Genomic DNA, 115343 nt, shown 5'->3' with positions numbered 1-115343 from the left:
TGTGGCTGAAATCGCGAATGTGATTTCCGGGAATTCTTTGACAGAGCGTGATGAACATGATATTTTTTTAGGTGCACCTTTGGTCATCATAACGAAAAAAGCTGAGCTACAGTCTAAATTTAGCAGCGTTCTGGTACAACGATTCGAATCGGAGTCTGGCAACTTTCAATGCATTTATATATCTTCAACTAATAAGTTGGAGCTGGCGCGCATTCTTGCAATATAATCTATAGATATTTGGAGGATTCTAAGTAGTGGCTACTGTTATGATTGTAGATGATTCTACAGTAATGCGCAGAAATATCCGGATTATTTTGGAACGCGCTGGGCATGAGGTTGTGGTTGAGGCGACGGACGGAAGAGAAGTATTGGCAAGCTATATCAACCATAAACCTGATTTGGTTACCATGGATATTAATATGGTGAATATGGATGGGATCGAAGCGCTGCAAATATTGCTGAAAACCTTTCCCCAAGCCAGGGTCGTCATGATTAGTGCTGCTGGACAGAAGCAGCAAGTATTGGATGCTATTAAAGCCGGAGCCAAATCGTATATAGTTAAGCCCTTCCAGGCTGAAAGGCTGCTGGAGATTATCGGAAAAGTAATACTAGCCGTTTAATCGAATCAAATAGGAATAAAATACAGCTATCTTCGAGGCTTCTTGGGGTAGCTGTTTCTTTGTATTGAGGCTTGGGGTACTAGAGAAAGATAGTACTACTTTTCTTGGCAGGCTCGGATATACTTAAGATATAAGAAATACTGGAGAAAGAGGTGGTTAGGGATGAGCCGAAAATGGGTGGAAAAGGAAGGTCTTCTTTGGGTAGAAAAAAACATCGTAACTCGTGAGCAATATACACAGATTCTAGATTTATATAATGATAAAAAACATGCTATTGGCGTACTTCCCTTGCTAGGCAGCATATTGGTAGGGTTGGGGATATTAAGCTTTGTTGCTGCAAACTGGCAGGAAATTCCCCAGATGGCAAGGCTGCTCATGATTATTGTACTGATGGTCGCTTGTTATGGCGGAGGCGAACTATTTCGGAAGTCGGGCAACGATAGGCTAGGCTTAGCGATGACGACGCTAGGCTTGATTTCCTTTGGTGGCGGTATTGTATTGATTGCCCAGATGTTCCATTTGGTCTCCTATGATATTATGTCATTCATCGTGTGGGGATCTGTCGGAACCTTACTCACTTATTTATACCGCAGTAAATTTTTATATTTGATAAGCCTGTTGATTTTTACATGCGCACAGTGGTATAGCACAATCGAGCATGATGGGTTCAGCTATGTCGGCTTCATCATTATGGCAGTAGGGTTAGGTTACTATGGCTGGAAAAACCAGCATATGCTGTTAGCCTGGTTTTTTAGCTTAAGCATCGTGCTGCAATCGCTGATTCTCGTGTTAGATCGGGAATGGAAGTTTCTATGGATATTTATTCCGTTGATGGCGCTTTATGCGGTGGGGGATTGGATAAAGGATCGCAGTTCCGGCTTTGCGCTTCAATCAGTGCCGCTTGCTGCAGCTTTCCTTTTTGCGATTGTGATGGTTCTGATGTTTGATGATTTCACTGATGGTGACAGGTATGAGCTGCTTGCCGAACCGCTCTATTTTATCTTTTCCATGCTGGTTATCTTGGCGGCTTCCTTATTTGGAAAGTGGACGAATGGGCGAATATCCAGTGGCTTTGAATGGGTATTATTGGTGCCCGTCATTTATTTGCAGTCGAGTATAGCCGTCATGTATTTAGTCATTCTGTTCTTCTTCTCCTTCTATGTGCTGTGGAGCGGCTATATGGAGCAATGGCGGTTCAAAATCAATTTTGGAACCTTGCTTTTTATTGTGACTACGATGGTCGCGTACGGAAAATTAACGTGGGCATTTATGGATAAATCCTTATTTTTTATTCTTGGGGGGCTCATTTTGCTGGGGTTAAGCTGGTTCTTAAACCATAGGAAAAAGCTGGTTCTGAGCGATATGAAAAAGGAGGAGGAGCCTCATGATTAATAAGCCAATGGGAAACAAACGCAGAATGCTGCTGCTGCTTATTGTTGTAATGGTCCAAGTACTTTTCTTGAGCGGAATCGCTGGCTCCTATTATGCAGTTGGATGGTTCGGCACTGAGATCAAGATCAAAACAATACCTGTCGACCCGCGGGATTTTCTGTATGGGGATTATGTTACACTCAGTTATGAGATAAGTGTGCTAAAGCCTTCATTGTGGAAGGAGAGCGGCGATAAGCCTGATGAGGGAGAGCGGGTGTATGTTGCACTGAAACCCGCAGCAAACGGCATTTACGAGGCTGTAGGGGTGTATCGCAGTAAGCCAGCGGTTTCCCCAGATCAAGCGGTGTTACAAGCGATAGTTGCGTATAGCTGGGAAGAATCCATTCATGTCCTGTATGGCATGGAGCGGTATTATGTTCCTGAAGGAACAGGGAAAGAACTGGAGAACCAAGCGAGCAATATGATTGTGCGTGTAAAAATTGCTTCTTGGGGACAAGCACGAATATCCGGGCTGGAAGCAATGAAATAAAAAGGAGCTGTCCCCTAAGTCAAATGACCAAGGGGACAGGCTCTTTATGTTCGTTTTCGATGCATGTGAATATGAAGAGAAAGCGGCTTATCCTCGTTTGCGTTTTCGGGCTATCCAAATAATGGACACAACCAGCATACCTACAGCAAGAAAGATGATCACAAAAATGGAACCGTCCAATGCTAGCTTATTTTGCCCGTTAAGAAAATCACTGACCTGATTGACCTTCGGCTTGGCGAGTACTTTGGGTGGCGCTGGCTCTTCCGGGAAGGCATGGATTTTATTCAGGTTATCGATAACGACGAATTTTCCGGTTATTTTGTCATTAACGATAGGATCCGTCAACGCTTCACTTAAGGAATTTTGGCGATCGGCTGAGGTGGCTGCCAAGACCAATAAAGTTTTGTTCTCGTTCAATGGTGATTTAGACAGTTGAATGAGCGCTGAGCTACTTTGCAGTTCACTTAATAATTCGATGTTTTTGGTGTTGGAAGTCATTTTATTGTCTTTAAACACAACCGAGCTGTCAGGAAAGCCATTCATGAAGTCAGGCAGGTCTTTGGCTGTGCCCAGATAAATGATGTTTCGTCCCCGCAGGAGATCCTTAAGGCCGGCAGCTGAGGTTTTGGTCAGGGTTAGGCTGGTTGTATCGACCGCATTTCTGCCAAGAATACCAATAAGCGTCATTGCTGTATTCAATTCTTTGCTGCTGAACTTGTCCGGTAAGAGGAAGGTAACGTCATTCCAGTGGCCATTTTTAATGAATGAATAAGGAATTGCCTGTAAGTTGAAGGCTTTCCGATCAACAGGGGTATAGCTTATTGTAGAGGCTTTATCAATAACAACCCAATTGCCAATCAGGTTAGGATCGATACATCCCTGGTTTTGCTCGGGTGAAGAATTTGCAAAATGAACGCTGATTTCCAAAGCTAAGGTCCTGCTATTTCCGATTACATCTTGGGTTAAGTTGACTTCAATTAATCCCGAATCGCTTGTGGCTTCACTAAGCTTGTGGCTATCGACAGGCACGCCATTAAGCTTCACTGTAAGTACGGATTGCCCATATTCAATCGATTTGGAATGCTTAAAGCCTAACGTTAGCTTGGCTCCGTCTTCAACATCCAAATAATTGGGAAGATTGTAGTTGATCGTTGTATTGACATCAACTCTTCCACCAATATTAATATGGTTATACCCCATCTGTTCAAAGCTGATGGTGTTCACCTTACCTGGATTAACAAGAGGCTGGATTTCGGTTTTTTTTAATCCCGGCATGATGCCCGTTGACTTTCCTTGCAGCTGGGTGTATAACGTCTCCTCGGTCAGGATAGTCAACGCGCTCAACAATTCCTCATTCGTGCCGCTGATCACCATGCCACTTAATGCTGCATTCCAAGGAGAGGCTCCTATAGCGATAAGGCCCTGTGCTTGAATCGCTGGATCGGCTTGCTTGCGATACGTGTCCTCAACCAGTTTACCGCGTTCTTTCCAATGGCCTGTACGTCCCAGCCAGATGGTATGGTTATTAGCGAGCATAACATCCGTTAAATCGGATTCTGCAAAGATCGGAACATTGATGCGGGTAGATTGTGCCTGTGAGGTGAAAAACTGCACCAGTCGGGCAGCAGCGACGAATTCAGTTTGTTCGATATCATCAGGAACGACAATTATCGATTGCAAAGGCTGTTGGCTGCCTTTTTCAAAGAAAGGGCTTGGGTACCAGGTCAGGTCAGCACTATCATAGCTTTTGTCCAAGTTTAGGTGGATTGTGCTTTCTTTGTAAACAACCATCCAATTGGCGGCATTATTGGGATCCATACACACATTGTTGGCAAATTCCATATGGGCTTGAAAAGAAAGCTTGTGGAAGCCCGGGCTGGCCAAATAGTTGGATATATCGATACGCAATAATGTTTTTTCATGATTAGTCTCATTCAAAAAAATGGCCCCAATAGGGACATCATCCATTAAAACCGTCAAGGTAGAGGTTTTGGGCAACAGCATAAGTGAATGCCCAAAATAGATGTCTATATATGAACCGGGCAGTACCTTTCGGCTTTTGGCCACTTCAAAGAAGTAGTCCTCACGGCTATTTTCCCCTTGAATCATGCGATCGTTCAAATAGAGCGGAAAAATTTCCGCATTTTTCGCAAGTGTGACGTTAGTTAATGCCGCCGAGCTAGCTGCTGGAGCAGAAGGAGGTAAAGCCACCGTGGAAACGGGTGAGGCTACAGTGCCGGCAGGAGCAGGCACGGCGTTATTTATAGGCGCTGCGGGCGTAATATTGCCCTCCGGCACAGCAATTATAGGACTGCTCGTTGCAGCGTCCGGCTGAACGGGCGCTACTCCATAAATAACAGGTATATTCACGCAGGCGATCACGAAAGTAACGATTAAAATAGATGCACAAGCTCGCATGTACTGCTTCATTGAATGTGTCACTTCCTTAAGAGTGTCTTTTACAATAAATCGGGTTGTCACATCTAGGGGCTGCTAGATACTGCTAAAGGCTAACTCCTGCTGCGCTTTTTCGACAATTTCATAAGCAGTCATACCTTGTGCAGGGCAATCGATCTTGCTATGTCTTAATCTTGCCGTGACCGACCCTTTGCTGCGTGGGCGAGTTAATAGCAACGAGTTGAAATGGTCATCCAGCCACAGCTCGGCAATACTGGAATTAGCCCGTTCTGAGCCCGATAGCAGGACAGCAAATTGACCTTCCTCCAAATAAGCTTTAACCTCTGCTTCGGGCATGATTTCGTTTATCAATTCAGCAACCTTATCGAGGAATAATTGAGTTTGTTCATGTCCATATTCTTTGTAAAAGTCCTGGAATTGATAGATTTCAATAAGCATTATAGATAATTTTCGTTTATTGCGGCCACTCATAAATATTTCTTCCTCGAATTGGTGGAAGAAGCTTTCATGATTCCTGAAGCCCAAATCTGCTTCGATCGTAAAAGGCTCGTCTAGTGCAGGGTCACGGAAGCTTTTACTGGCAGCTGTCTGCCTACGGCTCTTCTGTTTAAATGGAATATCGCTTTTGTTGATTCCTCCCATAAGTGCAAGGAAAGGGAACACCAACAACCAGATGAGATCATTCCACCCCACAGTTGTAAATACGGTCTTGATATACAATTGGTAAATCATATGGAGTCCATAAACACCAATAACAAAAATAGTAGCCAATAAGGTGGGGTAGGTTTTACGGAAATATCCGAAAAGCCCCAACAAAATCGCCGCTATGTACCATAAATAATTGGTTGGGTATACCTGGCTAGTAATGATAAAGTACAGAGACAGAAACAAAACAGAAACTACTTGTAATAGAATATTAGCGTATATCCGCTCTGGTGATTTCATTTCCTTCCATTCCCCTCTAAAAAGTGCTGTCGTGTTGAAAAAGCTATTGCGATTAGGACATAACTATATTCCGCAGCAGCTATGAAATCCCCTTTTTTTCTACAAAAACAAATGGGTTTCAATGATTCCATTAAGATAAACGATCCTCATATAGAATGCAATCAAATTATAAGTCAAGTTTATTAATTTTGGTCTCTGAATTACACAAAAGCTTGGGCAAGCCGAAGCTGCATGTTAAAATGAATATTAAAAGAGATAAAAAGGAGCGGTTTCATGACGGATCATCGCAATCTTTTGGAATTGGAAGAGGTAGCGAGACAATTGTTTCGTAAAATGGTCTCCAATGGCTCTAAGGCTAATGAGAGCGGCATCACGCCTTCACAAGGCTTCCTGCTGGATAAATTGGACAGTGACGGTCCGCTGAAAGCTTCGCAGCTAGCTGATATCTTGGGTTATACACCAGGAGCGATTACATCCATGTCAGACAAGCTGATAGCGGCAGGACTCGTGGAGCGGGAGAGAACCGAGGAAGATCGGCGCGTCGTTTATTTAAGAATTAATGAGGAAGGTCGCCAATTGATCGGCAAAATCCGATTGCAGCGCAGAGCGAATATCGAAACGTTCTTCGGTGATTTGGCTGATGAGGATATTCAGCATTTAATTCGAATTTTTAAGGAAGTAACGAGTAAAGAAAACCTTTAAGCCGCTTACGAAGCTAGTTTTCTGCGGGGAACATGATAGCAAATGCTTGAGGAGCTAGTTTTCCTTGAAAACTTTTAGGAGGTCATGATGGACAACATACAATGGAGCTTGCCTGGTGATATTTTGATTTGGGATCGGACTGGGCAACACGAACAAGAAACAGAGAAGGAAACAGGACAAGAGCAGGAAAATATACTGCTGCCCTTTGCCCTAGACGAGATTTTGTGCAGGCGTGTTGGCGAGGGGGGAACGCCCATTGTACATATATGGCGGCATCCTCGCGCCTTTGTGATGGGCTTGCGTGATAGCAGGCTTCCCCACGCACTGGAGGCGAAGCAGTGGCTGGAGGCGCAGGGTTACTCGGCGGCTGTCAGAAATTCAGGAGGTGCCGCGGTGCCACTTGATCTTGGCGTGGTCAATCTCACGCTAATCCTGCCGAAACAGCAGGGGCATATCGATTTCCGCAATGACTTTGAAAAGATGTACTTATTGATTAAGGAAGCCCTACATACATTAAGTCCGGATGTGGCGAAAGGTGAAATTAAAGGTGCTTATTGCCCAGGTGACTATGATCTAAGCATTGGAGGTCTTAAATTTTGTGGAATTGCCCAGCGGCGGCAAGCTCATGCGATTGCTGTCCAAGCCTTCGTTGTCGTACGGGGTTCTGGTAAAGAGAAGGCTGAGTTGGCCAAAAGCTTTTATGATATCGCAACAGAAGGTGATTGTGGCGCTAGCGAGCAATGCTTTCCGAAGGTGACGGCAGATAGCATGGCGAGCCTGGACGAGCTAATCGGTCTTGCGGACGAGCAATTATTTATCGATTCTATCAAGGATGTGGTAAGGAAGCGCAAGAGCGGTGAGAGCGGTGAAGCAGCGACGCTTAAGCTGCCGGAGGAAGCAGAAATTGCGGCAATGGTCGATACCTTGCAGAGCCGGTATGGTCTTGAGAAATAATAAACAGGATATGGATCTGGATTTATGTCGGAAGACAAGAATATTATCTCATTAAGAGTCGCGTAAATCGCGGCTTTTTTGTTTTATGGGATAAAGGTCTTGTCATGTGCCAATGACAAGACCTTTATCTCATTCCCGATGGGAAATAATTGGATCTTTATTTCAGCCACATACCCAACGCGTTACCCGAAATATTGCAATTAGGAACGTCAGTCCAAATTAAAAGCTTTAACTAGGGCTATTCGCTAAAGTAACGGGAGTAAAGTTTAACTTATATAATTTCCCTAGCAATTAGGCAAGCAGGTTGTTGCCGATTCTTCTTGTAAGCAAATTCAAGCTCTTAGTCATTGTAGATCGGAAATTTTTGTGCATCCTCGTCGGGCATACATGAAATGGCCAATAGCTACTAATTTGAAGCCGGCAAGTCAGTAGGTAGGAATGGACAATTTTCCGCGACCCTGCTGCATTCAGTACGATCTGCAATTCCTTGACCTTGAGTTTACTTACTGGAAATCCGCAGGCTTTGGAGCCATCATTTACTTGGCGGCGCTAACCAGTATTGATCCAAGATTATGGAGCAAGTAAATGGTAGCAAATTTGCCATATTACACTGCCAAGTATAGTGTATGAGCAACATTATAGAAGTCGGCTTTAGCCAGGTGTACATCCTGCAAAATTCGACAGTTTCCAATGTGTCCGAAGTCATCAGCCCGTATACTTCAGTTTATTTTTTACTTCATATTCACCAGAAGCATCCGAATGGAACGATTATCTGTGATCTCTTTCCCTAACTATCCATTGTATTCGTGCTATTCTTGTCCGCCTTTAAATGATATTATGAGTCAAAAGTAACTATAATAAAAGTACACACTTTTTTGTTACATAATAACTAAAAAGTGATAATTATAACCGGGAGATGTTATGTTAAACATGAAAACTTATTACTGTGACCTAGAAGTTACTATGGAGGTTATCGGAGGGAAGTGGAAGGGGCTTATTTTATACTATTTGATAAAAGGTCCAAAACGGACGAGCGAATTAAAGAGACTTGTGCATAGTATTTCTCAAAAAATGCTTATTCAAACACTTAGAGAATTAGAAACGAACGGACTAATAAGTAGGAAGATGTACAATCAAGTACCTCCAAAAGTCGAATATTCAACTACAGAACTTGGTCAATCGCTTGAACCTATTCTGAGAGCGCTTTGCAATTGGGGTGACAATTATGCAGAGAAATCATTCGCTAAGGGTGAGTTCCAAATTTTGCATATTGATTAAAAGTAAAATAAAACGATGACATGCTTAGGGACATTCTTATTTTTCATTAAAATAAATGGTTAAAAACCTAAGTGTACTCTAGTTTACAATGGCTAATAATTTATTTAGGGATAAGAAGCAATCTCTGAATCATGCAAACCAACAGGGGATACTCTGTTAGAAACAGGTAGTCTAAAGCTAGCAGAATAATTATTGTTTTGGAATTGGAGTGGTATAATCACAATTATCACTTTTTGGTTACTATATAACAAAAAAGTGGGTACTTGTTAATTCGATACATTTGATCGATAATAACTCTTGTTGGATGCACCGAAGAAATTAATGAAAAGAACTATTATATTTACCACAAAAAAAGTTAAGGGGTGTGTGACTATGTCCAAAAATTCAAGTCAAGTTATTCTAAACATCCGTTTCAAAATAAAACCAGGTATGAAAGAGACTTTCCGCGACAGTCTCTTTGCAATGATTAACAATTTCAGAAACGATCCTAAATTCGTAAATGCCATCGTTTCCGATGATATTGATAGTCCGGATGATCTTCATATATATGAAATCTGGCAAGGTACTAGAGATAGTTGGGTACAGGAAGAGTTTCCAAAGCCTTATCGCAAAGAATACGAGGAGTCACTTACAGGCTTAATTGATGAAAGAATTGTAAGCTGGCTTGAACCAATCGGAGAATGGGGAAGCCAACTAACGAATGTGCCTCGCTAAATGTTCTAGCCGATTTTTCTATTTCCTTGCGAAGAGAATGGGAAACAACGTACGGGATAACCGAATAGCGGCTGGATATGCAGGATGACAAAATCGAGTATAACTCAGTTTACCGGCGGCATAAAGACCAACCATCCAAAATGGCTGGGTCTTTATGTTGATAAATGTGTTCAATTTGTAGCCATACTTCGTTCATTAGATTTTAAAAGGTCATTCACAAGTCCCTTTCATAGTGTAATGAATCTTGATGTTGCGACTCATAGATTTGTTGGCACGATCGGCAATAATTATTACTTTTTAGTTACTATATAACAAAAAAATAGGTACTTCTATTATTGTTACTTGGTTCGTAATGTCGTTTGTGGGATGTTCTTAACAGATTATTACTGATAAATGGCAGTCAGGACATATTACTTAGAACAAAAATTAACATACAAGGAGAGTCATAACATGGGAAAGTTTAATGGTAAAGTAGCAGTTGTTACAGGAGGTACTAGCGGTATTGGTCTTGCAACAGCGCAGCAGTTTGCAAAAGAAGGTGCGCATGTTTTTATTACAGGACGCAGACAAAGTGAACTGGATGCAGCGGTAAAGCTGATTGGGAAGAATGTAACTGGTATTCAAGGTGATATTTCCAAGTTGGAAGATTTGGACAAACTGTACGAAGCAGTGAAGCAAGAAAAAGGACATTTAGACATCCTCTTTGCAAATGCTGGGATTGGATCTATGCTTCCACTGGGCCAAATTACAGAAGAGCATTATTACAAAATATTCGACGTTAACGTAAAAGGAACGATATTCACGGTTCAAAAGGCATTACCCTTGTTTCCTAACAATGTAGGTTCGATTATCCTTACTGGATCCACAGCCGGTTCCATTGGGGACCCAGCATTCAGTGTTTATGGCGCATCGAAGGCAGCAATAAGGCAGCTAATACGCAACTGGATACTTGATCTAAAAGGGACTGAAATTCGTGTAAACGTCCTTAGTCCTGGGTTCGTTCATACACCGGCTTATGATGACTTATTCGGAGCCGAATTAGCTAATGTTCTTGAACATGCCAAGACTGTAACTCCGCTAGGAAGAGTGGGAACCGTTGTAGAAATCGCAAATGCTGTCATGTTCCTTGCCTCTAATGAAAGCAGCTATATAAATGGAATTGAATTGTTCGTGGACGGAGGAACTGCACAAATTTAGTTCGGAGAGACATCCTAGATGAATTAATCAGGGGGGAAGTGTAAATTTTCTTTTACTCATGTCATTTATGGGATAAGGTTCTTGTCTCCCGACAATTTACAAGACCAACTGTAGCTGTACAGTTGGTTCTTTTTTTGTTGTAAAAAACCAAACATAACACAAGCCTATATAGAAATTATCATACTATCCGTCTAAATTAGTGAACTATAATTTAAAAGGTTGGTATCCAATTACTGGAAACCATTACATTCTCCAGCTTTGACTTTCTCGTAAAGGGAGTGGTCGATGGAACTCACAGCGATGGTACTGAACAGAGGATGTTCAAGGATTAATCTTACAGCCAGAGGATTAAGACGAGACGAACTCAAGCTTATACCAAAAAGGAGTGTTTCCATTGATAATAAAAAGCGAAATAAACTGATCTCTCTGCTGTTCATATTTTTACTGGCCATTATCGTAATCCCTTTTGTGGCATTGCCTGCTTTTGCAGCTACTTTATTAAGCGATGATTTCGAAGCCTACAGCAGCTTTCCTTCCGGGTCTTCGACGAATGCATCCGGCAACGGCACATGGAGCACTCCACTACAGGCACCAACGCTCCATAGCTAAGCAAGGGCTCCAAATAGGAAGATTCAAATAGAGAGGTCCACATATGGATAGGACGCTTGCGATATAGCAGGCGTTTTTTTTCCTGTTAACAAAAAGTGTGAAATGGCTTCCTAACATAACCGCTTGTTGCAATTGATAAACATTGTTTCAAGCCCATTTTCCTTCTATAATGGTTACGGTAATGAGTAGTGTGGTCGGAGATTCTTATGAATTAGAGGTGAATAAGTATGTATACGATGACCGCAGAGGAAATAAAAGCTTATTTAAATAGAATAGGGATAGCAAATATTGAGGCTCCAACTAAAGCCTACTTATTTGAGCTACATAAAGCTCATGTCAAAACTCTCTCATGGCAAACCGTTGATATTTTTGCGCGAAAGCCTGCTGCTATTGGTTTTAGAGAATCTGTTGAGCTTATTTTGAAGCGTAGAAGTGGTTATTGCTTTCATTTGAATGGGGCGTTCAGCCTGCTTCTTCGTTCATTAGGCTATCAAGTATCTTTGCATCGAGCAGGAGTCCAACCGTTAGGAGCCGAGCCCCGAATTAATTCCTTCCATTTGGGGTTAACGGTAACCTTATTAAATGAACATGCTGAAAATGAAAAATGGATTATCGATGTTGGCTTAGGCGATATGCCTTTAGAGCCTGTTCCTCTACATAACGGAATTTATGAACAAGCCCCATTTCTATATAAAGTTGTCGATTCTAAGGTTGTCACTAAGGGTTGGCGTTTAGAGCATGACCCTTTGGCCTCTTTTATAGGAGTGGATTTTGACCCTGCTGTCCTTAACGACCTGGAAGAATTTAAACCCAAGCATGAGTATTATAGCCGCGCGGCAGATTCCCCTTGGTTTGATATATTCCTTATTAGGCAAAGGCATGAGGCAGGCAGCAATGAGCTTAGAGGTTGCATCTGGAACAAACGAGGGCTTAGTGGAGTGGAAAAGGTAGAGCTTTCTAATAAGTCCCAATGGCTAGAGGTTTTGGGCGATATCTTCGATGAGCATCTCGTCAATTATAGTACCCAAGAACGTGACGAGCTATGGAAAAGAGTACAGTCAGCCCATGTAGATTGGAAAAAATCCAAATCATTATAGCAACAAGCTGCGTATCCCAAAGGGAAAGCCGCCCTGGGGCGCCCTTGCGAATTCCGAAGCGCACCTGGCGCCTCCCAAAGGGACAGCCGCCCTGGAGCCGCCTTTGCGAATTCCGAAGGAACAGCCCGCCCGGTACGCACCTGGTGCCCCAAAAGGAAGCCCGCTTGGAGCGCCTTTGCGAATTCCGAAGGAACAGCTCAACTTCGACACGCTGACCGTCAGCGTGTTGTTTGTGCATTTGAGGTTCCGCCCCCAGCCAAAAGCCAAGCGTGTCCCGTAGGGACGAAAGCGCCCCGAGAACGCCAAAGCCTCGCGCCCATCCACGCACCAAAAGCCAAGCGTGTCCCGCAGGGACGAAAGCGCCCCGAGAACGCCAAAGTTCAGCACACGGAGCGGGAGTCCAGAGGGCTGGACCTCTGGGGCCCTCCCTTAAAAGGGAGGGTGGGGAGGGTTGTCCCCCCTACAGGAACAACTTCAACGCCTCGGGCAGCTCCTTTTGCCAAAATCCCCATATATGCTTGCCGGGCTTCTCCACATAAGTGAGCTGGCAATTCCGCTCTTTAAACAGCTGCTTGGCCACACGGTTGGCTTCTAGAAAATCGAAGGAGCCACCTTTGGTAGTTACCTCGGTTTCGTCTGTGCCAATCAGCATGTACAGCTTTAACCACGATAAATCAGTCTCATCGACTAGTCGATCTTGGGTTGGTTGTAAAAATGCACCCGATAAGGATAGGACATTGCAAAATAGGCTACGATAATTCAAAGCGAGATGTAGCGAGACCGTTCCTCCTAATGAATCTCCTGCGAGAATGCGATCCTTGGCGGTGGCACCAACAGGATATTTGCTTTCAATAAAGGCAAGCAGCTCCTCAGTGAAAAACTGGCAATAGGCGTCAAAGCGGGAATCACCAGGTGTATACTCAGAGGTGCGTTTGGCTATATCAACATCGACACCAACGATGATGGCAGGTTGGACGCCTTCATCATAAACCAAATGGTTTAAAATCGTAGCAATTCGTCCAAAATTAAAAAATTGCTCGCCATCCTGACAATAAATGACGGGGTACGTTGTTAGCTCCTGGTAACCCGGCGGTAATAAGACTCGGACAGGGCGGCTTTCTCCCAAAGCTTCCGAGGGAATGAGTTCTTTTACAATTGTGCGTTTGTAATAAATAGCGTCGTCCATAAGGCTTTCCTCCTGTTGTATTAGTATAGTTTTTAAGAAATTATTAATCTGTACTATATGTTTTTAAAAACTGTTATACAGACTTAAATCGATAAAAATCATATTTTTCAAGTAAGTGGTTGTGTTCTGAGTGAAAACAGGTTTATAATACTACTATAACAGAATTCCATCTTTATTGGCATTGAAATCCTACTATTGAGGTGAATGTACATGAGTAAGCCGTATGAAGTAGCTGTTACCGAGGTGCAGCCTTTATCTGTTCTAGCGCCCGATGGCACTATCGTGAATGAACAGGAAATGCCGAAATTGAACGATGAGCAATTGAAAGAATTAATGAGACGCATGGTATTTACGCGTACTTGGGATCAACGGGCAGTTAATTTAACCCGTCAAGGCCGTTTGGGCTTTTACGCTCCAGTATCTGGTCAAGAAGCAACTATGATTGGTAGCGAGTTCATTCTCAATAAAGATGATTTTGTATGTCCGGGTTATCGTGATATGCCACAAATCGTTTGGCATGGTCTTCCGATGTATCAGGCATTTCTATACTCCCGTGGTCACCAGCACGGTGGACAAATTCCTGAAGATGTACATGTGCTTATGCCACAAATTATTATCGGTGCACAAATTCTTCATGCGATGGGCGTAGCAATGGCGTTCAAAAAACGCGGCGAGAAGCGTGTAGCGATTACTTATACAGGTGACGGAGGTTCCTCCGAGGGCGATTTCTACGAAGGCATGAACTTTGCAGGTGCATTTAAGCTGCCAGCAATTTTTGTTGTGCAAAATAATGGTTATGCCATTACGACTCCTTTTGCCAAACAGACAGCAGCCTTATCGGTTGCACACAAAGCAGTAGCCGCTGGTATTGTGGGCGTGCAGGTTGATGGTATGGACGTATTGGCTGTAGTTAAAGCTGTACAGGATGCCGCTGAGCGCGGACGTAACGGCGAAGGTGCAACATTGATCGAAGCCATCACTTACCGTTTTCTGCCGCATTCCATGTCAGGTGACGATCCTTCCAAGTATCGTACGAAGGAAGAAACAAGCGAGTGGGAACAAACTAAGGATCCATTGAATCGTTTCCGGATCTTTTTGACAGCTAAAGGCTTATGGTCTGAAGCAGAGGAAGCTAAAGTTGTAGAAGAAGCCAAAGAAGCAGTAGCCGAAGCCATCAAAAAAGCAGAAGCTGTGGAAAAAATGACAATTCCAGGCTTAATCGATAGCATGTTTGAAGTAACACCGGCCCATCTAGAAGAGCAAAAAGCGGATTATATCAAGTAATAAGGGAGGAACCAAGAACCATGGCACAGATGACGATGATTCAAGCGATAAAGGATGCAATGCGCGTTGAGCTAGAGCGCGATCCGAATGTAGTCATATTTGGGGAAGATGTAGGTAAGGTTGGCGGTGTATTCCGTGCAACGGAAGGCCTGCAAGCTGAATTCGGCGAGGACCGTGTATTCGACACGCCTTTAGCTGAATCCGCAATCGGAGGTTTGGCTGTAGGCATGGGCATTCAGGGCTTTCGCCCAATAGCTGAAATCCAATTTGTCGGATTTATATATGAAGCTTTAGATCAAATTTGTGTACAAGCTGCACGTATGCGTTACCGTTCAGGCGGCCGTTACAATGCACCAATCACCTTCCGTACGCCTTTTGGCGGTGGAGTTAAAGCGGCAGAGCTTCACACCGATTCATTGGAAGGCTTGATTGCACAAACACCAGGGATTAAAGTGGTTATCCCTTCCAATCCTTATGATGCGAAGGGATTACTGATTTCGGCAATCCGCGATAATGATCCTGTATTTTTTATGGAGCATTTGAATTTGTACCGCTCTTTCCGTGCCGAAGTTCCAGAAGGCGAATATACAGTGCCAATCGGCAAAGCCAAAGTTGTCCGCGAAGGCTCCGATGTGACCATTATTACCTACGGCGCCATGGTGCATACATCACTTAAAGCTGCTGAGGAAATCGAAAAAACTCGTGGAACTAAAGTCGAGGTTATCGACATTCGTACGTTGGTGCCGCTTGATATTGATACGATTGTAGAATCGATCCAAAAAACAAACCGTGCCATCGTCGTACAAGAAGCACAAAAATCGTCCGGTATCGCTGCTGAAATTATCGCGCAAATTAATGAAAAAGCGATTTTGCACCTTGAGGCTCCAGTGCTTCGTATTTCGGCACCAGATACGGTATATGCGTTCTCGCAGGTTGAAGACCAATGGCTTCCTAATCCGGCTCGGATCATTGATGGTTTGAATAAAGTTTTGGATTTTTAAAGGTACGAAATTTACGCAAAACTCAGCAATGCTTACGAAGTAAGTTTTGCTATGCAAAAACTCTAAGGAGGTTAAACAGTGGCGATATACGAATATAAATTTCCCGAGCTTGGTGAGGGCATCCATGAGGGCGAAATCGTCAAATGGCTCGTGAAGCCAGGCGATGTGGTTAATGATGAGACGATCATTATGGAAGTCCAAAATGATAAGTCAACGGTAGAAGTTCCTGCACCTGTCGAAGGTAAAATCGTTGAGATCAAAGTTGCCGAAGGTACAGTCTGTACCATTGGCGACCTGATCGCAACTATCGAAGTTGCTGGCGAGGTGCCTCAGCAAGCCGGAGGCCATGGCCACGGTGAAAGCGCGGCTCCACTGGCGCCAACCGAAGCAGCACCAGCTGCTAAAGGCGAAGGCCAAGACGCTGAGTGCGCGGTAGGCGGAGCGGTCGCGGCTAACGTTGCGAACTCGAAGCTGGACACGCCACTAGCTGGCGGCGAAGCACCAAAGGCAGCAGGCGACGCGGGCGGAGCAGCCGCTGGCAGCAAGGCACTTGCCACGCCAAGCGTGCGCAAGCTCGCTCGCGAGAAGGGCTTGAACATCGGGCAAGTCACAGCTAGCGGGCCCAACGGCCGCGTGACGAAGGAAGATGTTCTTGCTTTTGCCGCAGGCGGCGGTGCGCCCGCAGCAGCAGCCAAGGCTGCAAGCGAAGCGCCTGCAGCCACAGATGCAGCTCCGGCTGCTGAAGCAGGCTCTGCAGCACCTAGCGCAGCAGCTGCTGTGAGCGGGGAACGCATCGAAGAGCGCGTTCCATTCAAAGGCATTCGCAAAGCAATCGCGAACGCCATGGTTAAATCTGTATACACTGCTCCCCATGTAACCTTGATGGATGAGGTTGATGTAACCCAACTGGTTGCGCTTCGCGAGAAGGCCAAACCTATTGCTGAGAAAAAAGGCGTCAAAATCACTTACTTGCCTTTCATCGTTAAAGCCTTGGTTGCGGCAGCGCGTCAATTCCCAGCTATGAATGCAATGATTGACGAGGAAAAGAACGAGATCGTCTACAAAAAGTATTACCATATCGGGATTGCAACAGACACGGATAACGGCTTGATCGTTCCGGTCATTCAGGATGCAGACCGTAAAAACATTTGGACCATTGCTGCGGCCATTAAGGATTTGGCAGCTCGTGGACGTGACGGCAAGCTTACTTCAGCCGAAATGAGAGGCAGCACGCTGTCGATTACGAATATCGGTTCTGCTGGCGGCATGTTTTTCACACCTGTCATTAACTTCCCGGAAGTAGCTATTTTGGGTACAGGCCGCATCACAGAAAAACCAGTTGTCAAAAATGGTGAAATCGTGATTGCTCCTGTTATGGCGCTTTCCTTAAGCTTTGACCATCGGATTATTGATGGGGCAACTGCCCAGCAGTTCGTAAATTATATTAAACAATTGCTTGCTGATCCAGAACTATTAATTATGGAGGTGTAACATATGGTAGTAGGAGACGCATCAGTCGAAATTGACGTATTGGTAATCGGTGCAGGACCAGGTGGATATGTAGCAGCTATTCGTGCTTCCCAACTGGGCAAAAGTGTTCTGATCGTAGATAAATCTGAAGTCGGTGGCGTATGTTTAAACCGCGGATGCATTCCATCCAAAGCCTTAATTCATGCAGCTGAAGAATTCGAGGCAGCTAGTCATAACGCATCTATCGGGATTATTGCCGAAAATGTTAAGGTTGATTTCACTAAGGTTCAAGAGTGGAAATCCGGCATTGTGAAAAAAATGACAGGCGGCGTTGGCCAACTGCTTAAAGGCAATAACATTACCGTATTCAACGGTGAAGCATTGTTCATTAACGAAAATGAAGCCCGCTGCTTTAACGATAATGAAACTGCACGTTTTCGTTTCAAGGATTGCATTATCGCTACAGGCTCCCGTCCAATTGAGCTAAAGGCATTCCCTTTTGGCGGTCGTATTTTATCATCCACAGAAGCGCTTGACTTGAAGGAAGTTCCTGAGAGCCTAATCGTCATCGGTGGCGGTTATATCGGGATTGAGCTGGGTCAAACCTACTCGAAGCTGGGTTCGAAGGTAACGGTGCTGGAAGGCTTCGATACCATTCTGCCAGGTTTTGAGAAAGAATTGTCTACATTGGTCGGCCGTAGCTTGAAAAAAGGCGGCGTAGAAGTGTTCACCGAAGCGTTGGCACAAAGCGCGGAGCAAACCGATAAAGATATTACGGTTACTTTTACGGTGAAGGGTGAAGAGAAAAAGGTTACCGCACAATATGTGCTAGTGACTGTTGGACGCCGTGCAAACACAGATGGCGATCTATCTCTGGAATTAGCGGGCGTTGAGGTTGGCGAACGTGGATTGATAAAAATTAATGAAAAATGCCAAACGAATGTTCCACACATTTATGCAATTGGTGACATTGTGGCTGGACCTGCTCTGGCTCATAAAGCTTCGTATGAAGGCAAGGTAGCTGCTGAAGCTATCGCCGGACAACCAAGTGTAATCGATTATAAATGCATCCCATCTGTCGTTTTCGCTGACCCGGAAATTGCCAGTGTGGGCTTAAGTGAAACAGAAGCGAAGGCTCAAGGCAAAAATACGAGTGTTGGTAAATTCCCTTATGGGGCTAATGGCCGTGCTCTTTCGATGAATACATCAGACGGCTTCGTTAAGCTGATTGGTGACAAGGATTCAGGCTTGCTGCTGGGTGCACAAGTCGTGGGTAAGGAAGCTTCAAACGTTATTGCCGAGTTAGGCTTAGCGATTGAATTAGGAGCTACTGTTGAAGATATTGCGCTGACGATTCATTCGCATCCTTCCTTAGGTGAAATTACTATGGATGCTGCTGAAGTATTGTTAGGCCATCCGATCCATATTCTTGGCAAAAAATAAGTTCGACAAGCCCACATCCTTTTAATACGAAATAAGCTTGGAGCCCTCGTGCCCCAAGCTTATTTTTGTATAGCTGGCAGCATAAACCTTATGAAGATCAAATATAGTTCAAGTTATTTTCAATAAATTTAATAAAGATATTGTTGATATTAAATGGAAAGAGCTGTTCTTTTTCGAAAAAATTCAGATTTTTCATGTATAATAGAATTGAAATGATGGGATTTACCTTTTGAAAGGGAGTAAGAGATGGAGCATTTGCACGGCACATACAACATGCTACTAGTTTTAATTTCCTACATAATAGCATTGGCAGCCTGTTATTCAGCACTTGACCTAGCGGGGAGAATTAATAAAGCTAAAGGTTTGGCAAGGAGGCTCTGGTTGGTTTACGGGGCGGCATCGATGGGACTAGGCATCTGGTCGATGCATTTTATAGGCATGCTTGCTATTACTTTGCCGATGGAAATAGGTTACCATGTAGACCTTGTTGTTCTTTCCGTCTTTTTAGCTATAATCGCTTCCTATATTGCTTTGTTTTTTGTAGGCCGTAATGAGCTAGGGGTCAAGCAGCTGTTAATTGGTGGAATAACTATGGCGAGTGGTATTTCGGGTATGCATTATGTTGGCATGGCTGCGATGATGGTCAATACTAGCTACAAACCCATGCTGGTGATCCTCTCTATCGCCGTTGCTACGGCTACTTCTATTGCCGCTTTATGGCTTTTGTTCCGTTTTAGGAATGATGAATCCCGCTATGCCGTTCTCTACAAGCTGGGAAGCGGCATGCTTATGGGTGCCGCGATAACGGGCATGCATTATATTGGGATGACCGCGGCGCAATTCCATTCTGTTGAGCAATCGATGAATTTGCCAGACATGGAGATTAAGCAAGGGATATTGGCTTATATCATTGCAGGAGGGACGATAGTAGCGCTTAGTATCACGTTGTTTGGCATTACTATGAATAAACGTTTAACCCAGAAGGATTCGGCTATCGTGGAAAATGAGCGATGGTACCGATCGCTTTATGAGAATAATTCCATGGCTATTGTATCAGTAGACATCAATGGTACAATTATTAGCATCAATCCTGCTGTGACGCAAATAACCGGGCTGCAAGAAGCGGATTTTATCAATAAGCATGTTTCGACAATTGGACTTCTTGTTAGTGAAGAGCTTAGGGACCAAACCAAAGCCACTTATTATAAATCCTTTGAAGAAAAGCCTCAGTATTATGAGACTACCTACATAAATAGCGAAGGTACACATATCGAGCTTAGCTTTATTAATGTTCCCGTGGAGATTGAGGGGAAGCTTGTCGGCAATCATATTATTGCCAAGGATATTACAGAGGATAAGCGATCCAAAGAAATAATTCAAAATTTAGCCTATCACGATGAATTAACAGGGCTGCCCAATCGTAGAATGTTTAACCAGCTGCTTACACAAACGATCGCAGCAACTGCGGGGACGCCGCTGCGGTTTGCGATGATGGTATTGGACATCGACCGTTTCAAGTTGATTAATGACTCGCTTGGGCATACCTACGGGGATATGTTCCTCAAGGAGATGAGCGAGCGCATTGTTGAAAGCATAGCTCCTTACCGAGTCACACTGGCACGGCTGGGCGGAGATGAGTTTACGTTGATCTGCGATAACTGCTATGGTGAAGACGAAGTGATGGAGATTGCGGAGCAGGTTGTCAAAGTGATCCAACTGCCCTATCAACTCAAGGAGCATGATTTTTATGTGACCGCTAGTATCGGGATTGCGATATACCCTGACCATGGTGAAGAGCCCGTGCAATTATTGAAAAATGCCGATACGGCGATGTATGAGGTAAAGAAAAAGGGTAAAAATGGCTTTGGGCTTTTTAGCCGCCATCTGGACGAAGAGCTGTTACAAAAGGTGGAAATGGAAATTAATTTAAGAAAAGCGATTGAGCACAATGAGTTTGTGCTGTATTATCAGCCACAGATACGCCCAATCGATAGCCGGATGATAGGCATGGAAGCGCTAGTCCGGTGGAAGCATCCTACTAAAGGGATGCTTCCGCCTGGGATGTTTATTTCGATTGCTGAAGAAACAGGAATGATTTATGAACTAGGCACTTGGGTGCTGCGTGAGGCTTGTCGGCAAATGCGCGAGTGGCATGACGCAGGAGGCCCGCTGATTCCTGTCTCGGTGAATTTATCCTCCCAACAGTTCCATCAAACCAATTTGGTTGCTTATATTCGGAAGATCCTTGATGAAACCGGGCTGGATCCGCAATATTTGGAGCTGGAAATTACCGAGGGGATGATGATGGACGCTTCGGTTTCTACTGTGATTTTGAATGAATTGACCGCATTGGGAATTCGGATCAGTCTGGATGACTTCGGAAAGGGCTATAGCTCACTTAGTTATTTGAAATTATTCCCGATTCATAAGCTTAAGATCGACAGGTCGTTTATTTCTGATATTACTAATAATGATAGTGATAAAGCGATAGTGGCTACGATCATTGCGATGGCAAAGCATTTGAATTTGGAAGTGATTGCCGAGGGGATCGAAACGAAGGATCAGCTGGATATTTTAATGGCAAATGAGTGCAAGGAAATCCAAGGTTTTTATTATAGCCGCCCTTTGTCAGCGGCTGACGTTGAAGCTGCATTTTTTGTGCCCATGCGGTTAGTCTGATCCTGCTTAAGTGTTAAATTCTAATAAATTTATAAGTTTTGGAGCGAAGTGGATGAACGATACCGGGTTTAAACACGCCAAAATACTGATCGTGGATGATCAGCAATTTAATATTAATCTTTTGGAAATTATTTTGAAGCGTGAAGGCTTCAAGTATTTGTTCAGTACGATGAATCCGCTGGAAACGCAGGCTCTCTTGGTGGAGCTTGACCCTGATATTGTTTTGTTGGATTTGCATATGCCCGTTATGGACGGGATTAAAGTTTTAGAGATGATACGTGAACAAACGGATGAAGACAGCTACCTGCCTGTGCTGGTGCTTACGGCCGATATTACAGCCGATGCTAAAAAAAGGACGCTGGAGGCAGGAGCCAATGACTTTCTGACTAAGCCCTTTGATCTTACGGAGGTTATTCTTCGCATTAATAATTTACTGAAAACCCGATATCTTCATCTTCAGTTGCAGCACCATAACAGCAATTTGGAGGGAAGGGTGCGGGAGCGGATGGATGAGCTCAGGCAAGCAAAAACGGAAATTTTGCAGCTACTCGGCCGCGCTTCGGAATATCGGGACGATATGACGGGGCAGCATACACACCGCGTTGGCCAGCTAGCGGGCTTGATAGCAGCCCGCTTGGGGCTGCCTGAGGAACAAGTCCAGATGATCGAAATGGCAGCGCCGCTGCATGATATTGGCAAGATCGGGATCCCGGACGAGGTTTTGCTCAAGCCGGGAAGGTTTGAGCCGCATGAATTCGAGCGGATGAAAGCCCATACGGCGATTGGCGCAAGCATTTTGGAGGGCAGCTATTTCACCATCCTGAAAATAGCAGGCTTGATCGCTTGCTCCCACCATGAGAAATGGGATGGTACGGGTTATCCGCATGGCCTGAGCGGTGAAGACATCCCTGTAGAGGCGCGGATCGTAGCGCTGGCTGATTTCTATGACGCCTTAACCCATGAGCGTCCTTATAAAAAAGCATGGACGCACCAGGAAGCGATCGACGAGGTGCTTAGGCAACGTGGCTTCCACTTTGACCCGCTTATTGTTGATGTGTTCATTCATTTATTTCAGGAGCATGAGGCTGTTATCTAATCTTGCCTTACAAGTTAGTCCCAGCAAAGCTGCGAAGCTTCTTCATCTTTATTTGATGAGGGAGCTTTTTTGGTTTATTCTGGGGGTCATCGAAAGATCATCCAATAACGACAGTCAAAAAGTAATCAGTATAATCCTGACTTATGAAAACGTGTATAAATTGTTATTTATGTAGCAAGAGGTAAAGAGCAATACCGTCGGATTTGGCTTGCCCTTTCGAAATATGAGATAATAATCGATAGCCTTTATACAGGATGGGTGAGGTGAGCTTCGGGAAAAGCCCTAGACCAAAAGCCCGTCTGCCCCATTGCCCAATGGAGCAGGGATGGACGGACGGAAGCTGCTTCATCTTAAGCAGTCTGGACGCGAACAAGCTGCTTCATCATATTAGACTGGCTGCTGGTGCATTGAACCTTATCAACGGTGGCGCATAGGCTTGGTTTTTTTGGCTGGTTTAGCCCGCTTGGATTTAAGCTTTAACAGTCTGGAAATCAGTAGGGATCTCGCACGGCGAGAAGCTGTTGAGGCCATGGTAACCACGCGTAAGGTCTGGGTTAGCTGGTTATATTCGAGCCCCTGTTTTTTGCCGGGACTAAGTCGGAACTTGCGCAAATTCGTTGCAGTTAGCCAAAAGTCAACTTCAAGCTCATTTTCGGGAACCTCAACCTTGAGCTTTTTGCTGGTGGAGCCTGAAGCGAAGGTGATAGTGGTATTGGGCAAGCTGGGAATGCCAAGCCAGCTTAATAAGGTATAACCTATGGTGATCGTTCGATCATGGTTTTTGCGTGGTTCCACAAGGAGTTGTCCATAAGCTTGGCTTGTCGTAATGCGGTGCATTTGCAGCTTGCTCTCTTGGGGATCATACTCCAGCATAAAACGGCTTCCATCCCGTAGCTTGTATTTTCGAGCTGTTCCGGGATCGACCTCTATATAGTTAAACGCACAATCACTGCCTTGCTCATGAAGGACTCTAACGCTCCCTTCGAGAGTTGCACGTTGTAAAGTGACCGTACGGCCGTTTCCAATTAAATATAGATCATTAGGTAAACCGCCTTCACAATTATTAACCAACACAATCGTGTTATCTGCTAAATCTTTCGAGACATTGATGTCTACGATGCCATTTGCCACGAAACGCTCACTCCTTATCTAAGTATACTGAGTATACTGAATTCCCATACTTAATCACTTCTTTACCATATGTTATCAAGTTTGCGGTTGTTTGTATGGTTGTACCGTAGAGCATGACAATGCACCAAAATAGATGATCATAAGGAGTCTGAACATGGACAAGCGACAAGTTATAGCAGAAGCGGCATTTTACGCAAGGGAGCAATTAGAGCAAGATTCCAGCGGCCATGATTGGTGGCATGTTGATCGAGTGACCCGAACGGCGCTGCTCATTGCAAAAGAGGAAACGGCTGATCCATTCATCTGTGAGCTGGCCGCTTTGTTGCATGATGTGGCAGATGAGAAGCTTAATCCATCTATGGAAGCGGGGATTGCCAAAGTAAGAGATTGGTTGAAGAACCATGAAGTTGAGCCTGCTGCGATGGAGCATGTGATGACCATTATAAGCACGATATCTTATAAAGGAGGGCATAATCCGCCAGTGGCTACGAAGGAAGCGCAAGTTGTGCAAGATGCGGATCGCTTGGACGCACTCGGAGCGATTGGCATAGCCCGAACATTTGCATATTCAGGCTGGAAAGGCCAATTGATTCATGACCCGGAATGGGCTCCTCGAACGGAATTAACGGTTGAAGCTTATCGTAATGGCAAATCTACAGCGATTGGGCATTTTGATGAAAAGCTACTGAAGCTAAAGAATTTGATGAACACGGCAACTGGCAAAAGGATCGCAGAGGAGCGGCATCTAGTGATGGAGCGTTTCCTGGAGCAGTTCCATCGTGAATGGAACGGTTTGGAGACCTAAATTGATGGGCAATTAAGACTAATGGTAACAACCGGCTCCTATTTAATTAGGAAGCCGGTTGTTTCACATGGGTGGCCATGCTTGTTGCTGCCTACGTATTGCGAATACGGCGATAGAGCAAGCTGTTGCTGCGACTGCTAATAAGAATGAAGCCATTGCGCCGTAAGCATCTTGCTACTCTCCTTACGGAACCGTTTATTACAAGTAGGTTGCGGCAAGGGGAAGCGCTACCGATACACAAAACCCGGTAATAATAGGCACTCGATTGTTCGTAGTGCGGAATCACCTCCTTCCTTGGTGATCTTATAGTTAATGCAGAACAGGTAGCCTCGGAAACGGACAGACACCTCAAGGCTAGTAATTTCACAGATAGAGAGGGAGCTAGAGTCATGCGAAGTATAAAAGCAGTAGGTATTGATGGATGCAGAGCGGGGTGGATTGCTTTCCTATTTAATGGCACTGTAAAACAGCTGTGGGAAGCGAAAGTTTACGAGACTATTGATGCTTTGTGGGAGGAACTCAGTGAAGTAGATTTGCTGTTGATAGATATGCCGATAGGATTGCCTGCTCACCAAGCACCTGTGCGGTTATGTGATGTGGAGGCAAGAAAGCTGCTGAGACCAACCCGGGCATCCAGTATTTTTCCCGCTCCCATTCGTGATCTGCTGGCTGTACAGGAGTATCCAGAAGCCAATGCCCTTAGCAAAAAGCTGGCTTCCCGAGGCTTATCCAAACAAACCTGGAACCTGATGCCCAAAATTCGTGAGCTGGACTTGCTGCTCCAAGCGAACATTGCCGCCAGGCTGAAGCTTCGCGAATCTCATCCAGAGCTAATCTTTGCCTCCTTAAATGGAGGGATACCGCTTACACACAATAAAAAAACGCAAGCAGGCTACGAGCAGCGCTTGCAGCTTTTGCTAAAGTGGTGCCCAGAGGCTCATACCTTGGTGGAGCAAGCTTTAATACAATTCCAACGTAAAGCAGCCGCAAGAGATGATATTGTGGATGCGCTGGTATTGGCTATTTCTGCGCGATGGGGCGCAAATGAGGTGGGAGTGCTTGAGAAGCTTCCAACCATCCAACAATACGACGCTACCGGACTTCCCATGGAAATTTACTTTCCAAAGATTAAGTAACCTATGATGATTGATTATGTATACGTTTACAAGTCAGTTCTGCAAGGATGTTGAAGGTGTGCAAGAATGTCTAACCCCTTTAACCTGCAACGGATTGTGATGAACAAAAGAGTATGATTGAGGTCCAAGTCACTTTGTTTTATAGTGAGGGTAATTCATTTGGCTTATAAGAAATTAGGAGGCGCAACTCATGATATTTGACATGGCAAGATTTAAACGGCCTGAGGCTGAAGACCGTATCCATCCTTTTTGGTTTTGGAATGGGGAAATGGATGACGAGCAAATACAAATTCAAATTAATGAAATGGCTGATAAAGGATTGGGTGGGGTATTTATTTGTGCAAGACAAGGTTTGAAAATCCCTTATTTATCCGATGCCTGGTTTCAAAAGGTTCGGGTTGCAGTTGTTGCTTGCCAGCAGCGCGGATTAAATGTTTGGCTATATGATGAATATCCGTATCCGAGCGGGATTGCCGGTGGGGAAGTAACTCTGGAGCATCCGGAGGCCAAGCATTATACGTTAGTACATACCGCACGCCAAGCAGGGGGCGGTGAGCACTTATCGGTTGAGCTGCCATGGGCACGAATTCTTTATGCCAAAGCGGTTCCTGTTGCTGCCGATGGAACAAGGCTCTGGAGCGAAGCGATACCAATCCGTGATTACATTGGGAACTACCAAGCGGATCCCGTGTTCCAGAAAACAGGATTGACTGCCTATAACCAAAAGCGGTTTTTCACCTACCGCACGATTCAAAAGCTGGAGTGGACGGCTCCTGCTGGGCAATGGGAGGTACTGGTTGTACAGGAGCAAGAGATCGACGATTTCAAATATTATGGCACATTCGTTGACCCGTGCAACAGGGAAGCGATGGCTACCTTCATCCACCTGACCCATGATAAATATGCGAAGCATTTGGGCGAATTTTTTGGTACAACGATCAAAGGGATGTTTACCGACGAAATCGGGCTATTGGGGAGTATTCCTTGGTCGCCACAGCTTGCGGAGTTTTTCAAGGAGCGCAACGGCTATGACCTGTTGGAGCATTTGCATGCTCTAATTGATCCACAAGCAGAGGGTGCGGTGCGAATCCGTTACGATTATTACCAAGCTGTGCATTTGCTGCTTCGGGAGTCGTACCACAAGCAGGTTCACGATTGGTGCGAAGCGCATGGGCTTGAATATGTGGCAGAGGTTCCATCGGTCAGGCACACGACCCAATTGTTCAGCCATGTTCCAGCAGGCGATACGGCGCACGAGAAGCTGGGCAAATCGCTGGAATGGATTCTTAACCATCGGGCCTATGAATTCCGCAGCAGTGCCAAAATGGTTAGCTCTTTGGGGCGCCAGCTAGGCCGGGAGCGCAACCTGATCGAATGCTTTCATAGCGTAGGCTGGTCCATGACCATGCAGGATGCTCGCTGGATGATTGATCGGATGGCTGCGCAAGGTACGAACTTTTTTAACTTTCATGCTTTCTTCTATACAGTGGATGGGATGACGCAGCATGATGCACCTCCCTCACAGTTTTTGCAAAATCCATACTGGAAGCATTTTTTGAAGCTAGGGGATTATACGGGGCGGATCAGCTATGTAATGAGCAGCGGGGAAGCGGTAATTTCGACGGCTGTACTGGAGCCGACGACATCGTTGTGGACGCGGATGGGCAATCCTTTTCACGGATTTTCCCATGGAGGTTCGGAATCCGCTGAGAAAGCACAGCTGGAGAGCTTGCGACATTGGTGGATACGTATTTTTTACCAGCTTAACATTGTTGGCAGAGACTATGACCATCTCGATCCTGAGCTACTGGCTGAGGCGGAGATCAGTGGTGGTACGATCAAGCTGGGTAAAGCCCGTTACACCACTTTAATTATGCCACCGATGACGAATCTGGAAGGCGGGGCTTGGGCAAAGATCCAGATATTCCTCGAACAAGGCGGAACCGTCATCAGCATGGGCCAGCTCCCTTATGAAACGATTGAATCCGCTGGAGTCGGAGTTGAAGGAACACAGGTTGCCAAAGTCTTCGGCTTGGCTGAAGGTGTGAAGGCTGGCTTCTGGGAAACGAAGAATGCTCTGAGTACAAGGGACAAAGCTTCCGGTCTGCAGTGGCAAAAAGGCGAACAAAACGCCTACCACTTGCCGTTCTCGGCTGCCGCTGAGGAGCTTGAGGTGATGGAGCCTTTAACCGCGTTATTGAATGAACTCGATCCGTTGTTTGTCCGGCTTCAACCCGCTTGTGGTGAATGGGGGATCCTCCTGCAAACACGGCTAATTGCCAACGATAAGGCTTTAGTGTTCATCAGCAACCAGGAGGAAGCTCTGCGAGAAGTAGAACTGCAGGTTGAAGCTGGGCTATGGAGCAGCGCGATTGAAAGCGGGAAGCTGGGCGAGGACGGGAGCGTGGGCAGAGACAGCCTGTCTGAGCAAGCTGGAGCCTATAGCCTCACCTTCCGTGAGCTATTGCTGAACAACGGCGAAGTGATTGAGCTTGAGGGGGAATATGCGGCTGTAGGCACAGCATGGGGCATGCCGCTGCAGCTGGCACCTTACGCCTCGCGTCTGTTCGAGGTTACCCGTATTGCTGTTCCTGCGGACACCGCGGCGGTCTCGTCCTCGGTCGAGCAAGAGCAAGAGTCGGCTTCCGTGCGGAATAAGCCTTGGAAATGGCAGCTGGATCCGGCGGGCGTATGGGATATGAAGGCGGAGCAACATAATGTGCTGCGTTTTGATACCTTCCAAATGAACATCGGCAGCGCGGCAGCTTCATTTGAAAGCTTGTCCCCTGAAGGCTTGGTAGAAGGCTCAGCGAACGTTCCGTCTCCGATGGTAGGCGTAAAGACGTTTATCGACCAATGTGCAGATTTGGCTAAATCCGCGGCATTGCCGGTGATGATGCATCAAACATTCGGTACCCCAATGGAAGTTACATTAGCTTATCCAATGAAAGCCCGTTACCGTGCTGAGTTCATTGTAGAAACGTTACCAGGGCATGTGCAAATGCTGATGGATCAAAGCGCCATCGCGGGTGCAGCTGTGATTTGGATCAATGGCCATAAGGTAGCCATCGACGCGTTCCAACCTGTGTTTGTATATGACCATATGAATAGATCGCAAACGATTACCGATTATTTGCAAATAGGCGTTAACCATCTCGTTGTAGATGTTGAAATCGAGCATGATTGGGACGGGATCGTGGATGCTTTATATTTCACCGGACCGTTCGAGGTTCGTTTCGATGATAAGGAGCGGGCTGTACTTGCGAGTGTGCCAAGCTCAACCGCTGCCGACCGTCGAGCTTCCGTCCAGCAGCCGTTACAGGCAGGTCCGATGGAAGGGTACCCTTATTACGCAGGGGTGTTCTCCTTCAAGCGCTCCTTCGAGCTGTCGGAAATCCCACAGTCTTCAAGCTTTGAGCTATCCTTTCAAGGCTTTGACCAGCATTTTCACGACTGTGCGGAAGTGTTCCTTAATGGGACGACACTGGGCGTTCAAGCCTGGTCACCTTATCGCTGGACGGGGCTTACGTCGTTACTGCGTGAAGGCAACAACCAGCTGGAAATCAAGGTGACCAATACCTTAATTGGACTGCTTGAGGGTAAATATTTTGATTACGAGCAACATGCTGTCAAACCGATTCAGCATAGAAAGGGGTAAAGACATGGCTGCAACACACCAACAACAAACTGCCTCTGGTCCAAAACTCGTGCAAACCCAAGGAAGGCGGCAAACCCGCCTTCAACGCTTGGGGGCGGATCTTCGCCGCGACAGATATTTATATCTGTTGGCTTTGCCGGGTCTAGTCTTTTTCTTTATTTTTAAATATATACCCATGGGAGGTATAATTATTTCTTTTCAAAATTACTCGCCTTTCGCGGGAGTATTGGGAAGTGAATGGGTAGGCATGGAGCATTTCAACCGCTTCTTTTCCAATCCGGAATTTATGCTGCTTTTTCGCAATACGATGGCGATTAACGTCATGAATTTAGTGTTGTTTTTCCCGCTGCCTATCGTGCTTTCCTTGCTGCTTAATGAATTACGCAGTGTGCTTTATAAACGCATCGTGCAATCCATCGTGTATATGCCGCATTTTTTATCATGGGTTATTATAGCGGGCTTAACCTTCCTGTTGTTTGCCAAAGGAGGAGGCTTAGTCAACCAGGTTTTGGAGGCGGTTGGCTTAGCTCGGATCGATATATTGACGAATCCAGATACATTCTGGATCATGCTTACCCTGCAATCGATCTGGAAGGAATGTGGCTGGGGAACCATTCTGTTCCTGGCAGCTATGGCTGGAATCGACCCTCAGGTATACGAGGCTGCCAAAATAGATGGGGCAAACCGACTTCGCCAAATGTGGCATATTACGCTCCCAGGTATTCGTAATGTTATCATTATTTTGCTTATTCTGCGCTTGGGCCATATGATGGATGTAGGCTTTGAGCAGGTGTTCTTGATGTACAATGGTGCGGTTTCCGAGGTGGCCGAGGTGTTCGATACGTATGTGTATCGAGTGGGCATCCAGCAAGCGCAGTTCAGCTATAGCACGGCTGCTGGATTATTCAAATCCGTCGTCGGCCTGGTCATGGTCGTTATGGCCAACTGGCTCGCCAAAAGGATGGGCGAGGAAGGCGTGTATTAATGATAAATACGAAGGCAGTGTTCCGGGCGGAACGCGCACAGGAGGAACCCAGATGAAATCCAGCTTAGGTGACCGTATCTTTCACACGGCGAATATAGCGCTGCTGGCGCTTGTCGCTATCGTAACGTTTTTCCCGCTTTATTATGTATTTGTTGTTTCCTTCACAGATCCAGCCGAATATTTGCAAAAAAGCTTTATTTTATTCCCTGAGAAATGGTCGCTTGAATCGTACAAATATTTGCTTTCGACGAAGGCTTTTGCGAATTCGCTGGGTGTCAGTGGCTATTTGGCTGTAGTGGGTACAGCCTTAAGCCTTGTTGTAACGGCAGCTTTATCTTATACGCTATCACGTAAAAGGCTGCGTGGCAGACAGTTGATTCTGCTACTGATCCTGCTAACGATCCTATTCAGCCCAGGGATGATCCCCAACTATATGGTCGTTCGCCAATTTGGGCTGATCAATAGCCTATGGTCGCTAATTATTCCGGCACTGGCAAGCGGCTGGAATGTAATCCTGATGAAAGGCTTTTTCGATAGTATTCCGGCGGAGCTTGAAGAGTCGGCAGCTATTGATGGCTGTAACGATTTGACGATCTGGTTCAAAATTATTTTGCCTTTATCATTGCCCTCACTTGCGGCATTCGGATTATTTTACGCGGTGGGATATTGGAATCAATTTTTTAATGCGCTGATCTATATTAATGATGCTTCGAAATGGCCGGTTCAGGTGATGCTGCAGAATATGCTGCTAAACGCTAATAACACCGAGCTGCAAGCCGATGTTTTAACCGTAGCGCCACCAGCCGAAACCTTGAAAATGGCCGCTGTTGTTGTAGCAACCGTACCGATTCTGCTCGTATATCCGTTCCTTCAAAAGCATTTTGCCAAAGGGGCGATGGTCGGCTCGGTTAAAGGTTAAAGGTGAAAGGCTAATCCCAAAGCTAATCCTAAAGACAAGTACCAGTTCATGGGATTCGCGCCGTCTGGCAGGATAGCTGCTCTTCATTGTCGAAAATAACTGTAAGTCTACCTTTGCTATCACGATGGTGGGCTTTACAACGGTTGGAAGGTGAGCAGCATTGAATCGACATCTAAAGCACTGGATCGGGATGGCGCCCAAATATAAATACAATAGCCGGTTTTTTCGCAAAAGCTTGGTGATGATGCTACTGGTCGCAAGCATACCAGGGTTAATTATCGGAGTGAGCATCTATTGGCTCGCCTCGAACAATTTGGAGGAGGAGCTGCAAAGGCTGCACCAAAACCAGATCAAGCAACGGGCGGAAAATATTGATGACCAGCTGGCTTATTTGGAGCTGACCTTCTCGCATTGGGCATTTGATTCCAAATTCGACGAAAAGCTCAAAGGTATGGACATCGCTTATAACTTTGAGCAGATCCAGGATTTGTACCGGACTTTGCTTGTCATGGAAGGCACACATCCATTGCTGGAACGGGTAGACCTCTACTTGGATAAGCCAAAGGCAGTAGCTATCAATAAGGAGCAATACGCTTACATTACGGATCCACTAAAGCGGCAGCCTTATGAATCACTGCTTAGGCAAGAGCGCTCTGTATTTTGGACGAATGCTTATCCAACGCTTCAGGCCAAAGCAGCGGAAGCCCCGCCTAAGCTATCACTGGTCAACAAAATTCCCGGTGGTAGCTCGGAGCCGTTTGGGGCGATTGTGGCAACGATTAATCAAGAGAATCTGATCAAGATGCTCAAAACCTTAACCCCCTATAACGAGGGGGAAACGATCCTGCTGACCAAAGACGGCAACTGGAAGCTATCGAGCAATGAAGCTGGGGCTTTCTCCGAAATTGATACCGCCTTGCAGCAGGAATACAGTAAGCATAACGCAGGCTCCGAATCCTTTTTGTTTGAGTATAAGCAGATGACCTACTCGGTTTCTTATGGGCAATTTTCCAGGCTGGGCACAACATGGGTGTATATTTCTGCAGCCCCCTTAACCTCGATAACCGCACCTGTCTTATTGCTGTCCAAATGGATTTTATTTATTAGCTTGTCCGGTCTGTTGCTTTCGCTGCTGATGTCATGGTTCGTTTCCCACCGGATGTATTCCCCGATAGAGCGGCTCGTTCGGCTGCTCTCAGGCGATAAGGGAAATGGACAGGGTGATGAATTTGATCTCTTTGAGAAGCAATGGAACCACTTGTCCAAGGAAAGCGAATCGATGCGCTCTGAGCTCAAAGAGCAGATGCCCATACTGCGCGAGGGGTTTTTCCTGCAATTGGTGCAAGGGAATTTTTACGCTTTTCAGGAAAATGACTTGCGTGAACGGATGAAGCATCATGGCTGGAAGACGGATAATCAACAGTTTGTCGCCTTTATGTTTCAATTAACGGGCTTTTCCAATCTTCAGGGCCGGTTTACCTTAGGGGATGAGGATTTGGTCACGTTTACCGCAGCCAACATTATCGAGGAGCTGACGGCAACACAATATGAGCAGGCACAAATTATTAATTTTCATCATTTCTCCGTTGGTCTGCTATTGTCTTTCCCCTTGGATCATCCGATGCGGTTTGTCGATGAGGATATAAGCGAATATTGCCAGCAGGTCACGGAAACCATTAATCACATATTAAAAATGCAGGTAACTGTTTCGATCAGCAAGTGGACACATCAGGTAAAACAAATTCCACATTTGTTTGAGGAGGCGCGACAAGCCTTGGTGTATCGGGATCTTCTTGATGATAATCAAATTATTAAAACCGAGCTATTGGCCAAATCAAGCATATCGATGGAAAGCAGCTTTCCGTTTACGCTGGAGAAGGAAATTGTTCATGCGATTCGCAATGGCTTGGAGAATGAAGCGGTCGAGCTAATCGGTCAATTTATGAAGGAATTGTCGGAAAGCGGCTCCACCGAATTGGCGGTCCAGCAGGGCATGTTGCAGTTGCTCGGCAGTATCCGTTACGCAGTGCTGCAATCCGGGATGAATCCGGTGCATCTTTTCGGCGGCGTTAATCTGTTCGAGCAGCTGGCACAAATCAAGGAGCCTGAGGAAATGCTCAAATGGTTCCAGCATAAGCTCGTTGCCGTATTCGTGGAGGAGCTGATCAGCCGCCAGGATTTCCATATGAAGCAAATGGTCGAGAAGGTCATTGTCCATTTGCGCGAGAACTACATGACCATGCTCTCGCTTGACTCCAGCGCCGAGCTATTCGGCACCAGTCCCTATACACTTAGCAGAGCTTTTAAGCACATTGCGGGCATTAACTTTATCGATTATTTAACGGATATTCGGATAGATAATGCCAAAAGGCTACTTCGTGAAACTGAAATCAGAATCAATGAAGTGGCCGAAAAAGTCGGCTACCAGCACACTTACTTCAATCGCATTTTCAAAAAATATGAGGGCATTACACCGAGCCAGTTCCGTGAGCTGAACCGTTCCTAAGGTTAGCCTTGTGCAATGGCTGCAACAAAGTCTAAACCTTGTGAAAACAAGGTAAAGCTGGGCTACAAAAGAGTATGATTGTCGGCAAACGCAGAATCCATTAACGTGAGTGGTGAGTACATTCATTCAGAGTTAATAGGGAGGATCATCATGAAACAAAGAAGACAAACCAAAACAGTAGGATCCGTATTGGCAGCTATTCTAGCATTATCGGCAGTGCTGGCCGGCTGCGGCGGGGCGACAAGCACACAACCGCAAGCAACGACGGGCACGGGAACTGGGCAAACCGATGGCAAGGCAGAGGCACCGCTTGAAGTTAATATTATGACAATCTTGCTTACGCCATCACCTGCTGCAGATGATAACCCGATCAAGAAGGCGATTGAGAAAGCAACCAATTCCAAGATGAAGATCCAATGGGTATCTGGCAATAATTACGCGGATAAGCTCAATGTAACTTTGGCTTCCGGTGATATCCCCGAAATGATTCTAATTAATGATCCATTCACTTCCGTGTTCCGAAATTCGGTTACACAAGGCGCGTTCTGGGATGTGGCTCCTTTCATTAAGGATTACCCGAACCTAAGCAGCAAAATTTCCAAAACCGCTTGGGATTTGACGAAAATGCAGGACGGTAAAAATTACGGAATTCCACGCCCACGCCCTTCGGAGGCAGATAGCTTCTTTATTATTCGCAAGGATTGGCTGGATAATCTGGGCATGAAGGTACCTACGACAACCGATGAGCTTTATGAGGTTATGAAAGCGTTCGCGGAAAAGGATCCAGACAAAAACGGCAAGAATGATACTATACCGTTTGCATCTAATGTCGATCCTACGGCAATGGGTGCATTAGCGCATATCGAGAATAGCTTCACGGGTGTGAATGGCAAATGGAAACTGCTAGATGGCAAGATCGTCCATACCAGCTTCCTTCCTGAGACTCGTAAATCGCTGGAATATTTGACGAAGGCGTATAAAGAGAAATTGCTTCCTGAGGATTTTGCGGCGCTGAAGCTGACACAGGTCGGTGATTTGTTTAAGTCTGGCAAAGCAGGCATTGTAGCGGATAAAGCGGGTACGATGGTTGACTACTACGACAAGATGAAGGTCATTTCACCTGATTTTAAACAGGAAAACTTTTACCCGATTACAAGTATCAATAACTACAATCCGAAAGGTCCTGGCTTTTCAGGGATGATGGCTATTCCAAAATCAGTTCCGGAAGCGAAAATGAAACGAATTCTCAAAATGATGGACACCTGGATGAGCGACGAGGTATTCGCGATTCAGCAATACGGGTTTGAAGGGACCCATCATACGGTGAAAGACGGAGTTAAGGAAATCAATACCGAGAAGCTTGGTGCTGATAACGGACCCGATTTCAACCAAATCGCCTATATTGCCGATCCGTATGCAAGCTCGACAAAAGTATACTTCCCTAAGGAGATTAACGCACTTTATACGAAAATTCAGGATGAGCGAGCCAAGAATAGCGTAGCCGATATTAGTACCGGCCTCTTCTCGCCAACTGTGCAAAAGGCACTTCCTGAGTATGACAAAAAGGTTCAGGATTTGAAAACCAAAATTATTTTGGGTAGAGAGCCAATTACTGCATGGGATGAATTCGTAACGAAAATGAAAGCCGACCCGGATATCGTGAAGATGAGCACGGAGATGACGGAAGCTTATCAAAAGCGAAGCGGTAAATAATAGCAAATCACAACAAATCAAATACAACGGCAGACCACTTCTAAGGAAGTGGTCTGTTTTGTCGTTGCGGCACTTGATTGAATCGCTCAGGCTTGGTCAGTCAGCGGTGCTAGAGTTATGGCTGGATTAGACTGCTTATAGCTTGTTGTTCAGCAATATTGTAACATAGAGAAAAAGCAGGAGCAGGCACATAAGGGGAGTTGGAGCAATTGGTTTCAATCAGGTCAGCCTATAATAATTTGAAAATTAAGCATAAGGTATTTTCCTTAATCTCACTAATTATGGGGATGTGTTTTCTCATTACTTATTTATCCTTGCAATATGCCTATTCGATCTATGATGAACAGCTTTATAGCAAATCGTCACAGCTATTAAATTTATCTTCCAGCGGTATCGAAAACGAGATGAAGAAGCTGGATCGGCTATCCTATACAATTGCCACAGACTTGCAAATCCAGAATTTGCTGTTATCACTAAATGAATATACCAATGAATTTGAAAAATACAGGATCCGTTCCTATATTACGGACAGGCTTGTCCAATACGGAGGCAATGAAAAATATATATATTCCTTGGAGGTTCTGGATCTGCTAAGCGGCGAAGCGTTGGCGGGGCAATCCTCAAAGGCTTCCTCAGCGAAAAAAAGAATGGTGATGGAGGAATCGGCTAAGGGCTTGGGGGCAACCCGCTGGATCGTTCCCGATCAGGAAGAGCCTTATTTAATCGCAGCAAGGGAAATCCGTTCCTACCAAAACTTTGAGCTGGACCGCATCGGAACATTGACGATACGGGTATATTTCGATAAAATAGCGGATACCGTTCTCGCTGGAACTGAATTAAAGAATGGTGATTTACAGATTATGTCCGGTGACCAGATTATTTATCCTTCATCCACAGACAAGACAGGGAAAGTCGCGAAAATAGGGGTAAATGAAACTCAGCGCAAAGGGTATGCGATCAAGCCGTTTAATGGACAGCCCTATTTTGTAACCCATGTGCAATCGGAATATTTGGGCTGGACCTACCACAGCGTAATCCCGTTCGATAAAATTTTCACGAAAATTGTGCTGATGAAAAATATTTTATTTTTCGGATTTATTCTGGTGCTGCTTATCGTGATGGCATTAGCGATTAAATTCGCCAGAAACCTGACCAAGCCTATCGAAGAATTGATCGGCAGGATGAGGCAGGTGCAAAAGGGCGATTTCAGCCTTACAGGGATGGACAGTCCCGATTGGACATCGATGCAGATGGATGAGGTTGGCCATCTCAAGCGTACCTTTCGCATGATGATCCAGCAAATCAATGAGCTGATTACGGAAAATTACTCCAAGCAGATAACGATTAAAGAGACACAATTCAAAGCATTGCAAGCGCAAATTAACCCGCATTTTTTGTATAATACGCTGGAATCGATCAACTGGATGGCCAAATCAAATGGGCAGCCGCAAATCTCTAAGATGGTTGAATCACTTGGGTTTTTGCTGAGAAGCTCGATCAGCTTGAAGGAAACCTTGATTACGGTTGGCGAGGAGCTCGACATCGTAATGAATTATATTACGATCCAGAGGTTCCGCTTCGAGGGACGCCTCGTCTTTGAGCTGGAGGTTTCGGAGGACGCCAAAGCCTCCAAGCTGCCCAAGCTTACGCTGCAGCCATTAATCGAGAATTCGATCCATTATGCGCTGGAATCGATGCTGGAGCCCTGCCATATCCGCATCTGGATGAAGCGGGAGCAGCACAAGCTTATTCTAGTGGTGGAAGATAATGGACCCGGTATAGAGCCAAACCTGCTGGAGCAGGTAAGGAAGGGCGTTGCCCCAACAAGAGGCAGCGGGATCGGCCTGAGCAATATTGAGGAGCGGATTGTGATAGCGTTTGGCGAAGGCTACGGTATCTTTGTAGAAAGCGAGTCAGGACAGGGAACGAGTGTTTCTGTTATCATACCAGGGTGAATGGAGGGATTGGCATGTATAAGGTCTTATTAGTGGATGACGAACGGATTATTTTGGATGGGATCTCCAAGGTGGTGGATTGGGCTGCTGCCGGTACCGTATTGGCTGGAACTGCAAGAAATGGCATTGAAGCTTTTGAATTTGTTGAGCAGAGCCCCCCCGACATTATTATTAGCGATATCAAGATGCCCGGAATGGATGGCTTACAGCTTGCAGCCAAAGTGTTTGAAAGCTATCCCCATATTAAGCTGATCCTGCTCTCAGGCTTCAGCGAATTTGAATATGCCCGCTCTGCAATGAGCTATGGAGTTAAACATTATTTATTGAAGCCTTGTAATGAAAGTAAAATTATAGAAGCCTTGACGGAATTGGTGGACGAGCTAAACCGCGAGGAAAAGCAGGAGCAGTTTGTGCTTAATATGCGCCATGGCCTGGAAAAGGTGCTGCCCCATGTAAAGGAGCAGTTTCTGAAAGAATTTGTAACGAACAAAACGTATGGCAACCGCGACTGGGAATATTACCGTGAGCTGTTCGACCTGGACCTGCATGACCGGAAGGTACGGCTTATTTTATTCCAGCTTGAAGGGCATTTTGAATTCGAGCATATGTTTGCAGTAAAAAATATCGCCGAGGATTTATTGCAGAAAAATGTATTAAGCTCAACAGTGGGCGAGCAGGTATTAATCGTGGTGGAGGATCCCGAGTCAGTGAGCGAGTTATATGCATGTATCCATCAAATCCGCGAAACCTTTTTGCGTTATTATAAAATAGACTTGACGATTGCCCTGAGTGAAGCAGATGAAATTACACGGGCGCGGTCTTTGTATAAACAGACGCTGGAGTGCCTAAACCATCGGTTTTATTTGGGTGAGGGCAGCTTAATTACAAAGCGTGATATTGTAAATACGGAGCAATTCGAGCTAAGCGAGCTCACGTTTGACGAGGATAAACTGATGCTGCATATTAAAGCAGGGCATTGGGAGGAAGCGAGCGAGGAGATTGATTTATTTTTCCAGAAGCTGGCCGGCTTGCGCTCCAATATTTCGATGGATAAGTCGTATGTGATCCAGCTGTTTATGGCGATTATTCGGCTTGGCGATGCAGAAGCGATTAACCATTACAAGGAGAACCTAGTAAAGCTGATGGATCTCGAGACCTTGCAATCGATCCAGCCTTTTTTTAAGAATGTGGCTGAGCGCATCACATTGGGTCATTATGAGCATAATAAAAACAAGCATTGTGCGATTATCGATAAAGTATTGGATATTATTAATAGACATATCGGCAATACCGAGCTATCCTTGAATTGGGTAGCACACCAAATGTTATATATGAATTCCGATTATTTGGGCAAGTTGTTTAAGAAAAGAACGGGCGAGAAATTCTCGAATTATGTCATGAAGGCGCGAATTGCCAAAGCGACAGAAATGATTGACCAAAAGGCGGATATTAAAATATTCGAGCTGGCAGAGCTGCTGGGCTTTGGCGATAATCCGCAATACTTCAGCCAGGTGTTTAAAAAATATGCCGGCTGTACGCCGTCTGAATATATAAAAACGACATCCTAGAACAGTAAATGTCTGTTTTTTTAACAAGGAGAACGGTTTTTTGAATTCATATTCTCTCGCTAAAGAGTGATAATAGATCTTGTAGAACTCGAAATCAGGGGAGGATAAAGATATGAAGAAAGCGTTAACAATTATGTTATCCGCATCAGTGCTTTTAACGGCTTGTGGAGGAGCTACTACACCTGCAGCAAGTGGAGGTGCAACACCAGAGGCCACGATGGCACCGAAGCCAGCGACAAGCAATGATCCTGTGAAATTACGTTTCTCTTGGTGGGGCGGCCAAGCTCGGCACGATTATACATTAAAAATTATTGAATTGTACCAACAAAAAAATCCGAATGTAAAAATCGAAGCGGAATACGCAGCATTCGACGATTATTGGAAAAAGCTGGCTCCGCAAGCAGCAGCTAACGATTTGCCTGATATTATTCAAATGGATGATGCCTATATTAGCCAATTTGGTGGGCGCGGCCAGCTAGAGGATTTACGCCCCCATATGGAAAAAGGTACGATTGATAAAACCAATATTTCGCCAGGCTTTCTAAAAATCGGCGAATTTGATGGGAAGCAATACCAGCTTGCATTAGGCGTTAATGCACTGGGACCGACATTTGATGCCGATTTCCTGAAAAAGATTGGTGCTCCCATACCAGCGAAAGACTGGACTTGGGATGATATGGAAGCTTTAGCCAAGAAGTTTAAAGAGAACGGGAAATTGCTAGGAGACCGGATTGATTTCAAAGTATTTTTCCCTTACTACCTGCGCAGTGTAGATGCCAAAATGTACAGTGCTGACGGCGCAAGCCTTGGCTTTGCCGATGACAAGCCGTTTATTGACTACTTTAAACGTTACCAAAGATGGTATGATGCCGGTTATGTGTTGCCATTGGATAAAATGGCACAAAAGAAATTGACTCCAGAAGATGATGAGATGGTTCTGGGGAATGCTGGAGCTTCCTTGGTATGGTCCAATCAATATATTGCTTGGACGTCGGCGGCTAAGCGCGCTACGGAAATTATCCCTCCTCCAGGCAACGTGGGCAAGAAAGCATTGTTCCTGAAATCAAGCCAAGGCCTTTCAGTAACGAAGAATTCCAAAAATAAAGAAGAGGCTTTGAAATTCGTTAATTTCTTCATCAATGATTTAGAGGCACACAAGATTATGAAGGGTGAGCGTGGTGTCCCGATTAATTCGAAGGTTCAAGAAGGCTTAAAGCCGTTGCTGAATCCTGAAGAAACTAAGGTATTTGAATATGTGGCATGGGCAGAAGCGAACAGCAGCCCGAATGACCCTCCTTACCCAGTAGGCTCTGTCGAAGTTATGAAAGTGCTGTCGGATCTAGGCGAGCAAATCCTTTATAAGAAAATTTCCGTTGAGGATGCTGCAGTTAAATTCCGTAAAGAAGCTAATGTAATTTTGGCCAAAAACAAAAAGTAGTAAGCAACGAAGACCACAGTAAGAGCAGCTTTTATGGCTCGAATTGTGGTCTTTTTTTTTCTGGCAGCAGGCAGTTCATCCCCTTATAGAGTCTGTATTTTAAACAAAGTGGACGGTTTTTTACCTTCCGCTGTCCCTTACCGTTTTATATAATATGAACAGAAGATAAGACTTGTAAACGCATACTATAGCATAGGGGTTGAAGTCCATGACAAAGCTGTGGGAAAGAGACAATATAGTTGGATACGTATTTGCGGCTCCATTCATTCTCGGTTTCCTCATATTTACCTTATTCCCGATTATATCCTCCTTGTATTATTCTTTCACTGAATATAACCTGATGGAATCCCCGACATGGATCGGGCTTGGTAATTATGAGAAGATGTGGGAAGATGAAAAAATATGGAAATCATTGGAAGTCACTTTTACTTATGTATTTGCTAGTGTTCCTTTGCGCCTTGGCTTCGCCCTAATTGTAGCTATGCTGCTTAACCGGGCAATTAGCGGCATCGGTGCTTACCGCTCCGCATATTACTTGCCTTCCTTAATCGGCGGCAGTGTTGCGGTTTCGATCATGTGGATCCAAATTTTTGGTGACAAAGGGCTTGTCAATTCGATGCTCGGTCTGATAGGCATTCAATCCGACACCTCATGGATCGGAAGTCCGGGAACTGCATTATGGACGTTGATCGCTCTTTCGGTCTGGCAGTTCGGTTCCTCGATGCTGATCTTTCTTGCCGGTCTTAAGAACATTCCGGTTTCTTATTATGAAGCAGCTAGTGTGGATGGCGCGAACGGGTTGTACAAGTTTTTCAAAATTACGCTGCCGTTACTTAGCCCGATTGTCTTGTTTAACCTGATTATGCAAACGATTGGTGCGTTTATGACCTTTACCCCGGCTTACATCATTTCTAGAGGCGAGGGCGGTCCACTGGACAACACCTTATTATATTCACTTTATTTGTACCGCAGAGCATTCGTATTTTTCGAAATGGGCTATGCCTCTGCAATGGCATGGGTGATGTTGATCCTAATCGGGGCATTGGCGTTCGCGATATTCAAATCTTCCGTTTATTGGGTCCACTATGAGTCGAAGGGGGACAAGTAAGATGACTTCAAGCAGCAGACAATTTAAAGCGTTCCTTTATCACCTGATCGTAGGTGGCTTGGCCTTGATCATGCTTTACCCGATCATATGGCTGGCCGCTAGCTCCCTGAAGCCGAGCAGTGAAGTATTCTCAACCGCCTACAGCTTAATCCCCAGCAGCTTTGAATGGGTCAATTATACATCGGGCTGGAAAGGCTTTGCCGGCAATACCTTTACAACTTTTTTTAAAAACTCATTCATTATCGTAATTATATCTACAATCGGAGCCGTCGCTTCCTCTGCTTTAGTGGCTTACGCGTTGGCCAGAATCTCTTTTGTTGCCCGCTCCTTCTGGTTCGCATGTGTGATGTTCACCATGATGCTTCCTCATGACGTAACCGTCATTCCACAATATGTCATGTTCGCCAAGCTCGAATGGCTTGGATCATTTAAACCGATTATCGTACCCAGCTTTTTCGGGATGCCGTTCTTTATCTTTCTGATCATGCAATTTATCCGGACGATTCCGCCGGAAATGGATGAAGCAGCAAAAATGGATGGATGTAACAAATATACAATTTTCTTTCGTATCATTGTTCCGTTGATCGTGCCGGCGCTGATGACCTCCGCGATCTTCTCCTTCTATTGGAAATGGGATGATTTCATCAACCCGCTGCTGTACTTGAACAAACCGTCGTTATATCCGGTATCGCTTGCTTTGAAGCTATTCCTCGATGGCGATTCCCTTAACAACTGGGGTGGAATGTTCGCAATGTCAACGGTATCGCTGTTGCCAATTCTAATCGTATTCTTTATTTTCCAGAAGTTTATCGTCGAAGGAATTAGCACCAGTGGATTAAAAGGGTAAACTAGAAATAAGCTTGCAGGCTACTCAGCTTGCTAGCTTTTTTTCTTTTTTTGGGTAAATGAACTATTCAAAGGTCTTGAACGTATTATTATTGCTTCAACCAAAAGGAAGGGAAAGGGCTCGCGATGACGGATGAACGGGAACTGGTCATACTGGCTCAAAAGGGTGATAACCAAGCACTCTCGATACTATTTCAGCAAAATTACGGATTTCTCAAGAAATATTTAATCAAGACGACTTTAAATCTGCAAGCTGCCGAAGATCTTACGCAGGAAACCTTATTGAGGGGTATGGAAAAGCTGCATTTGTATAAGGAGAAGTCGAAATTCTCATCATGGCTTATTACGATTGCCAACCGAATTTATATCGACGGGCTTAGGAAACAAACGCGGGAGAGGCGCTGGCAGGAGCAGGAGCACATCACAGCAACCCGCCACCTGCAATGGCAATTAGCACAACAGGGTGGAGAGTGGGATGATGTGCTAAGCGCGCTGCATGAGCTTTCGTATGAAGCGCGCGCGGCTATTATTCTAAAGCATTACTATGGCTATTCCCAAGAGGAAATTGCCGATATGCTGGGCGTTCCAACCGGCACGATTAAATCACGAATTCATAATGGGCTGAACCATTTACGAAAGGAGCTTGGTGAACATGGTGAAGCATAACGATAGCGACCATGAGCAGCTGAAAGTTCATAGGAATCATTTGTCAGATGTGCCCGCGGAGCTTAGTCAAGACGATCAGCGAACCGTCTCAGTGCTGCACAACGCGCTCGACAGCCTCGATAGCCACATTCCTATAATGACACCAAGCAGCGAATGGTTTCAGCAGCAGATCCTACTGAGGCAAGCCCAGAGAAGTAAACGGCTGCTGCGGGAGCTATTCATGTTTGTGTTCGTCGCAATTGGATTATTGTCAGCATTTATTTCTGCAGCTTTGCAGGAGCCTTCCCTGTTTTTGCTGGTACAGCTAGCATCGCTCATTATCGCTCCAATCGTAATCGTGCTGCTACCGAGAAAGCAGGTGGGAGCATGAGGATGGAGCCTGCCGATGTGCCCCTGTGGTTATGGTTCCTGCTGGCTGCTGTACTGCTAGCGCAAAGTATTTGGCTGTTTAGCGATGCAAGAAAGCGTGGGCTGTACCCGTGGTTTTGGGGGATTTGGGGGCTGTTCCAGTTTCCTGTTCCTACGTTGATATATTTATTGTTTGCCCGCAAAATTTTTAGGAACAAATAATGGAAAAGGATGGGATCCATATGGCAAGATCAATTGAATTTATGGATAATCAAATGGTGCTGCAGCTATCAGGCCTGACAAGTCTTGGTGCATTGAGGCGAAATGTAGAAATACCTTATGAAAAAATAGCCAATATATCAATAGAGGATTTCAAAATGCCTTTATTTCATATTAGAGTAGGTACTTCGATAGCTGATATTAAAGAAGGGCGTTTTTTAATAAGGAATCGCTGGTGTTTTATTTCCTATGAAAATCACAAGGATGTAGTCGTGCTGGAGCTAATAGACCATGAATTTGCCAAGGTTGTTTTTCAGATCGCTAATCCATCAGAAACACGGCTGCTTATTGAGGAGCATAAACGCTGCTCTGTGCGTTGACACTGCTCTTGTGCTCAGGCTATGCTAGTTATTAGGAAATGGAGACCCTAATCAGTAGGTTAGGGAGCTAGCATAAATAAGGATGGTGTTACACGTATGGGACAAATGGCCAGGTTTGGCATCATTGGCGGCGGCTTTCGGACGCAGGCTTTTCTGAGGATTGCCCAAGAGCTGCCGGGGCAATTTCAAATATCCGGTTTGGTTGTCAGAGATGAAGCGAAGGGACAAGCGATTGAGCAGCAATGGAAGGTGAGGACCTACCGCACCTTGGAGGCGCTGCTGGAGAAGGAGCAGCAGGACTTTATGGTCGTATCGGTGGCGCGGACTGTTGCGCCCGATTTCTTGTTCGAGCTTGCAGAGCGGGGGATTCCTGCTTTGACGGAAACCCCGCCTGCCTCGGATTTGGAAGGCTTGCTGAAGCTGCATGAGCTCACCCTGCGTGGTGCCCGCATCCAAATAGCGGAGCAATACCACCATCAGCCGCTGCATGCGGCAAGGCTGGCCTTCATCCAATCGGGAAGGCTTGGCACGATTTCGGATGCTTATGTATCCACCGCGCATGATTACCATGGAATCAACCTCATGCGTAGATTGCTTGGCATCGGCTATGGCTCTGTGCGTGTGCGGGCGATGAGCTTTGAATCTCCCTTAATCGGCGGGCCCACACGAAGTGGGCCGCCTACCGAGGAGACGGTTATAACTGCGCAGCGCAGCATGGCCTGGCTGGAGTTCGAGGAAGGGAAGCTTGGCGTATATGATTTTTCTAATGAGCAGTACAGGTCATGGGTACGTTCGAGCACGGTAACGGTCAGGGGAGATCGTGGAGAGATCGTTGACCAGCGTGTGAACGTGCTAGCGGATTATGCCACTCCGCAGCATCTCGATTTTAAAAGGATCAACAAAGGGGAAAACAACAATCTGGAAGGTTACTTCCTTCAGGGGATTATGGTCGGGGACCAATGGTTATACCACAATCCATTTCTAGGTGCCCGCTTGAATGATGATGAAATCGCGATTGCCGTTTGCTTGAGCAAAATGGGTGAATATGCAGCAGGCGCAGCCAGCTCCTATGGGCTGCCGGAAGCCTCGCAGGATCATTACCTTGGTCTTATGATCAAGCAGGCAATTACAACTGGGGAGACTGTGACAACAGAACGGCAGCCTTGGGCTTAAAAGGACCCCATACCCAATTCCTTCGGGAGCGTACAAACGTATGGGTTTGTATAACAAGAACCGTCCGATGACCATCGAACGGTTCTTTATGTTGCTCCTTTTAAGAGGTAAATTGTTTATATATGGAATGCGAGATTTGCTTGAGCTGGGCGATTTCCTGATCCACTTGTTTGGAAGCCTCCAACTGCGTTTCACTAATAGTAAATAATTGTTCGACAGAAGGTACGCTTTGTTGAATGATAGATAATATATGGTTGACTTCTAATGAAATACCTTCAGATCCGGTCTCGATCTCGATAATGGAAGCATTGAATTGATTCATCGATTGAATCATTTGTTTAATAGCATTATCGACAGAATCAAATCCGGAAATCGTCTCATTGGCTCTCGCTAAAGAAAGGGCAGAGGCTTGCTTGCCTAGCTCAATTTGTGCGAATGATGATGCGCTCTCCTCACGAATCGTGGTCAGAATGTTACTGATTGCTTCAGTAGCTATGTTGCTCTGGTCAGCTAGCTTGCGAATTTCACTGGCTACAATCGAAAACCCCTTGCCTTGCTCACCAGCGCGTGCAGCTTCGATCCCGGCATTTAATGATAAAATATTAGTTTGGCTTGTAATCGCCTTGATCGAGGCAAGAATCATTTCTACTTGGTTAGTAGCAGTATTTAAGCTTGTGATCGTCCTCATGGCGGTTTCAATGGTGGATGAGACCAGCACAATTTGTTCGAACAATGAGCGGATATGCGCCACGCTTTTCATTAAGATGTGTTCGGTATCCGAAGCGCGTTCCGTTATTTCTGTAGAAGAACGGGAAGTTTGTTGAATTTTTTTGTTGATGGCTTGCAAATTGGTTTCGATACTATTAACAGATTGGCTTTGCACATCAAGACCTTTGGATACTTCTTGGAAGGAAAGCATCATTTCTTTATTAGTACGCATATTTTCTTCTGACTTTCCAGAGACGACCACTGAGGTTTTATCCAGCTCATGGGAAAGATTTTTGACGCTGCTAAGTACATCTAACAAGTCGGATTGTTGTTTACCTTTTTCTTCTTCTAATGCTTTTGTAATTTTAGCTTTAGAATGGATTTGCATCGATGTTACCAGAGAGGTAAGGATTAAGAAAATAGCATGGATTAGCACCATGGTCAATGAATAAAAGCTAGCTCCAAATACATATTCAGGAATAACCAAGTAACCGGCAGCATGTTGAATAGCGAACAATACGGTTGAAATCAAGATGAGGTTAATGTTCGCATAATAAGCCAAAATGGCGATAACCATAAAGATCGAAAAGTGAAACTCTACCGAGCCTCCGCTTCCTGCTATAATGGACATACTAGAAAAGGTTAATGATAACATCAGAAGATGTGGGATAAAAAGATGATCTTTTTTCTTCATAAATAGATAGACAGCGATTATGAGAAAAATAATAGGGATCACAAAAATCACATTCAGAGCTAAGGAGGAAACTTCTATACTGCTGTGCCCATCATTCATGGACATGTCCCTCATGCCGGGTATGAGCTGGTACTCCCTATGGATAAGATGAATGATGAGGCTTAAAATGTTAATTGCAAGCGAGATCCAAAGCATTAATTTGTTTTTGTGTTGAATCACTTGATGGCCTCCAATCAAAAAATATGTAATAGTATATACAATACCATATTTGGTCATGCTTTTCTTTGTTAGCTTGAAAAAAAGAAGGGAATATGTGATAATTATGCAGTATGTGTTTACTAAATATTATGAAATTGGTAAGTAGGTTCATTAATTAGCATTCTAGTGGACAACGAGAGAGAGATAAAATGATTAACAACCTACAGATTTTTTTGGCTTTAGCAGATGCTGTTATCATCACTGATGTGGAGCATAGGATTCTTGCTGTGAATGAGTCCTACGAGATAACAACCGGGTATTCTTCAGATCAAATCATTGGAAAAAAAGCAGGTATCCTTCGTACCCCGTATACCCCGAAGGAAACTTACTTACATATGCGAGAAGCAATGAACGCTGGTTCTTCTTGGTCGGGTGTATTTACGAATCGCAAAAAGAACCATGATTTATGGCACTCATCCATTACTATTACCCCGTTTGTTGTTGAAGGAATTACATACTATGTTGGAGTATTCAGGGAACTCGAGCAGTTAGAGCGCGGTTCTTACTTAAATGAAGACCGGATTGGAAAGATTCAAGGATCACTGTTGAAAGTACTAGCTATTTCTTGTGAAATACGTGATCCAAGTATTGAAACACATTTGTTAAGAGTGCAGCAGTTAACACAGTTATTGGTGATTCGACACAATGAGAGATACCAATTAAGCTTATCGGTTGAAGACATCTCCCATATTGCCAACTCCAGCATCTTGCATGATATTGGGAAATCAGCAATTCCCGAAGGAATCCTGTACAAGCCAGGGCCACTAGCGGACTATGAACGGATAATTATTGAGATGCACACATTAATCGGCGTGGATATTATCAATAAGATCTATGCAGAATTAGATGATGAATTGTTTAAGAGCGAGCTCAGCATGGCTAAAAATATTATTCTTTATCATCATGAGAAGTGGAATGGCACGGGTTACCCGCATCAATTACACGGAGTAGATATTCCATTGGAAGCACGAATAGTAAGCGTTGTCGATGTGTTTGATGCACTAACTGCCAAACGGCCTTATAAGGAAAAATGGAGCATCGAAAGTACAGTTCAATATCTCGAGGAGCAAAAAGGGCAGCATTTTGATTCCGAAGTAGTGGATTCGTTTTTATCACTCTTGGAGGATGGACTAATCCCTATGTAAATAGATATTACCTATGAAAAGGGGAGTTATCAGTGGAAAAGCAAGAATTTAAAGCAGAATCCAAAAGGTTATTAGAAATGATGATTAACTCTATTTATACGCAAAAAGAAATATTCTTAAGAGAGCTGCTGTCCAACTCCAGTGATGCTATCGACAAGCTTTATTACAAAGCATTGACGGATGAAAGCGTCGTATTTGACCAAGACAGCTATTATATTAAAGTGGTTGCCGATAAGCAGGGCAGAACACTGACACTTACCGATACGGGTATTGGTATGACCAAAGAGGATCTTGAGAACAATCTGGGCACAATCGCGAAAAGCGGTTCATTGGCTTTCAAAAAAGACAATGCCTCCAAAGACGGGCATGATATTATTGGTCAATTTGGTGTTGGGTTTTATTCGGCCTTTATGGTGGCGGACGTTGTTACGGTGATTAGTAAAGCTTTAGGCAGCAACGAAGCTTACAAGTGGGAATCCACGGGAGCAGATGGATATACGATTGAGCCTTGTGAGAAGGATTCGGTCGGAACCGAGGTTATCCTTTCCATTAAAGAGGATACAGAGGATGACAGCTACGGCGAGTATTTGGACGATTACCGGTTAAAGGCGATTATCCGCAAGTATTCTGATTTCATCAAATATCCAATTAAAATGGAAACGACCGGCAAGCGCCTTAAAGAAGGCAGTGAGGATGAATTCGAAGATTATCAGGACGAGCAAGTTGTCAATAGCATGGTTCCGATCTGGAAAAAGAATAAAAAAGAGCTAACTGCTGAAGATTACGAGAAGTTTTATAATGACAAACATTATGGCTTTGACAAGCCGATTAAACATATTCATATTAGTGTTGAAGGCGCAGTGAATTACCACTCGATCCTGTTCATTCCGGAGAGCATCCCGTTCGACTTTTATTCCAAGGAGTATGAAAAGGGATTGGAGCTTTATGCCAATGGCGTCCTGATTATGGATAAATGCGGCGACCTGCTTCCTGACTTTTTCAGCTTTGTGAAAGGGATGGTCGATTCCGAGGATTTATCGCTGAATATTTCGCGCGAAATGCTACAGCATGACCGCCAATTGAAGCTTATCGCCAAAAACATCCAAAGTAAAATCAAAGGTCAATTGCAAAGCTTGCTGAAGGATGAAAGAGAGAAGTATGAGGTCTTTTATAAATCCTTTGGACGCCAGCTCAAATATGGTGTATATAACGACTATGGCAGCCATAAAGACACCTTGCAGGACTTACTGTTGTTCTATTCGTCCAAAGAGAAGAAGCTGGTAACCTTAGAGGAATATGTATCAAGAATGCCGGAAGACCAAAAATATATTTATTACGCCTCTGGGGAGACGAATGAAAGAATCGACAAGCTTCCGCAAACAGAGATGGTTGCCGATAAAGGCTATGAAATTCTGTACTTCACTGATGACATTGATGAGTTTGCGATCAAGATGATCATGAGCTATAAGGAGAAGGAATTCAAATCCGTATCAAGCGGTGACTTGGGAATCGAAGCCGAAGAAACCGAGAAGGATGTTGAGGACGACAGCAATAATAAGGAGCTTTTTGCTTATATGGGATCGCTGTTAACAGGCCAAGTCAAGCATGTTAAAGCGTCAAAACGGCTAAGAACCCATCCCGTATGCTTCTCTTCCGATGGCGAAGTTACGATTGAGATGGAAAAGATCCTGAAATCCATGCCGAATAACCAAGATGTCAAAGCAGATAAGGTATTGGAAATTAATGTGAACCATACCGTGTTCCAATCCTTGAAGGATTCCTTCGAACATGACAAGGATAAGCTAAATCTGTATACGACGCTTCTCTACAATCAAGCGCTGTTAATTGAAGGGCTACCGCTGCAGGATCCGGTGGAATTCACTAACAACATTTGCAAAATCATGGTGTAAACGCTGCTTACCTTTATGAATACAACTAAATTAAGGTCTCCCTATCTGGGGAGATCTTTTTTTTGAGCAGTCAACCTTCCGACACACTTTCTAACAAATTCTTTATTTTTGAAAGCTCCTGTTTGGAATAGATCTTAGTTTTTACTATAATAAAAGCATAATCAGGACAGGGGCGCGAACAACTATGGAACCATCTCATACGCTTGAGGAAGCTGGGCGGTTTATGCATATCTTTTACAGTGAAACCGGAAAGACGCAGGAGGCCATGGACAAGCGAATAGCGGAGATTCGGCAAGCGATAGCCGTTCAGGGCTTTTATGAGCATACGTTTGAGGAACTGCAATATGGAGCCAAGCTGGCTTGGCGCAACAGCAATAAATGTATAGGGCGGCTGTTCTGGGAGACGCTGCATATCTTCGATGCCCGCAGCCTGGAAACTGAGGAAGAAATCGCACATGCGCTTTACAACCACATCGAATACGCGACGAATGGCGGACGGATTCGCCCGACCATTACGATATTCAAGCGGGCGCTTCAGCCCGAGCAGCAGGTTCGCATCGTCAACTACCAATTAATTCGGTATGCGGGCTATGAGACAGAAGCGGGAGTGGTTGGCGACCCGGAATCCGTTGCGATTACCAAGCTGTGCCAAGGGCTAGGTTGGGAGGGGGCAGGCAGCCCTTATGATGTGCTGCCGCTCGTTGTACAAATTGGCGACCGGCTGCCGCGGATCTTTGACATTCCGCCAGCCCTTGTGCTGGAGGTTCCATTAAGACATCCAGATATTGCTGGCTTCGCCGATTTGGAGCTGCAATGGTACGCGGTTCCCATCGTTTCGAACATGAGGCTGGAGATCGGAGGTATCAACTACACGGCAGCTCCTTTTAACGGCTGGTATATGGGTACGGAGATCGGAGCCCGCAATCTTGCGGATACGGGGCGTTATAACCTGCTGCCCAAGGTAGCCTTAATGATGGGTCTGGATACCAGCAGAGACTCTACCTTATGGAAGGACAGGGCATTGGTCGAGTTAAACGTAGCCGTATTGGATTCCTTCAAACAGCATAGCGTAGCTATTGTTGATCATCATACCGCGGCGCAGCAATTTATGCGGTTTGAAGCCAACGAGCAGAAGAAGGAGCGTCCTGTTACAGGGAATTGGTCTTGGCTCATCTCTCCGTTATCCCCTGCGACTACACATGTTTTCCATCAGGATTATGTAGATACGATCCTTAAACCGAATTTCTTTTACCAGGATAAGCTGGGGATTGAAAGGCTTCAAGAGGGAAAAGTGATTACTGTCTAGAGCTTGGATTAAAGATCATGCTTGTGAAGAAAAGCGACAGCCTGGGATCGGCTTGAAACATTCAGCTTTTTGTATATCGTACTCAGATAGTTTTTCACGGTACCGGTTGTCAAAAATAATTCGGAAGCAATAGCTTGGTTGGACTTCCCATGTAAAAGACTTCTTATAATGTTTCGTTCCTGGATGGACAAACCCTTCAGCTTTGCATCATACTGCTGATCGGAATCGGCGGATGCACTTATTTCTTTCAGCGATTCTTTGTGCTCTTCCGAGGCATGGAGCGCTTGGGCCAGGCGCAGCTGGACACTGAAGGGGTAATTGATTCTCCCATTGAGGCAGTCTTGAATCGTGGAAAGCATTTTCGCTGTTTCAACGCCCTTAACCAAAAAGCCGCTTGCTCCATGGCGCATCGCGTCCCAAATGTATTCATCATCCTCGAATGTTGTCAAAATCAGCACCTTGGTCTCAGGGAATTCGCTTTTTATTTGCTTTGTGGCTTCCAGGCCATCCAGCTTGGGCATATGGATGTCCATTAAAACTAGCTGGGGACGATGCAGCTTTACCTGCTCTATGGTTGCCAGCCCATCTCCCGTTTTAGCTACTACGGTATAGTTCTCCTCCATGCCTAGAATAGCTGCTAATCCGTCGCGGATTAAAGGCTGGTCGTCTGCAATAAGAATGGTTGCTTTAGACAATGGGCTCACTCCGTTCGATCGTTTTCGTCTGGATAGGTATAGTAATCTCCAATTTGACACCGCCGGCAGCATCCAAGCTTGAAATCCGCAGCTCCCCATTCACATCCTCCACTCTTTCTTTCATAGCGGTAAGACCAAAACCAGGAACAATCTGTGCTGGAGCAGTACCGTTATCCGATAAAATAAATCGTATGTACTCCGTATGATGAGTTAGTGAGAATTGAAAATAGGTGCTAGCACCATGCCTTATACCATTGGTAAGACCCTCCTGCAAAGCCCGATAAATGGCGATTTCAATCATAGGCGACAAATCAGTAGGCATCTCCTTGTCTATGCCGTATGTAATTTCCACGTTGGTTTGCTTGATGGTTTCATTGATCAGCCCTATAAGCTCAGGTATAAACTGGTAGCCAGGCACGTTTTCACGCAGCAAATGTACAGAGGTACGTACGTCATCCAGACTGCTAAGAATACTTTCTTTCGTTCTGTCGATCATGTCTAATGCAACGGCATGTTGGTTTTTTCCTATCGCGTAAGAGGCTGTTTGTAGCCCGGCTAATGCTGATGTTAAAGCATGTCCTACTGAATCATGAATCTCGCGGGATATTCGAGTCCGTTCCTGCAGCTTAGCCTTTTGTTCCAGCTGGGTCGAGGCAATACGAAGCTGTTCATTGTCTCTAGCTAATTGATTTTTTTGCTGAAAAGCAATTTTGGCCAAATAGCTTATCCCGAAAATGGCAAAGTATTCAATAACACGTGGCAACAGATTATAGATCTCTTCAAACGGATGAGACTGGCGATAAATCCAAAGCCCTAATATAGAGCTGGCAAAGCTGATTATCGTGAAAATAATCGAGTGATTTCTGGAGTGGTAAAACGTAAATTCCCCAATAAGAATTAAGATATAGATTTGGGCAAAAAAGTCCTCTGACAATACCGATATGATAAAAGCCAACACTAATTGCAGGCATAAAAACAGAACACCCGCCATTTGGTGGAGATGGATCTTCAAGATGTAATCTCGAAGTACGACGATAGCAATGTAAGCACAGGAGAGCAAGCAAAGTCCAACAGAAAATTCAGTGGTATGGAACAGTAAAAGGAGGGTAGCTCCGATAACGGTCAGGATCAGAATAAAGGTTATTCTTTTATCAAATGTAGCATCCAAATTATAGCCTCACAAAATGAAATATTTACTATTTTTATTTTACCACAAACATGACTTAAGTCATATTAAGTTGAGGATAATGTCGAAAAATGACATGAATACGACAAATAAATTGATCGATTAGTGAATTTCTTCATCTAGGTTAGGTCCTTAGATTTATATATAATAAAGATAGTCAAACAAATCGACATTTTAATAGGTGTTATTGCCTATAATGTGTGCAACATCAAATATAACTTTAAAGAAGGTATGTGCAAATGTTTCTGATTTTATGGAACTTAGTAGGCTGCATTCTTCTTATTTCGACTTTATACATGCTTATCCATATCATCCTGGTAGGTCATCCCGATGAGCGGTGATGCCTACGATGGCCAGGTCCATGGAATACTATCCTCTGTACAAGTTTTCGTGAATAAGTACCCATTAACGCAGCGTGAATCGGAAATTCTCCTTATGATGGCTGTACATGGGTTTTCTAATAGAGAGATTGCCGAACAGTGCGTGATCAGTGAAAAAACGGTTAAAAATCATCTTGCCAATATCATGAATAAAATGGGCATTCGATCTTCACGAAAATTACTTTCCCTGCTAATAAATCATGTACATGCTTATGACCATAGTCTGCAATCACTACCATTCGTAGGGAGGGATTTATGTTATGATCAATGAGAGAGGCTCGAATAATTGGCTGCTGTCCCTTGTAATAGTTGCCATTCTTTTATCGATGTTTGCTATTTCAACTAAGGCTTTTGCCGTAAATGAACCCAATCTTGCTTTGAATCTAAGTGGAACAGGCTTTCCCGAAATTACAGCATCCTACACCTGTGGCTGTGATAGTGTTTGGAGTGTAGTTAATCATACATTCTCGTATAATACTCAAGACCATGACCGCTGGACCAGTTATTATTCTGGCACTGCAACGGATTGGTTGGCTATTGATTTTGGTTCAGTGCAGTCGTTTAACCAAGTTAAGCTATACATTTTTAATGACGGTGGCGGCGTGAGATCTCCAGAAAGCTATCTGATTCAATATTGGAATGGCAGTGCTTGGATAGAACCCACCAATCAAATAAGAACACCAACACTACCTGCTGCCGCTGTCATGACGGAGGCGACACCTGAGAACACTTTAAATATAGCCGATTTTGATACCGTCAGATCGTCCCAATTAAGAGTCGTATTTACCCATAAAAGTAATTCTGCCAGTGGGCTTAGTGAGCTTGAAGTTTTTTTGCATCAATCCGTAGATGAAAGCACAGCTACTGCAATGATCACGCAAATTGAGCAATTACCGGCTTCATCAGAGGTGGCTCTATCTGATAAAACGGCAATCGTTGCGGCACGTACTGCCTATACGAATCTTACGCCCAGCCAAAAAAGCTTAGTCACCAACCTGAGCAAATTGACAGCGGCAGAGACGGCAATAACGACATTGGAAACGGCCTTGCTTCCCAAATTTACGGATATTTCCGTGCTATCTGCATTCAGCAATGCAGCAGGAGATACGATAACCTTAACCTTATCGTCGGTTATAGATGTAACCTATCATTTGCAGACGTCCCGATTTCATGTTACGGCCAATACGGCTCCGATTACCCTATCTAATGCCGACTATGAGGTAACCGATTCAAGCCATCGCACGCTAAAGCTTACCTTCTCCACACCGTTGCTGCTGGATGAAACCGAGGTTGCTTTATCCATACAAAGCGGAGTATTGAAAACCAGCAATAATGAAATTAACCATGCCGTTGCTTTTATACCCGTTATCACCTTCAAACAACTCGACCTGTCGCTGGATCAGCGGATTGGCGTAGACGATCTTGTTCAATTGTTCAGCAGCCCTGCTTTGCAGATTGACGTAAATCAGGATGGGGCTTTTGACCAAGTAGACGTTTCCCTATTATTGGACCAGGTTTCGGTGTATTTGAAATAAAGGCGAATACTCAAGCTGGACCCATGCTTGGGTTTCGCTTGTTTTTCGTTTTTATAAATAAATCTCCTGCGATCAACTTTGAGCTTGCTTAGCTGTGCACTTCATAAAATAGATATATGTTATAATGCTAGGAAAGCACATATATTTGCACGATCACACAGGAGGGTTTCAGATGATTCAAGTGAATGAAGCAAGAAAAAAACAACTCAAATATATAGGGATTACCGAAGATGATTTGCGTTTCTTAAAGGAGCAAAGGTCACATTTTGAAGCGATTGCAGAAAGGGTAGTCGATCAATTATATAGTCACATCAATAAAGAACCTGAGCTTGCAAAAATTGTTAACGAGAATAGTAATATTGAACGTTTAAAAGAAACACAAAGATGGTACTTCATGACGATGGTTGATGGAAAAATTGATATGGAGTTTATTGAAAAGAGGCTTTATATCGGAAAGCTGCACTCCCGTATCGGCTTAACGACCGATTGGTACTTAGGGACGTACATGGTATATTTGGATATGGCTGTCCAAGGCTTCCAGAAAACAGCGCCCGATCACTGGATGAACATTATTTTAGCTTTATCCAAAATGTTTAACTTTGATTCCCAGCTGGTGCTTGAAGCTTATGAACATGATGAGAAACAGAAGATTATTACCCTTTCCGATCAGAGAGAGGAAATGCTTGTGAAAATAAATAAAGCTGTCCAGGATCTCGCCTCCATGATGGTAGAGTTGAGTGGCAGTAGTCAATTGGTTGCAGATACAGCGATACATACAGCTGAGCTTCAAGAAGTGGCTCATTCCAAGGTTGATTTACTCCGTTCGAAAATAAACGAAATTAATGCGGTAGGAACCTTATTGCGGGAAGTATCCGATCAAACCCATCTGCTCGGACTGAATGCAGCGATCGAAGCGGCCCATGCCGGTGAATATGGATTAGGCTTTGGCGTGGTTGCCAATGAAATTCGTAAGCTGGCAGCCCATTCTAAAGATTCTTTGCAAGTCATCGTATCTACTTTAAATGAAATCTCGACTGTATTAAGCGAGGTTATGGGAGATTCGGAGCAAACCTCAAGACTTGCTCGGGAACAAGCAGCCAGCTCCCAGGAATTAACCGCTTTTGTCAATATGATTGAAACGGTTACGCGTGAATTGGAAACCATTGGTTAGTTTCAATTTTGGCAATAGAAATTCGCGGATTTTTCTTTCTGCAGGCTCCTCCTTGGTCATCAAGTTAAAATCACTGTAACAACAGTTAACCCGTCTATATGCTAGATGGGTTAACTTGTAAAATTTGTTTAAAAAGTCAATTTTTATTTATTCTTCGGTGTGTTGTTGTTGGATCCGGCTACTTCTGAATCTTTGTTGTTTCCAGGTTGTGACTTCTTACCGTTATTGTTTGCATTGTTACGAGACATACTATTTATCCTCCCTTCTTTGCTTTGTGTACCCTAAAATTATGTCCTACATCTAAGACCCGTATTCAGGCAATTGGTTATGATGGAACCCTCCCGTTTGCACCTCAGGCACCAGCACTATAGAATAGGGCCATTTCCTTCCTTAATCCATCCCTATCACTCCTATGAGATTGTTCATATAATGAATAATCCCATAGATGGAGGTTGATAGAAGTGGCTAATTGTGATGTTAGGCTGGCACTATTTTCTGGAACAAACTTTACCGGACGTCGGATTCTATTCAGACGTGGTGGAGTAGCAATTAGGGACTTGGGAGCGTTTCGTTTCAATAACGAGCTGACCAGCTTCCGGTTAAGAAATGTAGTAAACGGTACGGAGGTGACGCTGCTCCTCTTTTCACGCAATAATTTTCAGGGATCCTTCCGTGTATACCGGGGCAACCGCAATGTAGCAAATCTAGCGCAGAATGGTTTTAACAATGTGACTTCCTCACTCATCGTGGTTGGCCGTATTTTAACGGATTCCGAGATTCGTCAAATCCGCAGTACTGGAACGCCTCCTCGCGATATTTTGGTTATCAGACAATAGTACCTGCTTTAATCAAAAAAGGCGATTCATGGCTGAAAGGGCCTGAATCGCCTTTTTTTTGTAATTATTGCATCTAATAGTAGTTACTGCAGCTGATAGGCGGAATATAGGATTGAAGCTTGGACTCTTCTATCGGGACTCACTATAATGGGGTTACCTAAAATTATATTCCTGAGAGGAAGCAATCCTGTTGCTCAATCTGTTACTGGCTTGTCGAATGAAGCCATTCTCCCAGAAGCATTTACTGTGGCCCAAGAATTACTTGATAAGGTTGAGGTGCTATTAGTTACGGGACCTGGACTTTATCACAGGATCAAGGAGGACTTGTTTCGGCAAGCAGCTGCAGCTTCGTAGCTCTGAGCATGAAATCCAAAGGCTAAAGCTTGACATCCATAGGATGCTGATTGATTATGTGGAGTCGCATGATGGATATTTAATCCATATGGGCAGCGATTGGAAATTTGAAGGAATTACTCTACCGATCTCGAATAGTTCGAAGTGTGAATTCGATTACAAATATTAGGAGGGTCTTTTGTGTGGAACCCGGATGAGTATCTTAAGCATTTATATGAAAGCGTGCGTCCCGTTGAAAGCTTTCGTGCGGACTCGCAACTGGAATGGGAGGATTGGAGAGGGCGTTTACGGAAACAGTTGGTTGAACGGTTAGGCGGTTTTCCCGTTGAGGTACCAAGTCTTTCACCGGTTCTGCTCGAATCGGAAGACTGCGGAACGTATATCCGTCAGCGCATTCAAATTCAGACCTATCCACGGCTCTATATGCCCATCTATGTCCTTATCCCAAAAGAAAGCAAAGGCCTTCTTGGAGCGGTTATCGCCTGTCACGGTCACGGATACGGTAGTAAGGATATAGTGGGTCTAAATCCCGATGGCACGAAAAAAACGGGAGATCCAGGGTACCAAAAGGATTTTGCCGTCGAGCTTGTCAATCAAGGCTTTCTTACCATTGCGCCCGAGTTGTTCGGATTTGGAGACCGTAAGCTCCAAGAGGATGCCCAGGCAGCGAACTCCTGCCATAGGTTATCTACCTTTCTCCTGGCAATAGGCCAAACGATGGCGGGGTATCGAGTTTTTGAGACGCTGCGATGTGTGGACTATCTACTTACGCGCGAAGATGTTGACGCGGAGCGTATCGGATGTATGGGCATTTCTGGTGGAGGCCTTGTCTGCTCGTTTGCGACCGCCATAGATGATCGGATTTCTGCCGCCGTCGTAAGCGGGTTCACCAACACCTTCCAAGCCAGTATTTTATCCATGCATCATTGTGTGGACAATTACGTCCCTGGGTTGTCAATTGTTGCGGAAATGCCTGATCTGATTAGCCTGATCGCCCCTAAGCCTTTGCTGATTGAAGCGGGAACGCGAGACCCGATTTTCCCCGTTCACGCTACCAAGGAGGCGTATGAGAAGCTTCAAAACATTTATCATTTATTGGGTGCCGTTGACAATTTGGAATTAGACCTATTCGATGGTAAGCATGAAATATCGGGTAGGTTAGCTTACGATTGGTTTCGCCGTGTTTTGGCATCATCATAAAGTGCGAAATGCTTTGCGCGTTTTTTTTATATGAAAACTCCTTACGACATAAAGTTCATATAAATATATTTGATTAAAACTTTGGTCAAATAAAAACAAAAAGGGTTGATTCCTCATCCAATGATGGATTTGTGGTTTCAGCTTTTTTTGTTTGGGTAAGTTTACAAGAGACATAAGTCTGAACCCTATAGTTTGACAAACCACATGGACGTGAGATTAAGGGACCCTATGTCCGCTAAACTCCCCATAGGCCATCTCGTCCAGATATAACGGCCCTACGGTCCATAATGCCGTCCATTACTCCTCATTCATCCGGTTGGTTATCGTCAAGAACTGATTCTGAGGTTGAGCCACAAAATAAATATTTTTTGATTGACAAGAAACGTTGCACAAACTATTATGATAATATAAACGAAATAAAACGATTATATACGTAAGTTAAATAAATATAAAATAGTTGTAAACGTAAGTTTAGTGAATATAAAATCGTTGTATACGTAAGTTAGGGAAATTCGAAAGCATTCTAAATGAAAGGTTTATAAAAATCTATAACAAGTATAAAGTTTACGAGTCTTGGATTCATAAGAATGGGTCGAGAGCATATTGGGCATATCAAAACCGTAGGCCATTTCTCTGAAACAGATCATCGTGGCATGCCTCTTCCGCTCGCAAAACTGGCTATTTCTAGACATTTGGAGGTCGTAATTTATGATTTCAACATTTACGTTAAATGCTGCTGTAGATAAAGTTCATTATGTTGATAATTTTCAAGTTGATAAGGTAAACAGGGTCGGAGAGGTTATAACTGAACCTGGGGGCAAAGGAAATAATGTTGCCAAAGTAGCGCATTTATTAGGTTCTGATGTTATTGCTTCCGGTTTTCTTGGAGGGGATACGGGGCAATTTGTCCACAAGCAACTGCTGAAAAGGGGGATCACAAGCGATCCGGTGTGGATAACCGGCCAAACGCGGGAGGCATTTAATATCATTGACCGAAGCAAGGGAACGCAGACGGAGATTCTGGAGCCAGGACCAGAGGTTAATCTGGCTGATTGGGAAGAGCTACAGGCTAGAGCAAAGACGTTGGCTGATAAGAGCAGCGTGGTATGTTTCTCGGGCAGCTTGCCGAGAGGACTTTCCACTAATGCTTATGCAAAACTTATTCAAACCGCAAAGGCCGCGGGCGCCCTTACCATTTTGGATTCGAGCGGTGACAGTTTATTCTACGGGATTGAGAGCGCTCCCTTTATATGCAAGCCCAATAGGGATGAGCTGGCTTTATTAACCGGTAAGCAGTCCAGTTCGATTGAAAGCGCTATCATTGCGGCTCGGAGTGTTATTAACAAGGGTGTGGAATTGGTTGTCGTTTCTTTGGACAAAGATGGCTCGCTTGTTGTATCCGAGAACTGGGTATGCCAGGTTCTTCCACCGAAGATCGAAGTAGTGAATACGGTAGGTTGTGGTGACGCTCTTGTGGGCGGTATGGCTAACTACCTCGATCTTCTTGGGGAAAAGCCGTCATCATGCAAGCTGATCGAAGCGGTTGCATGGGGGACAGCGGCCGCAGCTTCCAACGCTCTATATCCGATAGCGGGTCATTTGAGTGTTGTCGGAGTGAAAGAGATGTTTAAACAAGTTACAATTAAACATCTTTAGACACTAAATAGCTTGATTATTCTTTTGAGGGGGTGATAGGATGTACGCCGTAGGTATGGCTAGCAAGGCCAATTGGTTCGTGGCTACGGTTGATTGGGATGGACGCTGTTTGTGCGCCGGTTGTACCTGTAGATCTTCAGTCTCTGCCGGATGAGCCAGAATGCAGCTTAATAACGTATATGGGGAGAAAAGTCATGACTATCGAGGCAGTTGTGTTTGATTTTGACGGACTAATTGTAGATACAGAGAGTGCGTGGTACGAAGCTTTAGCTGAAATTTTTCAAGAGCACGGGGCTGTGCTGCCCCTAGAGATGTGGTCGCGCTGTGTGGGGGCCAGTCATGATGTTTTTAATCCATATGATTATTTGGAGCAAGTCTTACAAAAACCAATAGATTTAGTTGCCATTAAAGCGCTTACGGAATCCAAGCATTCATTGATTATGCAAGAACGAACGGTCCGTCCAGGTGTGGAAGCTTATTTGCAATCGGCAATGGAGCAAGGCTTGAAGATCGGTCTAGCTTCCAGCTCGACCAGAAGCTGGGTGGAAGGATACTTGCAGCGGTTCGGGCTGCTGCATTATTTCTCCTGCATCCGCACGGCGGACGATGTCGCTAAGGTAAAGCCGGATCCGGAGCTGTATCTCCAGGCGGTAGCCGGATTGGGAGTATCCCCTTCCAAAGCGGTTGCCTTTGAGGATTCGCCTAATGGTGCGAGGGCGGCCATGGCAGCTGGCTTATACTGTGTAATCGTCCCTAATTCCATTACAGCAACATTTTCATTTGACGGTTATCATATGAGGATGAACTCGATGGCTGATATGGAACTGACTGAAGTGGTATCAGCTTTACTGGCTCATCAATAGACAAGTGTGAGGGGGGATTGCCCTTGGCATCCATAGAATTTGTGAAAGTGACGAAGTCGTTTGGCGAAAGTATTGTCATTAAAGATCTCAATTTAAAAATCGAACACGGCAAATTTACCGTATTGGTAGGTCCCTCAGGCTGCGGGAAAACGACGCTGTTGCGGATGATCGCTGGGCTTGATCCCCAAACGTCGGGGTCGGTGCTTATTGATGGCAAAGACGTAACTCGCATCGCTCCCGGCCAAAGGGGCGTGGCCATGGTGTTCCAAAACTATGCCATTTACCCCACGATGTCCGTACGGGAGAACATCGAATTCGGTTTGAAGAACAATAAGGTTGGCAAAGAGGAAAGGACCCATCTGGTGGAGACCATCAGCGATACGGTCGGATTGCGTGACTATCTGGACCGTAAGCCATCCACCTTGTCGGGTGGGCAACGCCAGCGTGTTGCTTTGGCGCGGGCCATGGTGAAGAAACCATCCGTTTTCTTGATGGATGAGCCATTGTCCAATTTGGACGCCAAGCTCCGGGTGCAGATGCGCATTGAATTGATTGAAATGCACAAAAAACTAGGTGCGACTTTTGTCTACGTCACCCACGACCAAGTGGAGGCGATGTCCATGGCCGACACGATCGTGCTGATGAATAAAGGGAAGATCCAGCAAGAGGCTCCCCCTGATGTCATTTACCGCCAGCCCAACAACCTGTTTACCGCACAGTTTGTTGGTGGCCCACCTATGAATGTGAGCGACCTTGGTGCAGATGGGGTGAAATTCGGTTTCCGCCCGGAGAGCGCCATCCTGTCGGTCGAGCCGCAGGGGGCACATTTTACCGTTCGTGGGACGATTGCCACAAGGGAAATGCTTGGCTCCGAAACGATCTATCAAGTGAAAAGCGACCACCACACGTTCATGGTTAAATGTACGGATGATCTGTTTTCCGTAGACCAGTACGTATATCTTGGGGTTGACGATGCTAAAATCTACTTCTTCGGGGCCGATGAAAATCGCATAGACAGGAACGATCCCCGATTTGTCGACTACTTGAAGGTGTTGAGAGGGCAGAATCATGGATAAAAGAAGGATCTGGGAATCGATCCGTCCGCATGCCATGATCATGCCCGCTATGGCCGGTATCATCCTGTTTGTCATCTACCCGGTCTTCTATTTAATTAAGTTAAGCTTCTACAAGTACAACTTGTTGAATAAAGACAAAAGCAAATTCATTGGGACGGACAACTACACAGAGCTTTTCACGCGCGATGATTTCTATCTGGCACTTACCAACACGGCGATTTACACCATATCAACAGTCGTGCTTACGGTACTTCTATCGATGCTAATAGCGATATGGCTTAGCAAAAAAACACGTTTCAATGCGATTGTGCAAGCTGGGCTTTTCACACCGCATATCATTTCCATCGTGTCGATTGCGCTGGTGTGGATGCTGTTAATGGAACCGAACCACGGCATGCTGAACTTCTTGCTCAAGGCGTTTGGTTTGCCGCCGTCCAGGTGGCTGCAAAGCTCCAGTAGCTCCATGATGTCGGTAATTATCGTTTCCGTATGGCATAATGTCGGTTACTACACCTTAATTATTGTGGCGGCGCTGCAAGGTATATCACCTAGCATCTATGAGGCAGCCGCACTGGATAACGCAAGTAAGTTCAAGGTGTTCTACAAGATTACGTTGCCGATGATTTCACCACAACTGTTTTTCATACTGATCATTATGACGATCGGTTCCTTCAAGGTGTTTGACACCATAAGGATCATGACCGGAGGCGGTCCCAATGATTCGACCTTGACGATCGTTTATTATATCTATGAATTTAGGTCAAACAATATCGGTTATGCTTCAGCTACCGGGGTAGTTCTAATGGCGATTATTGGGGTGCTGACCTTCGTCTACTTCCGAATGCTGGCCAAGAAAGTACATTACCAATAAACGACCGATAAAAACGGGGAAATAAGAGGAGGGCGCAATCGGTGACATCTGGTCACAATTATATAAAGACGGCTATCGGCCTTTTGCTCAAATTAGCAGTCCTAGCGATTTTTATTATCCCATTTCTGTGGATGATTTCTACGTCCCTGCAGACCATGGATGAGACCATGACATTCCCGCCGACGTTGCTTCCAGCCATGCCGCAATGGGGCAATTTCGTTGAGGCGATGCAGGCCGGGCCTTTTCTGACCTACGCCAAGAATTCGATCATCGTTACGGTAAGTGTCATTTTGTTGCAATTGGTTGTGTTGGTTCCGGCCGCATATGCCTTTGCCAAATACAAGTTTAAAGGGAAAGAAATCTATTTTTCCTTTGTGCTGCTAGCGTTTATGATTCCTGGTCAGGTTACTTTTATCCCCGTCTACCTGATGCTGGCCGATTGGGGCTGGATACATACGCTTCTGCCTCAAATCGTTCCGTTTATGACCAATGCCTTTGGTATCTTCCTGCTGCGGCAATATTTCATGCAGATTCCTGAGGAGATTATCGAATCGGCACGGCTGGATAACGCTAGCGAGTTCACGATTATCCGTAAAATTATGATTCCCATGTCGCTGCCAGCGCTAGCTACGATTGGGTTGTTCAGCTTCGTGAGCCACTGGAACGATTATTTCTGGCCGCTGGTCATGACGGATTCGTCCGACGTGCGCCCACTTACGATAGGGATCTCCATGCTGCGGGATACCGAAGGCATCAGCAGCTGGCACATTATCATGGCAGGAAACGTTGTATTGGTTCTGCCGATTCTGATTGTATACTTCTTTTGCTCCAAGCAGATTGTCAAAGCATTCGTGTATTCAGGGATCAAATAGCAACCTGATCTCTTAAACAAACTATATGATTGAAAATGGAGGTTTTTCTATGAAAAAAAGGGTAACAGGAATGGTATTAGCAACAACGATGTTGTCAGGTTTGCTCGCTGCTTGCTCCGGTGGTGCTTCACAGCCCCAGCAGAATACCGGCACACAGCCAAAGGCAGATGAGCCTAAAGCGGCAACCCAGCCCGCAGCGGCACCTGCTACAAGCGGCGGGAAAATCACCGTGCAGTTCTGGCATTCCATGGGCGGTAAGAACGGAGAGTACACAGATACATTGATCAAAAATTTCAATGCATCCCAAGATAAAATTGAGGTTGTAGGAACCTTCCAGGGCGGTTATGAGGAGACGTTAACCAAGCTGCAGCAAGGTGTTGCAGCCAAAACCGCGCCAGACATCTCGATGGTTGAACGCGGCTTCATTCCGTTGCTCGCAGATGCTGAGGTGCTGGAAGACCTGAATCCATATCTAAAAAAATCCGGGATGAGCACCGATGACTTTACTCCAGGCCTCATGGGCAACATCACATTTAAGAACAAATTGATAGCACTGCCGTTTAACCGTTCCACTCCACTTCTGCATGTCAACAAGACGATGCTGGATGAAATGGGGCTCGCGGTACCGAAAAACTGGGAAGAACTGAGAAAAGTTGCGAATGCGTTAGTCATTAAAGAAAACGGGGCAACTAAGCGTTACGGTTATTCGATGCCTTTTGCGAGTTGGTATCCAATTGCTATGATTGTTCAATCTAAAGGCAAGTTCTTTAACGATCAAGGTACTTCCATCGGATTCAATAATGGCGAAGGTGTTAAAGCCTTTAAATTCCTCAAGGAAATGCAAGGTACTGGTGGCTTGTACTATCCAGCGGCTAAAGATTCCGGTAACATCGTTGGCCAGATGTTTATCAGTGGCCAGATCGGTATGCTGATGGAGTCCACAGGCACTATCGGTAAATTCATCGACGGGGTCAAGTTTAATTATGAGACTGCCTTCCTGCCGGCAAATGATAACTACGGGGCACCGACCGGAGGAGCGAACATCGCCATGTTCTCGGGATCGAAGAACAAAGAGGCGGCATGGGAGTTTATTCGCTGGGCGGTAACTGACCCGAAGGGTGCCCAACAATTCATTATGTCTTCTGGTTATCTTCCGTTCACCAAGAAAATGGTGGAATCCCCAGAGATGAAAGCACTATGGGAGAAACAGCCGCAGCGCAAGGTAGCTTATGACCAGCTCCAGCATGCGATCGACACCAATAACCATACTCAATTCGCGTCGGTAGACCAAGCCTTCTTTAAGGTGATGGAAGCCATTATGTATGACAATGCTAATATAGAGACCCAATTAGAAGGCTTTAAGAAAGAAGCAGAAAGAATTATGAAGAACTAGCTGCGGCTGCCATGCCCATTCTTCGAAATAGGAACCAAATGGCAATGGCGTAAGGAATTACAGAAAATATGAAGCGGGGAGAATGAGCTATGAAGATCAAAGGGATTGCCCACAGGGGTTATCCGGTCAAATATCCGGAAAATACGTTGTCGTCCTTTCAGGCGGCTCTAGATCTGTCCTACACGTACGTAGAGCTGGATGTCCAATTGAGCAAAGACGGCATCCCGGTCGTTATTCATGATTATACGGTTGACAGGATGTCGGACAACAAAGGGATGGTTCGTGACTACACGCTAGACGAGCTTAAGCGTCTCCGCATTAAGGAGATCGAGACGATCCCAACGTTAGAAGAAACGTTACGTTTACTCAAAGGCCATATCAACATTATGGTCGAATTGAAGCAGGCTGGCGACTTATACCCAGGGCTGGAGGAAAAGGTGCTGGAGGTTATTCGCCGGACGGATACATTCGAGCAGTGCATCATCATTAGTTTTGACCACTTCTCCATTGTCCGAACTAGGCAGCTGAGTCAAGATATTAGACTGGGATTGACCAGCAGCTGCAGTATGCCTTATGTATTCCCGTTTATGGAAGAGTATCGTTGTGAATTACTGGGTGTTCCGATCCGAATGATGACTGCCGAGTATACGGAAATGATTATGGAGCGGGGTATAATAGTCGGACCGTGGCCGGTAGATACCATTACCGATATGGAATGGATCGCTGCCAAGTATCCGACCGCTTTGATTACGACCAATGAGTTGGAAAGATGGGCTGATTTCTACAGAAGTCATCCCGAGTTGCATTTGGGTTAAGCTTAATCGGCATTAAGAATCATTACAGCATTTCAAAAGCAGAACAAGGGGTGAATGGAGCCTCGTGTTTTGCTTTTTGATGCAGGAAAAAATGTTAAAAGAATAAAACCGCTGTATCACAAGGCAACGGCCTGCAGGCTGTGCCCTGGCTCTACAGCATAATTTAAAAACAGCGGGAGAAAACGGTGTGCCGATCCATACCTTGCATAGTGTCGGCGGGGCCGCCAACAGTGTCCTATGGACCCAAATTAAGGCGGACATTACAGGAAAAGTATTCAAAATCCCCTCTTCTGATGCAGCCACCACGCTGGGCGCGGCGATCTTGGCAGGCGTTGGAACAGGAGTTTACCGTAACTGTGAAGATACGGTTCAAAGGACTGTTCGGATCCATCGCGAACAAATCCCGAACTTGGAGCATCAGCAGGTGTATAAGCAAGTATACGACGTATATTTAGAAACCTATGACAAGCTTAAAGATGTATTTCCAAAGATGGGATGGTGAATAACATGAAAGCTGCGGTGCTTTATGCGAAAAACGATATACGGGTTGAGGAAATCGAGATCCCCTTATTAGAATCACATGAGATTTTGGTGAAGGTGAAGGTAACGGGAATATGCGGGTCCGATTTACCGAGAGTCATGGGGGACGCCACACATCATTATCCGATCGTACTCGGGCATGAGTTTTCCGGCGTTGTAGAAAAGATTGGAAGCGATGTGACTAAGGTGAAGGTGGGCGACCGTGTTGTGGGTGCTCCGCTTAAACCATGCCATACATGTGATGATTGCTTAAACGGAAATTTCGCACAATGTAAATATTATTCTTTTATTGGATCCAGAGTAAACGGGAGCTGGGCGGAATATGTAGCGATTCCGGAAGTTAACGTGATTCCGTTCGATGAGAGCATAAGCTTCGAGGAAGCAGCGCTGGTGGAACCCTCTTGCGTTGCCTTGCATGGATTAAGATTAATCCAATTTCAAGGCGGGGAGCATGTTGCTATTCTTGGCGGCGGTAATATTGGCTTGCTCACACTCCAATGGGCGAAAATATTGGGAGCAAGAGATGTGACCGTATTCGATATTGATGAAGAGAGACTGGAGACCGCCAAAAGGCTGGGTGCCGATTATACGATAAATTCAACCAGGCCGGGTTTGAAGATGAGTGGAAGCAAATCACAAAAGGCAGAGGATTTGGGGTTGTCATGGAAACGGCAGGCTCCGATGTAACCATGAGACAGAGCTTTGAACTCGCAGCCAACAAAGCGAAAGTTTGTTTTATCGGGACACCTGTACGTGATTTGACTTTTAACCATAAACTGTTTGAATTGATGAATCGCAAAGAGTTTACGCTGACGGGCTCATGGATGTCTTACGGTTCGCCGTTTCCGGGAGATGAATGGGGACTAACGCTGCATTTTCTCAAACAGAAACGATTAAACTTTAAAGAAATTATTTACAAAAACTTTTGTTTGAATGATATTAATGACGCTTTAGAATTGTATCGGCAACCTGGTGGCGTCAAAGGTAAAATATTGCTCCAAAATCTGTAACATTCAATGAGCTCGCATCCTTCTCAGCCGAATTCTGAATTGCCATTTCTCGAAAACTTATCTATACTTAGTCATATAAACGAAACAATCCAGAACCTAACGAAATTGGATTATGCTGAGAGGATATGTACATGGAAGCAGATAACAACCGAAAAATGCTGAGCCTGGAAAGGCATCAATTTATTATCGATTATTTGAAAATTCATAAGAGCGTTGATGTGTCATTTCTCAGCTCTGAATTGAATGTATCTGAAGTCACCGTGCGTAAAGATTTAGAGAAGCTGGAACGCGATAAATTATTGTTGCGCAGCCACGGCGGGGCCGTATTAAACGATTATTTATTTAACGAGCCATCTTTTATTGAAAAAGAGGATAAATTTACGGAGGAAAAATCGGCTATCGCCTCCGAAGCTGCGAAGTTAATCAAAAACGGGATGACGATCGCGTTGTCTACTGGAACGACCGTCAGCCATTTGACGAGAATAATTAAAGACCGTACAGGACTAACCATTGTTACTAATGCCGTTAATGTAGCTACAACCTTCATGGGATCGAATGACAACCATATTTTTCTAACAGGTGGGAATATTCGCCCTAACACATTCGCCCTTATCGGGGAAACCGCTGAGAAGGCTTTGGACGGTGTATATTGCGAATATGCTTTCATCGGAACGAATGGCTTTAGCATTGACCAGGGATTAACAACTCCAAGTATGGAGGAAGCGAGAGTCGTCCGTAAGCTTATAGAAAATGCGAAGCATGTGGTATTACTCGTAGACCATAGCAAGTTTGATAAGGTAGCCTTCTATCGGATTGAGCATGTGGACCAAGTCCATACAGTCATTACAGATAGTAAAGCTCCCTCCGATGAAGTTGAGAAGCTTCGTGAGAAGGGCATTAAAGTTATTATTGCTTGATGTTACGTGCTTGATGTTACCCGGAGGAAGTATAGGAACACACAATGCTTGAGTTGGGAATTCCCAGCAAAACATTTTTTGCGATGGCTGTGGTGTGGACGGAGGAGCAGCTCTCCAGCATTCCTTAATGAACATAACGTTCTTCAGCCGGGATAGCCAGATCGTCGAATTCCTCGGCCAGTGTTGCAATCCGCGTTCCAGCTCTTTTCCAGACATAGGCCTCCCATGGCCAGTCACAACAGTCAGCGGCTTTAATGCAAGGTTGCCGTTGGAAGATGTCACGGCTGTCACTGATATTTCTATACGTGCAGCATCTTACGCCATTCCGGGCGTGACGGTAGATGGGAATGATGTATTCGCCGTATACGAAGCCGCTATGGAAGCCGTTGAACGTGCACGGAATGGCCAGGAGCCCACACTGGCTTAACTTAGCGCAGAATGGTTATAACAATGTGACATCTTCATTCATCGTGGTTGGCCGCAATTTGACGGATTCCGAGATCAATCAAATTCGCAGTACGGAACGCCTCCTCGCGACATTTTGGTTGTCCGACAGTAGTACCTGTACTAATCTAAACAAGGCTATCCATGGCTGAATCGGCATGGATGGCCTTGTTTTTTTGATCATTTATTGACTTGGTCGAATCTCTAAGGTCAATGTGCAACTGCTCATGTGACATTGGAATAATAGATGCTCCCATAAGCGTAGGCTTATAGAAATGTGGATTCGGAAGATTCTCTAATGCTCATAGTTTAAATTAGGTATTGCCAAATCGTCCTTTTTCTAATTTTAAAGGTACAGGCACTTATAGGCTATAACCCACATAAAATAATACCAATCGCAACATGGGGGTGACTAAGTGTGCCTGGATTGTTTTCAGCAATAGCTCTATTTATAAAAGAGATCGTTCTGCTGGTTTCGTACGTGAAAAACAATGCTTTTCCCCAACCGCTACCTGAAGCTGAAGAAGAAAAGCATTTGCGTTTGATGGCACAAGGAGACCAGCATTCGCGCAATCTGTTAATTGAGCATAACCTGAGACTTGTGGCTCATATCGTCAAAAAATTCGACAACACCGGAGAAGATTTGGAGGATCTCATCTCCATCGGAACGATTGGGCTTATCAAAGCAATCGAATCTTTTTCTCCGGACAAAGGAACCAAACTGGCTACATTTGCTGCCCGCTGCATCGAGAATGAAATACTTATGCACTTAAGATCGCTGAAGAAAACCCGCAAGGATGTATCCCTTCATGACCCGATAGGGACGGATAAGGAAGGTAACGAGATTACATTGATCGATATACTTGGTTCCGAAGCTGACGACGTTGCCGATCTCGTGCAGCTGAAGATTGAAAAGTCGAAGATCTATCGAAATCTAGATATTTTGGAGGAGCGGGAACGGGAGGTCGTTGTCGGGCGTTTTGGGCTAGAGGCCGGCGGTGAGGAGCGGACGCAGCGGGAGATTGCCAAGTCGCTGGGCATTTCGCGTTCGTATGTGTCGCGGATCGAGAAGCGGGCGTTGATGAAGCTGTACCATGAGTTTTATAAAGTAAAACGGTAAAGTCAGGTATATAAGGTTTGGGTGGCCTGTCTTGAAGGCAGGCTCTATTTAATATGAAAAGGATACTTTTATATGGACGAGCTAATTGTGCTCACTATTACAATCTCATTTTATTACAAAACCGACCGGACAATTGGGGAAACTTTCCTAAATTAATAGTTGTGCTCAGCTTGTCGAGAAAGCCTTGTTTTTTGGGTTTTCTTTTTTTTTGTAATTGAGCCGCGTTTCACAAACCAATATATGTAATATGTGGGTTTGGATTTACTTTACCCCCTTTTACTGAGGTGCATTGCGATCTTCTTCATGTTTTGAACAGCCGCTGTCATTAGCGCTTGTTCAGTCACATTTTTAATTCCCCGTAGCCGGCAATAGCGAAGCCCGTGGAGCTCTTTGGCATCCGCGAAACTTCGCTCAATGGTTTCTTTGCTTTTCTTGTACAGCTTCTTACCTGAAGTGGTTAATCGGTTTTCGCGTACCAATTCCTGGCTTTCTTCCCACACATGTCGTGTAATCACTTTGCGGTGGTTTTTGGAACGGGCACATTGCGCGAGCATCGGGCAGCTTTTGCAAACCTCCGCTTCTGAAGAAGCATAGTGGTGGTCATCGATAACAGCACTCGCATTGGAATCCAACGTTCATGAAGCAACCATCCGTAGGGATCTGGCTGAAGCCGAACAAGAAGGCCTGCTGAAGAGGACTCACGGCGGGGTCATTGTAGAGCAGCTAACCCATAACGAGCCCTTTTAATGAAAGGACTAACGTCCAACTCGAACAAAAGATGCGTATCGGAAAGCTGGCCGCAAGTCTGGTGGAAGATGGAGATCATATTATTATCGATTCCGGTACAACTAGATTGCATATAGCGAAGAATTTGGTACATCGCTCTCGAATATTACCGTTGTTACGAATGATATCAATATAGCAGCAGAGCTGCGTGATGCACCAGGCGTCAAGGTTCGTAACCGGAGGAGATCTTTACCCGTCCAGCTATATGCTTAATGGGATGTTCGCCGATCATGTACTGCGTTCGCTCCATGTCTCCAAAGCTTTTCTCGGTACCCCGGCTATTCATCCCAAGTATGGTTTAATGCATCCGGAGGCTCAACTGGTTCTCGCTAAACAGGGAATGATTAACGCCGCGCAGGAAGTGATCGTTGTAGCGGATGACTCCAAGATTGGTAAGCTTTCTTTGCATACGGTAGCTCCTAAATCAGCGCTATCCACATATTAATTACTGGAGAAGAAGTACCGGAATACGACATTAAACAATTTCGGGATTCCGGTGTCAACGTAATGACAGGGTGATGGAGAATCTGGATTGTCAGGAAACATTAAGAAAATTGCTTCCGGAAAAGTATACGATGGTGAGCACGGCAGATGACCTAGCTGGCGCAATGGAATCTGCCATGGCTCACAGAGACTGGAAAAAAACAATCCTGATCTGTTGTTAACATTTGAATCGCGATCACTCATCCATGGGAGGCCGTGATTTAAATATTATTCACTTATATTTGAAAGCGTAGTCATCAGTTGTAATTTCAGTGTTGGCATGATAAAATTATACTAAATTTGAGCAAATGTTATTATATGAGCATATGCTCAAATTGACTTTGATAAGGATGGTTGGATAGATAAACGACCAAACGTGCTTATTATAAGAAACGGCGATTGCAGGTGCTTCAAATCAAGTGAAGGTCAATAAAATAACTAATTTGAGGAGAAATCATTGTGAAAATTAGAGGTATTGCTCACAGGGGTTATCCGGTAAAGTATCCGGAAAATACACTATCATCTTTTCAGGCTGCTGTTGACTTGTCTTTTACTCATTTGGAGCTTGACGTCCATTTGAGTAAAGACGGTATTCCTGTTCTTATGCATGATTATGCGATCGAGCGGATGTCGGACGGTAAAGGCAATATCCGTGATTACACGTTAGATGAACTCAAGCGATTCAGCATTAAAGGAATTGAAACGATTCCTACCTTAGAAGAAGCGTTGATTCTGCTTAAGGGTAAAATATCGATTTTGGTTGAACTGAAGCAATGTGGTGATCTTTATCCAGGACTGGAAGAAAAGGTACTGGAGATTATACATAAAACGGATACTTTGGATCAGTCAAGAATCATTGGTTTCGACCATTTTTCAATTGCCAAGACAAGACATCTCAACAAAGATATTAAACTGGGTCTGTGTTGCAGTGGAAGTATGCCTTATGTGTTTCCTTTTATGGAAGAAATCAACTGTGACTTTTTGGGAGTGCAGCTTCGCTTCATGACACCGCAATACGCTGTAATGATGCAAGAGAGGGGTATCATATCCGGCCCGTGGCCTGTGGATACCTTAGCTGATATGGAGCTTATTGCTGCAAAGTATCCAACTGATTTGATAACGACGAATGAGCTTGAACGTTGGGCTGAATTTTATCGAAACCATACCGAACTGCATGTCGGCGTATAGCTCTTATTTTTGATTTCGTATCATATAAAAAAACGGAACAGCAAGCAACCAATCGTTGCTTATTGTTTCGTTTTTTTCATGATAGAATATATAAGTTTTCAGCAAAGCTAAACAATTCTAACATTTCAAGTAAAGCTGTAGCTAAGACACGAATGTATCATGCAGGTCAGATTCCTTTTATAAGAGCATCTTTATAAAATATATTGGCGTTCTTTCTTGTATCTATAGACGATCTAATCGAACCAAAACCGAAGCATAATCGAGCGGTTGTACCGACAATCTGGATGGCCATCCCTTCCGGTTCTCTGAATAGCATTGATTTCTCTGTATTCATCATTGTTCGATCCACTTGTAAACCTGTATTTAAGTTCACTGTCGTAATATAGGTGTTACCAGTTGGATTCGTGTTTATATTGTATGCAGTCCCGTCCAGTAAATAAAGATAACTTCCGTAAGATGCAAATCCTTGAAAAACACCCAAACCCGTTGGTTGATCTACCGTAGTAAGAGGCTTGTAGATGCCCGATTTCACTTCAGCAAGGTTAAATAGACTATAGTGAAATAACGTTTCATTTAATCGGTAACGCATGATCATCAAGCCGTTGGCCATATCGATATTGAGGGTTGTCCGGTCGGCACCTGCCACTGGAGCATATTTGGTGATTGACGGGTCTGTGTTGACCAATACCTGATTATCCACAAACGGAAATCTTGCAATCTTTGTACCGAAACCATTATTCGGTTCGGACTTATCTGCAACAGCATCTACTTCCGTCCACAAATAGGCTGTCGTATCAACAGGTTCAACACCAATGGAAACCCCATGTCCAAAACCTATCAAATACATTTTTCCCAATATGGTACCGTCTGCGCTGAGCTTCGTGACTGTTAAATCGCCTTTGATAGATCTCTCTGCACTTCCATAGGTTCGGGTCTCAGTCCCTAATTTTTGCCCTGCATTTGTAATTTGTACCATATAAATATGATTATTCGTATTATCAAACGCAAATCCTTGCTGCAGTGTAGGATCTGCCAGCACTTTACCTGTGATTACAGTTTTATCAGTGTCTGATAAATCAAATTTCTTTGAAACTGGAATTTTCGTATTGGCTTTTCCAAATGTTAATAGAGCGATTGCTAACATGATGAGTGCTAGGCAAATCGCAATGGACAGAAACAGCCTTTTTTGTGGAAAAGGGTTCTTCTTAAACATTACTTTGTCTTGGGGATGCTCTAATTGTGTGTGTTTCATTTTATGCCACCTAACCATTCTAAATTTCTTTTACATGACTTCTGATTGTAAACACTTTTATTTATTGCAAAACTAGAAGAAGGAATTTGCAAGTCAGGTACCTGTAATAAGAGCATCTTTGTAAAATATATTGGCGTTTTTATCCGTATTCGTAGATGATTTGTACGATCCAAAACCGAAACATAAACGAACGGTGGTGCCGACGACTTGGATTGACATGCCTTCCGGTTCTCTGAATAGCAAGGAGTTTCCTGCATTCGTCAATTCTCGATCCACTTGAAGCCCAGAATTTAAATTTACAGTAGTAATATACGTATTCCCAGTAGGGTTTGTGGTTGCATTGTATGCATTCCCGTCCAGTAAATAAAGATAACTTCCATAAGATACAAATCCTTGAAAGGTACCCAAGCCTGTCGGCTGATCTGCCGTAGCAAGCGGTTTAAAGGTGCCCATCTTCAATTGAGCAAGGTTAAATACACTATAATGGAAGAATGTTTCATCTAATCTGTAACGCATCGTCAACAAGCCGTTGGCCATATCGATATTGACAGTTGTCCGGTCGGCACCTGCCACTGGCGCATATTTAGTTAGTGACGAGCTTGTGCTGACCAATACCTGATTATTCACAAACGGAAACCGTGCTAATTGAGTGCCGTAACCATTATACACATCGTACACATCAGAAACAGCATCCACTTCCGTCCACAAATAGGCAGTTGTACCGACAGGCTCCACCCCGATGGAAACCCCGTGCCCAAAACCTATCAAATACATTTTTCCCAATATCGTACCGGTTGAGCTGAGCTTCGTCACCGTTAGATCACCTTTCAGGGCTCTCTCTGCACTGGTGTAGGTTCGAGTTTCCGTCCCTAACTGTTGCCCTGCAGCTGTGACCTGTACCATGTAAGTATGATTGTTTGTATTATCTATCGCAAAAGACTGCTGCAACGTGGAATCGGTCAACGCCTTGCCTGTATAAAGAGTTTCAGCCGGATCCGATAGATCGAACATTTTTGATATGAAAGCATCTTTGTAAAATATATTGGCGTTCTTGCCTGTATCCGTAGACGATTTGTAGGATGCAAAACCTAAGGACAATCGGATATCTGTACCTGCAGCCTGAATTGACATGCCATGCGGCTCTCTGAATAGCAGGGAGCTTCCTGCATTCGTCAATTCCCGATCTACTTGAACACCAGAATTAAAATTCACTGTCGTAATATAGGTGTTGCCAGAAGGGTTTGTGCTGGAATTGTATGCATTTCCGTCCAGTAAATAAAGATAACTTCCATAAGAAACAAATCCTTTAAAAGAGTCCAAAGATGACGGTTGATCTATAGTAGCAAGAGGGGTAAACGTGCCAGTCTTAAACTTGGCCAGATCATAAACACTATAATGAAAGATACGGTTCCCAACCACACCTGTTCTGTAACGTATCGTTAACAAGCCATTAGCCATATCGATATTAACGGTTGTCCGATCTGCATCTAATACCGGCGAGTATTTAGTAATTGAGGTATTGGTGTTGACCAATACCTGGTTATTCACAAATGGGAATCTTGCTAATTGATTGCCATAACCGGTCAACCCTCCATCTGATTCAGTTGTATCGTTGGCGGCATCCACTTCCGTCCACAAATAGGCTGTAGTCCCATCAGGCTCCACACCGATGGACATCCCGTGTCCGAAGCCGATCAAATACATTTTACCTAATATGGTGCCGGTTGAGCTGAGTTTCGTGACCGTTAGATCACCTTTGAGAGTTCTCTCCGCACTGGTGTAGGTACGGGTCTCCGTCCCTAATTGTTGCCCAGAAGCTGTAACCTGTACCGTATAAATATGATTATTCGTATTATCTATCGCAAAAGATTGCTGTACAGTGTTGTCCGTTAGTGTTTTGTTTGTGAATAGGGACACCGCCGGATCGGATAAATCGAACTCCTCAGGAATTGAAGCTTGTGCAGTGCCTTCTCCGATGGTTAGCAAGATGAATGCAAGGGAAATCATCATTGCCTGTGTTAACTTTCTTCGAATAAAATAGAGCTTCTTCCACAGACTTGGGTTTTCCACAGATTTCTTTGTTTGATTGTTTGAATTTCCCATTCCCATCCTCCTAATAATTGAGCTTCTTCTTCCTTCACAATATCAACAAATGTAAGCATTTTCATATTACTTCAGAGCATTGGAATTGTCCAATCAATTGTTTGTTTTCGGACATATGTCCAAAATATGTGGTTTTATATTTGCTTATTAGTCATATGATTGCTGTTCATTCAAAGATGAAGTAAAATAGTTGAATAGTAATCTTTGCAATCGGTCCTAAAACGATGTGAAAAGAAGATTATGAAGGTTAATAACCCTACTGAACATAGAGGATAGGTGATAAATGTGGAAAACAATACAAACAAAAAAACAGAGTCATTAGCAGGAAATGACCGAAAAAAGGAAATATTAAATCTGTTGGAGGATTCAGGGGCAGTTCGTGTATCTGATTTGAGCAAAAAATTCGGAGTAACCGAGGAAACGATTCGACGTGATTTGGAACGGCTGGAGAGTGAAGGGTCGCTTCTTCGAACGCATGGAGGAGCCGTGCTAAACCGTAAAGAAGGCCCTGAACTGCCTGTACTCCAAAGGGAATTAGTCCAAGCTGACGAAAAAAGGTCAATTGGCGAGTACGCGGCAACCCTGGTTAAGGATGGGGATGTTATCGCGCTTGACGCCAGCACAACCTGCCTTCAGTTGGCTAAACACCTCCCAAACCTGGAGGTTACAGTCATAACTTATTCCATCGCCATCGCCTACGAATTGGTCAAAAAACCGAATGTTCAAATATTTCTGATCGGTGGTTACGTAGATAGACATTCATTAAGCAATACGGGTGCGCCATCTGAGAAAATGGTGGAGGGATACCATGTGGATAAGTTTTTTTTCTCCTGCCAAGGTTTTGATTTGCAGAGAGGGATCAGCGAGCCGTACGAAGCGCATGTTCAATTAAAAAAAAGTATAGTTTCCATATCGGATCATCTAATTTTATTAGCCGACAGCAGCAAATTCCAAAGAAAGTCTTTGGTCCGATTAATAGGATTGGAAGAAATAGATACACTTGTAACAGATAGTAATGTGCCGACAGAAGCATTACAAGACATGGAGTCAAGTGATATTAATGTCGTAGTAGTCAACTGATTCCACAATTTATTCTTCGTTTCAAAAATATAAATGTTGATATCGGATAATTAATGATGTATAATCCTGATATCCGGTTTAGTTCAAAGATATATTTATTGAATTGGACAGTTCATTCTTTTGAAACAGACAGAAGGAGTGCGTGGAATGGCGAAGATAGGACCTTCTTTAATGTGTGCTGATTTAGGGCACTTGGTAGAATCCGTTCAAATTTTGAATCGGGGCAATGTTGACTTTTTTCATTTTGATATTATGGATGGAAGTTTTGTTCCTAACTTTAGTATGGGACCCGATATGCTGAAGAGGTTACGTCCTCAAACAAGCATACCTTTCGATGTACATCTAATGGTTGAAGAACCAGAAAGATTTATAGACATGTTTGCAGATGCTGGAGCCGATATGATCTCGGTTCATGCAGAATCTAAATTACATTTGCAGAGAGTGCTTCAATCTATACGGGATCGAAACCTGAAGGCGGGCGTTGCTCTAAACCCATCAACGCCTCTCTGTATGTTAGACTACGTTTGGGATTCTGTAGATTATGTATGCTTAATGACCGTTAATCCGGGATTTGCAGGCCAGAAATTTATTCCAAGCACATTGGGGAAAATAGCCGATTTGAGACATAAAATTAATGCGAATAATTTGGATATATCCATTCAGGTGGATGGAAATATCAGCTTAGCTAACATTCCTCTGGTTATTGAGAATGGGGCTGACATGTTGGTATGTGGAACTTCAAGTTTATTCCTTCCGGATGTGAAATTGGAGCAGGCAGTCGCGGATTTGAGGGAGTATTGCCATCAATAGCAGATCTACTGAGGGAGGATGTATGATGTGACTATTACTGTAGTCGGCAGCATCAATATGGATATTGTGATTCTAACAGACCATTATCCTTGTCGCGGCGATACGATATTTGGCAACGAAATTCGGTTTTCACCTGGCGGAAAAGGAGCTAATCAAGCAACGGCATGTGCCAAATTGGGAAAGGAAGCTATCCTCGTAGGGTGTGTTGGGAAAGATGAGTTCGGTGACCGTTTGATCGAAAAGTTGGACGGTAACCTTGTGAATATCAGCTTTATTAAAAGGTCTGTGTCCAAGAAAACTGGGGCTGTGCTCGTAACCATTGATGAGTCCGCTCAGAATACAATGCTTGTTGTAAAGGGTGCTAATGAAGAGTTAAATGCTATGGATGTTGATGGCTGCAGTGAATGGATTAAGAATAGCAAGGTGCTTCTTGTACAATTGGAAGTTCCTGAGGTGACTGCTACTCATGCAATGGTTAAAGCCCGAGAGTATGGGGTGACTGTTATATTGGATCCCGCACCAGCTGAAGGTATTAATTTGAATGTATTGAAATATGCGGATATCATCATTCCAAATCGTCAGGAAGCCAAATGTATAACAGGGATTGATGTTATCGACATTCAATCGGCTCTTGATGCCGCAAGGTTTTTGGACAAAAGAGTGGGTGTGGCAAGATCAATTATCAAAATGGCTGAGATGGGATCGCTCGTATACTGGGATGGAGCTTGGGAGTACATTGAGGCAATCCAGGTTAAGGCAGTTGATACGGTAGCTGCGGGAGATTCATTTGCGGGGGCGTTGGCTTGCGCGATGGCTGATGGTGAAAGCCTGGTAAGCGCCGCAAAATTCGCGACAATTGTAAGCGCTTTAAAGGTTACCAAATTAGATGCTCAAGACGGTATTCCTACATTGGAAGAAGTCAATATATTTTGTGCTTCAAGAAATTTAAAACATTACCTGAGTCATTAGTAAAAGGAGTATGAATATGAGTGAATCCATGATGAATGCCGCAGTTTTGGAAAAGCCGTTAAACATAACTATTAAAGAAGTGAAAAGACCGGTCCCAGGTCCGTACGAAGCTTTGATAAAGGTTTATTGTATCGGTGTTTGTGGTTCGGATATCCATTATTATGAGCATGGGAAGATCGGCAGGTATGTGGTGGACCGACCTATTATTTTAGGTCATGAGCTTGCAGGAGAAGTTATCCAGATTGGTGATCAGGTAACGAATGTCACTATTGGTGACAGAGTGGCTGTTGAGCCGGGGGTGACATGTGGTCGCTGCAATTTCTGCAAGTCTGGGCGCTATAACCTATGTCCGGAGGTTATATTCATGGCTACGCCTCCCGTTGACGGGGCTTGGGCTGAATATGTTGCCATCCGCAGCGATTTTTTGTTCAAACTTTCGGAAGGAATGAGTTATGAGGAAGGAGCACTTTTGGAACCGCTATCAGTCGGTTTCCATGCGATGAAAAGAGGCAGGGTGGCGCCATCCGACCGTGTTTTGATACTTGGGTTAGGTCCAATTGGTTTATTGGGCATTCAAGCGGCGAAACTGTTTGGCGTTACAGAGATCATTGCTTCCGACATTGTGCCGTTTCGGAGGGAAATGGCGCTTAAGCTTGGTGCAACAGCTGTTATTAATCCTTTGGAAGGCAATATGTCCGAGCGGCTCTCACTTCTCACAGGAGGCGATGGCATCGATGTCATCATCGAATCGTCAGGAAATAGTCAAGCCATCTCCGATACGATTCGCTTAGTCAACCGCGGTGGACGTATTGTATATATAGGCTTGCCAACGGTTGAGCAAATTCCAATGGACATGAATCTCTTAATCGATTCGGAATTGGATGTTTACGGTGTGTTCCGGTATGCAAACACGTATCCCGCCGCCATTCAAGCTCTGAAAAATAGTGATATCGATTTGCGCGATACCATCACCCATAAGTTTGCTCTTGACGATATTCAGAAGGCAATAGATGTAGCAATACAACAAAAGGATAAAAGTATCAAGGTGATGGTTTATCCTAACAGAGAAGACGTAGAGAGAAGCAATAACAACTGAAGTTTTACTACACTGAGGAGGAGTCAAGTTGGCATCTATAGAGTTTGTGAAGGTTACGAAGTCATTTGATAAACATGATGTTATTAAAGACTTGGATTTAAAGATTGAAGACGGTAAGTTTACCGTTTTGGTAGGTCCATCAGGTTGCGGGAAAACGACACTTCTTCGCATGATTGCTGGAATCGATCCTCAGACATCCGGTTCAGTGCTTATCAATGGCAAGGATGTAACAAAGATTCCACCGGGTCAAAGAGGGGTTGCCATGGTGTTCCAGAACTATGCGATCTACCCTACGATGTCGGTTAGAGAGAACATTGAATTCGGCTTGAAAAATAATAAGGTTCCCAAAGCAGAAAGAACCGGCTTGGTGGAATCCATCAGCGCTACGGTGGGGCTGTCCGAATACCTGGACCGCAAACCATCGACATTATCCGGCGGCCAAAGACAGCGTGTCGCACTGGCCCGCGCTATGGTTAAACAGCCATCGGTGTTTCTGATGGATGAGCCGTTGTCCAATTTGGATGCCAAACTCAGGGTACAGATGCGCATTGAGCTCATCGAACTGCATAAAAAACTGGGTACCACTTTTGTTTATGTAACGCATGACCAAGTAGAAGCCATGTCTATGGCTGATACGATCGTCCTGATGAATAAAGGGCTTATTCAACAGGAAGCACCACCGGAGATCATGTATCGGAAGCCGAGCAACATGTTTGCTGCTGAGTTCATCGGAGTTCCACCGATGAATATTGATGACTTGGGTGTAGCAGGAATCAAGTTCGGATTTCGCCCGGAAAGCGCAGTTTTATCCAATGAACCTAGCGGGCAGCACTTTTCCATCCGCGGAGTTATTGCCACCAGGGAAATGCTCGGGTCAGAGACGGTCTATCAAGTGAAATACAAAAACAGTTCTTATATGATTAAATGTATCCAAGATAATTTCACCGTGGACCAAGATGTATATTTAGAAGTCGCAGCCAATAAAATGTTTTTCTTTGAGTCAGATGGAAACCGTATTGGTGAGGAAGATGCACGCTTCAATAACTACCTAGAAGCTTTGAGAAGAGGTTGAGCGTATGGATAAAAAACCGATGTTAATTCGGCTCCGTCCTTATCTCATGGTGTTACCCGCCATGATAGGTATTTTTACATTTGTCATTTACCCGATGATGTATTTGATTTACTTAAGCCTTTTTAAATATAACCTAATGAATAAGGCTAAAAGCACATTCATTGGTTTAGACAATTACAAAGAGGTCTTCATGCGAGAAGACTTTTACAAAGCACTGGGCAATACGTTTGTTTACACCATTGGTGTTGTTATATTGACGATGGTTATCTCTCTGCTGTTTGCTATATGGCTTAGCAAACAGAGCAAGTTTAACAGCATTGTGCAAGCTGGCTTATTCACGCCACATATCATCTCCATTGTGTCTATTGCTCTTGTATGGCTCTGGCTGATGGAGCCCAACCTGGGTCTTCTCAACTTTGTTTTAAAGGCTCTCGGTCTACCGACATCCCAATGGCTGCAGAGCTCTAAGACGGCTATGATATCCATCATTATTGTCTCTGCATGGCACAGTGTAGGTTATTATACTTTGATCATAGTGGCTGCTCTCCAAAGCATACCACCAAGCATCTATGAAGCGGCTGCACTGGATAATGCCAAGAAGTTCAAGGTGTTTTTCAAAATAACGTTGCCCTTAATTTCACCGCAGCTGTTTTTCATCCTAATCATTATGACGATTGGTTCCTTTAAGGTTTTTGATACTGTCAGAATCATGACAGGTGGGGGGCCCAATAATGCAACCAGTACATTGGTTTATTATATTTATAGCTTTAGAACCAATAATATTGGTTTCGCTTCTGCATCGGGAGTTGTATTGATGGCTATTATTGGAGTTCTTACATTTATCTACTTCCGTTTGCTTTCAAAAAAGGTTCATTATCAATAAATACCTGGTTTACCCAGAGAAAGGGGGTTTGACGATTCATGACATTTGAACTTAAGCACCTATGCTCGACACTAAATACTTTGCTTAAATTAGTAGTTCTCGCAATTTTCGTTTTTCCATTCTTATGGATGATTTCCACATCGCTGCAGACTATTCAGGAGACCTTGACAATACCTCCGACCATGATTCCAGCAATACCTCAATGGATCAATTTTGTGACTGCCATGAGTGCGGGTCCCTTCCTGACCTATGCCCAAAACTCGATTATCGTCACACTTGCCATTATTGTTTTGCAGTTTGCTGTGATGATACCGGCTGGTTATGCCTTTGCCAAATATAAGTTTGTAGGAAAAGAATTCTTATTTGCTATGGTACTCATGGCATTTATGATTCCTAGTCAAATAACCTTCATCCCCGTTTATCTGATGCTCGCTGATTGGGGAATGATCAAAACCTTATTGCCGCAAATTATTCCTTTCATGTCCAATGCATTTGGTATCTTCCTTTTACGCCAATATTTCATGCAGATTCCGGAAGAAATTATTGAATCGGCCAAATTGGACAATGCCAGTGAGTTCAAGATTATTTGGAAAATCATGATGCCGATGTCCATGCCAGCATTGGCAACGATCGCGCTATTCAGTTTTGTGAGTCATTGGAATGATTATTTCTGGCCACTCGTTATGACGGATTCAAACTCGGTTCGCCCGCTGACGCTCGGAATTGCCATGCTTAGAGAGACGGAAGGCATCAGTAACTGGCACATTATTATGGCGGGTAACGTTGTCTTGGTTGTCCCTATTCTAATCGTTTACCTGATTTGTTCCAAACAGATTGTTAAGGCATTTGTTTATTCCGGGATTAAATAATGGTTTAATCCTTTTCGAATAATAATGAAAGCAAATAAGGGAGGAAGAATAAAATGAAAAAAAATGCAACGATGATTATGGCATCAACAATGCTGCTTGGTGTACTTGCAGGCTGCAGCTCAGCACCACAATCAACCAGTACTGGGGGAACCACTCCATCACCGGCTGCACCAGCAGCAACGCCAGCAAAGGCAGGTAAGACTACGATTCAGTATTGGCACTCTATGGGAGGGGCAAACGGTGAATTTACAGATGCGATGATTAAACGTTTTAATGACTCCCATCCTAATATTGAGGTTGTTGGCACCTTCCAAGGATCATACGATGAAGTGGTTACTAAGCTTCAACAGGCTGCTGCAGCTGGTTCTGCACCAGATGTTAGCATGCTGGAGCGTTCTTTTGTACAGCTGTTTGCAGATGCAGACGTGCTGGAAGATCTGACACCGTATCTGAAGAAATCGAATTTAAGCACAGATGGTTTTGTTCAAGGTCTGATGGGTCACTCTACCTTCAATAAGAAATTGGTTACCTTGCCTTTGAACCGTTCCACTCCGATCATGCATGTAAACAAAACGATGCTGGATGAAATGGGACTCAAGATTCCTACTACTTGGGAGGAACTGAAAACGGTTAGCAATGCACTCGTCATTAAAGATGGCAGTGGATATAAACGCCAAGGTCTATCAATGCCGTTTGATGATTGGTATATCCAAGCAATGATAACCCAGTCCAAGAGCAGATTCTTTAATGAAGCAGGCACTACTATGGAATTTATTGATGCCGGAGTAGGGAACAAAGTATTTAGTTACCTAAAAGATCTTCAGAGCACGGGAGCATTGTTCTATCCGCCGACTCAGGACTCAGGTAATATCGTTAAACAGATGTTCACTGAAGGGAAAATCGGCATTTTGTTTGAATCAACGGGTACTATTGGAGGATTTCTAAAAAATGTGAAATTTGATTATAAGACCGCCTTCCTACCTAAAAATGAAGTGTTCGCAAATCCTACCGGTGGAGCTAACGTTACCATGTTTGCCTCTTCCAAAAATAAAGATACTGCATGGGAGTTTCTGAACTGGTTGATGACAGATCCTCAAGGGGGACAGCAGTTCGTTATTGATACAGGTTACCTGCCTTTCACAAAGAAAATGGTAGAGTCCAAAGAAATTAAAGAACTGTATGCGAAAGAACCAAATCGTCAGGTGGCCTACGATCAGCTTCAATACGGCATTGACACGAATAAGAATTTGGCGTGGACGCCAATTATTCAAGAGTTCCGTTCTGCTATGCAAGCGATCATGTATGATAACAAAGATATTAATGCTACTCTGACTACTTTCAAAACAGCAGCCGAAAAACTTTTGAAAGGTGTTAAGTAAACTTTTCCAGAACCCATAGGTCTTTCAGATCAGAAAGCAGATTGACCGATATTGGACCTATCCATTCAGTCGTCTGCTTTTTCTAAGCTTTATTATCATGACCTTATAAGGAGGGAATGCAGCCATCATGTTAGAACGTCTTAATAATAATCGTTCCATTAGGGTAGTCGGGCATAGAGGATTTAAAGCAGCTTATCCGGAGAACACGCTTCTTGCGTTTCAAAAGTCATTGGAAATGGGGGTAGATGTTCTTGAGTTTGACCTGCGTTTTACCAAGGATAAGGTAATCGTGGTTATCCATGATGAAACATTGGAGCGTACAACGGATGGCTCTGGCCAAGTGAATGACCATACCTTGGCCGAGCTCAAGCAATTAGATGCAGGAGGATGGTTCGGTAAACCGTTTGAAGGACTCCAAATACCAACCTTTGATGAGCTTTGCGAACTGCTTGCTGCTTATCCCGAAACTTTATTAAATGTAGAAATTAAACCAAGTATTCATGCCAAGGAGATTGCGGATCTAACCATTATTAAGCTTAAGGAATGTGGCTACCTTTCACGTTGTGTATTCACTTGCTTTGACGCAGAGATCATTACTTATATCCACGACACTTACAACTTAAAGACACAAGGCTTTCCTGGAGAAAGCATGTCAAACTTTGTTGCGGGTAAAGACGGCACCTATTCGAAGATGTGGTCAGTTGGCATTAGTATGAAGCAGTTAACTCCTGCATTAGTTGATGAATTTCAGAATATGGGCCTCCTTGTTGGGTGCTATAGTACGGACAATGAAAAGCAGGTTTATTATGCACTGGGCTGCGGTGTTACCTTGCTAACCTGTAATGATCCACAGCCAGCGATGAACATTCGGAAACAAATGGGCAGTTGTAATTAACCAGTCAGAAAGGAAAGATGAAGATGAAAGCCTGGCCTTTGCATGCTATCGGAGATATTCGGCTGGAGACGAGGGAAATTCCGGTTGTCTCAACAGGGGAGGTTCTCATGAAGGTGCGTGCATGCGGCATCTGTGGTTCTGACATCCCCCGGGTTTTTACGAAAGGTACTTACTCGTTCCCAACGGTACCAGGGCATGAATTTTCCGGGGAAATCGTAGGAGTAGCTGAAGGCGGCGATAAATCACTTATCGGCCGCGGGGCTGCGGTGTTTCCGTTGATGCCTTGTCGCAACTGCAGCGCATGTGAGATTGGCGAGTTCGCTTTATGTGAAAATTACAATTACATGGGCTCGCGATGCGACGGGGCTTTTGCGGAATATATCGCAGTTCCTTTGTGGAACCTGCTGCTCATGCCGGAAGGTGTTTCTTATGAAGAAGCGGCGATGGTTGAGCCCGCAGCCGTGGCTTTGCATAGCCTTCGTCAAGCCGGTGTCGGTATCGGTGACCATGTGCTCATTTATGGTGCCGGGCCAATAGGTATCATGATTGCTATGTGGGCTGATATCTGGGGTGCAGGCTCTATATTACTCGTCGATGTAGATGAAGATAGACTGTCATTCGCACGGGGCCTGGGCATAATGAATACTTGTAACGCTGCCAAGACTGAAGTAGTAGCCTGGGTTCGTGAACAAACGAATGGCCGGGGTGCAGACGTGACGATAGAGGGTGCCGGCAGCTCCATATCCTTTGAGAATGCGATGCATACGACTCGTCTATTCGGCAAAATTGTTCTTATGGGCAATCCGGCTGGCGATATGGTATTGACTCAAAAGGGCTACTGGGAAATCCTGCGTAAGAATCTTACGCTCATTGGCACCTGGAACTCTTATTACGCGACTTTGCCAGTTAACGAGTGGCAGCTTGTTCTTAACTTTATAGCCTCGGGTAAGCTTCGACTCGATCCTCTCATTACGCATCGTGTAAAAATCGAAGAACTCGGCGATGCATTGAAGATGATGCGGGATCGAAGCGAGTTTACAGTTAAAGTGATGTATATAAATCAATAAGGTGTCATCTTCAATTCGAGTCACATAAAGGAAGTGCAATTCGTGAATAACATTTCACAAATATGGTACATCACACATTGGGAACTGCTTCTCAGAATGGTCCTTGCTGCTGGTTTAGGAGGATTGGTCGGCATGGAAAGGGAGTGGAATAACCATGCTGCGGGCTTTCGTACTCACATCTTGGTTTGTCTGGGATCTGCTACAATTATGCTTCTTTCTATTTACGGATTTACCGAGTTTGTGAATGAGCCCAATGTAAGGATCGATCCTGCCCGCCTTGCTGCACAGGTCATCAGCGGTGTAGGATTTCTCGGAGCAGGTGCCATCCTTCGGAATGGTCCGATCATTAGCGGGCTGACGACTGCTGCTTCCATTTGGGTCGTTGCAGCAATCGGCTTGTGTGTGGGTGCGGGATTTATGTATGCTGCTGTTTATGCCACGCTAATGGTATTGTTCAGCCTTTTTCTGTTGAATAAGTGGGAGAAGCATATGCTTAGAAATCGAAGAAGTAGTGATATATCTATTAAAGCCACGGATTCTCCTGGGGTTCTTGGTACAATAGCTTCTAAATTCGGAGAACATGGTATCCAAATTATCAATGTCAAAATGATCCCAGACCTAGTTTACGATGAAGCGGACAAGAGACCTGAAATCCAGTTGATATTCAGCCTAAAGATGCAGGACCAAGCTAAACTGCTGTTGGTTCTGGACCAGCTCAATTCCTATGACTTTATACTCTATATAGAATCTGGCCGTAATTCAATGAACCAGGAGAACCAACAAGTAGAACGTGCTTAGGCCACCTAAAAAATTATAATAGGCTGACAATGGTTCATTAAAAGTCAGCTTGTTTCAGTGCGCCCATTATGAGCTTGTCAATAATCAATTTCTGTAAAAATAACATGTAGAAGGAAATGTTGTCACATGAATATCTTATCGATGCAAATGATGCTTGCTATTTTCACAAGTGGGATGGAATTATGAAGGCGGTCCACATCGGGGCGGGAAACATAGGTAGAGGCTTTATCGGGCTGCTATTATCCCAAGCTGGATATGAGGTATGCTTTGTGGATGTCAATGAACCCTTGGTAACGCTGCTTCAGCAAAAAGGTGCTTATACCGTTACACTTGCCAACAGTCTTCATGAGACAACGCTTGTGAGTGGAGTTTCCGCCATCAATGGCAGGGATCTGGAGCAGGTGGCTGAAGCTATTGCAAGCGCGGAGCTGGTTACGACGGCTGTTGGATTGTCATTATTGGAAACGGTGTCCATAGGAATAGCCAAAGGTATTGAGAAAAGATTGGCGCGTTCGTTAGCCCCCTTACAAATCATTGCTTGTGAGAATACGATAGACGGGAGCTCTCAGCTAAAGGATTATGTATATACACATTTAAGCAATGCTATACGCAAGAAAGCCGATCAACTGGTTTCATTTCCGAATGCAGCAGTAGATCGAATCGTTCCTATCCAACACCATGATGATCCATTGATGGTCATTGTGGAACCCTTTTATGAGTGGCTGGTCGATCGTTCCGGGCTGCTCCCAGGAGCCACAGAAATCTCTGGAGTTCATTATGTGGATCAATTGGAGCCATATATACAACGGAAACTGTTTACAGTGAATACGGGACATAGCTGTATCGCTTATCTGGGCTATCTTAGTGGACATGCAACGATTCTAGAATCGATGGATAACCCTGCTATCGCCTTGCAAGTGCAGCATATTTTGGAGGAAACGGGATCGATTCTTATTAGAAGACATGGCTTTGCTCCCGAGGAACATGCACAATATATTCGTAAGATTCTTGATCGTTTTCGCAATCCTTATTTAAGTGATGAAGTTGTCCGTGTAGCACGTTCACCGATCCGCAAGCTTTCGCCAAATGATCGGCTGGTACATCCAGCCCTGCAGGGATTCGAGCTTGGCATAGAACCGCAATATTTGGCTTCGGCTATGGCAGCAGCTCTGTTGTTCGATTATCCGGAAGATGCGGAGGCAGTTGAACTGCAAGAGGCTATCAAATCGAGGGGGATTCAACAAGTAGCAGCTCAAATCACGGGTATCCCTGAAGGACATCCTATACATGCACTTATCATTCAAAAGTATATATCTCTGAGAACTTAGGAGGCTTCCTTTATGGCTATTTTTATAAATCTACTTCCCTATTTAAACCGAATCGATGATTGCAAGGAATTGCTTGATTCCTGGCAAGGTGGATTGGAAATTTCAATGGATGGTCCGAATTGGGTTGATCCAATGAATTGGACCGTGGAATTCAGCCGGTTTCAACAGCATCGAGGACCTCTCAGCGTACATTCGCCAATATGGGAGCTTAACTTAGCCTCGGCACGCTATGAGGTTTTGCGTAATTATTCTTTTGATGTGTATAAGCAATCGCTGGCATGGAGTGCAAAAATTGGCGCTGAACAAGTTGTCGTGCATCCAAGTCTGTATTCTTCTCCTTTATTTTTGCGTAGTCAGTCCCAGTATTATGCCAAGGAAAACTTAAAGCGGCTTGGGGAAGAAGCGAAAAAACTTGGGATCGATATGGCTGTAGAAAATGTGGGGTTTCATGAGACGGCTCTGTTCAATGAAGAAGAATTCGTTCGCTTATTTGAAGAAATTCCAACCATCTCGGCGCTTGTTGATGTAGGGCATTCGCATATAAATGGCTGGGATACAGCCTCCTTGATTTGCCAGCTTGGTACACGGCTTAGCGCCGTACATTTACATGATAATGATGCCATAAGCGATCTGCATCTGCCCATTGGAGCGGGTACTCTGGAGTGGGGGGGGATATGGGACGCTTTGCGAAGCGCGGATCATCCGTTCCGTTCCATTCTTGAATATGGGTATGACACCCCAATGGAATTGCTGCTTCAGCACGTTAAACTGGTCGAGCATGAATTGGAAGAGCCACAGGTATTGTGATTTCCAAGTCAGAATAGAGCAAGGCTTTAACAGCTATTCATGAAAAGCTAGGTTTGCACAAAGTTGTAATCGTTGTGTTGACATGGTAAACTTATGACATATTTGAGCAAATGTGCAAAAACGGACGTTTGTTTGAACGGAGGCGATGCATTAAAATGAGTAGAACTAGTAAAAACGAGCATTCTTCTAAAGATAGCTTTCTTGAGAGAGTCGCTCGCATGTACTATGTGCTCGGAATGAGCCAGCAGGAAATTTCAGTCCAGCTAGATATCGGCAGATCTTCCGTCTCCAGGTTTTTGAACGAGGCAAGGGACCGAGGAATCGTACAAATCCAGATCCGCTCAGATTTAGACAACAGCCGCCATGCTTCGTTGGAGTATAAGCTTACTAAGCTTTACGGCTTGAAGGATTGTGTGGTATTTCGAGGCGATCAAAGTGCCAATCCCTTTGAGGCATTAGCCACTCAATATTTGGATTCGGTATTGCCTTCACACGGGGCAATAGGGCTCGGGTGGGGGAGGACTCTCAATGCCATCGGCACCCATTTGCATCTGTGTAATTCGCGCCCGGGACTAAAAATTGTCCAGCTGATAGGAGGTTTTGGCACCAGAGAAGATCAGATGCCTGCTTCCTCTATCATTCAGATGTGGGCCCAAGCTCTACGGGGTAAAGCGCAGTTGTTTCCAGCCCCCGCTATAGCCGGAAGTGTTGAAAGCAAACACAGCTTTATGCAGGATCCGAGCGTACAAGAGATTATGAATGAAATCCGTAAATTGGAAACGATCGTATTCGGGATTGGTCACGCGGGCGAGGATGCCACGTTGCTGGCTTTAAATCTGGTAGCTGATTTAACCTTCAAGGAAGTAAGTGAGGCAAGTGTAGGCGAGATTCTTTTTCATAGCTTCGACAAGCAGGGCAAGTTTTCAATTCCGCGTATCAGCGAAAGGGTTGTTGGCGCAACGAGGGAAGATCTTATGAATATTGTGCTGCGGATTTGTGTTGCGCAGGGCACGGCTAAAGTGCCAGCGCTATGTGGAGCTCTAAAAGGAAAGCAGTTGAATGTGCTTATTACAACAGAAGAAACGGCATTGCAGGTACTTCAAATTCATTGAAAAGGAATCAAAAAAAGAGTCAATTAAACATATAATAAAGGAGTTCAGGCTATGAAGGCAGCAGTATTAAAAGCGCCCCACCAAATTGAAATTTTGGAATGGGAGTCAGCAGGTCTTAAGCCCGATGAAGTGAGGATTCAAGTCAAAGTCTGTGGGATCTGTGGCACAGACCAGCACATTTATCACGGTAATCCGGGTTCGGCAGCCGTAATCCCACCCATTGTACTAGGCCACGAGCTGGCTGGCGTTGTCACTGAATGCGGGGAGCATGTGCAGCAGCTCCAAATAGGGGATCGCGTATCCATAGACCCCAATATATATTGTGGGGGTTGCCGATATTGTCGTAATGGCCAGCCTCATCTATGTGACAATCTCCAAGCAGTTGGCGTCACGCGTGATGGGGGGATGGGTGAATATTGCGTCGCTCCGGCTGCGAATTGTTACCTGTTACCAGATTCACTGAGCTTTGTCGAAGGTGCTATGGTCGAGCCGCTTGGCTGTGTGCTACATGGCTTCAAAAAAGTAGATATCCGCCCGATTCATACCGTATTGCTGATTGGAGGCGGATTTATTGGGCAATTATTCCTGCAATTGTTGAAAAGGCAAGGCGTGGCAAGAATCGTGGTTAGCGAGCCGGCTATCGAGAAGCATGAAGCGCTGCTTGCTTTGGGTGCTGATGAGGTCGTGCAACCAACCGCTTTGATTGTGGAGCAGTTAAGGGCTAGATTCGATATAGTGATCGAATGTGTGGGACGGAAGGAATCTATGGAACTGGCGTTTGATGCTGCCAGCAAAGGCGGACAGGTGCTGCTGTTTGGAGTCGCCAACCCGTCGACACAAATCCAAGTTTCTCCTTTTGCCATTTTCACCAAGGAGCTTCGTATCATGGGTTCCTTTATTAATCCATATACCCATGAAGAGGCGATCGCGCTTGTCGAACAACGGCTTGTCAAGGTGGAGCCACTGATCAGCCATCGATTTTCGTTGGACGAAGTGCCACAAATTATGAGCACTTATGCTCAAATGAATGTGACCAAAGGGGTTATTGTTTACCCATCATAATTGAGCTCATTATACAGAATTTATAAAGCTGGTTTCTTATCTCAGGCCATCAAGGATACGGATATCAGATATGGATGGAGAAAGATAACGGTTTTGCTTTTAGAGGGATGGGATCCCAGCTTGCATTTTGTTTTCCCGATAAAGACTTATTGTTTGCTTGCATAGCTGATACTCAAGGCGCAGGTCCAACAGTAACAGGGATTGATCATGCTTTTCGCGAAGAAATATTCAGTAAAATAAAAGATTACTCCCTGCCCTATGAAGCTGAAACGAATACCATACTGAATAAAAAAATCGAAAATCTTAAGATCTTACCCCAACAAGGAAAACCGACATCTTCATTAGCACAGATAATAAATGGTAAATGGTATCATTTAAATGAAAATCCGATGGGAATATCAAAAATGCGTTTCATTATAAATGGAGACGAAGGTAGATGGGTTTATGAAAATGCCTCAGGTGAACACCACCTGATATTTGGCATAGGAAAGTTCCAGGGAGCTTTTCCTCAGAAAAACTATTTTGGAGAAAGAATTGGAACAATACGGGTACACTAAAATTGTCTTTTTCGTTTAAAGAAAATGAGATATCTATTTATATGACTAAAGCAGCCGAATGGTTTTTGGATGAGTACATGGGATTTGCGGGCGGTCTTTTGGCGGATAACTAAAGATTGGTAATGTAGCTATTTTAAAGGCGCAGAAGGGATAATTGTTTTAGTAAGATCTCTTTTTTGCTTTAAAATCGGGAGGTTACGGGGGTCTGTTGGCGTGACGCCGAGCTGTCCGCCGAGCAATGGCTCAGCGTCGCCGCGGATCTAGGAAAGGCAATTAAAACGTGTACATGCATTACGACCCTTCGGTGTTGAAACGGACGCAGACTGGCCGACTCTGAACTTCAGAGCGGCAGCGGAACGAATTTCTTTTCCGCCTCACTTGGTCGCTCAGATTGACGACTACGTCGCCCACCTCACGCCGTTCGATCGCGTCTTGGTTCACGGCGTATAGCTGAAAACCAACGGCTGCCATAGAACGATCAGCAGCTTCAGTTCTGGTCATACAATGGGCGGTAGTGTGAAACAACGATAAAACGAGCTATATCCATATAAAATTGATAAAAAAGTATAATAAAGGAAGAAAGCTAGGAGACGATCTATGACTACAGGGGGGATGCTTTGCCGATGAATATCGGGCGTAGTTGAAAATATCCACTTAGGTACCCATGAATTTTGCGATTTGTGTGAGCTGCTTGATGGGATATCAAACCCGAACCACTGTGACCGCGTAAGGATGACTAATATCGCCCAGACGATCAATGTATTACAAACTGATATTTTGACAGTACGGGGATATGGAAAAATAAGGTTCATACAGACGTTGTTCTGAGACTATTCAAGTTACTCCGGAAAAGCTTGAGAAGATGATGCAATACCTGATAAATACAGGTAATAAGAAACTTGCAGACGATGAAACAAGTAAGTAATAAAAGGCTTTCTCTAAGTATTGGCTGCATTGCTTATACGTACAGAGATGTATGTGATTTTGCGGTTGACTTGTCCAGATCAGGACTAAAATTGAGGGCAATTTGCCCCCATCCTTTGCATCCTAAATGGTAATGGTAAATACGCTGCCATAAATAGTATGGTTAATAAATCTTCATTTATAAGTATGCTCTTCCTCTAGTTAATATACAGGGAACTCCTCTGCCGATCGCACCAGGCTGGGACATCTCCTCTAAGTAACGACGCCCACGTTCGCATTTTTTACATCGACTGCAGACATCGGAGGTAACTACCTTCATATTAAATCTATATCTATCTGCCGAAGATGCTAGTGTGGTTTTCTTTGTGGCTTTTTTACTACTCACTGTGCTCACCTCAAATGTTGTTTGATGTATAGTATGCTGTTCGTGGTTAATTGGCTACCTGCCATTTCTTCTTCATGGCTACTGCCCCTGTCAAGGATCCCTACGTAAATCGACTAAGATTTAGCAATCCTATTGAGGGGAGAAGCCGGCTTTTTTTTTACAGTTTCGTGTTCACATCGTCAAAAAATTCGACAACACCGGAGAAGATTTGGAGATCTCATCTCCATCGGAACGATTGGGTTTATCAAAGCAATCGAATCTTTTTCTCCGGACAAAGGAACCAAACTGGCTACATTTGCTGCCCGCTGCATCGAGAATGAAATACTTATGCACTTAAGATCGCTGAAGAAAACCCGCAAGGATGTATCCCTTTATGACCCGATAGGGACGGATAAAGAAGGCAACGAGATCACGCTAATTGATATTCTTGGGTCTGAAGCCGATGATGCTTGTGCTGCGGTTTAGTTATCCCAACAGCGTCCGCATCCCCCAAAAAACTTTAAATTGGAAACGCTTACTATTATTGGATTACCTCGATTTCCGCCCGCAAATTCCTCTGGCTTCTTTGTCTGCTCCAATTTGTAAGACTTTGGTAGGAGAGCATATAGTACTGTATGACAGGAAAAGGATGCTACAATGATCCTACTAAAGAGTGATGATTTTTGATTAATTGCCAATTCTTAGGTACACGTTTTCGACATATATAGGGCTATTCACTCAAAAAAGACTCAATTTTGTGTGAAAAGACACAAAACTATGTTGATAATACGAATTATATGAGAGAATATAAAGGAAACATTTGTATTTTTTTTACGCGTTTGTGCTTCAGATATTTATTGTTGGGTTATTAAAGTCAAAGTCAATACATAGTTGTGGCAATTTATATTCAGGAAAAGGAAGTGCTTAGCAAACAGGAAAATAAGGGATGGTGATGCTGGTGAAAGCAATTTCGGTCAAAGAAGACCGGGCGATTTATTTCTATCGTTACTGCACGCTCTTATTTACCTCTCTGGTTTATTTATTAGGGGACAAGGATCCACCATTCCTATTAAAGCTGGGCATTATTTTGACGTTGTTTATTTTGGCAAAGGTATTTTCTGTTATTTACCGTGGGATGAATAAATCCTCATGTTTATTCAAGGTTATTCTTGGTATGGAGATGGTATGTATACTTCTCCTGCTTCTGATCACTGGCGGAATTTCGAGCCCCTTCCTGTTATGTATCATGAATCCTATATTCGTCGCAGGCAGCTATCTCCAAGCTGTTTACTGCTGGCTAATCTTACTAGGAACCATTGTGATTGTGACATCCTTCTCTTACATCATAGCTGCTACCAACACAGAATCATTACGTACCATTTTTTTAGATAATAGCTACTTTTACCTGCTGCTCTTACACATGACATTTTTCATCCAAGTGTTATCCGATGGGAAGAATAAGCTGGAGAGGGCAAATACACGCACCAATGAGATGTTATGGCATATCAAGTCGCTCTATCAAATCGTGGAAGTGGCGGCTCAGAGTGAATCTGGCAACCTCAGAAAAATATTTACCGAGTTTGCATTAAAGCTGACCGAACAGAAGATGGCTTTCTTTTGGGATATAAACGGCAATGAGGACGTAGAGAGATTAATCGTCCAAGGAGCCAGGAATAGTGGAGCCGAGGCATCGCTATGCTTCGCGATGGAATCAAGATTGAAGGAGTTTCGAAGCCAAGACAGCCCATCGTTAATAAATCTGTATATTCATGGTGAATTTCTAATCATGCCGGTCAAATCAACAACAAGATTCTGGGGTGTGCTCGGTATCAGGATCGAGGCTTTTTCTCAGGAGGAGGGAAGGTATTGGTTCGAACAGGAGCTTTACTTCCTATCCGAGCTGTGTGCCATCATTCTTGAAAGGCATCAACTGGAGCGTATCGAAAATCAATTGATTATTATTGAGGAACAGAACCGGATCGCAGCTGAAATGCATGATAGCGTATCGCAGCATATGTTTGGTATTGTCTATGCCATACATTCTCTAATTCGACAATGGCCGAGCATCCCGGAAAAACAAATGAAGGAGCAGCTCCAGCTCATTCTGGAGTCATCCAATACCGCTTCACAAGAGCTTCGTTCGTCTATCTATAGTCTCAGCTCCAGAAAAAACGGCAGCTCCTTTTGGGTCACCACGGTCACATCCCATCTGGATAGCTTGTCAAAGCTGCATGCGTTGGAAATCAGCGTGGATGTAACAGGGGACGACCATCGTCTACCTGTCAATCATCAGAAGGCGTTATTCAGAATTATTTCTGAAGCGACCGGTAATGCCATCCGCCATGGCTGCAGCAGCTTCATTGAAGTAAAGCTAATTCTAAAGACTGGTGAAGCCAAGCTGGTCGTGCAGGATAACGGAAATGGCTTTGATATGAATGAGTTACTAACCGATCCTAGGCTCACCGGTCTTGGGGTTAGTAACATGAAGTTTCTTGTACAATCCCTAGGTGGAACGATTGAAATCAGCAGCATCCAAGGAGAGGGCACGCAAATCCTGGTCGTTATTCCTATCGATTACAACGAGAAAAAGAATTGAATGAGCTTCATGCTTGTGGTCAAGGTCATTGATTTCCCAATATATGAAAGTAGGTGCTTTAAGTATGAAGGTTGTAATTGTAGATGACCACCCATTGGTAAGAAAAGGATTATCGGCCGTTCTGACACTTGAACACGACATCGAAATAATGGGAGAATCGGAAATGGTTGAGGACGCGATGGAACTGATTGAGGAAACCAAACCGGACTTAGCTATTGTGGATATTAAGCTCGGCAACCGATCAGGATTCGAGGTTGTAGAGCAGTTGAAGCATTCGGCCTGCCGGTGCATAATCTTGACTTCTTCCATGAGGGAAAATGACGTCAGAAGAGCCGAGGCTGCGGGTGCGGAGGGGTATGTCCTTAAAGAAGCGCTTCCTGAAGAACTGTTATTGGCAATCAAGCTTATTTTCAAAGGGAAGAAATATTATGACCCAGGACTAATGGAGATTTTATTCAAGAGGGATAATGACAATGACTTGTATAAGTTAACCCCCAAAGAGCGGGAGGTTCTCGTTGCTCTTGGAGAAGGGTTGTCCAATCATGGGATAGCGGATAAGCTGACAATCACTGAATTTACGGTTAAAAAGCATGTAAGCCAAATCTTGGGTAAGCTGAACTTGAACGACCGGACTCAGGCGGCTTTATTCGCACATTCCAAAGGGCTTGTTAACTTTACTATGGACAATGAAGACGCTATGCATCAGAATTTCCAATAATGCTGTATTTCATAGGTTTCGAGAGCCGAATATTTAGCCTCCTTTGGGTCAAGTCCCGATAGGAGGTTTTTTCTTGTATTTGTAATAGGATCTGGTACGAAAGTATACCCTCCAGTAGTAAATGGGGGGAGCTACCCTGCTCGAAATAGACTGCAAAAATCATAACATCGGGTAATATCATAATTCCAAGAGTTGGTATAAGATTTAGCTACAAGCAGAATTCTTAAAAAAATGGTTAAGATTCGGAGGACGACATGGAGAAAACGATACTAGATTACTTCATCATGGTTCGCAAAAAACTATGGCTGATTGCGTTATTTGTTCTGCTCTCTTGTTCAATAACTTACTACGTCAGTAAGACATTCGTCCAGCCGGTATATCTTGCAACTAATCAGTTGCTGGTCAACAGTGTCCTAAAGGACTCTGAATCCATTAATCTTAATGATGTGAACATGAACCTGAACCTGATCGAAAGCTACAAGGAGATCATCAAATCGAATACAATTACGGAAACATTGATTGCCAACCATCCGGAGTTGATGCTCACAAGAGAGCAATTGGACAAAAAATTGAAAGTTAGCTCTGTCGATAAAACGAATCTCATAAAAATCGAAGTGGAAGACAGTAATTATCGCAAGGCGGTTCTGATAGCCAATGAGATAGCACAAACCTTCATGAACGAAATACCAAGCTTAATGAATGTGAACAATGTCAAGATTCTATCTCCTGCCAATCCTGGTAAACTGCCCGCTCCGGAAAATGCCAGTATTGCGATGAATATCGCCGTCAGTTTTCTTCTTTCAGTGATGGCGGCTCTCGGTGTGGTATTCTTCCTGGAAAATATAAATGACACCCTTCGTTCCGAAAAAGAAGCCGAGCACTATGTGGGTTTGCCGGTTCTTGCAACGATTGGAACGATAAAGAGATCCAGCATACGTAAACGATCAAAAAACATGAGCAAAGAGGTGAGTGATCAAACTTATGTCACTGTTAAGTAATGTACTTGTCACTGAGACAGATCCAAGCTCTGCCGTTGCTGAGGCCTACCGTTCATTACGTACTTTCATAAGGCACAAGAAACTAAAGAAATCGGGCAAAGGAATCGTGCTCATGATTGCATCTCCCAAGGCGCAGGAAGGCAAGACGACAACAGTATCCAATCTAGCCGTCACCTTTGCCCAGGACGGCCAGGAGGTTATCGTTGTTGATTGTAATTTACGCCAACCTTATCTACATGCCATATACGGTATGCCCAATGATACCGGACTTGCCCAATATCTGAAATCGGCATCTCCTGCTAAAGGCAGCTTCTTCAAGGCTGTTTTTCCCAATCTGCACGTTATGGCGGCAGGAGGACAGCCTTCGAACCCTTCGGAGCTGCTAGGCTCCCCAAGAATGGCAGAGCTGCTGGATCAATTAAGGCAGCAATACGATGTGATTCTGCTCGATTCACCGTCTGTGTTGGATTTCACGGATGCCGGACTGCTCGCAGAATACAGCGATGGAATCATGTTGGTTGCCAAATACGGCAGGACTAAACGGGAGTGGGCTAAGCAGGCTAAGATTCGGCTTGAACAGTCAGGAGCCAGAATGTTAGGTATGATCATTAACAAATAGGAGTGAACTTCCACAAATCGATAGGAGGATAAGAGAGATGAAAAAAGTGAAGAAAGCAATAATTCCTGCCGCAGGCTTAGGGACACGGTTCTTGCCTGCAACGAAGGCAATGCCCAAAGAAATGCTTCCGATCATCAACAAGCCAACTATTCAGTACATTGTGGAAGAAGCAATCGAGTCCGGGATCGAAGATATTATTATTGTGACCGGCAAAGGAAAACGGGCGATCGAGGATCATTTCGATAACGCTTTTGAATTGGAGAGCAGACTGCTCGAGACTGGCAAGCTGGAAATGCTGAGAGAAATACAGCGTTCTGCCAAGGTAGAGATTCATTACATCCGGCAGAAGGAGCCTAAGGGCTTGGGGCATGCTGTTTGGTGCGCAAGGAGATTTATTGGGAATGAGCCGTTTGCTGTCCTGCTGGGCGATGATATCGTCACAAGCAAGGTTCCTTGTCTCAAGCAGCTTATTGACCAATACGAACGTTCTGAGAATTCAATTATCGGGGTTCAAAAGGTGCCATCAGATATGACAAACCGATACGGTATTATTGACCCCGGCGAGCATCAGAATCGGTTATATCAGGTGAACGACTTTGTGGAGAAGCCGGCGCCTGGAACAGCTCCTTCCAATCTGGCGATTATGGGCCGCTATGTGTTCTCCCCCAAAATCTTTGAGTTTCTGGAGCTTCAGGAGAAAGGGGCAGGCGGAGAAATTCAATTGACGGATGCCATTCAGAAGCTTAATCAGATTGAGCAAGTGTTGGCCTATCAATTTGATGGAATTCGCTATGATGTAGGAGAACGCCTCGGCTACATTCTTACCACATTAAGCTTCGCTCTCCAAAGTAAGGATCTGCGCCATCCTGTGCTAGATGCCATGGCTTCAATGCTCAAAATAGAACAGTATGCGTCCATCCTAGATCACAAAGGAGGTAGGGACAATGAGTTTGCAAGAATTGCGGGAGGATTATGATTATGCTTTAACACAAAAGAGATATTACGGCAATGTAGTCCGTAAGGAAAAACATCATGACACGTATATATTCATGAAACGTCTCCTTGATGTAAGCCTGTCGTTATGCGGAATTATGTTCCTGCTCCCCTTATTCATCCTTGTAGCGGCATGGATTAAGCTGGAGGATCCTAAGGGCAAAGTGTTCTTCAAGCAAAACCGGGTTGGCAAGGACGAGGTACAGTTTCCGATGTACAAATTCAGATCCATGGTATCCAATGCTGAACAATTGAAGGAGCAGTTGAAGGCCCAGAATGAAGTCAGCGGTGCCATGTTCAAAATGAAGGATGATCCGAGGGTCACTCGTGCGGGTAAATTTTTGCGCAAAACCAGCATCGATGAGCTTCCCCAATTGTGGAATGTAGTTAAGGGCGATATGAGCTTGGTGGGACCGCGTCCTGCGCTCCCAAGCGAGGTACAGGAGTATACAAGCTATGATAAAAAAAGGCTGGCAGTAACGCCAGGCTGCACAGGTCTCTGGCAGGTAAGCGGAAGAAGCAACGTCAGCTTTCAGCAAATGGTAGAGCTGGATTTGAACTATATCAAAAACCGCAGCATAAAGTTTGATATGAAAATTATCATTAAAACCGGATTTGTCCTATTTGGCTCTAAGGATGCCTATTAATTTGTAGGAGACAGGGGAGCGAATCAATGGTGCCTAATAACCAACAGCCACATGTCTCCATCGTTATATGCACATATAATCGGGCTGATTTGCTGCGTGTAACCTTGGACTCGCTTCAGCGTCTGTCCAGTATCGATAGGGTCGAGGTGATCATTGTAGACAACAATTCCACCGATCATACACGTAGTGTTACGGAGGCGTACATGAAGCGCAATAAGGGTCAAGTGGATGCGGGTTATTACTTTGAGCGCAGCCAAGGATTGTCTGCAGCGCGCAATAAAGGGATTCAGGTGGCCACCGGAACGATAATCGCCTTTCTAGACGATGACGCTATCCCCTGCTCTGAATGGATCAGTACAATTATTGCTACTTTCGACAGCAGGCAGGACCTATATGCGATGGGCGGCATGATCCGCCCCAACTTTGAAAGCAGCCGCCCTGACTGGCTGGTTAAATCGCTGGAGCGCCCGTACACCATTGTGGATATGGGCAGTACGGTAAAGGAGTACCCTTCTAAGCTGCATCCTTATGGAGCGAACATGGCAATCCGCCGTTCTTTCTTTGACAACCATGCATTCCCAACCGAGCTTGGGCGAAAAGGAAACCTGCTGCTCTCAGGTGAGGAGTCATGGCTATTCGCCAAGATGAGAAAGGCAGGCAAAACGATTCTTTATCATCCGGGAATGGCTGTCGATCATTTTATCCCGTCCAGTAGGTTGACCCGGGAATGGATTCAACAACGGTATTATTACCAAGGGATTTCCAATGCGTGTATGCGTAACGGCATTGGGGGTAAGCTTAGCCTTGTGGGTACACTGGCAGGTAAAATGCTCTACATTAGCGTAGCTTTCCTGTTCGCCCGCAGTGAAGGCAGCAGGCTGCTGGTCAAATGCAGGCTGCTGAGCATTCGCGGTACGCTAGATATGCTGAGAAGACGCGAAAATATGCCGCTGACCAGGTGAGGGGAGCCTATGACGAACCTTCATATTCTGAAAAAGCCTGTCTATTATTCTACGGCATATCTATGTACTGCAGCGATTATCGGCCTTGCAGCCATTTACCAGCCGATCTTGAGTGTGTTGGGAGCTGCAGTCCTTCTCCTGCTGGCCATTACTGTCCATGAGCCTGCACGAATCAGCTATCCGGTGCTGCTGTCCACGGCCATCTCAGTGAATTATATCATTAACACCGATTTGTTCGGGATTGAAATCATATCCTTATATAAGCTGGGAATCTTGGTGCTTCTGATCCCATGCATGCTTCAGAACGGTATCCGCTTGAAACTCGTTTATCCGATTTTGGCACTGGCAGCTATGCTGTTCATTACCATCTTCTTCTCGGATTGGCATCCAAGGCTTAGCGCTTCATTATCGTTGAAAGCTTTTATCGGCCTTGCGCTGCCGTTTGTGTTTCTGTTAATCGAATGGAAGAAGGAAATGGCGCAGCGTCATATTCAAATCATCTGCCTGCTGCCTTTGGTAAGCGTAGCAGTGGGGCTTCTCCTGCAGCTCGCGCATCTCTATCCCTTCTTGGATGTCGAGTTCACTGGAGCCGTCAGGGTACAGGGAGCTAATATTGCACCGCACTTGGCCATGCTGGCTTTTCTGGGAATTACGATTGCGCTGATTGAAACAAAGCGAAGGCCCGAAAAGGCAAAGTTTTTTTATTTTACACTAGCGGCCAATTTCGCCGTGCTAATTGCCACAGGAACACGTGGTCCCATTTTGGCCATGCTGGCCATGATTGCGTACTATTTCTTTGATATTGTCAGGGAGTATGTCAAAGGCAAGGCTATGCTGATCATCCCTCTTCTATGCTCATTAGCCTTGCTTGCGGCAGCGGTGTACGTGCAGTGGGACAATATGACAAAGCGTTCCTTCGAGCGGCAAACGGGTACGGGGATTGACTTATCCGGCAGAACCGAAGCCTGGGCATTCTTTCTGAAGGGGGTTGAGGGTTCTCCGATGACCGGCAGAGGGCTTGGCTCCGTTACCGTTGCGAATGATGGAAGCTTATATAAAGGCTTTGTTGTCCCGCATAATGAATATATCCGCTTCTACTACGATTCCGGTTACATTGGATGCGGCTTGCTGTTTTTGTCACTGCTGATCGTATTTGCTTCGATCTACCGGGTCTTGGCTCCGAGCATTAAGGTTTATTATTTGGCATTTATATTTGGGTTCTTCCTATATTCCTTTTCGGATAATACATTGTCTACTGTTCAATTCATTATTCCGTTCTGCTGGTATTTGAACTGCTTGTATCTGCAATCCAGGCTAATCCCGAATAAAGAAGATGTGATCCCATGAGTAGAGTGAATATGTTCAATGTCGATTTTGATAATTATGATTTTATGGATCTGCTGGGATTCATGGATGAAGTAATTCGCCAAAACAAACATGCCTATATTTTAACCTGCAATGTCGATCATTTGATCAAGCTTAGAAAGGATACCGAATTTCAAAAGGTATACTCCAATGCTGGTGCGATTGTCGCAGATGGAATGCCGATTATATGGGCCTCGAAGATGCTGAAAAAGCCGCTGAAGCAGAAAGTATCGGGTGCCGATCTGTTTGAAAAGCTGGGAGAAGCCTTTGAAGAGAGGCAATATCGTTTGTTTTTTCTGGGCTCGGCAATCGGGGTTCCCGAACAAGCAATGAAGTATCTCAAATCGTTGTTTCCCGGGATGAACATTGTTGGCTGCTATTCACCCTCCTATGGGTTTGAGAACAAGGAAGAGGAGAACGAGCATATCGTCCAACTGCTGATAGATGCAAAGCCAGATATTGTCTTTGTAGGCGTTGGGGCTCCTAAGCAGGAGAAATGGATATATCAGCACTACATGAGTTACCGGGTTCCGGTATCGATAGGCGTTGGTGCTACCTTTGATTTTTTATCAGGCACTGTCAAGAGAGCGCCCGACATTATGCAAAGAACCGGTTTTGAATGGTTTTGGAGGCTTGTGCAGGAGCCTAAAAGACTATGGAAACGTTATTTAGTCGATGATTCCATGTTTATCGTTATGGTATGGAAGGAGCTTAGAAAGCAAATTAAGCTGAAACGGAGGGGCGTGTAATGAACCATGGATCTTACGGCTTGAATACCCGCAGGCTGGCCGCCATTTGGGTTCCTGCCTTTATCGTGATGGCTATCATATTCATCCTTTCCTCTCAATCCTACGAGCAGCAGTCAATCAAGAAGCAACTATCATTGGTGGTGCATCGAACCAGCCTGGGCGATTATTTATCAGGTATGAAGTTCCAATACGGCTCCCTGACGATTGATGGTAATAAAGACGGGCCGGAGGGCGTGCTTGAGTTTATGCTCCGTAAGCTTGCCCATTACATCGAATATTTCCTGCTGAGTGTCAGCCTGCTCCGAGGTATCCGGTTTACGACAAGTCTTCGCCTTTCTACTGCCATACTTATGACGGCTTTCCTATCGGTCAGCTTTGCCGTAACGGATGAGTTTCATCAGCAATATGCGATTCATCGCGGTGCAAGGCCGCAGGATATTATTCTCGATACGGCAGGTGTGTTGACTGGCTTATTGGTCTATGGCTTGCTTGCAATCAGAAAGAAGCGAAAGCTTGTCAATACGTACAAGACGGAGGGCTTATGAGAACGATAAGAGAGCTGTATTCAACCCCCTCCATGAATCATGCGACATTCATAGGCTTGTGGGTATTTGGTGCATTGCTTGCTTCTATCCTTATTGGCTTTGCCAGTGCAAATATGGACCATGACGTCAGTACAGAGATTGCCATCCTGTCAGTGATTCTGTTTCCGGCCTTCGTCTTGGCATTGCTGGAATCGCGTCTAATTGTTCCTTATATTCTGTTTGTCTGGGCTATATGCCCTGAGATCCGGAGAATTGCGGATTGGCTGGTAGGCTCCTATCATTCCGTCTCCATATTAAGTTTGGCACCACTTCTTACAAGCGCTGTTCTCATCATTCCGGTGCTGGCCAATATCCACAAGATCGACTCACCCATTCGCAAAGTGCTCCTATTCCTTTTCCTGGCATTGCTGTACGGATGTATAATTGGCATTACCAAGAACGGGACAGGCACCCTTTACGATTTGGCAAACTATCTCATTCCCATGCTGTTAATTCCTTATTTTGCCGTGGCACCCTTCGAAAGAAAAGATTTGGACCGGCTGCTGATCGCCTTCTCCAATATAGCCATTCTGGTTGCGGTGTATGGAATTATCCAATATTTGATGGTGCCGCCATGGGATGCATTTTGGATGAACCATGTAGAAATGAGCTCGATAGGAAGGCCCTATCCGCTGGAAATACGTGTATTCTCAACGCTTAATTCACCGGGTCCGGCTGGTATGTTTATGGGAACGGCTCTGGCACCGATGATTTTGGAGAAAAGATGGCGCGGACCGTTGGGGTGGATAGGTATCCTGCTGGTAGCCATAGGCTTGCTCATTACACTGGTCCGCTCGGCATGGTTGCTGCTATTTATCGATATTGCCGTCTACACGATGCTCTCGTCGGGAACGCATAAGTGGAAGCTGCTTACCCAGATAGGAGTAGTAGCGACAGCTATGTATTGGATTATTCCCAAGCTCCCGGGTGCCCAGGTGCTTATGGCCAGGCTCGAAACGATGACGGCCATCCAAGATGACCACTCCTACAACGAGCGATTGGATTTTTTTCATACTGTATTCCCTATGATGCTCAGCCAGCCGCAGGGCTTGGGGCTCGGAAGTATAGGGGTGGGTACGAAATTGAATAATGATGGCGCGCTTGGTGAGTTTGGCATATTCGATAATGGGTTTGTCGCCGTATTTCTTACATTTGGTATTATAGGAGGCTTTCTATTCTTCCGGGGGTTGACGCTGCTGATCAAATTTCTAATCACACAAAGAGAGGGAACAGCCGGGTTGTTATCGTATCGGAGTATGGCAGTTGCCTCCATAATTGGCAGCATAGCAAGCTTGATGTTCGAGAATGGCTATACGGGCTTAAGGGGCTTCCTGCTGTGGAAGATGGTGGGTATCGGGATCGTGGCGCACAGAGCCATAGCACAAGGAAGGGGGCGAAGCCCGGATGCACCAGCAGATCAACTTGAAGCTAGTTCGAATTAGGCCTATCTTCGGTATACTCAAAGCTTTATTGTCCAGCAAGAGTAATATGGCTAATACAATTAGAACGATGCTCTTCAGTATTTTGATACTGGGAGTTAATATGCTAACAGGTATATTGACTGCACGCTATCTGGGACCGTCTGGACGTGGTGAGCAGACGGCCATGGTATTATGGTCACAGTTTCTGGCCTTCAGCTTTACAATTGGACTTCCATCCGCATTAATTTATAACGTTAAAAAGAACATACAGGATTCCGCCAAGCTTTATACGACGGCATTGTGGATGGGATTGGCTTCGGGGACTATAGCCATGGCTGCTGGAATCGTATTCCTGCCCTATTGGCTCAAGTCTTATTCCCCAAGTGTCGTGCTGTTCTCACAATGGTCGATGCTCTGCATCCCCTTGATTGTGTTCTCGCAAATTAATAATGCGATGATGCAGGTGAGGGGAGAGTACAAGCTGTACAACCGGCTGCGGTTTCTGATTCCACTTAGCACGCTGGTGCTCCTGGGTATTCTGATCCTGTCCGGGACGATGCATGCTTACACATCGGCAGTTGCCTATTTGGCTCCGGCGGTTCCTTTCTATATATGGACGACACTACGCCTAATCCAAGCCTATCGAATCGTATTTAAGGATACTTATCAAACCTTTAAGCAGTTAATTACTTATGGGATTGGCTCTTATGGTAACGATTTGATGGGAAATCTCTCTTATTATATTGATCAAATTGTCATTGTTGGTCTATTGAATCCCGCACAATTGGGGCTTTATGCAGTTGCTGTCAGCCTCTCGCGGGTGGTCAACGTCTTTTCTACTTCGATTATCGCGGTGTTGTTCCCGAAGGCTTCTGGCTTGCCGAAAGATGAAGTGGTCAAACTAACGTTCCGTGTATTTCGTATCAGCACTTCTATTGCCATCATGGTATCGGCAGCTATTATGCTTATAGCGCCTTTTGTCTTGACCCTGCTATACGGAAATGAATTTCAGGAAGCGCTTGGCGTGTTCAGGCTGCTTCTGCTGGAGGTTTCCATATCCGGTGGAACGATGGTTCTGGCGCAGGCCTTCATGGCGCTTGGCAAACCCAAGGTTGTAACCATTCTGCAGGGCATGGGACTTTTGCTTGTCATTCCGTTGCTGATGCTGCTTGTTCCAAAGCTTGGACTTACCGGCGCGGGAATTGCCATGCTGTCTTCCGTGCTGATCCGGTTTCTGTTCATTCTCATCAACGTACGATTTACCTTGAAGATGAAGATCCCGTGGCTCCTGATTACCAGGGAAGATGTACGTTGGTTACTATCCGCATTATCTGTTTATAAAGCCAACAAATCTGCTGAATCGAGGGAATGAAGGAGGAGTAAATCCGATGATCGACCATTGTGCTTCTGCAGGAAAGTATCGCATATCTGCTGTCATTATTGCGCAGGATGATGAATCAAGGATTGCCGGCGCTATAGCTTCCTGCAAAGCTTTCGCCGATGAGATCGTCGTGGTTGATGGAGGGAGCAAGGACGGAACCGTCCGAGTCTGTGAGCAATTAGGCTGCAAGGTATATCAGAATCTATGGCCTGGTTACGCTAAACAGCGAATTTACGGGAGCGAGCGTGCCGCTCACGATTGGATATTCGTTATTGATACCGATGAGGTGGTTAGCGAGCTTCTGGCCAAATCTATACTGGAGAGAAAGCGGGATTTATCGGATGGGAAGAAAGCATATGCTGTCTTTCGCATCGGAGATTTCCTCGGACGCTGGATGGGCAGAGGAGAACGTCTGGTCCGATTATACAACCGAAACAACGTTCACTATAAAGACAGCCTGGTTCATGAAACACCAGATGTATCGAATAACCAGGTTATGAATTTACAAGGGACATTGTGGCACTATGGGTTTCGAAGTATTAACGACCATGTGACCAGATTCAACAAATATACGGATTTGGAGGCAGAGGAGGCGGTTATCGCGGGCAAGCGGTTTAGATGGACTCGATTGCTATTCCGTCCTCCAGCGCGTTTTGTCCAAAAATATGTGATCCAGGGATTGTACAAAAAGGGGGTTCCTGGTCTCTCCGTTGCCGTCTTCTGGGCGATGTACGAGTTTCTTGTTTGCTTGAAGCACTATGAAAGCGTACTTGTCCACAGTAAGGTGAAGTATCAGCATGATGAAGAGCCATTAAAGGAGGGGAAAAAATATGCCATCCAATAAGCTGCGAATCCTGTCCACCGGGATGGGCTGGCCGTCTTCCCAGGCTGGCGGATTGAATACCTACTTTAAGAACATCTGCGAGAATCTTTCAGTCCGCCATACCCATCAAGCCTTGGTATGCAGCAAGGAGAAACCGATGGTTAAGCAGGGTTTGCTTGTTACGAACATTGCGGATCCGGATATGAAGCTGGGAAAGAGGAGGAACTTATTCCGTACTCATGCAGCCAAGCTGATGGATGAGCAGGAGTTTGATATCGTCTATTCGCATTTTGCCCCATATGGCGTTGGGGTAGCTGAGGAAGCCAGGAGGAGGAATATTCCGGTAATCATGGCGTTTCATGGTCCCTGGAGTGAGGAAATACGAGTCGAAGGGAGAGGCATAACGCAGCGTATCAAAGCATGGATCGCTAAATCGATGGAAATGAAGGCCTATAGGCTGGCGGATGCTTTCATTGTGTTGAGTGAAACGTTCCGTGACGTTCTACACCATCAATACGGGATTCCGCTTGAAAGGATATTCATTATTGCCGGTGCTGCTGATATAAGGCGATTTCAACCAACCATAAACCAAATGGTGGTAAGGAGAAGCCTTGGTTTAGACGAGGATTGCACGATGGTGCTGACGGTAAGAAGGCTGGTCAATCGAATGGGCCTGCTGCAGCTGCTTGATGCGTGGAGGGAGGTCGTCCTGCAGGCTCCTGGCGCCGTGCTACTGATAGGAGGGAAAGGCCCACTAAAGGAGCAATTGGAACGCCGGATCACGGAGTATGGCCTAGAAGGTAAAGTTCGCTTGCTCGGCTATATATCTGACAGCGAGCTTCCCTTATATTACCAGGCCGCCGATATGTTTGTAGTTCCTACACAATCATTAGAGGGATTTGGCTTGATTACTGTGGAAGCGATGGCCTCGGGACTTCCTGTAGCAGCAACGCCTGTTGGGGGAAGCCGGGAAATATTAGAGAGGTTCCATCCCGAAATGCTGTTCAGAAGTGAGCGGAGCAGCGACATTGCAGCAGGGCTTATTCATTTATTAAAGCATAAGCAGCAATGGCCTACCTCTGAGCAGTGCAGGAACCACATTCTGGAAAACTATACATGGGAGCAGGTTGCTAGTCAGGTAGAAGCGTTGTTTGAAGGGGTGATTGACAAGCATCGAAGCTTAGACGGCCATACACGAAATCGATGGTCAACGAGCGTCGTAAAAGGGAGGCATGATACGGATGTTAAGAGTGGCGTACATTGATCATACCGCCAGATGGAGCGGCGGAGAGGTTGCCCTATACAACATTCTGACTCATTTGGGGAGCCATGTGGATCCGTTGGTCATTTTGGCGGAAGAAGGGGTGTTGGCCGACAGATTGAGGGAGAAGGGCATCCAGGTCCGGGTTATTGCACTCGATGAAAAGGTCAGGAACCGCAATCGGAATGCAGTCAATATGCAGGTTGTATCCGCCGCCTTCCAGCTATTGTCTTATGGAAGAGGACTTGCCCGAATTTTAAAGCAAGAGCAGGTGGTGTGCGTTCATACGAATTCGTTGAAGTCCGCATTTTACGGTGCAGTTGCTGCGAAGCTAGCAGGAATTCCATTGATATGGCACATCAGGGACCATATCGGCGAACCTTATCTGAAGCCGATTGTAGCGAGTGCCATCAGGCTGCTGTCACGAATGCTGCCTAACGGCGTCATTGCCAATTCAAATTCCACCTTAGATGCCTTGAAGCTGCCCAAATCAAAAAAAACATTGGTCGTGTATTCATCATTTGCCAAGGCCATTAGTCCTCCCTCCAACGTAACTATGCTGAGGCCAAAGTTCACGGTGCTTCTGGTCGGGCGTCTTGCCGAATGGAAGGGGCAGCATATTTTACTGGAAGCGGCCCGCTCATTCTTGCCTGACCAGCACGTCCAATTCTGGCTGGCCGGCGATGCACTTTTTGGCGAAGACGCTTATAAGGAAGAGCTGCTCCGCCAAATAGAAGTTTATGGGCTAACCAATGTGATGCTGCTTGGACATGTCGATCCTGTTCATGAATTGATGGAGCAAGCGGATCTTCTGGTTCATACATCGATCACACCTGAGCCATTTGGGCAGGTGATCGTGGAGGGGATGGCAGCAGGCTTGCCCGTTATTGCCTCAAATGAAGGTGGACCTACGGAAATCGTCGTACATGGTGAAACGGGGCTGCTGATCAAGCCAGGAGATCCTGCTCTGCTTGCCCGCTCGATCCGTGAGCTGATGGGGAATCAGGAAGAGCGGCGCAGAATGAGTGAGAATGGCATAAAACGTGTGCAGGAACATTTTGTCATTGAACGAACGGTGACACAGATCACCAGCTACTACAAAGGATTAATTGCTAATATTTGAAAAAACCATGGGCAAAAGAGGATGGATCAAATGAAAATAGCAATAGCGCATGATTATTTGATTCAAATGGGTGGTGCCGAAAGAGTCGTAGAGGTTTTTCATCATATGTATCCGCAAGCGCCTATTTTTACCACGGTTTTTAGCAGCAGCCGGCTGCTTGGCGCACTTAAGGATGCGGATATACGGGCATCGTGGCTTCAAAAAATGCCAGGTGGGAAAACCAACTTTAAAGGAATGCTGCCCCTTTACCCATTTGCGATTAGGGATTTCGATTTCCGTGAATTTGATGTTGTGCTTAGCTCCAGCAGCGCATTCATGAAAAGTATTCAAGTGCCCAAGGAGACGTTCCATCTCTGTTACTGCCATACGCCAATGCGGTTTGCATGGGATTATGATACTTACATGCAAAGGCAGTCCAATTCCAATGTGCTAAAGCAGCTTTTGAAAATTTATATGCAACAGCTTAAAGCTTGGGATCAAAGGACATCTAAGAACGTAAACCAATTCATTGCCAATTCATCCGTGGTGAAAAATAGGATACAAAATTATTATCACCGGGACTCGGACATTATTTTTCCTCCGATCAACACATCGCGGTTTCACAGCTCCTCCATGATCGGGGACTACTATTTGATTGTTTCCCGGCTTGTATCCTATAAACGGATCGACCTGGCCGTGGAGACGTTTAGCCGTAACGGTCTTCCCTTGTATATCGTCGGAGAGGGCCCTGATCTTGGACGGCTAAGACAAATGGCTAAAGCCAATGTAAGCTTTCTGGGCAGGCTGGAGGACGCAGCGGTTACGGAATTGATGGCTAAGTGCAGAGCGCTGGTCTTTCCCGGCGAGGAGGATTTTGGCATTACGCCGCTTGAGGCCAATGCTGCGGGGAGACCGGTTATCGCTTATCAGTCGGGAGGTGCGCTGGATACCATCAAGCCGAAGCTGAACGGAATTTTCTTCAAGCGGCAGGAGATCGATGATCTGGATGCTGCGATCAAGGAGGTCGAGAGCCACGCTTGGGATGTACAGCAAATTGTCAGCCATGCTCAGAAGTTTGATGAAAAGGCGTTTATGGAAAATTTTAAAAATTATGTGAGTAAGGCTTACGAAAAATTCAGAGAAGGACGGTGACTGCATGAATATCGCTGTAATCGGAACTGGTTATGTCGGGCTCATATCCGGCATCTGCTTTGCAGAAAAGGGCAATCATGTTATTTGCGTCGACCAGGATATTAATAAAATTACTGCCTTACAGAATCTGGTTTCACCCATCTACGAGCCAGGGATCGAAGCATTCATGGAGCGTAATGTCCAAGCCGGACGTTTGGCGTTCTCTTCTAATTTGATACAGGCGGTACAGGATTCTGAGCTGGTCATTATAGCGGTCGGCACCCCCTCTCTGCCAAGTGGCGAAGCCAATTTACAGTATATTGAACAAGTAGCAGCCGAAGTAGGCAGAGCTATGAACGGACAGAAAATCGTCGCCACGAAAAGCACGGTTCCCGTCGGAACGAATGAGAAAATCCGCGAGATAATCGCACAGCAAACGGAGCAGCCATTCGATATTGTCTCCATACCGGAATTTCTCCGGGAAGGCTCAGCCATACAGGACACACTTCATCCCGATAGAATCGTAATCGGGCTTGACAACAGGGAGCTGGAAGCAGTTTTGGTGGAGCTGCACAGTAGCTTTACCGACCAAATCTTCGTCACGGATATTCGCAGCGCGGAAATGATTAAATATGCGTCCAACGCATTTCTGGCAACGAAAATATCGTTTATCAATGAAATATCGAATATTTGCGAAAAGGTGGGAGCCGATGTAACAGAGGTCGCTATCGGTATGGGAAAGGATCCTAGAATCGGTCCATCCTTCCTGAATGCCGGAATCGGCTATGGGGGCTCGTGCTTTCCTAAAGACACCAAAGCATTGATCCAGATTGCGGGCAATGTGAATTATGAATTCCAGCTTCTGAAGTCGGTCGTGGAGGTCAATAAGGCGCAAAGATACAAAGTGATTGAGAAGCTGAAGGAATCGCTTGGCCAACTGAACAACACCGTAATCGGGATATGGGGATTATCGTTTAAGCCGAACACGGATGATGTCCGTGAGGCGCCATCGCTCGAAATTGTTGAAGCCTTGATCAGCCTGGGCGCCAGATTGAAGCTATATGATCCTGTGGCGATGGACAAATTCCGGGAACGCTTCGACCACCCTGCCATTGAGTGGTGCGGAAATGCGCTGGCTGCCGCAGCCAATGCGGATGCCGTATGCCTGCTGACTGATTGGCAGGAATTCAAGGAGCTTCAATTGTCACAGCTCATTTATTTGATGGAGCAGCCGATTTTGATTGACGGTAGAAATGTGTATACCAAAGAGCAAATTGAAGGAGCGGGTTTGCATTATTATTCGGTGGGAAGACCTGAATCGACTCCGGCTTACCGTCCACAGGTCCGTATTTGACAAGGCTTGACTATCCATAACCATAAGGAGAGTGACATTCATGAAACTTGTTCTTTTATCTGGAGGTTCGGGTAAGCGGCTTTGGCCGTTGTCCAACGATTCAAGATCCAAGCAGTTTTTGAAAATACTCGAAAATCCAAGCCACGAGATGGAATCTATGGTGCAGAGGGTATGGAGGCAGCTAAATAATGCCGGCTTGGCTGATTCCGCTTATTTGGCCACGAACCGCTCCCAGATGGAAATGATCACGAGTCAGCTCGGCAACGAGGTTTCGATTATCGTTGAACCCGAGAGAAGGGATACATTTGCAGCCATTGCGCTGACTGCTACTTACTTGTATTCCATGGCCAGCGTTCCCCTCAATACCGTAATAACGGTCATGCCTGTTGATCCTTATGTCGATGAAGCCTTCTTCGAAACGATCAAGCAATTGGAAAGGGTTCTTCAGGAAACGGATGCGAATTTGGCGTTAATTGGTGTTGTTCCAAGCGTTCCTTCCGAGAAATACGGCTATATCGTACCCTCCGAGCCCCATGATCAGGATAACACGATACTTCAGGTCAGCCATTTCAGGGAAAAGCCGGACCGTATCCAAGCAGAAGCTCTAATTAAGCAGAACGCACTATGGAATTGCGGGGTATTCGGATTTCGTCTTGATTACTTAATTAATGTCTTGGTTGAGAAAGGACTTCCAATCCAGTATGAGGAAATGTTGAAGCAATACAAAGATCTACCGAAAAATAGCTTCGATTACGAGATCGTGGAGAAGGAAAACAACGTGGTCGTGCTGCCCTATAACGGTTTCTGGAAGGATCTAGGAACGTGGAATACGCTGACGGAGGAGATGAACTGCTCCCAGATCGGAAGGGGAATTATAACGGAGGATTCCGTAAACACACATCTGATCAATGAACTGGACATCCCGGTAACCGTGATCGGCATGAACGATGTGGTCGTGGCTGCAAGCCCGGACGGTATACTGGTCACTTCCAAAGCGGAAAGTCCAAGGATCAAGGAGGTTATGAACCATATTAAGCAGCGGCCGATGTACGAGGAGCGGCGATGGGGGCGTTATCGCGTCGTTGATTACATCAAATATAAGGAAGGCAATGAAGTGCTGACCAAACGGATTTTGGTTTGCGCTGGTAAAAATATAAGCTACCAGTTACATTATAAACGAAGTGAAGTATGGACGATCATTCGCGGCATTGCCGATATTGTTATTAATGATAAGCTATACCAGGTGAAGGCGGGTGATGTAGTCCGCATTCCCGAAGGGACCAAGCACAGCATTCGGGCGATAACCGATATGGAGCTGATCGAGGTGCAGACGGGTTCGGAGCTGATCGAGGAGGACATCGTGCGAATGTGCATGGAATGGAAGGACATCCCGCTACACCAATTCATCTGAAAGCGATCTTCGAAATGAGCAACCGCCTTTTATTCTCATTATGGGGATGGAAGGCGATTATTTATTTGACCACCAGGTATAAGATAATGAGCCATATTGGCAATGTGATGACAATACCCCATAGACAGCCTTTTGGCATGGGCAACTTAGAATTATTATTCATTCTCTGACAGCTCCTTATAAATAACTACAGGATTTGCCGAAATTATACCATAGTTTGATCAAAATTGTCGAAAACTCATGAACATCTACTAATTGCAGCAAGCAGAAGGGCGGGTGTATATAAAGGTGATATCTATTCTACTATTATTTACATTGGTTGCCCCACATTTTCCTGTTTACTCTGATATGTCAACGGCTTTGTCTGCACCGGTGAATCCGGTAGCTTCAACCGAAGCGAGGGCAGTTCTGCACAATCTGTATGAGATTTCAGGTTCGAAAATTATAACCGGCCAGCATGATTATTTGGAAAGCCCTGATGAGTTGAACAATAAGCTGAAGAAACAGACCGGTCAGCACGCGGGAATCCACGGCTATGAGCTTGGAGCGATTATGAACCAATCCCCAACTGAGGTAGCCCTGCAAAGACAGAAGGTTGTGAACAGTGCCATTGCATGGAATAAGTCAGGTGGTCTTGTAACGATCACTAACCACCAAAGTATTCCCGGTACATGCCAGTGCTGGTCCAACGTGCAAAAAGAAATGAGCCAAGCTGATTTCGATAAATATGTAACACCGGGAACATTGGAATATGACAAATTGATTGCCGATATGGATGAGGTGGCAGGGTTTCTGGTTAAGCTTAGGGATGCTGGCGTTCCCGTATTGTGGCGCCCGTATCATGAAATGAATGGAGGATGGTTCTGGTGGGGGAAGAAGAATAACTTCGCTGCACTATGGAACATCATGTACGACCGTTATGTAAATGTGCATAAGCTTAACAATCTTTTATGGGTATGGAGTCCGAATGCGCCAACTGAATGGGCCGATCCTTATGGACTAACCTATCCCGGAGCGGATAAGGTGGATGTACTGGCAGTTGACATCTATGGCAATCGTTACCTCCAAGAATATTACGACAAAATAGTCGAGCTTGCAGGTGGCAAACCTGTGGCGATAGGAGAAAACGGTGAAATCCCGGATCTTGCGGTGCTTGAGAATCAGCCAAAATGGGCGTATATGATGGTTTGGGGTAAGATGCTGAACGAAAATAATACGGCGGAGAGCATCCATTCTTTTTATACCAGCGCGAGATCGATTAAGAGGGGGACTGTCCCTCTTACGCTTCCCATGCCCGGCAAGGCTGTTGGTAAAAATGGCTTGGTTGCCGAATATTATGATAATAAGGACCTCACGGACCTTAAGGAGACCCGTGAGGATGCAAATATTGACTTCAACTGGCGTCAATCATCTCCGACTGCCGCTGTACAGCCAGATACATTTTCTGTGAGGTGGACGGGCAGGCTTTGGCCAAGCTTTACGGAGACATATACGATATCCACCTTGAGCGATGACGGAATAAGGGTTTGGGTGAACGGGATTTTAGTTATAGACAGCTGGTATAACCAGAGCTGGGTCGAACGAGCCGGTACGATTTCACTTACCGCCGGTCAACCTGTAGATTTTAAAGTGGAATATTACGATGATACTTCCGGGGCGGTAGCCAAGGTCATGTGGTCAAGCCCTTCCCAAGCTAAAGAAATCATTCCGGAGAGTGCGTTATTCATTCATAAATGAAGGACGCAGGTCAAAAAAAGGAATGGAGAGATACTATGAACATAAAAATGGTTTCGTTGTTTATCGTATCAGCAGCCCTGTTATGCATTTTATTTCTAGCTTCCTGCAATCAGTATACCGTAGAAAATCAAACGGCAGCTTCTGAAATAAAGTCGGCTATACCCAATCAAAGCGGCTGGTTATGGCTGCTGGGTAAGCCGGATGATTCCTTTCAAGATTTAGGCAATGCCAATACAGGGAGCCAAACCTACACCATTTCTGCTAATTCGGATAAGAGCACGGGGTGGATGGGTGTGCCGAGTGGGCTCAATAAATTAATAAATCCCTCATTCAGCATCCAATACTCCTTGGAATCTATCCCGGAATACGGAGTTCATTTGCAGTTCAAGGTGCTCGATGCCTATAAAGCAGTCCCGCAAATGGCTGTTTTCACCAACCGCCTGTTATCCGGTATTGTTCAAATTGCCGGTATCAGTGGGACGAC

103 protein-coding genes and 7 pseudogenes (2 of these 110 only partly in view) are annotated in these 115343 nt (G+C 44.9%); 98 read left to right on the top strand and 12 right to left on the bottom strand.

Annotation, left to right across the window (positions count from 1 at the left end; all coding sequences use genetic code 11):
• The 4 genes from G9U52_RS09300 to G9U52_RS09285 form a co-directional block, all read left to right on the top strand.
• On the top strand, positions 1-226 hold the 3' portion of the coding sequence (locus tag G9U52_RS09300; protein WP_166148674.1) for a chemotaxis protein CheX. 266 nt of this gene lie to the left of the window's left edge; only the last 226 of its 492 coding nucleotides appear in the window; the start codon falls outside the window, past its left edge; the stop codon is at positions 224-226.
• A gap of 28 nt (positions 227-254) precedes the next feature.
• Positions 255-620, top strand: coding sequence for a response regulator (locus G9U52_RS09295; RefSeq protein WP_166148673.1), 366 nt, complete (start codon positions 255-257; stop codon positions 618-620).
• Between the two features lie 162 nt (positions 621-782).
• Positions 783-2012 carry a DUF2157 domain-containing protein gene (locus tag G9U52_RS09290; protein ID WP_166148672.1) on the top strand — a complete coding sequence of 410 codons (1230 nt, stop codon included), beginning with the start codon at positions 783-785 and terminating at the stop codon, positions 2010-2012.
• On the top strand, positions 2005-2541 hold the full coding sequence (locus G9U52_RS09285) for a GDYXXLXY domain-containing protein (RefSeq protein WP_166148671.1): 537 nt from the start codon (positions 2005-2007) through the stop codon (positions 2539-2541). The genes G9U52_RS09290 and G9U52_RS09285 overlap by 8 nt, the downstream gene beginning before the upstream one ends.
• Positions 2542-2628: 87 nt before the next feature.
• Here the strand turns inward: G9U52_RS09285 and G9U52_RS09280 are convergent, their stop codons facing one another.
• Together G9U52_RS09280 and G9U52_RS09275 are read right to left on the bottom strand one after the other, a co-directional pair.
• Positions 2629-4971 (bottom strand): cellulose biosynthesis cyclic di-GMP-binding regulatory protein BcsB, encoded by a 2343-nt coding sequence (locus G9U52_RS09280; protein WP_166148670.1) that lies wholly within the window; start codon positions 4969-4971, stop codon positions 2629-2631.
• Between the two features lie 63 nt (positions 4972-5034).
• On the bottom strand, positions 5035-5904 hold the full coding sequence (locus G9U52_RS09275) for a GGDEF domain-containing protein (protein WP_166148668.1): 870 nt from the start codon (positions 5902-5904) through the stop codon (positions 5035-5037).
• 273 nt (positions 5905-6177) lie between these two features.
• Here G9U52_RS09275 and G9U52_RS09270 point away from each other — a divergent pair, with 273 nt between their 5' ends.
• The 8 genes and pseudogenes from G9U52_RS09270 (at position 6178) to G9U52_RS09240 (ending at position 12455) form a co-directional block, all read left to right on the top strand.
• On the top strand, positions 6178-6606 hold the full coding sequence (locus G9U52_RS09270) for a MarR family winged helix-turn-helix transcriptional regulator (protein ID WP_166148666.1): 429 nt from the start codon (positions 6178-6180) through the stop codon (positions 6604-6606).
• A gap of 84 nt (positions 6607-6690) precedes the next feature.
• Positions 6691-7560, top strand: a complete 870-nt coding sequence (locus G9U52_RS09265; protein ID WP_311764833.1) for a lipoate--protein ligase family protein — start codon at positions 6691-6693, stop codon at positions 7558-7560.
• 507 nt (positions 7561-8067) lie between these two features.
• Positions 8068-8276 (top strand): annotated as a pseudogene (locus tag G9U52_RS39855) (sugar ABC transporter permease); the annotation flags it as partial.
• A gap of 214 nt (positions 8277-8490) precedes the next feature.
• Positions 8491-8838, top strand: a complete 348-nt coding sequence (locus G9U52_RS09260) for a winged helix-turn-helix transcriptional regulator (RefSeq protein WP_166148664.1) — start codon at positions 8491-8493, stop codon at positions 8836-8838.
• Positions 8839-9210: 372 nt separating this feature from the next.
• Positions 9211-9552 carry a putative quinol monooxygenase gene (locus G9U52_RS09255; protein WP_166148663.1) on the top strand — a complete coding sequence of 114 codons (342 nt, stop codon included), beginning with the start codon at positions 9211-9213 and terminating at the stop codon, positions 9550-9552.
• 450 nt (positions 9553-10002) lie between these two features.
• Positions 10003-10749 (top strand): SDR family NAD(P)-dependent oxidoreductase, encoded by a 747-nt coding sequence (locus G9U52_RS09250; protein ID WP_166148662.1) that lies wholly within the window; start codon positions 10003-10005, stop codon positions 10747-10749.
• 285 nt (positions 10750-11034) lie between these two features.
• A complete protein-coding gene (locus G9U52_RS09245; protein ID WP_166148661.1) occupies positions 11035-11358 on the top strand; it encodes a hypothetical protein in 324 nt (107 codons plus the stop codon).
• 227 nt (positions 11359-11585) lie between these two features.
• On the top strand, positions 11586-12455 hold the full coding sequence (locus G9U52_RS09240; RefSeq protein ID WP_166148660.1) for an arylamine N-acetyltransferase family protein: 870 nt from the start codon (positions 11586-11588) through the stop codon (positions 12453-12455).
• Here the strand turns inward: G9U52_RS09240 and G9U52_RS09235 are convergent.
• Together G9U52_RS09235 and G9U52_RS09230 are read right to left on the bottom strand one after the other, a co-directional pair.
• Positions 12450-12842 (bottom strand): hypothetical protein, encoded by a 393-nt coding sequence (locus G9U52_RS09235; RefSeq protein WP_166148659.1) that lies wholly within the window; start codon positions 12840-12842, stop codon positions 12450-12452. The two genes, G9U52_RS09240 and G9U52_RS09235, sit on opposite strands and share 6 nt — an antisense overlap.
• A 73-nt stretch (positions 12843-12915) precedes the next feature.
• Complete coding sequence (locus G9U52_RS09230; RefSeq protein WP_166148658.1) at positions 12916-13641, bottom strand: alpha/beta hydrolase; 726 nt, start codon at positions 13639-13641, stop codon at positions 12916-12918.
• Positions 13642-13851: 210 nt separating this feature from the next.
• Here G9U52_RS09230 and pdhA point away from each other — a divergent pair, with 210 nt between their 5' ends.
• From pdhA to G9U52_RS09195, 7 genes are all read left to right on the top strand, one after another.
• A complete protein-coding gene (gene pdhA / locus G9U52_RS09225) occupies positions 13852-14925 on the top strand; it encodes a pyruvate dehydrogenase (acetyl-transferring) E1 component subunit alpha (protein ID WP_166148657.1) in 1074 nt (357 codons plus the stop codon).
• 20 nt (positions 14926-14945) lie between these two features.
• On the top strand, positions 14946-15926 hold the full coding sequence (locus G9U52_RS09220) for an alpha-ketoacid dehydrogenase subunit beta (RefSeq protein ID WP_166148656.1): 981 nt from the start codon (positions 14946-14948) through the stop codon (positions 15924-15926).
• Between the two features lie 78 nt (positions 15927-16004).
• On the top strand, positions 16005-17417 hold the full coding sequence (locus G9U52_RS09215; RefSeq protein WP_166148655.1) for a dihydrolipoamide acetyltransferase family protein: 1413 nt from the start codon (positions 16005-16007) through the stop codon (positions 17415-17417).
• Between the two features lie 3 nt (positions 17418-17420).
• Complete coding sequence (lpdA, locus tag G9U52_RS09210) at positions 17421-18839, top strand: dihydrolipoyl dehydrogenase (protein ID WP_166148653.1); 1419 nt, start codon at positions 17421-17423, stop codon at positions 18837-18839.
• A 273-nt stretch (positions 18840-19112) separates the two neighbouring features.
• Positions 19113-21518, top strand: a complete 2406-nt coding sequence (locus G9U52_RS09205) for an EAL domain-containing protein (protein WP_311764832.1) — start codon at positions 19113-19115, stop codon at positions 21516-21518.
• Between the two features lie 52 nt (positions 21519-21570).
• Positions 21571-22614, top strand: a complete 1044-nt coding sequence (locus tag G9U52_RS09200) for an HD-GYP domain-containing protein (protein ID WP_166148649.1) — start codon at positions 21571-21573, stop codon at positions 22612-22614.
• 263 nt (positions 22615-22877) lie between these two features.
• On the top strand, positions 22878-23048 hold the full coding sequence (locus G9U52_RS09195) for a hypothetical protein (protein ID WP_166148646.1): 171 nt from the start codon (positions 22878-22880) through the stop codon (positions 23046-23048).
• On the opposite strand, the gene G9U52_RS09190 is transcribed toward G9U52_RS09195, so the two are convergent.
• Entirely contained in the window at positions 23032-23745 is a 714-nt protein-coding gene (locus tag G9U52_RS09190; RefSeq protein ID WP_166148644.1) for a hypothetical protein, read from the bottom strand. The two genes, G9U52_RS09195 and G9U52_RS09190, sit on opposite strands and share 17 nt — an antisense overlap.
• A gap of 154 nt (positions 23746-23899) precedes the next feature.
• On the opposite strand from G9U52_RS09190, the gene G9U52_RS09185 reads away from it, so the two are divergent.
• The 17 genes from G9U52_RS09185 (at position 23900) to G9U52_RS09105 (ending at position 45168) form a co-directional block, all read left to right on the top strand.
• Positions 23900-24550, top strand: coding sequence for an HD domain-containing protein (locus G9U52_RS09185; RefSeq protein ID WP_166148643.1), 651 nt, complete (start codon positions 23900-23902; stop codon positions 24548-24550).
• A 389-nt stretch (positions 24551-24939) separates the two neighbouring features.
• Entirely contained in the window at positions 24940-25686 is a 747-nt protein-coding gene (locus G9U52_RS09180) for a DUF429 domain-containing protein (RefSeq protein WP_166148641.1), read from the top strand.
• 190 nt (positions 25687-25876) lie between these two features.
• Positions 25877-29344, top strand: coding sequence for a glycosyl hydrolase (locus G9U52_RS09175; RefSeq protein ID WP_166148639.1), 3468 nt, complete (start codon positions 25877-25879; stop codon positions 29342-29344).
• A 4-nt stretch (positions 29345-29348) separates the two neighbouring features.
• Entirely contained in the window at positions 29349-30329 is a 981-nt protein-coding gene (locus G9U52_RS09170; RefSeq protein WP_207952868.1) for an ABC transporter permease, read from the top strand.
• Positions 30330-30381: 52 nt separating this feature from the next.
• Positions 30382-31248 carry a carbohydrate ABC transporter permease gene (locus tag G9U52_RS09165; RefSeq protein WP_166148637.1) on the top strand — a complete coding sequence of 289 codons (867 nt, stop codon included), beginning with the start codon at positions 30382-30384 and terminating at the stop codon, positions 31246-31248.
• Positions 31249-31408: 160 nt separating this feature from the next.
• Positions 31409-33754 (top strand): AraC family transcriptional regulator, encoded by a 2346-nt coding sequence (locus G9U52_RS09160; RefSeq protein WP_166148635.1) that lies wholly within the window; start codon positions 31409-31411, stop codon positions 33752-33754.
• A gap of 150 nt (positions 33755-33904) precedes the next feature.
• Entirely contained in the window at positions 33905-35467 is a 1563-nt protein-coding gene (locus G9U52_RS09155) for an extracellular solute-binding protein (protein ID WP_166148633.1), read from the top strand.
• A gap of 209 nt (positions 35468-35676) precedes the next feature.
• The gene (locus tag G9U52_RS09150) at positions 35677-37422 is read left to right on the top strand and encodes a cache domain-containing sensor histidine kinase (RefSeq protein ID WP_243767236.1); all 1746 of its coding nucleotides are present in this window, start codon (positions 35677-35679) and stop codon (positions 37420-37422) included.
• 14 nt (positions 37423-37436) lie between these two features.
• Complete coding sequence (locus G9U52_RS09145; protein WP_166148631.1) at positions 37437-38990, top strand: response regulator transcription factor; 1554 nt, start codon at positions 37437-37439, stop codon at positions 38988-38990.
• Between the two features lie 112 nt (positions 38991-39102).
• Positions 39103-40428 (top strand): ABC transporter substrate-binding protein, encoded by a 1326-nt coding sequence (locus tag G9U52_RS09140; protein WP_166148629.1) that lies wholly within the window; start codon positions 39103-39105, stop codon positions 40426-40428.
• Between the two features lie 208 nt (positions 40429-40636).
• Entirely contained in the window at positions 40637-41536 is a 900-nt protein-coding gene (locus G9U52_RS09135; RefSeq protein ID WP_166148627.1) for a carbohydrate ABC transporter permease, read from the top strand.
• Position 41537: 1 nt separating this feature from the next.
• Positions 41538-42383: a carbohydrate ABC transporter permease gene (locus G9U52_RS09130; RefSeq protein WP_166148625.1), complete on the top strand. Its 846-nt coding sequence runs from the start codon at positions 41538-41540 to the stop codon at positions 42381-42383.
• A gap of 125 nt (positions 42384-42508) precedes the next feature.
• Positions 42509-43048, top strand: coding sequence for an RNA polymerase sigma factor SigY (gene sigY, locus G9U52_RS09125; protein ID WP_166148623.1), 540 nt, complete (start codon positions 42509-42511; stop codon positions 43046-43048).
• Positions 43035-43418 (top strand): YxlC family protein, encoded by a 384-nt coding sequence (locus G9U52_RS09120; RefSeq protein WP_166148621.1) that lies wholly within the window; start codon positions 43035-43037, stop codon positions 43416-43418. The genes sigY and G9U52_RS09120 overlap by 14 nt, the downstream gene beginning before the upstream one ends.
• Positions 43415-43618: a sigmaY antisigma factor component gene (locus G9U52_RS09115; protein ID WP_375790241.1), complete on the top strand. Its 204-nt coding sequence runs from the start codon at positions 43415-43417 to the stop codon at positions 43616-43618. The genes G9U52_RS09120 and G9U52_RS09115 overlap by 4 nt, the downstream gene beginning before the upstream one ends.
• A gap of 20 nt (positions 43619-43638) precedes the next feature.
• Entirely contained in the window at positions 43639-43995 is a 357-nt protein-coding gene (locus G9U52_RS09110; protein ID WP_166148619.1) for a hypothetical protein, read from the top strand.
• 96 nt (positions 43996-44091) lie between these two features.
• Positions 44092-45168, top strand: coding sequence for a Gfo/Idh/MocA family protein (locus G9U52_RS09105; protein WP_166148617.1), 1077 nt, complete (start codon positions 44092-44094; stop codon positions 45166-45168).
• Between the two features lie 100 nt (positions 45169-45268).
• Here G9U52_RS09105 and G9U52_RS41345 read toward each other — a convergent pair whose 3' ends face one another.
• Entirely contained in the window at positions 45269-46789 is a 1521-nt protein-coding gene (locus tag G9U52_RS41345; protein ID WP_166148614.1) for a methyl-accepting chemotaxis protein, read from the bottom strand.
• A gap of 188 nt (positions 46790-46977) precedes the next feature.
• Between G9U52_RS41345 and G9U52_RS09095 the strand changes: the two genes are divergently transcribed.
• The 3 genes from G9U52_RS09095 to G9U52_RS09085 all read left to right on the top strand — a co-directional run bounded on the left by G9U52_RS09095 (position 46978) and on the right by G9U52_RS09085 (position 51189).
• Entirely contained in the window at positions 46978-47973 is a 996-nt protein-coding gene (locus G9U52_RS09095) for an HD domain-containing phosphohydrolase (RefSeq protein WP_166148612.1), read from the top strand.
• A 32-nt stretch (positions 47974-48005) separates the two neighbouring features.
• Positions 48006-49883: a molecular chaperone HtpG gene (gene htpG / locus G9U52_RS09090; RefSeq protein WP_166148609.1), complete on the top strand. Its 1878-nt coding sequence runs from the start codon at positions 48006-48008 to the stop codon at positions 49881-49883.
• A gap of 184 nt (positions 49884-50067) precedes the next feature.
• Entirely contained in the window at positions 50068-51189 is a 1122-nt protein-coding gene (locus G9U52_RS09085; protein ID WP_166148607.1) for a nitric oxide synthase oxygenase, read from the top strand.
• A gap of 8 nt (positions 51190-51197) precedes the next feature.
• Here the strand turns inward: G9U52_RS09085 and G9U52_RS09080 are convergent, their stop codons facing one another.
• Complete coding sequence (locus tag G9U52_RS09080; RefSeq protein WP_166148604.1) at positions 51198-51884, bottom strand: response regulator transcription factor; 687 nt, start codon at positions 51882-51884, stop codon at positions 51198-51200.
• The gene (locus tag G9U52_RS09075) at positions 51877-53052 is read right to left on the bottom strand and encodes a sensor histidine kinase (RefSeq protein WP_166148602.1); all 1176 of its coding nucleotides are present in this window, start codon (positions 53050-53052) and stop codon (positions 51877-51879) included. Before G9U52_RS09075 ends, G9U52_RS09080 begins: the two co-directional genes overlap by 8 nt.
• Before the next feature lie 348 nt (positions 53053-53400).
• Between G9U52_RS09075 and G9U52_RS41635 the strand changes: the two genes are divergently transcribed.
• The 18 genes and pseudogenes from G9U52_RS41635 to sigK all read left to right on the top strand — a co-directional run bounded on the left by G9U52_RS41635 (position 53401) and on the right by sigK (position 70123).
• Positions 53401-53721, top strand: coding sequence for a helix-turn-helix domain-containing protein (locus G9U52_RS41635; protein WP_166148599.1), 321 nt, complete (start codon positions 53401-53403; stop codon positions 53719-53721).
• On the top strand, positions 53711-54985 hold the full coding sequence (locus G9U52_RS09065; protein WP_166148597.1) for a discoidin domain-containing protein: 1275 nt from the start codon (positions 53711-53713) through the stop codon (positions 54983-54985). The genes G9U52_RS41635 and G9U52_RS09065 overlap by 11 nt, the downstream gene beginning before the upstream one ends.
• 172 nt (positions 54986-55157) lie before the next feature.
• Positions 55158-56156: a globin-coupled sensor protein gene (locus G9U52_RS09060; protein ID WP_166148595.1), complete on the top strand. Its 999-nt coding sequence runs from the start codon at positions 55158-55160 to the stop codon at positions 56154-56156.
• A gap of 461 nt (positions 56157-56617) precedes the next feature.
• Positions 56618-56992 (top strand): beta/gamma crystallin family protein, encoded by a 375-nt coding sequence (locus G9U52_RS09055; RefSeq protein ID WP_166148593.1) that lies wholly within the window; start codon positions 56618-56620, stop codon positions 56990-56992.
• A gap of 147 nt (positions 56993-57139) precedes the next feature.
• On the top strand, positions 57140-57346 hold the full coding sequence (locus G9U52_RS09050) for a hypothetical protein (RefSeq protein ID WP_166148590.1): 207 nt from the start codon (positions 57140-57142) through the stop codon (positions 57344-57346).
• Between the two features lie 180 nt (positions 57347-57526).
• A complete protein-coding gene (locus G9U52_RS09045; protein WP_166148588.1) occupies positions 57527-58546 on the top strand; it encodes an alpha/beta hydrolase family protein in 1020 nt (339 codons plus the stop codon).
• Between the two features lie 708 nt (positions 58547-59254).
• Complete coding sequence (locus G9U52_RS09040) at positions 59255-60202, top strand: 1-phosphofructokinase family hexose kinase (protein WP_166148586.1); 948 nt, start codon at positions 59255-59257, stop codon at positions 60200-60202.
• A gap of 194 nt (positions 60203-60396) precedes the next feature.
• Positions 60397-61065: an HAD family hydrolase gene (locus G9U52_RS09035; RefSeq protein WP_166148583.1), complete on the top strand. Its 669-nt coding sequence runs from the start codon at positions 60397-60399 to the stop codon at positions 61063-61065.
• Between the two features lie 23 nt (positions 61066-61088).
• Positions 61089-62141 carry an ABC transporter ATP-binding protein gene (locus tag G9U52_RS09030; protein WP_166148581.1) on the top strand — a complete coding sequence of 351 codons (1053 nt, stop codon included), beginning with the start codon at positions 61089-61091 and terminating at the stop codon, positions 62139-62141.
• Positions 62134-63012 (top strand): carbohydrate ABC transporter permease, encoded by an 879-nt coding sequence (locus G9U52_RS09025; protein ID WP_166148579.1) that lies wholly within the window; start codon positions 62134-62136, stop codon positions 63010-63012. Before G9U52_RS09030 ends, G9U52_RS09025 begins: the two co-directional genes overlap by 8 nt.
• A gap of 131 nt (positions 63013-63143) precedes the next feature.
• On the top strand, positions 63144-63884 hold the full coding sequence (locus tag G9U52_RS09020; protein ID WP_166149452.1) for a carbohydrate ABC transporter permease: 741 nt from the start codon (positions 63144-63146) through the stop codon (positions 63882-63884).
• 49 nt (positions 63885-63933) lie between these two features.
• The gene (locus G9U52_RS09015) at positions 63934-65277 is read left to right on the top strand and encodes an ABC transporter substrate-binding protein (RefSeq protein ID WP_166148577.1); all 1344 of its coding nucleotides are present in this window, start codon (positions 63934-63936) and stop codon (positions 65275-65277) included.
• A gap of 89 nt (positions 65278-65366) precedes the next feature.
• Positions 65367-66092, top strand: coding sequence for a glycerophosphodiester phosphodiesterase (locus G9U52_RS09010; RefSeq protein WP_166148575.1), 726 nt, complete (start codon positions 65367-65369; stop codon positions 66090-66092).
• A 115-nt stretch (positions 66093-66207) separates the two neighbouring features.
• Positions 66208-66594, top strand: coding sequence for an FGGY-family carbohydrate kinase (locus G9U52_RS09005; RefSeq protein ID WP_166149450.1), 387 nt, complete (start codon positions 66208-66210; stop codon positions 66592-66594).
• A pseudogene (locus G9U52_RS09000) lies at positions 66588-67642 on the top strand (galactitol-1-phosphate 5-dehydrogenase). Before G9U52_RS09005 ends, G9U52_RS09000 begins: the two are co-directional and overlap by 7 nt.
• Positions 67643-67773: 131 nt before the next feature.
• Positions 67774-68559 carry a DeoR/GlpR family DNA-binding transcription regulator gene (locus tag G9U52_RS08995; RefSeq protein WP_166148573.1) on the top strand — a complete coding sequence of 262 codons (786 nt, stop codon included), beginning with the start codon at positions 67774-67776 and terminating at the stop codon, positions 68557-68559.
• Between the two features lie 265 nt (positions 68560-68824).
• Positions 68825-68980: pseudogene (locus G9U52_RS39185) on the top strand (thiamine pyrophosphate-dependent enzyme); the annotation flags it as partial.
• 441 nt (positions 68981-69421) lie between these two features.
• Entirely contained in the window at positions 69422-70123 is a 702-nt protein-coding gene (gene sigK, locus G9U52_RS08985; RefSeq protein ID WP_166148571.1) for an RNA polymerase sporulation sigma factor SigK, read from the top strand.
• Between the two features lie 266 nt (positions 70124-70389).
• On the opposite strand, the pseudogene G9U52_RS08980 reads toward sigK, so the two are convergent.
• Positions 70390-70707 (bottom strand): annotated as a pseudogene (locus tag G9U52_RS08980) (transposase); the annotation flags it as partial.
• 37 nt (positions 70708-70744) lie between these two features.
• Here G9U52_RS08980 and G9U52_RS39845 point away from each other — a divergent pair.
• From G9U52_RS39845 to G9U52_RS08970, 3 genes and pseudogenes are all read left to right on the top strand, one after another.
• On the top strand, positions 70745-70870 hold the full coding sequence (locus G9U52_RS39845) for a DeoR family transcriptional regulator (protein ID WP_243767235.1): 126 nt from the start codon (positions 70745-70747) through the stop codon (positions 70868-70870).
• 31 nt (positions 70871-70901) lie between these two features.
• A pseudogene (locus G9U52_RS08975) lies at positions 70902-71354 on the top strand (sugar phosphate isomerase family).
• Between the two features lie 497 nt (positions 71355-71851).
• Positions 71852-72580: a glycerophosphodiester phosphodiesterase gene (locus G9U52_RS08970; protein ID WP_311764831.1), complete on the top strand. Its 729-nt coding sequence runs from the start codon at positions 71852-71854 to the stop codon at positions 72578-72580.
• A gap of 166 nt (positions 72581-72746) precedes the next feature.
• On the opposite strand, the gene G9U52_RS08965 is transcribed toward G9U52_RS08970, so the two are convergent.
• Positions 72747-73832, bottom strand: a complete 1086-nt coding sequence (locus G9U52_RS08965) for a phage baseplate protein (protein ID WP_166148568.1) — start codon at positions 73830-73832, stop codon at positions 72747-72749.
• A gap of 93 nt (positions 73833-73925) precedes the next feature.
• Positions 73926-75935: a phage baseplate protein gene (locus tag G9U52_RS08960; protein WP_166148566.1), complete on the bottom strand. Its 2010-nt coding sequence runs from the start codon at positions 75933-75935 to the stop codon at positions 73926-73928.
• Positions 75936-76220: 285 nt separating this feature from the next.
• Between G9U52_RS08960 and G9U52_RS08955 the strand changes: the two genes are divergently transcribed.
• From G9U52_RS08955 to G9U52_RS08880, 16 genes are all read left to right on the top strand, one after another.
• Positions 76221-77015, top strand: a complete 795-nt coding sequence (locus G9U52_RS08955; RefSeq protein WP_166148564.1) for a DeoR/GlpR family DNA-binding transcription regulator — start codon at positions 76221-76223, stop codon at positions 77013-77015.
• A 147-nt stretch (positions 77016-77162) separates the two neighbouring features.
• Positions 77163-77825 (top strand): ribulose-phosphate 3-epimerase, encoded by a 663-nt coding sequence (gene rpe / locus G9U52_RS08950; RefSeq protein WP_166148562.1) that lies wholly within the window; start codon positions 77163-77165, stop codon positions 77823-77825.
• Positions 77826-77852: 27 nt separating this feature from the next.
• Complete coding sequence (gene rbsK, locus G9U52_RS08945; protein WP_166148559.1) at positions 77853-78794, top strand: ribokinase; 942 nt, start codon at positions 77853-77855, stop codon at positions 78792-78794.
• Positions 78795-78810: 16 nt separating this feature from the next.
• Complete coding sequence (locus G9U52_RS08940; protein WP_166148557.1) at positions 78811-79890, top strand: NAD(P)-dependent alcohol dehydrogenase; 1080 nt, start codon at positions 78811-78813, stop codon at positions 79888-79890.
• A gap of 28 nt (positions 79891-79918) precedes the next feature.
• Complete coding sequence (locus tag G9U52_RS08935) at positions 79919-80962, top strand: ABC transporter ATP-binding protein (RefSeq protein ID WP_166148555.1); 1044 nt, start codon at positions 79919-79921, stop codon at positions 80960-80962.
• Between the two features lie 4 nt (positions 80963-80966).
• Positions 80967-81845: a carbohydrate ABC transporter permease gene (locus tag G9U52_RS08930; RefSeq protein ID WP_166148553.1), complete on the top strand. Its 879-nt coding sequence runs from the start codon at positions 80967-80969 to the stop codon at positions 81843-81845.
• Between the two features lie 38 nt (positions 81846-81883).
• The gene (locus G9U52_RS08925; protein ID WP_166148551.1) at positions 81884-82714 is read left to right on the top strand and encodes a carbohydrate ABC transporter permease; all 831 of its coding nucleotides are present in this window, start codon (positions 81884-81886) and stop codon (positions 82712-82714) included.
• A 53-nt stretch (positions 82715-82767) separates the two neighbouring features.
• Positions 82768-84093 carry an ABC transporter substrate-binding protein gene (locus G9U52_RS08920; protein ID WP_166148549.1) on the top strand — a complete coding sequence of 442 codons (1326 nt, stop codon included), beginning with the start codon at positions 82768-82770 and terminating at the stop codon, positions 84091-84093.
• 127 nt (positions 84094-84220) lie between these two features.
• Positions 84221-84988, top strand: a complete 768-nt coding sequence (locus tag G9U52_RS08915; protein ID WP_166148547.1) for a glycerophosphodiester phosphodiesterase family protein — start codon at positions 84221-84223, stop codon at positions 84986-84988.
• A 23-nt stretch (positions 84989-85011) separates the two neighbouring features.
• On the top strand, positions 85012-86055 hold the full coding sequence (locus G9U52_RS08910; RefSeq protein WP_166148546.1) for a galactitol-1-phosphate 5-dehydrogenase: 1044 nt from the start codon (positions 85012-85014) through the stop codon (positions 86053-86055).
• A 42-nt stretch (positions 86056-86097) separates the two neighbouring features.
• Positions 86098-86853 (top strand): MgtC/SapB family protein, encoded by a 756-nt coding sequence (locus G9U52_RS08905; RefSeq protein WP_446430476.1) that lies wholly within the window; start codon positions 86098-86100, stop codon positions 86851-86853.
• 182 nt (positions 86854-87035) lie between these two features.
• Positions 87036-88181 (top strand): mannitol-1-phosphate 5-dehydrogenase, encoded by a 1146-nt coding sequence (locus tag G9U52_RS08900; RefSeq protein WP_166148545.1) that lies wholly within the window; start codon positions 87036-87038, stop codon positions 88179-88181.
• Between the two features lie 12 nt (positions 88182-88193).
• Positions 88194-88988 carry a sugar phosphate isomerase/epimerase family protein gene (locus tag G9U52_RS08895; RefSeq protein WP_166148544.1) on the top strand — a complete coding sequence of 265 codons (795 nt, stop codon included), beginning with the start codon at positions 88194-88196 and terminating at the stop codon, positions 88986-88988.
• 155 nt (positions 88989-89143) lie between these two features.
• A complete protein-coding gene (locus G9U52_RS08890) occupies positions 89144-90100 on the top strand; it encodes a sugar-binding transcriptional regulator (protein WP_166148543.1) in 957 nt (318 codons plus the stop codon).
• Positions 90101-90151: 51 nt separating this feature from the next.
• On the top strand, positions 90152-91162 hold the full coding sequence (locus G9U52_RS08885) for a zinc-dependent alcohol dehydrogenase family protein (protein ID WP_166148542.1): 1011 nt from the start codon (positions 90152-90154) through the stop codon (positions 91160-91162).
• Positions 91163-91236: 74 nt separating this feature from the next.
• Positions 91237-91719 (top strand): hypothetical protein, encoded by a 483-nt coding sequence (locus G9U52_RS08880; protein WP_166148541.1) that lies wholly within the window; start codon positions 91237-91239, stop codon positions 91717-91719.
• 291 nt (positions 91720-92010) lie between these two features.
• On the opposite strand, the gene G9U52_RS39180 is transcribed toward G9U52_RS08880, so the two are convergent.
• A complete protein-coding gene (locus tag G9U52_RS39180; protein WP_207952866.1) occupies positions 92011-92244 on the bottom strand; it encodes a hypothetical protein in 234 nt (77 codons plus the stop codon).
• Positions 92245-92352: 108 nt separating this feature from the next.
• Here G9U52_RS39180 and G9U52_RS41630 point away from each other — a divergent pair.
• The 22 genes and pseudogenes from G9U52_RS41630 to G9U52_RS08765 all read left to right on the top strand — a co-directional run.
• A pseudogene (locus G9U52_RS41630) lies at positions 92353-92502 on the top strand (alpha-L-arabinofuranosidase C-terminal domain-containing protein); the annotation flags it as partial.
• A gap of 701 nt (positions 92503-93203) precedes the next feature.
• Positions 93204-93490 (top strand): annotated as a pseudogene (locus G9U52_RS08865) (sigma factor); the annotation flags it as partial.
• A 469-nt stretch (positions 93491-93959) separates the two neighbouring features.
• Positions 93960-95603: a sensor histidine kinase gene (locus tag G9U52_RS08860; RefSeq protein ID WP_207952865.1), complete on the top strand. Its 1644-nt coding sequence runs from the start codon at positions 93960-93962 to the stop codon at positions 95601-95603.
• Between the two features lie 64 nt (positions 95604-95667).
• On the top strand, positions 95668-96321 hold the full coding sequence (locus G9U52_RS08855) for a response regulator (RefSeq protein WP_166148535.1): 654 nt from the start codon (positions 95668-95670) through the stop codon (positions 96319-96321).
• A 254-nt stretch (positions 96322-96575) separates the two neighbouring features.
• The gene (locus G9U52_RS08850) at positions 96576-97319 is read left to right on the top strand and encodes a YveK family protein (RefSeq protein ID WP_166148532.1); all 744 of its coding nucleotides are present in this window, start codon (positions 96576-96578) and stop codon (positions 97317-97319) included.
• Entirely contained in the window at positions 97303-97938 is a 636-nt protein-coding gene (locus G9U52_RS08845) for a CpsD/CapB family tyrosine-protein kinase (protein WP_166148530.1), read from the top strand. Before G9U52_RS08850 ends, G9U52_RS08845 begins: the two co-directional genes overlap by 17 nt.
• A 37-nt stretch (positions 97939-97975) precedes the next feature.
• Complete coding sequence (galU, locus tag G9U52_RS08840; protein ID WP_166148528.1) at positions 97976-98914, top strand: UTP--glucose-1-phosphate uridylyltransferase GalU; 939 nt, start codon at positions 97976-97978, stop codon at positions 98912-98914.
• Positions 98883-99578, top strand: coding sequence for a sugar transferase (locus tag G9U52_RS08835; RefSeq protein ID WP_166148526.1), 696 nt, complete (start codon positions 98883-98885; stop codon positions 99576-99578). Before galU ends, G9U52_RS08835 begins: the two co-directional genes overlap by 32 nt.
• A gap of 26 nt (positions 99579-99604) precedes the next feature.
• Positions 99605-100540 (top strand): glycosyltransferase, encoded by a 936-nt coding sequence (locus tag G9U52_RS08830; protein WP_166148524.1) that lies wholly within the window; start codon positions 99605-99607, stop codon positions 100538-100540.
• 9 nt (positions 100541-100549) lie between these two features.
• Positions 100550-101887, top strand: a complete 1338-nt coding sequence (locus tag G9U52_RS08825; protein WP_166148521.1) for an O-antigen ligase family protein — start codon at positions 100550-100552, stop codon at positions 101885-101887.
• Complete coding sequence (locus G9U52_RS08820) at positions 101884-102654, top strand: WecB/TagA/CpsF family glycosyltransferase (protein ID WP_166148519.1); 771 nt, start codon at positions 101884-101886, stop codon at positions 102652-102654. Before G9U52_RS08825 ends, G9U52_RS08820 begins: the two co-directional genes overlap by 4 nt.
• Positions 102654-103199 carry a VanZ family protein gene (locus G9U52_RS08815; protein WP_166148516.1) on the top strand — a complete coding sequence of 182 codons (546 nt, stop codon included), beginning with the start codon at positions 102654-102656 and terminating at the stop codon, positions 103197-103199. The genes G9U52_RS08820 and G9U52_RS08815 overlap by 1 nt, the downstream gene beginning before the upstream one ends.
• Positions 103196-104680, top strand: coding sequence for an O-antigen ligase family protein (locus G9U52_RS08810; RefSeq protein WP_166148514.1), 1485 nt, complete (start codon positions 103196-103198; stop codon positions 104678-104680). The genes G9U52_RS08815 and G9U52_RS08810 overlap by 4 nt, the downstream gene beginning before the upstream one ends.
• Positions 104681-104726: 46 nt before the next feature.
• Positions 104727-106031 (top strand): lipopolysaccharide biosynthesis protein, encoded by a 1305-nt coding sequence (locus tag G9U52_RS08805; RefSeq protein WP_166149440.1) that lies wholly within the window; start codon positions 104727-104729, stop codon positions 106029-106031.
• 16 nt (positions 106032-106047) lie between these two features.
• Entirely contained in the window at positions 106048-106884 is an 837-nt protein-coding gene (locus tag G9U52_RS08800) for a glycosyltransferase family 2 protein (protein WP_166148511.1), read from the top strand.
• A complete protein-coding gene (locus G9U52_RS08795; protein ID WP_166148509.1) occupies positions 106871-108127 on the top strand; it encodes a glycosyltransferase family 4 protein in 1257 nt (418 codons plus the stop codon). The genes G9U52_RS08800 and G9U52_RS08795 overlap by 14 nt, the downstream gene beginning before the upstream one ends.
• Positions 108105-109247, top strand: a complete 1143-nt coding sequence (locus tag G9U52_RS08790) for a glycosyltransferase family 4 protein (RefSeq protein WP_166148507.1) — start codon at positions 108105-108107, stop codon at positions 109245-109247. Before G9U52_RS08795 ends, G9U52_RS08790 begins: the two co-directional genes overlap by 23 nt.
• Positions 109248-109277: 30 nt before the next feature.
• Positions 109278-110378 carry a glycosyltransferase gene (locus tag G9U52_RS08785; RefSeq protein WP_166148504.1) on the top strand — a complete coding sequence of 367 codons (1101 nt, stop codon included), beginning with the start codon at positions 109278-109280 and terminating at the stop codon, positions 110376-110378.
• A 4-nt stretch (positions 110379-110382) separates the two neighbouring features.
• Complete coding sequence (locus G9U52_RS08780) at positions 110383-111711, top strand: UDP-glucose dehydrogenase family protein (protein WP_166148502.1); 1329 nt, start codon at positions 110383-110385, stop codon at positions 111709-111711.
• 40 nt (positions 111712-111751) lie between these two features.
• On the top strand, positions 111752-113122 hold the full coding sequence (locus G9U52_RS08775) for a sugar phosphate nucleotidyltransferase (protein ID WP_166148499.1): 1371 nt from the start codon (positions 111752-111754) through the stop codon (positions 113120-113122).
• 288 nt (positions 113123-113410) lie between these two features.
• Complete coding sequence (locus tag G9U52_RS08770; RefSeq protein ID WP_311764830.1) at positions 113411-114859, top strand: glycosyl hydrolase; 1449 nt, start codon at positions 113411-113413, stop codon at positions 114857-114859.
• A 35-nt stretch (positions 114860-114894) separates the two neighbouring features.
• On the top strand, positions 114895-115343 hold the start of the coding sequence (locus tag G9U52_RS08765; RefSeq protein ID WP_243767234.1) for a discoidin domain-containing protein. Its footprint extends 2173 nt past the window's final position; only the first 449 of its 2622 coding nucleotides appear in the window; it begins with the start codon at positions 114895-114897; its stop codon lies off the right edge, out of view.

The sequence above is a fragment of the Paenibacillus agricola genome (assembly GCF_011440305.1).
Classification (GTDB): Bacteria; Bacillota; Bacilli; order Paenibacillales; family NBRC-103111; genus Paenibacillus_S; species Paenibacillus_S agricola.
This window is presented reverse-complemented; position numbering and strand designations above follow the sequence as displayed.

Bases quoted from the DNA above. Each gene is read 5' to 3' on its own strand.
- G9U52_RS09290 (WP_166148672.1), top strand. From the start codon at position 783: ATGAGCCGAAAATGGGTGGAAAAGGAAGGTCTTCTTTGGGTAGAAAAA.
- G9U52_RS09285 (WP_166148671.1), top strand. From the start codon at position 2,005: ATGATTAATAAGCCAATGGGAAACAAACGCAGAATGCTGCTGCTGCTT.
- G9U52_RS09280 (WP_166148670.1), bottom strand. From the start codon at position 4,971: ATGAAGCAGTACATGCGAGCTTGTGCATCTATTTTAATCGTTACTTTC.
- G9U52_RS09275 (WP_166148668.1), bottom strand. From the start codon at position 5,904: ATGAAATCACCAGAGCGGATATACGCTAATATTCTATTACAAGTAGTT.
- G9U52_RS09270 (WP_166148666.1), top strand. From the start codon at position 6,178: ATGACGGATCATCGCAATCTTTTGGAATTGGAAGAGGTAGCGAGACAA.
- G9U52_RS09265 (WP_311764833.1), top strand. From the start codon at position 6,691: ATGATGGACAACATACAATGGAGCTTGCCTGGTGATATTTTGATTTGG.
- G9U52_RS09260 (WP_166148664.1), top strand. From the start codon at position 8,491: ATGAAAACTTATTACTGTGACCTAGAAGTTACTATGGAGGTTATCGGA.
- G9U52_RS09255 (WP_166148663.1), top strand. From the start codon at position 9,211: ATGTCCAAAAATTCAAGTCAAGTTATTCTAAACATCCGTTTCAAAATA.
- G9U52_RS09250 (WP_166148662.1), top strand. From the start codon at position 10,003: ATGGGAAAGTTTAATGGTAAAGTAGCAGTTGTTACAGGAGGTACTAGC.
- G9U52_RS09245 (WP_166148661.1), top strand. From the start codon at position 11,035: ATGGAACTCACAGCGATGGTACTGAACAGAGGATGTTCAAGGATTAAT.
- G9U52_RS09240 (WP_166148660.1), top strand. From the start codon at position 11,586: ATGTATACGATGACCGCAGAGGAAATAAAAGCTTATTTAAATAGAATA.
- G9U52_RS09230 (WP_166148658.1), bottom strand. From the start codon at position 13,641: ATGGACGACGCTATTTATTACAAACGCACAATTGTAAAAGAACTCATT.
- pdhA (WP_166148657.1), top strand. From the start codon at position 13,852: ATGAGTAAGCCGTATGAAGTAGCTGTTACCGAGGTGCAGCCTTTATCT.
- G9U52_RS09220 (WP_166148656.1), top strand. From the start codon at position 14,946: ATGGCACAGATGACGATGATTCAAGCGATAAAGGATGCAATGCGCGTT.
- lpdA (WP_166148653.1), top strand. From the start codon at position 17,421: ATGGTAGTAGGAGACGCATCAGTCGAAATTGACGTATTGGTAATCGGT.
- G9U52_RS09205 (WP_311764832.1), top strand. From the start codon at position 19,113: ATGCTACTAGTTTTAATTTCCTACATAATAGCATTGGCAGCCTGTTAT.
- G9U52_RS09200 (WP_166148649.1), top strand. From the start codon at position 21,571: ATGAACGATACCGGGTTTAAACACGCCAAAATACTGATCGTGGATGAT.
- G9U52_RS09185 (WP_166148643.1), top strand. From the start codon at position 23,900: ATGGACAAGCGACAAGTTATAGCAGAAGCGGCATTTTACGCAAGGGAG.
- G9U52_RS09180 (WP_166148641.1), top strand. From the start codon at position 24,940: ATGCGAAGTATAAAAGCAGTAGGTATTGATGGATGCAGAGCGGGGTGG.
- G9U52_RS09175 (WP_166148639.1), top strand. From the start codon at position 25,877: ATGATATTTGACATGGCAAGATTTAAACGGCCTGAGGCTGAAGACCGT.
- G9U52_RS09170 (WP_207952868.1), top strand. From the start codon at position 29,349: ATGGCTGCAACACACCAACAACAAACTGCCTCTGGTCCAAAACTCGTG.
- G9U52_RS09165 (WP_166148637.1), top strand. From the start codon at position 30,382: ATGAAATCCAGCTTAGGTGACCGTATCTTTCACACGGCGAATATAGCG.
- G9U52_RS09155 (WP_166148633.1), top strand. From the start codon at position 33,905: ATGAAACAAAGAAGACAAACCAAAACAGTAGGATCCGTATTGGCAGCT.
- G9U52_RS09145 (WP_166148631.1), top strand. From the start codon at position 37,437: ATGTATAAGGTCTTATTAGTGGATGACGAACGGATTATTTTGGATGGG.
- G9U52_RS09140 (WP_166148629.1), top strand. From the start codon at position 39,103: ATGAAGAAAGCGTTAACAATTATGTTATCCGCATCAGTGCTTTTAACG.
- G9U52_RS09135 (WP_166148627.1), top strand. From the start codon at position 40,637: ATGACAAAGCTGTGGGAAAGAGACAATATAGTTGGATACGTATTTGCG.
- G9U52_RS09130 (WP_166148625.1), top strand. From the start codon at position 41,538: ATGACTTCAAGCAGCAGACAATTTAAAGCGTTCCTTTATCACCTGATC.
- sigY (WP_166148623.1), top strand. From the start codon at position 42,509: ATGACGGATGAACGGGAACTGGTCATACTGGCTCAAAAGGGTGATAAC.
- G9U52_RS09120 (WP_166148621.1), top strand. From the start codon at position 43,035: ATGGTGAAGCATAACGATAGCGACCATGAGCAGCTGAAAGTTCATAGG.
- G9U52_RS09115 (WP_375790241.1), top strand. From the start codon at position 43,415: ATGAGGATGGAGCCTGCCGATGTGCCCCTGTGGTTATGGTTCCTGCTG.
- G9U52_RS09110 (WP_166148619.1), top strand. From the start codon at position 43,639: ATGGCAAGATCAATTGAATTTATGGATAATCAAATGGTGCTGCAGCTA.
- G9U52_RS09105 (WP_166148617.1), top strand. From the start codon at position 44,092: ATGGGACAAATGGCCAGGTTTGGCATCATTGGCGGCGGCTTTCGGACG.
- G9U52_RS09095 (WP_166148612.1), top strand. From the start codon at position 46,978: ATGATTAACAACCTACAGATTTTTTTGGCTTTAGCAGATGCTGTTATC.
- G9U52_RS09085 (WP_166148607.1), top strand. From the start codon at position 50,068: ATGGAACCATCTCATACGCTTGAGGAAGCTGGGCGGTTTATGCATATC.
- G9U52_RS41635 (WP_166148599.1), top strand. From the start codon at position 53,401: ATGAGCGGTGATGCCTACGATGGCCAGGTCCATGGAATACTATCCTCT.
- G9U52_RS09065 (WP_166148597.1), top strand. From the start codon at position 53,711: ATGATCAATGAGAGAGGCTCGAATAATTGGCTGCTGTCCCTTGTAATA.
- G9U52_RS09060 (WP_166148595.1), top strand. From the start codon at position 55,158: ATGATTCAAGTGAATGAAGCAAGAAAAAAACAACTCAAATATATAGGG.
- G9U52_RS09050 (WP_166148590.1), top strand. From the start codon at position 57,140: ATGGGGTTACCTAAAATTATATTCCTGAGAGGAAGCAATCCTGTTGCT.
- G9U52_RS09040 (WP_166148586.1), top strand. From the start codon at position 59,255: ATGATTTCAACATTTACGTTAAATGCTGCTGTAGATAAAGTTCATTAT.
- G9U52_RS09035 (WP_166148583.1), top strand. From the start codon at position 60,397: ATGACTATCGAGGCAGTTGTGTTTGATTTTGACGGACTAATTGTAGAT.
- G9U52_RS09025 (WP_166148579.1), top strand. From the start codon at position 62,134: ATGGATAAAAGAAGGATCTGGGAATCGATCCGTCCGCATGCCATGATC.
- G9U52_RS09020 (WP_166149452.1), top strand. From the start codon at position 63,144: ATGATTTCTACGTCCCTGCAGACCATGGATGAGACCATGACATTCCCG.
- G9U52_RS09015 (WP_166148577.1), top strand. From the start codon at position 63,934: ATGAAAAAAAGGGTAACAGGAATGGTATTAGCAACAACGATGTTGTCA.
- G9U52_RS09010 (WP_166148575.1), top strand. From the start codon at position 65,367: ATGAAGATCAAAGGGATTGCCCACAGGGGTTATCCGGTCAAATATCCG.
- G9U52_RS08995 (WP_166148573.1), top strand. From the start codon at position 67,774: ATGGAAGCAGATAACAACCGAAAAATGCTGAGCCTGGAAAGGCATCAA.
- G9U52_RS08965 (WP_166148568.1), bottom strand. From the start codon at position 73,832: ATGAAACACACACAATTAGAGCATCCCCAAGACAAAGTAATGTTTAAG.
- G9U52_RS08960 (WP_166148566.1), bottom strand. From the start codon at position 75,935: ATGGGAAATTCAAACAATCAAACAAAGAAATCTGTGGAAAACCCAAGT.
- rpe (WP_166148562.1), top strand. From the start codon at position 77,163: ATGGCGAAGATAGGACCTTCTTTAATGTGTGCTGATTTAGGGCACTTG.
- G9U52_RS08940 (WP_166148557.1), top strand. From the start codon at position 78,811: ATGAGTGAATCCATGATGAATGCCGCAGTTTTGGAAAAGCCGTTAAAC.
- G9U52_RS08930 (WP_166148553.1), top strand. From the start codon at position 80,967: ATGGATAAAAAACCGATGTTAATTCGGCTCCGTCCTTATCTCATGGTG.
- G9U52_RS08925 (WP_166148551.1), top strand. From the start codon at position 81,884: ATGACATTTGAACTTAAGCACCTATGCTCGACACTAAATACTTTGCTT.
- G9U52_RS08920 (WP_166148549.1), top strand. From the start codon at position 82,768: ATGAAAAAAAATGCAACGATGATTATGGCATCAACAATGCTGCTTGGT.
- G9U52_RS08915 (WP_166148547.1), top strand. From the start codon at position 84,221: ATGTTAGAACGTCTTAATAATAATCGTTCCATTAGGGTAGTCGGGCAT.
- G9U52_RS08910 (WP_166148546.1), top strand. From the start codon at position 85,012: ATGAAAGCCTGGCCTTTGCATGCTATCGGAGATATTCGGCTGGAGACG.
- G9U52_RS08900 (WP_166148545.1), top strand. From the start codon at position 87,036: ATGAAGGCGGTCCACATCGGGGCGGGAAACATAGGTAGAGGCTTTATC.
- G9U52_RS08895 (WP_166148544.1), top strand. From the start codon at position 88,194: ATGGCTATTTTTATAAATCTACTTCCCTATTTAAACCGAATCGATGAT.
- G9U52_RS08890 (WP_166148543.1), top strand. From the start codon at position 89,144: ATGAGTAGAACTAGTAAAAACGAGCATTCTTCTAAAGATAGCTTTCTT.
- G9U52_RS08885 (WP_166148542.1), top strand. From the start codon at position 90,152: ATGAAGGCAGCAGTATTAAAAGCGCCCCACCAAATTGAAATTTTGGAA.
- G9U52_RS08880 (WP_166148541.1), top strand. From the start codon at position 91,237: ATGGAGAAAGATAACGGTTTTGCTTTTAGAGGGATGGGATCCCAGCTT.
- G9U52_RS08860 (WP_207952865.1), top strand. From the start codon at position 93,960: ATGCTGGTGAAAGCAATTTCGGTCAAAGAAGACCGGGCGATTTATTTC.
- G9U52_RS08855 (WP_166148535.1), top strand. From the start codon at position 95,668: ATGAAGGTTGTAATTGTAGATGACCACCCATTGGTAAGAAAAGGATTA.
- G9U52_RS08850 (WP_166148532.1), top strand. From the start codon at position 96,576: ATGGAGAAAACGATACTAGATTACTTCATCATGGTTCGCAAAAAACTA.
- G9U52_RS08845 (WP_166148530.1), top strand. From the start codon at position 97,303: ATGTCACTGTTAAGTAATGTACTTGTCACTGAGACAGATCCAAGCTCT.
- galU (WP_166148528.1), top strand. From the start codon at position 97,976: ATGAAAAAAGTGAAGAAAGCAATAATTCCTGCCGCAGGCTTAGGGACA.
- G9U52_RS08835 (WP_166148526.1), top strand. From the start codon at position 98,883: ATGAGTTTGCAAGAATTGCGGGAGGATTATGATTATGCTTTAACACAA.
- G9U52_RS08830 (WP_166148524.1), top strand. From the start codon at position 99,605: ATGGTGCCTAATAACCAACAGCCACATGTCTCCATCGTTATATGCACA.
- G9U52_RS08825 (WP_166148521.1), top strand. From the start codon at position 100,550: ATGACGAACCTTCATATTCTGAAAAAGCCTGTCTATTATTCTACGGCA.
- G9U52_RS08820 (WP_166148519.1), top strand. From the start codon at position 101,884: ATGAGTAGAGTGAATATGTTCAATGTCGATTTTGATAATTATGATTTT.
- G9U52_RS08815 (WP_166148516.1), top strand. From the start codon at position 102,654: ATGAACCATGGATCTTACGGCTTGAATACCCGCAGGCTGGCCGCCATT.
- G9U52_RS08810 (WP_166148514.1), top strand. From the start codon at position 103,196: ATGAGAACGATAAGAGAGCTGTATTCAACCCCCTCCATGAATCATGCG.
- G9U52_RS08805 (WP_166149440.1), top strand. From the start codon at position 104,727: ATGGCTAATACAATTAGAACGATGCTCTTCAGTATTTTGATACTGGGA.
- G9U52_RS08800 (WP_166148511.1), top strand. From the start codon at position 106,048: ATGATCGACCATTGTGCTTCTGCAGGAAAGTATCGCATATCTGCTGTC.
- G9U52_RS08795 (WP_166148509.1), top strand. From the start codon at position 106,871: ATGCCATCCAATAAGCTGCGAATCCTGTCCACCGGGATGGGCTGGCCG.
- G9U52_RS08790 (WP_166148507.1), top strand. From the start codon at position 108,105: ATGTTAAGAGTGGCGTACATTGATCATACCGCCAGATGGAGCGGCGGA.
- G9U52_RS08785 (WP_166148504.1), top strand. From the start codon at position 109,278: ATGAAAATAGCAATAGCGCATGATTATTTGATTCAAATGGGTGGTGCC.
- G9U52_RS08780 (WP_166148502.1), top strand. From the start codon at position 110,383: ATGAATATCGCTGTAATCGGAACTGGTTATGTCGGGCTCATATCCGGC.
- G9U52_RS08775 (WP_166148499.1), top strand. From the start codon at position 111,752: ATGAAACTTGTTCTTTTATCTGGAGGTTCGGGTAAGCGGCTTTGGCCG.